General features: G+C 59.9%; 90 protein-coding genes and 3 pseudogenes (1 of these 93 only partly in view). 39 read left to right on the forward strand and 54 right to left on the reverse strand.

Annotated elements, in window-relative coordinates; all coding sequences use genetic code 11:
- The first annotated feature begins 125 nt into the window (after positions 1 to 125).
- From ABTV29_RS15355 to ABTV29_RS15430, 16 genes are all read left to right on the forward strand, one after another.
- Positions 126 to 1064, forward strand: coding sequence for a VOC family protein (locus ABTV29_RS15355; RefSeq protein ID WP_433771592.1), 939 nt, complete (start codon positions 126 to 128; stop codon positions 1062 to 1064).
- A gap of 14 nt (positions 1065 to 1078) precedes the next feature.
- A complete protein-coding gene (locus ABTV29_RS15360; RefSeq protein WP_433771594.1) occupies positions 1079 to 1489 on the forward strand; it encodes a Rieske (2Fe-2S) protein in 411 nt (136 codons plus the stop codon).
- An 87-nt stretch (positions 1490 to 1576) separates the two neighbouring features.
- On the forward strand, positions 1577 to 2701 hold the full coding sequence (locus ABTV29_RS15365) for an FAD-dependent oxidoreductase (RefSeq protein ID WP_433771596.1): 1125 nt from the start codon (positions 1577 to 1579) through the stop codon (positions 2699 to 2701).
- A 57-nt stretch (positions 2702 to 2758) separates the two neighbouring features.
- Complete coding sequence (locus ABTV29_RS15370; protein ID WP_433771598.1) at positions 2759 to 4456, forward strand: DUF1302 domain-containing protein; 1698 nt, start codon at positions 2759 to 2761, stop codon at positions 4454 to 4456.
- Between the two features lie 12 nt (positions 4457 to 4468).
- On the forward strand, positions 4469 to 5857 hold the full coding sequence (locus ABTV29_RS15375) for a DUF1329 domain-containing protein (protein ID WP_433771599.1): 1389 nt from the start codon (positions 4469 to 4471) through the stop codon (positions 5855 to 5857).
- Between the two features lie 59 nt (positions 5858 to 5916).
- Positions 5917 to 7023, forward strand: coding sequence for a WD40/YVTN/BNR-like repeat-containing protein (locus ABTV29_RS15380; protein ID WP_433771601.1), 1107 nt, complete (start codon positions 5917 to 5919; stop codon positions 7021 to 7023).
- A gap of 4 nt (positions 7024 to 7027) precedes the next feature.
- The gene (locus tag ABTV29_RS15385; protein WP_433771603.1) at positions 7028 to 9502 is read left to right on the forward strand and encodes an efflux RND transporter permease subunit; all 2475 of its coding nucleotides are present in this window, start codon (positions 7028 to 7030) and stop codon (positions 9500 to 9502) included.
- A complete protein-coding gene (locus ABTV29_RS15390) occupies positions 9492 to 10742 on the forward strand; it encodes an MFS transporter (protein WP_433771605.1) in 1251 nt (416 codons plus the stop codon). The genes ABTV29_RS15385 and ABTV29_RS15390 overlap by 11 nt, the downstream gene beginning before the upstream one ends.
- A complete protein-coding gene (locus ABTV29_RS15395) occupies positions 10739 to 11512 on the forward strand; it encodes an SDR family NAD(P)-dependent oxidoreductase (RefSeq protein ID WP_433771607.1) in 774 nt (257 codons plus the stop codon). The genes ABTV29_RS15390 and ABTV29_RS15395 overlap by 4 nt, the downstream gene beginning before the upstream one ends.
- 13 nt (positions 11513 to 11525) lie before the next feature.
- On the forward strand, positions 11526 to 12107 hold the full coding sequence (locus ABTV29_RS15400; RefSeq protein WP_433771609.1) for a cupin domain-containing protein: 582 nt from the start codon (positions 11526 to 11528) through the stop codon (positions 12105 to 12107).
- On the forward strand, positions 12104 to 13087 hold the full coding sequence (locus tag ABTV29_RS15405) for a fumarylacetoacetate hydrolase family protein (RefSeq protein ID WP_433771610.1): 984 nt from the start codon (positions 12104 to 12106) through the stop codon (positions 13085 to 13087). Before ABTV29_RS15400 ends, ABTV29_RS15405 begins: the two co-directional genes overlap by 4 nt.
- A gap of 10 nt (positions 13088 to 13097) precedes the next feature.
- Positions 13098 to 14102 carry an NAD-dependent epimerase/dehydratase family protein gene (locus ABTV29_RS15410; protein WP_433771612.1) on the forward strand — a complete coding sequence of 335 codons (1005 nt, stop codon included), beginning with the start codon at positions 13098 to 13100 and terminating at the stop codon, positions 14100 to 14102.
- Complete coding sequence (locus ABTV29_RS15415) at positions 14080 to 14874, forward strand: cyclase family protein (RefSeq protein ID WP_433771614.1); 795 nt, start codon at positions 14080 to 14082, stop codon at positions 14872 to 14874. The genes ABTV29_RS15410 and ABTV29_RS15415 overlap by 23 nt, the downstream gene beginning before the upstream one ends.
- A gap of 62 nt (positions 14875 to 14936) precedes the next feature.
- Positions 14937 to 16595: an arylsulfatase gene (locus ABTV29_RS15420; protein ID WP_433771616.1), complete on the forward strand. Its 1659-nt coding sequence runs from the start codon at positions 14937 to 14939 to the stop codon at positions 16593 to 16595.
- A gap of 93 nt (positions 16596 to 16688) precedes the next feature.
- The gene (pobA, locus tag ABTV29_RS15425; protein WP_433771618.1) at positions 16689 to 17873 is read left to right on the forward strand and encodes a 4-hydroxybenzoate 3-monooxygenase; all 1185 of its coding nucleotides are present in this window, start codon (positions 16689 to 16691) and stop codon (positions 17871 to 17873) included.
- A gap of 888 nt (positions 17874 to 18761) precedes the next feature.
- The gene (locus ABTV29_RS15430; RefSeq protein ID WP_433771620.1) at positions 18762 to 18950 is read left to right on the forward strand and encodes an AbrB/MazE/SpoVT family DNA-binding domain-containing protein; all 189 of its coding nucleotides are present in this window, start codon (positions 18762 to 18764) and stop codon (positions 18948 to 18950) included.
- Between the two features lie 11 nt (positions 18951 to 18961).
- On the opposite strand, the pseudogene ABTV29_RS15435 reads toward ABTV29_RS15430, so the two are convergent.
- A pseudogene (locus ABTV29_RS15435) lies at positions 18962 to 19396 on the reverse strand (tyrosine-type recombinase/integrase); the annotation flags it as partial.
- Between the two features lie 1038 nt (positions 19397 to 20434).
- Here ABTV29_RS15435 and ABTV29_RS15440 point away from each other — a divergent pair.
- Complete coding sequence (locus ABTV29_RS15440; RefSeq protein WP_433771622.1) at positions 20435 to 20890, forward strand: Hsp20 family protein; 456 nt, start codon at positions 20435 to 20437, stop codon at positions 20888 to 20890.
- A 367-nt stretch (positions 20891 to 21257) separates the two neighbouring features.
- Here ABTV29_RS15440 and ABTV29_RS15445 read toward each other — a convergent pair.
- Together ABTV29_RS15445 and ABTV29_RS15450 are read right to left on the reverse strand one after the other, a co-directional pair.
- A pseudogene (locus ABTV29_RS15445) lies at positions 21258 to 21709 on the reverse strand (antitoxin Xre/MbcA/ParS toxin-binding domain-containing protein).
- Between the two features lie 190 nt (positions 21710 to 21899).
- Positions 21900 to 22154: a helix-turn-helix domain-containing protein gene (locus ABTV29_RS15450; protein ID WP_433771624.1), complete on the reverse strand. Its 255-nt coding sequence runs from the start codon at positions 22152 to 22154 to the stop codon at positions 21900 to 21902.
- 111 nt (positions 22155 to 22265) lie between these two features.
- Between ABTV29_RS15450 and ABTV29_RS15455 the strand changes: the two genes are divergently transcribed.
- The 3 genes from ABTV29_RS15455 (at position 22266) to ABTV29_RS15465 (ending at position 25431) form a co-directional block, all read left to right on the forward strand.
- Positions 22266 to 22847, forward strand: a complete 582-nt coding sequence (locus ABTV29_RS15455) for a hypothetical protein (RefSeq protein ID WP_433771626.1) — start codon at positions 22266 to 22268, stop codon at positions 22845 to 22847.
- Positions 22844 to 24229 carry a DEAD/DEAH box helicase gene (locus ABTV29_RS15460; RefSeq protein WP_433771628.1) on the forward strand — a complete coding sequence of 462 codons (1386 nt, stop codon included), beginning with the start codon at positions 22844 to 22846 and terminating at the stop codon, positions 24227 to 24229. The genes ABTV29_RS15455 and ABTV29_RS15460 overlap by 4 nt, the downstream gene beginning before the upstream one ends.
- Before the next feature lie 197 nt (positions 24230 to 24426).
- A complete protein-coding gene (locus ABTV29_RS15465; protein WP_433771899.1) occupies positions 24427 to 25431 on the forward strand; it encodes an inositol monophosphatase family protein in 1005 nt (334 codons plus the stop codon).
- 190 nt (positions 25432 to 25621) lie between these two features.
- On the opposite strand, the gene ABTV29_RS15470 is transcribed toward ABTV29_RS15465, so the two are convergent.
- Positions 25622 to 26107 (reverse strand): hypothetical protein, encoded by a 486-nt coding sequence (locus ABTV29_RS15470; RefSeq protein WP_433771630.1) that lies wholly within the window; start codon positions 26105 to 26107, stop codon positions 25622 to 25624.
- A 2312-nt stretch (positions 26108 to 28419) separates the two neighbouring features.
- Between ABTV29_RS15470 and ABTV29_RS15475 the strand changes: the two genes are divergently transcribed.
- From ABTV29_RS15475 to ABTV29_RS15485, 3 genes are all read left to right on the forward strand, one after another.
- On the forward strand, positions 28420 to 30087 hold the full coding sequence (locus ABTV29_RS15475; RefSeq protein WP_433771632.1) for a beta strand repeat-containing protein: 1668 nt from the start codon (positions 28420 to 28422) through the stop codon (positions 30085 to 30087).
- A gap of 20 nt (positions 30088 to 30107) precedes the next feature.
- On the forward strand, positions 30108 to 32057 hold the full coding sequence (locus ABTV29_RS15480; protein ID WP_433771634.1) for an autotransporter outer membrane beta-barrel domain-containing protein: 1950 nt from the start codon (positions 30108 to 30110) through the stop codon (positions 32055 to 32057).
- A gap of 217 nt (positions 32058 to 32274) precedes the next feature.
- A complete protein-coding gene (locus ABTV29_RS15485) occupies positions 32275 to 33852 on the forward strand; it encodes an AMP-binding protein (protein ID WP_433771636.1) in 1578 nt (525 codons plus the stop codon).
- A gap of 182 nt (positions 33853 to 34034) precedes the next feature.
- Here ABTV29_RS15485 and ABTV29_RS15490 read toward each other — a convergent pair whose 3' ends face one another.
- The 8 genes from ABTV29_RS15490 to ABTV29_RS15525 form a co-directional block, all read right to left on the reverse strand.
- On the reverse strand, positions 34035 to 35387 hold the full coding sequence (locus tag ABTV29_RS15490) for a DUF1329 domain-containing protein (RefSeq protein ID WP_433771637.1): 1353 nt from the start codon (positions 35385 to 35387) through the stop codon (positions 34035 to 34037).
- A gap of 240 nt (positions 35388 to 35627) precedes the next feature.
- On the reverse strand, positions 35628 to 36083 hold the full coding sequence (locus ABTV29_RS15495; RefSeq protein WP_433771639.1) for a MaoC family dehydratase: 456 nt from the start codon (positions 36081 to 36083) through the stop codon (positions 35628 to 35630).
- 36 nt (positions 36084 to 36119) lie between these two features.
- On the reverse strand, positions 36120 to 37259 hold the full coding sequence (locus ABTV29_RS15500; RefSeq protein WP_433771641.1) for an acyl-CoA dehydrogenase family protein: 1140 nt from the start codon (positions 37257 to 37259) through the stop codon (positions 36120 to 36122).
- 15 nt (positions 37260 to 37274) lie between these two features.
- Positions 37275 to 38471 carry an acyl-CoA dehydrogenase family protein gene (locus ABTV29_RS15505; protein WP_433771643.1) on the reverse strand — a complete coding sequence of 399 codons (1197 nt, stop codon included), beginning with the start codon at positions 38469 to 38471 and terminating at the stop codon, positions 37275 to 37277.
- A 13-nt stretch (positions 38472 to 38484) separates the two neighbouring features.
- Positions 38485 to 39672 (reverse strand): lipid-transfer protein, encoded by a 1188-nt coding sequence (locus ABTV29_RS15510; RefSeq protein ID WP_433771645.1) that lies wholly within the window; start codon positions 39670 to 39672, stop codon positions 38485 to 38487.
- 129 nt (positions 39673 to 39801) lie between these two features.
- The gene (locus tag ABTV29_RS15515; RefSeq protein WP_433771647.1) at positions 39802 to 40602 is read right to left on the reverse strand and encodes an enoyl-CoA hydratase/isomerase family protein; all 801 of its coding nucleotides are present in this window, start codon (positions 40600 to 40602) and stop codon (positions 39802 to 39804) included.
- A 75-nt stretch (positions 40603 to 40677) separates the two neighbouring features.
- Positions 40678 to 41823, reverse strand: coding sequence for an acyl-CoA dehydrogenase family protein (locus ABTV29_RS15520; RefSeq protein WP_433771649.1), 1146 nt, complete (start codon positions 41821 to 41823; stop codon positions 40678 to 40680).
- 114 nt (positions 41824 to 41937) lie between these two features.
- The gene (locus ABTV29_RS15525; RefSeq protein ID WP_433771651.1) at positions 41938 to 44649 is read right to left on the reverse strand and encodes a LuxR C-terminal-related transcriptional regulator; all 2712 of its coding nucleotides are present in this window, start codon (positions 44647 to 44649) and stop codon (positions 41938 to 41940) included.
- Positions 44650 to 44814: 165 nt separating this feature from the next.
- Between ABTV29_RS15525 and ABTV29_RS15530 the strand changes: the two genes are divergently transcribed.
- The 4 genes from ABTV29_RS15530 (at position 44815) to ABTV29_RS15545 (ending at position 49658) form a co-directional block, all read left to right on the forward strand.
- Positions 44815 to 45588 carry an enoyl-CoA hydratase/isomerase family protein gene (locus ABTV29_RS15530; RefSeq protein WP_433771653.1) on the forward strand — a complete coding sequence of 258 codons (774 nt, stop codon included), beginning with the start codon at positions 44815 to 44817 and terminating at the stop codon, positions 45586 to 45588.
- 160 nt (positions 45589 to 45748) lie between these two features.
- Complete coding sequence (locus tag ABTV29_RS15535) at positions 45749 to 46993, forward strand: thiolase family protein (protein ID WP_433771655.1); 1245 nt, start codon at positions 45749 to 45751, stop codon at positions 46991 to 46993.
- An 88-nt stretch (positions 46994 to 47081) separates the two neighbouring features.
- Positions 47082 to 48002 carry an SDR family NAD(P)-dependent oxidoreductase gene (locus ABTV29_RS15540; RefSeq protein ID WP_433771657.1) on the forward strand — a complete coding sequence of 307 codons (921 nt, stop codon included), beginning with the start codon at positions 47082 to 47084 and terminating at the stop codon, positions 48000 to 48002.
- 84 nt (positions 48003 to 48086) lie between these two features.
- Positions 48087 to 49658, forward strand: coding sequence for an AMP-binding protein (locus tag ABTV29_RS15545; RefSeq protein ID WP_433771659.1), 1572 nt, complete (start codon positions 48087 to 48089; stop codon positions 49656 to 49658).
- A gap of 244 nt (positions 49659 to 49902) precedes the next feature.
- On the opposite strand, the gene ABTV29_RS15550 is transcribed toward ABTV29_RS15545, so the two are convergent.
- The 12 genes from ABTV29_RS15550 to ABTV29_RS15605 form a co-directional block, all read right to left on the reverse strand.
- Positions 49903 to 50976, reverse strand: a complete 1074-nt coding sequence (locus tag ABTV29_RS15550) for a DUF1254 domain-containing protein (RefSeq protein WP_433771661.1) — start codon at positions 50974 to 50976, stop codon at positions 49903 to 49905.
- Complete coding sequence (locus ABTV29_RS15555; protein WP_433771663.1) at positions 50973 to 52325, reverse strand: DUF1214 domain-containing protein; 1353 nt, start codon at positions 52323 to 52325, stop codon at positions 50973 to 50975. Before ABTV29_RS15555 ends, ABTV29_RS15550 begins: the two co-directional genes overlap by 4 nt.
- A gap of 108 nt (positions 52326 to 52433) precedes the next feature.
- Positions 52434 to 53495, reverse strand: coding sequence for an NAD(P)-dependent alcohol dehydrogenase (locus ABTV29_RS15560; protein ID WP_433771664.1), 1062 nt, complete (start codon positions 53493 to 53495; stop codon positions 52434 to 52436).
- A gap of 166 nt (positions 53496 to 53661) precedes the next feature.
- Entirely contained in the window at positions 53662 to 55119 is a 1458-nt protein-coding gene (locus ABTV29_RS15565; RefSeq protein ID WP_433771666.1) for an acyl-CoA reductase, read from the reverse strand.
- Between the two features lie 3 nt (positions 55120 to 55122).
- Positions 55123 to 56553 (reverse strand): hypothetical protein, encoded by a 1431-nt coding sequence (locus ABTV29_RS15570; protein WP_433771668.1) that lies wholly within the window; start codon positions 56551 to 56553, stop codon positions 55123 to 55125.
- 181 nt (positions 56554 to 56734) lie between these two features.
- Complete coding sequence (locus ABTV29_RS15575) at positions 56735 to 57424, reverse strand: TetR/AcrR family transcriptional regulator (RefSeq protein WP_433771670.1); 690 nt, start codon at positions 57422 to 57424, stop codon at positions 56735 to 56737.
- Positions 57425 to 57448: 24 nt separating this feature from the next.
- On the reverse strand, positions 57449 to 59419 hold the full coding sequence (locus ABTV29_RS15580; RefSeq protein ID WP_433771672.1) for an alkyl/aryl-sulfatase: 1971 nt from the start codon (positions 59417 to 59419) through the stop codon (positions 57449 to 57451).
- 75 nt (positions 59420 to 59494) lie between these two features.
- A complete protein-coding gene (locus ABTV29_RS15585; protein WP_433771674.1) occupies positions 59495 to 60649 on the reverse strand; it encodes an acyl-CoA dehydrogenase family protein in 1155 nt (384 codons plus the stop codon).
- Positions 60650 to 60758: 109 nt separating this feature from the next.
- Complete coding sequence (locus ABTV29_RS15590; protein ID WP_433771676.1) at positions 60759 to 61907, reverse strand: acyl-CoA dehydrogenase family protein; 1149 nt, start codon at positions 61905 to 61907, stop codon at positions 60759 to 60761.
- Between the two features lie 25 nt (positions 61908 to 61932).
- Positions 61933 to 64422, reverse strand: coding sequence for an efflux RND transporter permease subunit (locus ABTV29_RS15595; protein ID WP_433771678.1), 2490 nt, complete (start codon positions 64420 to 64422; stop codon positions 61933 to 61935).
- Complete coding sequence (locus tag ABTV29_RS15600) at positions 64422 to 65507, reverse strand: WD40/YVTN/BNR-like repeat-containing protein (protein ID WP_433771680.1); 1086 nt, start codon at positions 65505 to 65507, stop codon at positions 64422 to 64424. Before ABTV29_RS15600 ends, ABTV29_RS15595 begins: the two co-directional genes overlap by 1 nt.
- Positions 65508 to 65606: 99 nt before the next feature.
- The gene (locus ABTV29_RS15605; protein WP_433771681.1) at positions 65607 to 67301 is read right to left on the reverse strand and encodes a DUF1302 domain-containing protein; all 1695 of its coding nucleotides are present in this window, start codon (positions 67299 to 67301) and stop codon (positions 65607 to 65609) included.
- A gap of 223 nt (positions 67302 to 67524) precedes the next feature.
- Between ABTV29_RS15605 and ABTV29_RS15610 the strand changes: the two genes are divergently transcribed.
- Positions 67525 to 68601 carry an MBL fold metallo-hydrolase gene (locus ABTV29_RS15610; RefSeq protein WP_433771683.1) on the forward strand — a complete coding sequence of 359 codons (1077 nt, stop codon included), beginning with the start codon at positions 67525 to 67527 and terminating at the stop codon, positions 68599 to 68601.
- Between the two features lie 111 nt (positions 68602 to 68712).
- Here ABTV29_RS15610 and ABTV29_RS15615 read toward each other — a convergent pair whose 3' ends face one another.
- A complete protein-coding gene (locus ABTV29_RS15615; protein WP_433771685.1) occupies positions 68713 to 69456 on the reverse strand; it encodes an SDR family NAD(P)-dependent oxidoreductase in 744 nt (247 codons plus the stop codon).
- 314 nt (positions 69457 to 69770) lie between these two features.
- Between ABTV29_RS15615 and ABTV29_RS15620 the strand changes: the two genes are divergently transcribed.
- The 3 genes from ABTV29_RS15620 to ABTV29_RS15630 all read left to right on the forward strand — a co-directional run bounded on the left by ABTV29_RS15620 (position 69771) and on the right by ABTV29_RS15630 (position 75257).
- Positions 69771 to 72467: a LuxR C-terminal-related transcriptional regulator gene (locus ABTV29_RS15620; RefSeq protein ID WP_433771687.1), complete on the forward strand. Its 2697-nt coding sequence runs from the start codon at positions 69771 to 69773 to the stop codon at positions 72465 to 72467.
- A gap of 90 nt (positions 72468 to 72557) precedes the next feature.
- Positions 72558 to 73712 carry an iron-containing alcohol dehydrogenase gene (locus ABTV29_RS15625; RefSeq protein WP_433771689.1) on the forward strand — a complete coding sequence of 385 codons (1155 nt, stop codon included), beginning with the start codon at positions 72558 to 72560 and terminating at the stop codon, positions 73710 to 73712.
- Positions 73713 to 73922: 210 nt separating this feature from the next.
- Positions 73923 to 75257: an MFS transporter gene (locus tag ABTV29_RS15630; protein ID WP_433771691.1), complete on the forward strand. Its 1335-nt coding sequence runs from the start codon at positions 73923 to 73925 to the stop codon at positions 75255 to 75257.
- Between the two features lies 1 nt (position 75258).
- On the opposite strand, the gene ABTV29_RS15635 is transcribed toward ABTV29_RS15630, so the two are convergent.
- The 5 genes from ABTV29_RS15635 to ABTV29_RS15655 form a co-directional block, all read right to left on the reverse strand.
- Positions 75259 to 76200, reverse strand: a complete 942-nt coding sequence (locus ABTV29_RS15635) for an electron transfer flavoprotein subunit alpha/FixB family protein (protein WP_433771693.1) — start codon at positions 76198 to 76200, stop codon at positions 75259 to 75261.
- Positions 76200 to 76949 (reverse strand): electron transfer flavoprotein subunit beta/FixA family protein, encoded by a 750-nt coding sequence (locus ABTV29_RS15640; protein WP_433771697.1) that lies wholly within the window; start codon positions 76947 to 76949, stop codon positions 76200 to 76202. The genes ABTV29_RS15635 and ABTV29_RS15640 overlap by 1 nt, the downstream gene beginning before the upstream one ends.
- 26 nt (positions 76950 to 76975) lie before the next feature.
- Positions 76976 to 77839 (reverse strand): MBL fold metallo-hydrolase, encoded by an 864-nt coding sequence (locus ABTV29_RS15645; RefSeq protein ID WP_433771699.1) that lies wholly within the window; start codon positions 77837 to 77839, stop codon positions 76976 to 76978.
- 235 nt (positions 77840 to 78074) lie between these two features.
- Positions 78075 to 79259 carry an acetyl-CoA C-acyltransferase gene (locus ABTV29_RS15650; protein WP_433771701.1) on the reverse strand — a complete coding sequence of 395 codons (1185 nt, stop codon included), beginning with the start codon at positions 79257 to 79259 and terminating at the stop codon, positions 78075 to 78077.
- A gap of 176 nt (positions 79260 to 79435) precedes the next feature.
- Complete coding sequence (locus ABTV29_RS15655; protein ID WP_433771702.1) at positions 79436 to 81226, reverse strand: acyl-CoA dehydrogenase C-terminal domain-containing protein; 1791 nt, start codon at positions 81224 to 81226, stop codon at positions 79436 to 79438.
- Between the two features lie 159 nt (positions 81227 to 81385).
- Between ABTV29_RS15655 and ABTV29_RS15660 the strand changes: the two genes are divergently transcribed.
- Entirely contained in the window at positions 81386 to 82309 is a 924-nt protein-coding gene (locus tag ABTV29_RS15660) for a LysR family transcriptional regulator (protein WP_433771704.1), read from the forward strand.
- A 143-nt stretch (positions 82310 to 82452) separates the two neighbouring features.
- Positions 82453 to 82893: an acyl-CoA thioesterase gene (locus tag ABTV29_RS15665; RefSeq protein WP_433771706.1), complete on the forward strand. Its 441-nt coding sequence runs from the start codon at positions 82453 to 82455 to the stop codon at positions 82891 to 82893.
- A gap of 405 nt (positions 82894 to 83298) precedes the next feature.
- Here the strand turns inward: ABTV29_RS15665 and ABTV29_RS15670 are convergent, their stop codons facing one another.
- The 4 genes from ABTV29_RS15670 to ABTV29_RS15685 form a co-directional block, all read right to left on the reverse strand.
- A complete protein-coding gene (locus ABTV29_RS15670; RefSeq protein ID WP_433771708.1) occupies positions 83299 to 86376 on the reverse strand; it encodes an efflux RND transporter permease subunit in 3078 nt (1025 codons plus the stop codon).
- Positions 86373 to 87539, reverse strand: a complete 1167-nt coding sequence (locus tag ABTV29_RS15675; protein ID WP_433765245.1) for an efflux RND transporter periplasmic adaptor subunit — start codon at positions 87537 to 87539, stop codon at positions 86373 to 86375. Before ABTV29_RS15675 ends, ABTV29_RS15670 begins: the two co-directional genes overlap by 4 nt.
- On the reverse strand, positions 87536 to 88954 hold the full coding sequence (locus tag ABTV29_RS15680; RefSeq protein ID WP_433765247.1) for an efflux transporter outer membrane subunit: 1419 nt from the start codon (positions 88952 to 88954) through the stop codon (positions 87536 to 87538). Before ABTV29_RS15680 ends, ABTV29_RS15675 begins: the two co-directional genes overlap by 4 nt.
- Before the next feature lie 103 nt (positions 88955 to 89057).
- Positions 89058 to 89747, reverse strand: a complete 690-nt coding sequence (locus ABTV29_RS15685) for a response regulator transcription factor (RefSeq protein ID WP_433765249.1) — start codon at positions 89745 to 89747, stop codon at positions 89058 to 89060.
- Between the two features lie 117 nt (positions 89748 to 89864).
- Here ABTV29_RS15685 and ABTV29_RS15690 point away from each other — a divergent pair, with 117 nt between their 5' ends.
- Both ABTV29_RS15690 and ABTV29_RS15695 read left to right on the forward strand, forming a co-directional pair.
- Positions 89865 to 90557 carry a response regulator transcription factor gene (locus tag ABTV29_RS15690; protein ID WP_433765250.1) on the forward strand — a complete coding sequence of 231 codons (693 nt, stop codon included), beginning with the start codon at positions 89865 to 89867 and terminating at the stop codon, positions 90555 to 90557.
- Positions 90535 to 91929 carry an ATP-binding protein gene (locus ABTV29_RS15695; RefSeq protein WP_433765251.1) on the forward strand — a complete coding sequence of 465 codons (1395 nt, stop codon included), beginning with the start codon at positions 90535 to 90537 and terminating at the stop codon, positions 91927 to 91929. Before ABTV29_RS15690 ends, ABTV29_RS15695 begins: the two co-directional genes overlap by 23 nt.
- Positions 91930 to 91966: 37 nt before the next feature.
- Here the strand turns inward: ABTV29_RS15695 and ABTV29_RS15700 are convergent, their stop codons facing one another.
- A complete protein-coding gene (locus ABTV29_RS15700) occupies positions 91967 to 92218 on the reverse strand; it encodes a DUF3606 domain-containing protein (protein WP_433765252.1) in 252 nt (83 codons plus the stop codon).
- Between the two features lie 184 nt (positions 92219 to 92402).
- Here ABTV29_RS15700 and ABTV29_RS15705 point away from each other — a divergent pair, with 184 nt between their 5' ends.
- A complete protein-coding gene (locus ABTV29_RS15705) occupies positions 92403 to 92612 on the forward strand; it encodes a co-regulatory protein PtrA N-terminal domain-containing protein (RefSeq protein WP_433765254.1) in 210 nt (69 codons plus the stop codon).
- A 71-nt stretch (positions 92613 to 92683) separates the two neighbouring features.
- Complete coding sequence (locus ABTV29_RS15710; RefSeq protein WP_433765255.1) at positions 92684 to 93475, forward strand: glycosyltransferase; 792 nt, start codon at positions 92684 to 92686, stop codon at positions 93473 to 93475.
- A 127-nt stretch (positions 93476 to 93602) separates the two neighbouring features.
- Here ABTV29_RS15710 and ABTV29_RS15715 read toward each other — a convergent pair.
- The 3 genes and pseudogenes from ABTV29_RS15715 to ABTV29_RS15725 all read right to left on the reverse strand — a co-directional run.
- A pseudogene (locus tag ABTV29_RS15715) lies at positions 93603 to 93678 on the reverse strand (helix-turn-helix domain-containing protein); the annotation flags it as partial.
- A 36-nt stretch (positions 93679 to 93714) separates the two neighbouring features.
- The gene (locus ABTV29_RS15720; protein ID WP_433765256.1) at positions 93715 to 94497 is read right to left on the reverse strand and encodes an SDR family NAD(P)-dependent oxidoreductase; all 783 of its coding nucleotides are present in this window, start codon (positions 94495 to 94497) and stop codon (positions 93715 to 93717) included.
- Positions 94498 to 94615: 118 nt separating this feature from the next.
- Complete coding sequence (locus ABTV29_RS15725) at positions 94616 to 95539, reverse strand: LysR family transcriptional regulator (RefSeq protein WP_433765257.1); 924 nt, start codon at positions 95537 to 95539, stop codon at positions 94616 to 94618.
- A gap of 148 nt (positions 95540 to 95687) precedes the next feature.
- On the opposite strand from ABTV29_RS15725, the gene ABTV29_RS15730 reads away from it, so the two are divergent.
- Positions 95688 to 96593 (forward strand): NAD-dependent epimerase/dehydratase family protein, encoded by a 906-nt coding sequence (locus ABTV29_RS15730; protein WP_433765259.1) that lies wholly within the window; start codon positions 95688 to 95690, stop codon positions 96591 to 96593.
- Between the two features lie 305 nt (positions 96594 to 96898).
- On the opposite strand, the gene ABTV29_RS15735 is transcribed toward ABTV29_RS15730, so the two are convergent.
- The 8 genes from ABTV29_RS15735 to ABTV29_RS15770 form a co-directional block, all read right to left on the reverse strand.
- Positions 96899 to 97879 carry a transketolase family protein gene (locus tag ABTV29_RS15735; protein WP_096512036.1) on the reverse strand — a complete coding sequence of 327 codons (981 nt, stop codon included), beginning with the start codon at positions 97877 to 97879 and terminating at the stop codon, positions 96899 to 96901.
- Between the two features lie 3 nt (positions 97880 to 97882).
- Entirely contained in the window at positions 97883 to 98767 is an 885-nt protein-coding gene (locus ABTV29_RS15740) for a transketolase (RefSeq protein ID WP_433765261.1), read from the reverse strand.
- A 79-nt stretch (positions 98768 to 98846) separates the two neighbouring features.
- On the reverse strand, positions 98847 to 99950 hold the full coding sequence (locus tag ABTV29_RS15745) for an LLM class flavin-dependent oxidoreductase (RefSeq protein ID WP_433765263.1): 1104 nt from the start codon (positions 99948 to 99950) through the stop codon (positions 98847 to 98849).
- A 201-nt stretch (positions 99951 to 100151) separates the two neighbouring features.
- Complete coding sequence (locus ABTV29_RS15750; RefSeq protein WP_433765265.1) at positions 100152 to 100949, reverse strand: SDR family NAD(P)-dependent oxidoreductase; 798 nt, start codon at positions 100947 to 100949, stop codon at positions 100152 to 100154.
- 29 nt (positions 100950 to 100978) lie between these two features.
- The gene (locus ABTV29_RS15755; protein ID WP_433765266.1) at positions 100979 to 102478 is read right to left on the reverse strand and encodes a sugar ABC transporter ATP-binding protein; all 1500 of its coding nucleotides are present in this window, start codon (positions 102476 to 102478) and stop codon (positions 100979 to 100981) included.
- Between the two features lie 23 nt (positions 102479 to 102501).
- Positions 102502 to 103452 carry a sugar ABC transporter substrate-binding protein gene (locus tag ABTV29_RS15760; protein WP_175390146.1) on the reverse strand — a complete coding sequence of 317 codons (951 nt, stop codon included), beginning with the start codon at positions 103450 to 103452 and terminating at the stop codon, positions 102502 to 102504.
- A 59-nt stretch (positions 103453 to 103511) separates the two neighbouring features.
- The gene (locus ABTV29_RS15765) at positions 103512 to 104498 is read right to left on the reverse strand and encodes an ABC transporter permease (RefSeq protein ID WP_433765268.1); all 987 of its coding nucleotides are present in this window, start codon (positions 104496 to 104498) and stop codon (positions 103512 to 103514) included.
- Positions 104499 to 104557: 59 nt separating this feature from the next.
- Positions 104558 to 105073 carry a flavin reductase family protein gene (locus ABTV29_RS15770; RefSeq protein ID WP_433765270.1) on the reverse strand — a complete coding sequence of 172 codons (516 nt, stop codon included), beginning with the start codon at positions 105071 to 105073 and terminating at the stop codon, positions 104558 to 104560.
- A gap of 289 nt (positions 105074 to 105362) precedes the next feature.
- On the opposite strand from ABTV29_RS15770, the gene ABTV29_RS15775 reads away from it, so the two are divergent.
- The gene (locus ABTV29_RS15775) at positions 105363 to 106283 is read left to right on the forward strand and encodes a LysR family transcriptional regulator (protein ID WP_433765271.1); all 921 of its coding nucleotides are present in this window, start codon (positions 105363 to 105365) and stop codon (positions 106281 to 106283) included.
- Between the two features lie 270 nt (positions 106284 to 106553).
- On the opposite strand, the gene metC is transcribed toward ABTV29_RS15775, so the two are convergent.
- The 8 genes in view from metC to ABTV29_RS15815 are tightly spaced (at most 22 nt apart) and all read right to left on the reverse strand, a layout consistent with a single transcriptional unit that may run on beyond the window.
- Positions 106554 to 109310, reverse strand: a complete 2757-nt coding sequence (metC, locus tag ABTV29_RS15780) for a cystathionine beta-lyase (RefSeq protein WP_433765273.1) — start codon at positions 109308 to 109310, stop codon at positions 106554 to 106556.
- 22 nt (positions 109311 to 109332) lie between these two features.
- The gene (locus ABTV29_RS15785; protein WP_433765275.1) at positions 109333 to 109989 is read right to left on the reverse strand and encodes a glutathione S-transferase N-terminal domain-containing protein; all 657 of its coding nucleotides are present in this window, start codon (positions 109987 to 109989) and stop codon (positions 109333 to 109335) included.
- Positions 109986 to 110582, reverse strand: coding sequence for a cysteine dioxygenase (locus tag ABTV29_RS15790; protein WP_433765277.1), 597 nt, complete (start codon positions 110580 to 110582; stop codon positions 109986 to 109988). The genes ABTV29_RS15785 and ABTV29_RS15790 overlap by 4 nt, the downstream gene beginning before the upstream one ends.
- A gap of 17 nt (positions 110583 to 110599) precedes the next feature.
- Positions 110600 to 111436: an amino acid ABC transporter ATP-binding protein gene (locus ABTV29_RS15795; RefSeq protein WP_433765278.1), complete on the reverse strand. Its 837-nt coding sequence runs from the start codon at positions 111434 to 111436 to the stop codon at positions 110600 to 110602.
- On the reverse strand, positions 111423 to 112211 hold the full coding sequence (locus ABTV29_RS15800; protein WP_433765280.1) for an amino acid ABC transporter permease: 789 nt from the start codon (positions 112209 to 112211) through the stop codon (positions 111423 to 111425). Before ABTV29_RS15800 ends, ABTV29_RS15795 begins: the two co-directional genes overlap by 14 nt.
- Positions 112201 to 112935 (reverse strand): amino acid ABC transporter permease, encoded by a 735-nt coding sequence (locus ABTV29_RS15805; RefSeq protein ID WP_433765281.1) that lies wholly within the window; start codon positions 112933 to 112935, stop codon positions 112201 to 112203. The genes ABTV29_RS15800 and ABTV29_RS15805 overlap by 11 nt, the downstream gene beginning before the upstream one ends.
- On the reverse strand, positions 112932 to 114143 hold the full coding sequence (locus tag ABTV29_RS15810) for an aminotransferase class I/II-fold pyridoxal phosphate-dependent enzyme (RefSeq protein WP_433765283.1): 1212 nt from the start codon (positions 114141 to 114143) through the stop codon (positions 112932 to 112934). Before ABTV29_RS15810 ends, ABTV29_RS15805 begins: the two co-directional genes overlap by 4 nt.
- A protein-coding gene (locus ABTV29_RS15815; RefSeq protein ID WP_433765285.1) for an FAD-binding oxidoreductase crosses the window boundary here: on the reverse strand, positions 114140 to 115343 show its 3' portion. It continues 221 nt past the right edge of the window; only the last 1204 of its 1425 coding nucleotides appear in the window; its start codon lies beyond the right edge, outside the window; its stop codon occupies positions 114140 to 114142. The genes ABTV29_RS15810 and ABTV29_RS15815 overlap by 4 nt, the downstream gene beginning before the upstream one ends.

The following is a 115343-nucleotide window of genomic DNA, read 5'->3' on the forward strand; positions in this document are numbered from 1 at the left end:
TCGCGTCAATCTTCGCCGCAGTCGGACCTCTTGCCGACACCACCACCGGATTCCAGGCATCGCCAAGCGGCCTATCGAGCTCTCGGCAGCGGTCTCCGGATCATAATTTCAATGGAGTGGTAGCCATGAACATCATTGGCCTTGATGCCCTGATCTTTGGCGTCGATGACATCCAAGCCTGTACCGATTGCCTGCGTGATTACGGCCTCGCGCCTGTTGACGTCGACAACAATGGCGGGCGCTTTGAAGCACTCGACGGCACCGCCGTGATCATTCGCCATGCAGACGATCCGAATCTTCCTGCTGCCATTGGTCCGGGGCCGTCAATTCGCGAGACCGTTTACGGCGTTGCCAGCGCGGCGGACCTCGACGCCATCGAGGACGAGTTGGCGCGCGATCGCCTGGTCACCCGTGAGAACGGGGTGTTGCACAGTGTCGATGACATGGGATTTGCAATCGCATTCCAGGTCACTGTCCGCAAGCCATACAGCGCAGCGGATGATTTGACCAACGCTGCAGGCCATTCGCCGCAACGCCCGTTGAACCAGCCAGGCATTACGCCCGATATGAGTGCCGTGCCGCGCACCTTGTCCCACGTGGTGTATTTCGTCCCTGACGCGGCCAAGGCTGAAGCGTTCTACGCCGAGCGATTGGGCTTTCGAACCACCGACACCTTTATCGGCGCCGGACCGTTCATGCGCCCGGCGGGCTCCGACGATCATCATTGCCTGTTCATGATTCAGACGCCGCCGCACATGAAGGGCTGCGAGCACTTCACCTTCCACATGGGCAGCGGCACCGAGGTGCTGTTGGCTGGTACACGCTTCGAGCAAAAAGGCTGGACCAGCTTCTGGGGCCCTGGCCGCCACCTCTTTGGCTCCAACTGGTTCTGGTACTTCAACAGTCCGCTGGGTTGCCACATCGAATACGACGCCGACATGGACAAGCACGATGACGCCTGGGAGGCACGCCGCGCGCCACTGTCGGCGGATAACTCGCAGTTGTTCCTGTTCACCTCGAAAGAAAAATGGGCGCCCGGTGGCCCGCCACCGAAACAGGGTTGAGTGCGAGTTTCAGCATGGGCCATGAGGATTATTGGCTGTGCCGGCTGGATGAATTGGTGGAAGGGCAGGCACGCGGATTCGATCCGTTGCAGCGCGGCAGAGACAGTGTTTTTGCCCTGCTGCACCAGGGTCAGGTGCGAGTTTATCGCAACAGTTGTCCGCATCTGGACGTGCGCCTGGAGTACCGAAAAGACCGTTTTCTCTCCGCCGACGGCCAGTTGATTGTCTGTTACGCCCACGGCGCGCAGTTTCTGCCGCAGACCGGTGAATGCGTCTACGGCCCGTGTCTGGGCCAGAGACTGGAGGCGCTGGAGTGGTATCCGCAGGAGGGCTGGCTTGTGTTGAAAGTGACTGGCTTGGCGATGCAGCAGGGACAAAACGAGGTATCGCGTGGCGCGATACATCGCATCCCTACTCACGATTAGTCAAATCCCTGGTTTGCCCGGAAGCTGGACCCAACGACGCAGTGCCTGGCGCTGCATCGACACACAAGAATAAGAAGTGAGAATGCCATGAGAGCAGTGAACAAAGTTCTGATCGTGGGCGGTGGTATTGGTGGTTTGTGTGCAGCCATCGCGCTGCGACGCAAAGGCGTTGAGGTCGATCTGATCGAACTCAAGTCGCAGTGGACGGTATACGGTGTCGGCATCATCCAACAGAGCAACGTGGTTCGCGAGATGGCCAAGTTGGGCGTGCTCGACGGTTACCTCGATGCGGCATATGCCTTTGAAGACGTCGCCATTTATGGCCCGGCCGGTCAGCAACTGGCACGTATTCCGGGCCAACGACTGGCAGGGCCTGAGTATCCCGCGAACGTCGGCATCTCGCGTCTGGCCCTGCATAAGGTCCTGAGTGAAACCGCTCTGGAACTGGGCGCCAACGTACGCCTTGGACTCAGCGTGGAATCCTTGAACGACCAGGGCGACAGCGTCGAAGTCCTGTTTACCGATGGCAACCGCGGTAGTTACGACCTGGTAGTGGGCGCCGATGGTTTGTTTTCCAAGGTTCGCGATCTGCTGTTTGGCGACACCTATAAGCCACGGTTCACTGGTCAGTCGGTGTGGCGCTACAACTTTCCACGTGTTGCGCAAATCGACCATCTTGCCAACTACCAGAGCGCCGACGGCAATGCCGGGCTGGTGCCGCTGGCTGGCGATCTGATGTACCTGTTTCTCACTTCCCACGAACCATCCAATCCCTGGATGGACCCGGCCACCCTGGCCGAGCAAATGCGCCAGCGCTTGCAAGGGTTCACGGGCCTGATCGGCGAATTGCGTGAGCAGATCACCGACAGCAGTCAGGTGGTTTACAAACCGATGGAAGTGATTTTCGTCGACGAGCCCTGGTATCGCGGTCGCGTCCTGCTGATCGGCGATGCCGCCCATGCCACTACACCGCACCTCGGCCAGGGCGCCGGCATGGCGATTGAAGATGCCATCGTGCTCAGTGAAGAGCTGACCCGTGATGGCAATGTCGAGCAGCAGCTCGAGCGTTTCATGGCTCGTCGTTTCGAGCGTTGCAAATACATCAGCGAAAGCTCGGTGTTGGCCGGCGACAAGGAGATGCAGCACGACCGCGAGTTCGATCGCATCGGCCTGGTCAAGCAGATGCTCGCGCGCACGGCTGAACCTATCTGATCAAACATAGCCGTTCATCCACAGCAGTTACCACTATAAAAACAAGAGGTTAACGCGATGGTTAGCTCCACGACTGCGACGCTCGCGCGCCGCCAGGTCAGCTTGTCTGCACCCTTTGGTTTCAGTTTGGCCGCGGCGTTGGTGATGTGCAGCCAGGCTGCACATGCTTTTCAGGTGGACACAGGCAACCCCGATTTCAACCTGCGCTGGGACAACACGGTCAAATACAGCTCGGCGTGGCGAACCCAGAATCCAAGCCACAAATTGACTGAAGGTCAGGTTGCGCTCAACCAGGACGACGGTGATCGCGCTTTCAAAAAAGGCTTGATCTCCAACCGCATGGACATCCTTTCCGAACTGGATATGTCGTTCAAAAATGTCGGCGCCCGCCTCAGTGGTGCCGCCTGGTACGACACCGAATATCAACAAGACAACGATAACAACGACCCGACACGTGCCAACGCGCGCTCGGTGGCGTACGACGAATTTACCGATGATACCCGCCACCTGCACGGCGGTAATGGCGAATTGCTTGACGCATTTGTGTACTGGAACGGTGAAGTGGCAGATCGCGCTACATCGGTACGCGCCGGTCGTCACGGGCTGATCTGGGGTGAGAGTCTGTTCTTCGGTGCCAACGGCATTGCGGGTGGCATGGCACCGGTCGACGTGGTGAAAGCCCAGTCCGTGCCCAATACCCAGTTCAAGGAAATCACCATGCCGGTCAGTCAGCTGTCGGGCACTTTTCAAATGACCGATGACGTGTCGCTTGGCGCGTTCTATCAGTTCGAATGGGAACAGACACGTCTGCCAGGTGCGGGAAGTTACTTCTCTGTCAGTGACACCATTGGTGAAGGCAACGAGCGCCTGATCGTCGGTGCGCCATTTCCTGCATTCCTCGGTGGCAATCCAGGCAGCCCGGCGGCTTTCTTCCATGGCAATGACAAAGAGGCGAGAAGCTCGGGGCAGGGCGGCTTGCAGTTGAAGTACAACGCAGAAACCGTTGAATACGGCCTTTACGCGATCCAGTACCACGACAAGACGCCCAAGCTGTATCTGCGGCCCAGCACCGGGGCACCGAACTTCAGTACCGGGCAAATCGGCGATTACTACTGGGTCTACCCGGAAGACATCCGCGCCTTTGGTACCAGCTTTTCGACCACGGTCAATGAATACAGCTTTGCCGGTGAAGCTTCGATGCGTTGGAACATGCCTTTGGTTTCCAACGGTCAGACCGTGCTGCCGGGCGTAGAGGCGGACAACGACAGCAATCCGTTGTACGCCGTCGGCCGCACTGCCCACGTCAACCTCAATGTCCTGGCCTCCTTCGGCCCGAACTTCCTCGCGCAGGAGTCGGCATTTGTTGGTGAGGTCGCCTGGAACCGCCTGCTGAGTGTCACCAAGAACCACTCCGCCCTCGATCCCAACGCCACCCGCGATGGAGTCGGTATGAAGATGGTTTACACGCCAACCTACCGCCAGTTTTTCCCAGGCATCGATATCAGCATTCCGGTCGGCCTCAGCTATTTCCCGATGGGTAAATCGGCGGTTGTCAGCTCTTTCGGCCCGGATAACGGCGGCGATATGAACATCGGCATTACGGCTACCTACCTGGACCGAGTGACGGCGGGCTTGACCTACACGCATTACTACGGCCCCGAGGGCACCAACCTCGACGCTGCCAACCAGTTCACTTACCTGCAATCGCTGAAAGACCGGGACTACCTGGCTTTCTCCGTCAAGACCACGTTTTAAGAGGACTTGCGCATGACCAACAACAAGAAAGCCTGTGCCTTCAAGCTCAAAGCCCTTTGTTTCGCACTGCTGGGCAGCCTGGCCGTTTGCAGCCAGCTGACGATGGCCGCTACGGCTGAAGACGCGGCGAAATTGTCCAAATCCCTCACTCCGTTCGGTGCCGAACGCGCCGGCAATGCCGACGGTTCCATTCCCGCCTGGGACGGTGGTTACACCAAGGTTGATCCTTCGTACAAAGAAGGTGGCAAGCGCTCCGATCCGTTTGCCGCGGACAAACCGTTGTTCAGCATCACCTCGAAAAATCTCGCGCAGTACGCCGGAAAACTCAGCGACGGCACCAAGGAGATGTTCAAGCGTTTTCCGGAAACCTATCGCATCGATGTCTACCCGACCCGTCGCACTGCTGCCGCGCCGCAGTGGGTATATGACAACACGCTGAAAAACGCCACGCGCGCCAAGTTGGTCGACAGCAGTGCTGGCCCTGTTCCGCAAGGCGCTTTTGGCGGCATTCCGTTCCCGGTGCCGAGCAACGGCGCCGAAGCCATGTGGAACCACCTGCTTAACTGGCGTGGCACCTCGGTTTCCATGCATTTCCGCCACTACCTGATGACCGCCGATGGCAAGCAGGTGATGACCACCGACGGCCAAGCCATTCAGGAGATGCCGTATTACTACCAGGAGGGTTCGCCGGAGTCCTTCGCCGGCGATTATTGGCTGTTCCGTCTGCTCAACATCGGCCCACCGCTGCGTGCCGGCGAGCAGATCATGGGTCGCACCAACCTCAATGGCGACCTGTCCCAGGCGCACGTCTACCTGACCGGTCAACGCCGTGTGCGCAAGCTGCCCAATGCCTGCTGCGATACGCCGACACCGGCAACTGCCGGGGTGATGTCATTCGACGAGTTGAGTGTGTTCCAGGGCCGCATGGACCGCTTCAATTGGAAACTGGTAGGCAAGCAGGAGATGTACATCCCCTACAACACCAACAAAGTGCAAACCGCCAGCAAACCTGAAGACCTGTTCCTTGCACATCACATGAATCCGGATTTTGTGCGGTGGGAATTGCACCGGGTCTGGGTTGTAGAGGCAGACCTGGCACCGGGTAAACGTCACCAATTGCCGAAGGGTCGCTACTACCTCGACGAAGACACCTGGCAGGCCATGCTGGGCGATCGCTGGGACGCCAACGGTCAGTTGGCCAAGACGCTGTGGTCGTTGCCGGCAGTCATGCCGGATCTGCCAGCACAAGCGCAACTATCTTCGGGCTTCTACGACCTGACCTCCGGCGCCTGGTTTATCCAGAACGTCTACACCGGCCTGCCTGAGCAGTACGGTCTGGTCGATCGTTACAAGGCGTCCGAGTTTTCACCTGCGGCGATGGCGGGTGCCGGGGTTCGTTGAGTCAGACCGGATCACGGTCTGCGGATCGTGATCCGGTTTCACAGGTTTCGAGGTTGGTCATGAACAGAATCTGTCAGGTGGTTGGTCGGCTGGTATGGCTTATGGCACTGCCTTTGGCGTTGCCCTTGAGCCTGGCGCAGGCCGCTCCGGTGGGTGACGCGCTGAACACGCCGGCGATGCTGGCACCGCAGGCGCGACATGCGGTGTTGCTGGACCTGGCCCATGCCGGGGCGCGACTGGTGGCGGTGGGGGAGCGGGGCATCGTGCTGCTGTCCGATGATAACGGCATGAGTTGGCGTCAGGCCGTAGTACCGGTCTCGGTCAGTCTGACGGCGGTGCAGTTTACGGATGCCAATACGGGCTGGGCGGTCGGTCATGCCGGTGTCGTGCTGGCCTCGCACGACGGCGGTGAACACTGGAACGTGCAGCTGGACGGAGTTCGTGCAGCGCAACTCGAGTTGCAAACTGCCAGGCAGCAACTGCCCACCGCGACCGATCAGGACGCAGCCGCTGCACGGGTGCAAACCGCTGAACGTTTTGTCGATGAAGGCCCGGACAAACCCTTTCTCGCGCTCAAGTTTATCGATGACAAACACGGCCTGATTGTCGGTGCCTATGGTTTGGCATTCCAGACCGAAGATGGTGGCCGCACCTGGCATTCGTTGATAGGGCAAATCGACAATCCGATGGGGGCTCATCTCTATGCCATCGCGCGCCAGGGCGAGCACTGGTTTATCGCTGGCGAGCAGGGTTATCTGGCGCGATCCGATGATGCGGGTCAGTCCTTCACTTCGCTCGAAAGTCCTTACGCGGGCAGCTTCTTTGCGCTGCAAACCCGCGACGATGGGAGGTTGTTGGCAGCCGGCCTGAAGGGCAATGCGTTTGTCTCCAACGACCTTGGCGAGAGCTTTGAGGCCGCGCCGGTTCCGATGCCTATTTCCTTTAGTGACGCCATTCGCACCGATGACGGCCAGTTACTGCTGGTCAATCAAGCCGGCGCGCTGTTTCGCACCAGCAACCAGCCAGGCGCATTGCTCAAGCCTTATGGCCCGCCGTTGGGCATGCCTGTTGCCAGCGTGATTCAGGCCGCAGACGGCACCTTGGTGCTGGCGGGCTTCACTGGTCTGGCGCGAGTTTCGGCGCCAATCGCTACTGCTTCGGAGTGAGGTTATGAAGTCATTTGACGACGCCAAGGCAAGCCTGGCGAATTTCGATCCACGTTCCGGTTCAGTGGTTGAACGCACGCTGTTCAACCATCGCCTGTGGGTATTGCTGGTCTGCGTGGTGACCACCCTGGTGCTGGGTTATCAAGCGACGCGTATCGAGTTGAACGCCAGTTTCGAGAAGATGATCCCGACCCAGCAGCCCTACATTGCCAATTACCTTGAGCACCAGAAGCAGCTCACCGGCTTGGGTAATGCCTTGCGCATTGTGGTGGCTAACCGGCACGGCGATATCTACGACGCTGAGTATCTGAAAACCCTTCAAGCACTGAGCGACAAGCTTTACCTGCTGCCAGGTGTCGATCGCGCGTACATGAAGTCGTTATGGACGCCAGCCACCCGCTGGGTGGCCGTGACCGAAGACGGCCTGGACGGCGGTCCGGTAATTCCCGATGACTACAGCGGCACCCAAGCCAACCTCGAGGCATTGCGGCGCAATGTGCAACGCTCCAATGAGCTCGGTCAGTTGGTCGCTTTGGACCAGACATCCAGCATCATCTACGTGCCGTTGCTGGCCAACACGTCCGATGGCCAGCCACTCAATTACTCGACACTGTCTGATCAGCTGGAATCGTTGCGCAGCACCTATCAAAGCGAAAAAGTCGAGATCCACATCACCGGATTTGCAAAGAAAGTGGGTGACTTGATTGCTGGCTTGCGACAGATTTTGCTGTTCTTCGCCGTCGCGATTCTGATCACTACGGCCGTGCTTTTCTGGTACACCCGCTGCCTGCGCAGCACATTGCTGGTGGTGTTTTGCTCGCTGGTTGCAGTGGTCTGGCAGCTTGGTTTGCTGCCACTGCTCAACTATCAACTGGACCCGTACTCAGTGCTGGTGCCGTTCCTGGTGTTTGCCATCGGCATGAGCCACGGTGCGCAGAAAATGAACGGCATCATGCAGGACATCGGCCGTGGCATGCACCGTGTGGTCGCTGCGCGCTTCACCTTCCGGCGCCTGTTCCTGGCCGGGCTGACGGCGTTGCTCTGTGATGCCGTGGGTTTTGCGGTGCTGATGCTGATCAAGATTCAAGTCATTCAGGACCTCGCCGTAATCGCCAGTATCGGCGTGGCGGTGCTGATCTTCACCAACCTGATCCTGCTTCCCGTGCTGCTCTCCTATGTCGGCGTCACGCCGCGTGCGGCACAACTGAGCCTCAAAAGCGAACAGTCCGAGCAGGCGGGTCAGCAGCGCCATGCTTTCTGGCGCTTTCTGGATCTGTTCACCCGGCGCCGTTGGGCCAGCCTGTGTATCGCGATCAGCCTCGCCCTGGCGGCAGTCGGTTTCCTGGTCAGTCTGCAATTGAAAATCGGCGACCTCGACGCCGGTGCCCCAGAGCTGCGGGCGGACTCGCGCTACAACCAGGACGATGCGTTTCTCACCCGTCATTACGGTGCCAGCAGCGACTTGTTCGCGGTGATGGTGAAAACCCCGGCCAGCAGCTGTGCGCGCTACGACATCCTGGCCAAAGTCGACGCCCTGGATTGGCAACTGCGTTCCTTACCGGGCGTGGATTCAACCAACTCCCTGGCACTGCTCAACCGTCGCATGTTGGTCGGCCTCAGCGAAGGCAATCCGAAGTGGTACGAACTGCAGAACAACCAGGCGATGCTCAACATGATCACCGCCAGCGCGCCACGCGGGTTGTACAACGAAGACTGCAGCCTGCTGACGCTGTACGCCTATCTCACCGATCACAAGGCCGAGACGCTGACGCGTCTGGTTGAGCACGTGGAGAAGTTTGCCGCGGCCAATAACACCGAGGAGGTCCAGTTCCTGCTGGCGGCGGGTAATGCCGGCATCGAAGCCGCCACCAATATTGTGGTCAAGCAGGCCAACCGCGAAATGCTGTTTTGGGTGTATGGCGCGGTGATAGTCCTGTGCCTGATCACCTTCCGTTCCTGGCGTGCGACGGTTTGTGCGGTGATTCCGTTGATGGTCACCTCGATTCTCTGTGAAGCGCTGATGGTCTGGCTGAACATCGGGGTGAAAGTCGCCACGCTGCCGGTCATCGCCCTGGGCGTGGGCATCGGTGTCGACTACGCGCTGTACGTGATGAGCATTCTGCTCGGCCATCTTCGCCAGGGCGCGAGCCTGTCCGAAGCCTATTACCGTGCCCTGGTTTCCACCGGCAAGGTGGTGATGCTGACCGGCATTACCCTGGCCATTGGTGTGGCTACCTGGATCTTTTCACCGATCAAGTTCCAGGCGGACATGGGTGTGCTGCTGGCCTTCATGTTCGTCTGGAACATGGTCGGCGCCCTGGTGTTGCTGCCAGCGCTGGCGTGCTTCCTGCTACCTCTGCGCTGCAAGGCGGCCGGCGCGGTTGAACCGGTCAATGTGATCAACCTGACAGCGCCTGTCATCCCTGTTGGGGGTGACGTCCATCATCTGCGCACCAAGGAAAGTTGCCATGGACTCTGAATCCATTGTTGTAAACGCTGGCCGACAAGCCGGGACGGCGCAATCGCTGTTACTTCTTCTGGGGAGCTGCTTGCCGGTATTGGGCGCGGTGTTGCTGGCCCCGGTGTTGCCGCGCATGCAGGCGCACTTTACCGACGTGGCTGGCAGCGCCGTGCTGGTGCCCATCGTACTGACCCTGCCGGCATTGATGATTGCTCTGCTGGCACCCTTTGCCGGGCTGATCGCTGACCGCCTCGGGCGCAAGCCACTACTACTGGCGAGCATGGGTTTGTATGCGCTTTGCGGCGTCCTGCCGCTGTGGCTCGACTCGTTGCAGGCCATCGTACTCAGTCGCGCCGGTATCGGCCTGGCCGAGGCAGGCATCATGACCTGCTGTACCACGCTGATGGGTGACTACTACAGCGGCGCCAAACGTGAACGGTTGTTTGCTTTGCAGATGGTTGCCACATCGCTTTCCGCGGCGGTGTTTATCGCTGTGGGTGGTTTTCTGGGGCAGAACGATTGGCGAATGCCGTTTGCGTTGTATGCGGTGGGTTTGATCTTCCTGCCGCTGATGGCTTGGAAGCTTTGGGAGCCCCAGGCACGGCCCCAGGTTGAGCCCGCAACGCCGGCTGCTCCCCAAGGCCGTTTTCCCTGGCGCGTGCTGGCGCCCATGTATGTTCTGGCAGTGCTGGCGGGCTTGAGCCTGTTCATTGTGCCGGTACAGGCAGGTTACCTGCTCAATCTGTTGCAGGTGGATGCTCCGCAACAGATAGGCATGACCATGGGTGCCAATCAACTGGGGGTGCTCGTGGGGGCACTGAGTTTTCGTTTGTTCAGCGGGATGCGCGAGCAGCACATGTTGTTGATCGCTTACGTGCTGGCGGGCGTCGGTGGGTTGTTGATGTCAGACGCCACCAGCCATGTGCAGGTCGTGGTCGCTGTGACGATCAATGGCCTGGGCATCGGCTTGATGCTGCCAACGCTGATCACCTGGATCATGGCGCAAGTCAACTTTCATCAACGCGGGCGGGCGGCGGGTGGTTTTACCGCGGCTATCTTCGCCGGCGAATTCATCAGCCCCCTGGTGGTGGTAGGCGTGACCGGTGGCGTCGTCACCGCGCTACCCCATGCGTTGGCCATTGTCGGTTGGCTGCAGTTGTTGGTGGCGGTTTTTTGTCTGGCCGTGCCCCGACTCTCGGGTCTGCTGGTCAATACCGAAGGCGTGGCCCAACCCCGTTTTAAAGGTGGTCAATCATGAGTGCGCTGTTTTCCCTCGCCGGTAAGGTGGCACTGATCACGGGTGCAACTCGCGGCATTGGCTTGGCCATTGCCCGTGAGTATGGCCAGGCCGGCGCGCGCCTGGCGATCAGCAGTGAGTGTGCCAACGACTGCAAACGCGTTGCAGCCGAGCTGCACGAAGAGGGCATAGATGCCTGCCCGCTACCGGCGGACCTGAATTTGCAACACGAAGTCGAGAATTTGGCCCTTCAGGTGCTCAAGCGTTTTGGCCGCCTCGATGCGCTGGTGTGCAACGCCGGTGTCGCCCCCCACATGGGACCGTTGGCCAGTGCCAGCGAACAGCAGTGGGAATTGACCATGACGGTCAACCTGCGCAGCGCCATTTGGCTGACCAGCTCGCTGCTGCCCGGTATGGCGGCGAATGGCGGCGGCAGTGTGGTGTTGATGGCAAGCATTGCCGGCGTGCGCGGCAACAAAAGCCTGGGTTTGTATGGCCTGTCGAAGGCTGCCCTGGCGCAGTTGGCGCGCAACCTGGCGGTGGAGTGGGGCCCGACGAATGTGCGGGTTAATGCCATCAGCCCAGGCGTGATCGAAACCGACTTCGCCCGACCGCTCACCACCCAGCCGGCGGTGATCGAAAAACGCTTGGCGTTGACTCCGTTACGCCGTGTTGGCACCGCCGCTGAAGTGGCGGCCCTGGCCTTGTTGCTGGCGGCCCCCGGAGGCGCCTTTATTACCGGACAAAATCTGCTGGTCGACGGTGGTACCACCATCGGCGATGGCAACTGAACGAGGACCATCCATGCAAGCGCTTCCTGAATTCAAAAGAGTGGTCACCGGCCACAACGCGCAAGGCCAGGCGATAGTGGCCAGTAGTGGGCCGACGCCGAATGTATTTCCGCTATTGGCGGTGCCCGGCACAGTGTTTCATGAGCTGTGGAACAGCAGCACCAGCCCGGCACCCCTCGATAACGCCGGCGACCCAAGCAGCCAACCGCTGCAACTGAGTCCCAGGCCACAGGGCAGTGTGATTCGTGTAGTGGACATTCCACCGGACAGCGTTCAGAACCAGGTCAGCGATGAAAGCGCCGCCGCGGTGTTCGCCGAAATCGGTGAGTCCCATGCCGCTACTGGGCAGGCCAACGCTCGACACAAGCTGATGCACCGAACCGAAACCCTCGACTACGGAATCGTCACCGAAGGCGAGGTGTGGCTGGTGCTGGATGAGGACGAAGTACACCTCAAACGCGGCGACGTAGTGGTGCAACGCGGCACCAATCACGCCTGGAGCAACCGCACGGAGGCCATGGCACGCATGGTTTTCATTCTTCTCGATGGACGCTTTGCTGCTGAGTTGAGCAACAGCAAGGGAGCATCGGTATGAAACTCGCGACTCTGAAAAACGGCAGCCGCGACGGCCAACTGGTGGTGGTTGCGCGGGATCTGTCCCGGGCGCTGGACGCCAGCTCCATTGCACAGACCTTGCAACAGGCAATCGAAAACTGGGAGAGCGTCGAGCCGCGCCTGAAGGCGTTGGCCAACCAGTTGAATGCGGGCCAGGCGAGCGATGCCTTTGCCTTCGATCCCGCCCAGGCCATGGCGCCTTTGCCGCGTGCTTACCAATGGTGTGACGGCTCGGCGTTCCTAAGCCATGGTGCCTTGATGCAGAAGGCATTCAATCTGGAACCGATCGATGGCGTCGAACATACGCCGCTGATGTATCAGGGCGCCGGTGACGATTTCCTTGGCTCGCGCGACGACATTGTGCTGCCCAGCGAGCAGCAGGGCATCGACTTCGAAGGTGAGTTCGTGGTGTTGGTGGACGACGTGCCGATGGGCTGTGCGGCCGAGCAGGCGATGCAGCATATCAAGCTGATTCTGCAGATCAACGATGTTAGTTTGCGGGCGTTGGCCCCACGGGAAATGCGCACCGGTTTCGGCTTTTTGCAGGCCAAGCCTTCATCAAGCTTCGCCCCGTTGGCCATCACCCCGGATGAGCTGGGCGATGCCTGGCGCGACGGGCGCGTGCATTTGCCGTTGCAGGTCCATTGGAACGATCAGTGGTTCGGTCATCCACACGGTGGGCAGATGAATTTCAGCTTCGGCCAGTTGGTCGCCCATGCCGCCCTGACTCGCAGGCTGGGGGCGGGCACGTTGATCGGCTCCGGCACTGTATCGAATACCGACCGCAGCGCTGGCTCGGCGTGCATTGCCGAGCGCCGTGCCATCGAGATGATCGAACAGGGTGCCGCGCAAACCGGTTTCATGCGCTTTGGTGATCGCGTGCAGATGGATGTCTTGGGCAGCGATGGCCAGTCGTTATTCGGCGCGATCGACCAACGTGTGGTTCAGGCTCAAGGCTGAGGGGCGGCATATGCGTGTGTTGATTACCGGTGCCAATGGTTTTGTCGGTCGTGAATTGGTGCGTTGTTTGCTGGCGCGGGGCAGTTTGCGTGGGCAAGTCATTGGCTCGTTGTTGGTGTTGGACACCGATCTGAACAGCTTGCCGGCCGACCCGCGCTTGCGCCGTCACTACGGCAGCGTGACCGATGCAGCCTTGATGCGACGTGTCCTGGCCGATGGCATCGACGTGGTCTTCCACCTGGTGAGTATTCCGGGCGGCGCAGCGGAGGAACAGTACGAGCTGGGTTATCAGGTCAACCTGCTGGCCAGTCTGGAACTGCTCAATCAACTGCGTCATGCAACGCGGCCGCCGGTGCTGGTCTACGCCAGTAGCGTCGCGGTGTATGGGGGGGATTTGCCGGCGCGAATGAATGAGCAGGCCGAGCTCCGCCCGGAGCTGTCTTACGGCGCTCATAAGGCCATGGTGGAAAGCGCCGTTAGCGACCTTGCCCGACGCGCCGAAGTAGACGGCCGAGTATTGCGACTGCCGGGCATCGTCGCTCGCCCGCGTGAGCCCAATGGCTTGCGCTCGGCTTTCATGAGTGACTTGCTGCGCGCGTTTGCCGAAGGCGAATCCTATGTCTGCCCTGTTTCTCCAGAGGCTACGGCCTGGTGGATGTCAGCCCGCTGCTGCGTGAACAACCTGATCCACGCCGCAGAAATTGACTGCTCCTCGCCTAGAACGCAACGGGTTTGGCAATTGCCGGTACTGCATCTGTCCATTGCCCAGGTTGTCGACGCATTGGCAGCGAGCTACGGGCAAGAGCGCCGCAGCCTCATCACCTATGCCGCCGATATCCAGCTCGAATCCTTGTTCGGGCGAATGCCGCCTCTGAAAACGCCGCAGGCGCGTGCAGCGGGTTTCAGCCATGACGGCAATGCAGCCGCGCTGGTCCGCAACTCCCTGAACCCTGCCACACCCCGGCACTTGCCGCTCACCGGAGACACAGCTCATGTCACAGCCAACCAAGCCTAAGCGGCGTCTGGTAGACCTTTCGGTCACCCTGGAAAACAACCCGTACACCGATCCGCCGCCGTTGTTGCCGAAGATCGACTACATGGACCATCAACAAGGCTGGCCTGAGATGGCTGCGATGTTCCCGGGTCTGCAACTCGAGCAAATGCCAGGCAACGAGTCGTGGGCAGCCGAACGACTGCAAATCACCACCCACAGCGGAACGCATATGGATGCGCCCTGGCATTACGCGTCGACCACCGACGGCGGACAGCCGGCATTCGGCATCGACGAGCTGCCGCTGGATTGGTGCCTGCAACCGGGCGTGAAACTGGATTTCCGGCATATGGCCGATGGTCATGTGGTCACGGCCGCCGAAATCGAAGCCGAGTTGGCGCGCATTGAACATGTATTGCAGCCCCTGGACATCGTGCTGATCAACACCCGAGCCGGTGCGTTGTTCGGCCAACCGGGCTACCTCGATGCCGGTGTCGGCATCGGCCGTGAAGCCACCTTGTATCTGCTGGAGCGCGGAGTGCGGGTCGTGGGCACAGATGCCTGGAGCTGGGACGCGCCCTTCAAATACACCCGAGAGCGTTTTGCCGCTGATGGCGACGCCTCGATCATTTGGGAAGGGCACAAGGCCGGGCGTGATATCGGTTACGGACAAATCGAAAAACTGGCCAACCTTGAAGCCCTGCCGGCCAACGGTTTCGTAGTCTCCTGCTTCCCGTACAAGATCAAACATGCGTCGGCGGGATTTGTGCGGGCAGTGGCGATATTCGAAGAGTGATCAACATACCGCGCCAATACCAAAAACAATGGTCTTTGATTACACACAATAAGAGAGAAAACATGCCTCTTTTGCGGATGCCGCTGGCGCTGGCTTTTGGCGCTCTGACTCTGGGTAGCAGTCTGGCCATGGCGGCCAGTGCTGATGCCAAACAACCAAACATCCTGCTGATTCTGGCCGACGACCTGGGTTATTCCGACCTGGGCAGTTACGGCGGCGAAATCAGTACGCCTACGTTGGATCAACTCGCCCGTCAGGGCCTGCAACTGACCAGCATGTACGCCGCGCCAACCTGCTCCATCACGCGCTCCATGCTGGTGTCCGGCACCGACAATCACCTCGCCGGGCTTGGCACCATGGCCGAGGCATTGCAGCCGTTTCAACGAGGAAAACCGGGTTATGAGGGATACCTAAATCAGCGTTCTTACTCGATCGCCGAGTTGCTGAAAGCAGGAGGGTACAACACCCTCATGGTCGGCAAATGGCACCTGGGTCTGGAGGCGGATCAGGGGCCGGATCAACGGGGTTTCGAGCAGTCCTTCACACTGCTGGAGGGCGGTGCTGCACACTTCAAACCGTCCAGTGTCGACCCGACAAAAATCGAGCAGGTGCACTACCGTGAAAACGGAAAAACGGTGGAATTGCCAGAAAACTTCTATTCCTCGGATTTCTACACCGACAAGCTGATCAGCTATCTGCAAAACAACCAGAAGACTAACAAGCCGTTTTTTGCCTATGCCGCCTACACCGCACCGCACTGGCCCTTGCAAGCGCCCAAGGAATACCTGGACAAGTACCGTGGACGTTTTGATCAGGGGTATGACAGCGTGCGCCTGGCTCGGATTGACCGGATGAAAAATCTCGGTTTGATCGCGCAAGACGCCCGGCCCGCGACCCCGCTTGCGGTCAATCCAACGTTGCCGGGTTGGCAGCAGCTGAGCCCCGAACAGCAGCGCATTGAGGCGCGGAAGATGGAGATCTACGCGGCGATGGTCGATAACCTCGACCACAACATTGGTCGCGTGCTCGATTACCTGCGTAAAAGCGGACAGTACGACAACACGTTGATCGTATTCATGTCGGACAACGGCGCGGCAGGGGAGAACCACGCCCAGTTCTATCCCCCGGGCCCACGCACCGATAACAGCTACGCCAACCTCGGCCAGCCTGGTTCGCAGATCGACTATGGCCTGCGCTGGGCCGAAGTCAGCGCTGCACCCTTCCATTTGTTCAAGGGAAGCACTGCTGAGGGTGGAATCAGTGTTCCAGCGATTTTGCACCTGCCTGAGGGGCGATCTCGCCAAGGGATTGAGCGCGGCGTAGCCCGTGTAGATGACCTCGCTCCAACCTTTCTCGAGCTCGCGGGAATTCCAACGCCTGACGAGCCGGGAAAAAATCCGATTACCGGACAATCCCTACTCCCAATGCTTGCCGGAAAAACCAGCCCTCACGCTGATTCATCTCTCGCCGGTGAGCTGTTTGGTAATGCTTATTACCGAGAGGGAAGCCTCAAGCTGCTCGGGCTTCGTCCGCAGGTTGGTTTTAATGTTCCGCCCGAGCCGTTGAAATGGCAGTTGTTTGATATCGCAAGTGATCGAGGTGAAACCCACGATATCGCCTCTGAAAAACCTGAAACCGTACAACGATTGAAAGAGGCCTGGCAGAACTATTCAAAGCGAGTAGGCGTGGTCTTTCCGTCAATGGACCAGGGTTCGAAATGAGTGACGGGTAGTCGGTATATCGAGTGCTTTTCCCACAGTGGTGGTTACGACTATCGCTGGTGAAACCCTGTGACAGATAAGGTCGAAGATAGAATGAAAACACAGATTGCGATAATCGGTGGCGGGCCATCGGGTCTCCTGCTCGGACAGTTACTTCAAAAAGCCGGTATCGAAAACATAATCATTGAGCGTCAATCTCAAGAGTATGTATTAAGCAGAATTCGGGCCGGGGTGCTTGAGCAGGGCATGGTCGATCTTCTTCGTGAAGCCGGCGTTGGTGAACGTATGGATCGAGAAGGTCTGGTTCATGATGGATTTGAATTGGTCTTCGACGGTCGGCGCGAACGTATTGATCTCAAGGAGATGACTGGCGGTAAATCAGTGATGATTTACGGTCAAACAGAGGTCACTCGCGATCTCATGGCTGCACGTGCGGCCAGTGGTGCAACCACTTTCTATGAAGTGCCGGATGTTGAGTTGCATGATCTCAAAGGTGCTCACCCGTACGTCACCTTCACTCACAATGGTGAGCCGTTCAGACTTGATTGTGACCATATCGCCGGGTGCGATGGCTACCATGGTATTTCTCGCAAGTCGATTCCACAGGGCATGCTGACTGAGTACGAGCGGGTTTATCCGTTCGGATGGTTGGGAGTTCTCGCCGATACTCCTCCCGTCAACGAAGAGTTGATGTACGCGAACCACGAACGGGGTTTCGCCTTGTGCAGCATGCGCTCACACACCCGTACCCGGTATTACGTGCAAGTAGGGGCTGACGAGAAGGTAGGAGATTGGTCCGATCAGCGTTTCTGGGATGAACTGAAATCTCGCCTTCCTGAAGAAACGGCTACGCGACTGATAACTGGCCCATCGATCGAAAAAAGCATAGCGCCGCTGCGAAGCTTCGTTGTTGAACCCATGCAATATGGGCATCTGTATCTCGTAGGTGACGCCGCTCATATCGTTCCTCCAACGGGTGCCAAGGGATTGAACCTGGCGGCCAGTGACGTCAGTACCCTCTACCAGATTCTTCTCAAGGTGTACCGGGAGGATCGAGGAGACTTACTTGAGCGCTACTCTCAGGTCTGCCTTAAGCGTGTATGGAAAGCCGAGCGATTTTCCTGGTGGATGACCTCAATGTTGCACAAATTCCCTGGAACGGACGCTTTCAGTCAGCGTATGCAGCAGACCGAACTCGAATACTTCGTCGGCTCCGAAGCCGGCCGTAAAACCATTGCGGAAAACTATGTTGGTCTCCCTTACGAACCGATTGAATAGTGATCCCAACTCCCTTGGCGATTCTGCCAAAGGAGTTTTTTACAGCAGGCAGAAGCTATGCGTTCCACGGCGTTATTGGCTCTGCCTAATCGAGAAGCTTTATCCAAGCTTCTTGCTGTCGGCGCGTTCTCCACGAGAGGGCCGTTGTCATTCTCTGTGCATGTCTGAAGGTCGTTGCTATCCGCTGCGTTCTAAATGACCCCGAGCATGCACTTTGCAAGCTCGGGAAGCTGCCATCGTTTGGCCGATTACTTCCTCTTGCGACAGGCAGCACAACCCAAAGCGGCCATACACGAAGGCTCAGCTACCAAACGCGTAAATGCGGTTTAGTGGATGAGATTCAGTGCGTTTTTGGCCCGCTCACCACAGCAATGCCTCAACTTCATCATATTTCTCAGCCACCTTAAGGAAGGGTTCCGCCCAACCACTGCTCAGGCTGACTTCTTGCAATGGACCGGTTGGAGCAAACAGAACAGCAAATTTTATCCTTTCGGGTAACACGCCAGATTTCAGCGTTCTGACCAAACCTAGCAATTCTCTCTTTGCCTGTTCTTCGTCCTCCCAACTCGACCAGCAGAAGTCATTGTCAGGAAGAGAAATCAGCTCAATGGCTGCTTCAAGAACATGGATGAGACTTTCAATAGGGAAGTCATGATTTAACTATCCATGAATCAGCTGCTTTGTACGATCCAAATTCATAGGGTGACTGACTCTTCCTGTTCGTGGCGGTTAAAACGCCATTGAGGCTAGCGCGTACAGGGATGGAGAAACAAGGGAAAAGACCCTATTTCCGAACGTCTGCTTTTGGTTGTGGATAGCTGTCTCTCGCTCACACACCGGCGGAGGATACCGAATCAATTCATCTGCCGAGAGTGGAGCGAGTATCCAATGAGTGATTCTGTGCGGACGACTGTGAAATGTCAGGACCCAGGCGATGGCAGCGGGGATGTAATCATCGATCTCCCTCAGGACGTCCTTGCAGCAATGAACGTAGGCCTCGGTGATTTGTTGACCATCGAGTTGGTTGAAGGATCGATAGTGCTAAAGCCAATCCGCGACGCTGGCACGGAATCTTGAGGCTGATATCGGCCAATGGCTGTCACCCACGCTTTGACTATTCGAGCGTATTGCCTGGTGGAAAGATGGCCTGAAGCGTGCAATCGAGTTGGAAACAAGAAGTCCTCGCTGCGGAGGTGTGCCTGATGCATCCACGCCTCCAAAACCGTTCGAGTTTGCTCAGTGATTTCGAATTGTACTGGGTGCTGAGTTTTCTGCTGCATCACGATGGCCCGTGACGAAACATGCTCCCCATGGGCTATGTCTCGAACTCGCAGCTGGGTTAAGTCACAAGCACGCAGCTTGCTGTCTATGGCCAAGTTGAAGAGCGCCAAATCACGTGTCTTCTCCGCGAGCTGGAGTCTGACCCGAATGGTCCAGATATCTCTGACTCGGAGCGAGGCTTTCTGCCCGACAAGCTTTCCCTTGTTCCAAGGCTGATGGCTGTGTCTAGCATTAGTGTTCATGGCTCGTCCTCCACGTTGAGGGAGGACAAGGGTGAATCAGTCAGAAAGAGTGGTGGTCGCTACTCGACCCATTACTGCCAGTCATTTGCGTCTACAAAATCAGGGGCGATTCAGCGCCACCAGAGATCAATTACTCCCTGCCATAGCAGACGCTTTTGATAAAATCACCGTTAAACAGACTCTTTCAGAAACTCGAAAGTCTTCAGCACAATTTTCTGGAATCTAAACGCAACCTGCTGATCCATCTACTACGCTCATAAAATTCTGAAGTGGTGATCTATGACGGCGATCGAGGATCTCATCGATTGGAATGGACGCTGGCGTATAACTAACGGTGTCGTATCTTGTCGTACCTGCCAGGCACAGCAGCGTGAGTTTGATCGTGGTGCAGACTTTGCACATTCCCCTGGCTGTGGTTACGCAGGACAACGGCGACACCCTTGGGATGACTTGGACTCTATCCGTAAGAGGTTCAGTGAGAGCACCTAGGCTTACACCAGCAATCAAGCTGACTGACTTTACAGTAACCGGTTGAATCCACAGTCGACTGCAGCCAATGATGCCAGGCCGAAGTCGCTGAATTGCTGCTGTGCGCTTTGGGTAGGAATATTGGTCGTGTTGACTGGATGCCATACAGATAAAAGAGGATAGTTAGCTTGTTTCAACTGATTTTAGAAAACCCTTGTCTACGTCTTTTATGTAGGGGCTCCAGATTGGCAAGCGTCAATAACTTTAACTGGGACTTTGGGGTTTTAGTTTCTCAGTAAGTCGTCTAGCTCTGTATTGGTTATTGAGATCGTCCCGCTTGTAGTGTTTGCCTTTCCGGCAACCAGTCAGCTTTCGAAGCGATAAAGGGCGTGCCAAGCCGATGCCTTTGGCCAATATAAATGACCTCGTTGATGCCTTCGTCTTTTGAGAATAAAAAATTATTTTTGATCCTCTTGAATCGTTTTTCTCACATCGCTATATATTTTTGTACGCGATGCCGAAACCGGGTCGCGCCATAAATCACTTGGAGAAAACTCAGGAGATTTAGCTATGGCTACTACCGTTTCGTTAGCCCCACTGTTCCGTCAGTCGGTAGGCTTTGATCGTTTCAACGACCTTTTTGAATCCGCGCTACGCAGCGAGGCGGCCTCGACTACCTACCCACCTCATAACGTCGAGAAGCACGGTGACGATCATTATCGAATCGTCATAGCGGCGGCAGGTCTGAGTGAGGAGGATTTGGACATTCAAGTCGAGAAGGAGGTTTTGACCATCGCCGGTGGCAAGCGAGAAAGCGATAAGGAGGCGATTTACCTTCATCAGGGAATCGCTCAACGTGCATTTCGACTGTCTTTCCGTTTAGCGGACCATATTGAGGTTCAAAATGCATCGTTGTCCAATGGGCTGTTGAGCATTGATCTGCTGCGAGTTGTACCAGAGGAAGCCAAGCCTCGGCGCATCAGCATTGATGGCTCGGGGAAGTCTGATCTGAAACAAATCAACTGATAGCAGCAAACGAGGCGCTCTTCGGAGCGCCTTTCTTAACTGCAGAATCGGCCAATAGAAGACATTCTCTGGCTTCTCAAAAGATATCCCACGAATATCTCCTAATTGAACGATTCCACGAGCATAGTCTAGCTTTACGAACCACCAGATTGGAGTCGATGGCCTGGCAGATCAGGATGAATCGGTCCCGATATCGTAGATCCCATATGAGAGGCAGCTTTTGGCCGATTGTTGCCTGTCTCGAAGGGCAGTAGTCAGCTATTACCGGGCAGATGCTTGCCGTTAACGGGGGTGACTCGAACGAAGCCCTCCATTACGACTAAGACGAACATCGTCGTTGCAGTCATCATTGCTTATGATTCTTCGATCAATGCGCAAAACCTTCTGCGACTTGTATTAGCAACTCTTCGACTTGGCGAGCACCGGGCGTAGTTGTGAGCATAGTGATTGGATCTTTTCCTGAAAAACGATTCTTGGGTTTCGAAAGCCACGAGCGTGCTTTCTCTTGATTCCCAAACACCACTTCCGCCATAGCCAAGATATAGGCATTTCTAAATAGGCGGTCACTCTCATCTATCGTGAGTTTTTTACCCCCATATCAACCTGGAACTGAGTGTCTTGTGAGGGATGATCTGGTCACGTTGTTGCGGGGGGGACTTTGCCTAGCTCGCAAAAAATATTGATCCGGTCGGCTGAGAAGCCTGCGTTGATCATCTCGTGGATGTCCGAGTCTGAAGCATCAATGGGGACATTAAGAAATTCTGACAACCGGCTACGGAAGGCACGATGAAAATCATCGTTCAGTATTTCGGCGAGCATGACGCACCTCAATGGTTCGAGCTTTGCCGTTTAGTATCAGGCACATCCGTATCGCATGAAAGCGCGCAGATTTTTACGGCTGGTTCCGCATGGATCATTTCGAACTGGAGAGGCTGGGAGTAGCCCAGTCACTAGAAACGTTCGGTCGGCAACAAAAACCGATAGAGATAGCTAGCTCGTGCTTGTTGGCTCAGTCGCTTGCAGCCAGATCAGAAGCCAATTCGTGGAGAGACAGCGCTTCAGGCAAGAGGAATTGAGGCTCACACTCCAATACGGTGGCTATGCGATATAGTTTTTCCACGGTGATGTTGACTTCACCGCGCTCAATACGCCCCATATAGCTACGATCAACACTGCAGGAATGCGCCAAGGCATCTTGGGAAAATCCTTTGGCCTTCCTTTGTGTCCGTATTCTTTCGCCCAATGCCTTTGCAAGCTGATGCATAACCGCCTCGGTTCCCACTGAGGCGGCACTATCGTGCGTTTGAGGATCAATCAACCACGGATTATAATCCGCATTTTGGCTGTTCCGCGAATTTCCCTTCCAGGTGCCTGCATGAAACCCGATTCATTCATCCTCGACAGGCGGCTCTACGACCTGTTTCAGCAGGGGCATCTACGCCAGTTTACGACCCAGGACCTACGTGACGCATACGCTGCTCACCTAAAGTGTATGACCTTCGACAGCAGCGACTTGCGTCGATATGTCTACGAGCAGATCCGACGCATGCTGCGTACCGGATGGGTCATTCAGGATGAAAAGCGACAAAAGCGGGGTCAGATCTATCACTGGCAGAGTATTCCGGCGAACTTGCAGGTCGAACTCATCGACAATGGGTACGAAAGCAATGCGAAGCCGTTGAGCAAACCGTCTCACCAGCCCTTGCAAAGTATCGACCCAGAGCAGCCTAGCCCAGATGTGATCGAACATCTGGAGTCCATACTCAAAGAGATTCGGCTCGATTTCCTTTCTTCGATGGGAGAGGCAGAGCGGTATAAGCAGTTGCTTGACGAAATGCCGCATCTGAAAGACCAAGTCGAAGGCGAGTACCTGGAAGCTCGAGACCGAAGCTCTCGTCTTTTAGGACATCTCCGAGCGGTCGAAAAGACGCTCAAGACAGTCACGTCCGCACGATGAAAGCATCGCCGAGAAAATGGCAGAGCCAATGCATTGAGTTTGCGCTGGAACACTACACCTCGACGCCGCACATCTTCTGTCAAGCCACTCCAGGGGCGGGGAAGACTAGGATGGCCGCGGAGCTTGCTCGACGTTTGTTAGAGCAGGGTAAGATCGATCTCGTGCTGTGTTTTGCCCCATCGTGCCAAGTCGTCGACGGTTTTCGAACTACGTTCTCTACTGTATTGGGAAGGCGTTTGGATGGGCTTATCGGTGCCATTGGAACCGCAAGTACCTACCAAGCTATGGAGCATCAGGATGACGCCTTCTGGAGGCTTTTCGATGACTATCGCGTGTTTGCAGTATTCGACGAGATCCATCACTGCTCAGGAAACGATCCGCTTCTGAGCAATGCTTGGGGGCAACAAATTCTTGTGAAGATGCAGCACCGAGCTGCCTTTACCTTGGCTCTATCGGGTACGCCCTGGCGCTCAGATGACAGAGGCATAGCATTGGCTCGGTACTCCAATCCGGAAGGCCGATTGATTTGCGACTATCGATACGGCCTCAAAGAAGCAATTGCAGACGGAGTTTGTCGGTCACCTCGCATTGTATTGCTAGATAACCAGATGCTGAGGCTTCAAGAGGATTTCGCGAACGACAGTTCCGTCAAGCTTTTTCCCAGCATCGCTAAGCTACTGCGGGAGTCCCCGGTCTCATACGAAGACTTGATTTGTCATGAGGAAGCGCTCAGCCAGTTGCTCGATCTAGGGAGCAAGAAACTCGATGACGTGCGAATGCTTAAGCCGAATGCTGCGGGCTTGGTGGTTGCCACGAATATCGAGCATGCCCACCAAGTCGCTATGGCGTTGAAGGAAAAGGGCGAAAGCTTCCAAGTCGTGACCACCAGAACACCGGATGCGCAACAGGTAATCAACGGGTTCAAAAATAGCGACTGCCGTTGGATTGTTGCAGTGGGAATGATCAGCGAGGGGACTGATATTCCTCGGCTGCAAGTTTGCTGCTACCTCAGTCGAATTCGTACTGAACTGCATTACCGTCAGGTCCTGGGAAGAATCCTTCGACGTATGGGCGAGATTGACGACCAAGCCTGGTTGTTCGTTTTAGCAGAGCCGACACTGAAGCGATTCTCTCAGCGTATTGCCGATGACTTGCCAGAAGATTTGAGTGTTGTTTGCTCTTTAGGTGCGCCCGTACCTTATGCTTGCCTAATCGAAGGTGAATTGGATTGTTCCGTGAACACCCATCTTGGGGATCCAGGAAGCTCAACGCCAACCGCTACAGCGCAGAAATTTTTATCGCAGGTCGATATGCCCCCTCCATCGACTTATCAAATAAGCTTTTCGAAGAATTATCGCCAGCAACTGCTGGCCGTTTTCTGATGTGCATTTTGTCCATTACACGGCCATATAAGTGCTGGTTCAGCGGGGCCAAAGCAACGTTTGTCTTGGAACCCTGTGATCCATCTCTTCACTGAGCTGAGCCAGATGCCACCCTTCTTTTGCACTGATTGTGGAGGGAGCTATTTGTGATCGGTGCGACAGCAAATTATTTTGCTCATCAAGAGCGTGGGGCGATAATGAAAGGTAAGCGCAAAGCGAAAACATCGAAATGGGCCATGAAGTTTCAATTTGAAACGGAGGCTCAGCGGTCAATGTCCGCTAGGTCCGAAAAAGCGTCAAATCGTTTTCTTGATGCCGCGTTGCATTTGGGTTCAACGCATGAGCCGCTAGGCAAGCTCGCTGGGGTACCAGCCAACCCCCACTCAAAAAGTCCAGACCTGCCAGCGCTGCTTTCCTCCGTAATCAACATCGTATGCAAAGCGGGCCAACTTCTCGTAATAGAATGGCAACGATCAGACGGGCCAAGGGGGCAGGGGGACAAGGCAGTAGTCGATGTAGAAATTGAACAGCTTCTACATCAGCAGTTGCTTGACCTGTTTTCCTGCGACTTTTGGGGGGAGGAGACTGGCCATACTCTGACAGGAGACTCATGGTGCTGGGTAGTTGACCCCAACGATGGCACAAACGATTTTCTAAGAGGGCTGAAAGGTTCAGCTATATCAGTCGGACTCCTACACAAGCACACTCCAGTGTTAGGTGTGGTCTATGCCCCCGTAACGATAGAAGGGGTTCCAGATTGGATCGCTTGGGCTGAGGGACTATCTAATTTGCTACGCAATGGGAAATCCGTAGTTTCCAAGCTTACGGACATAATTTGGTCCCGTGATAGCCGCGTGATGCTCAGTTCAGCTGCCGTAAATAAGGCAGAAATAAATAATGAACTCTGCGCTCCAAGCAGTTTTGTCGCCATGCCCTCGATTGCCTACAGGCTTGCGAAAGTAGCCGCTGGTGATGGCGTGTGCGGTATATCTGTCTGCCCTGTGTCTGCACATGATGTCGTTGCGGGTCATGCGTTGCTAAGGGGGGCGGGCGGAGTTTTGCTCAATGAAATTGGCGATTCAATGCAGTACGTAACGCAGGACAACATGCAAGTGGTATCACGACGCTGCTTTGGTGGATTGGAAGCTGTGTGTAGGACATTGGCTGCTCGAGATTGGGACCGCATTTTCAACGCTGATTAATTTTTTCCTGGAGAATTAGTCTGTCGCGTGCTGAGTTAATCGTTTCGCGCATTCAGGAGGTGACCGGCATTTTATAAATCCTCCAGCGAGAGTGAGGCTAGTCGCCGCTTGTGTTGACCTGGTCAAACAAGTCCACATTGCGACGTTCCGGGACGGATAGCTATCGGGCATGGCATCAAGCCCATGTGAACTATCCATGAGTAATGCCTGACACCTCATCCGTTGCTGCGAGCAGTAGCTTGCCGGCATCGAATAAAAGAACGTCCTGCGGTCGACGTCCGCCAATGTATACATTGCTAGAGGCGAACCAAAATGCGATTCCCCATCCATTTTTTTTCGTTCTCAGTACATCGAGTATCACCTTCAGGTCTGGTACCAGCCCGGGCTCAATGCCGTCCTGGAAGGCATACATTGGAAACAATGAGTAGCCTGCGTGCTCAACTGAAAAAATATGTCCTCCGGCTTCCCACTCAATTAGAGCCGCTGTAAGTGCCATAAGGGATAGGCCGAATCGCTCAGCAATTTGGTCCTGAGGGAGAAAGTCACCGCTGTCGAGGATGGATTTCTTCGCCTGTTCGAGCATTTGCTGCTCACGTAATGAGGTATCCCTATGCGATGCCATAGCTGGATCCTTTGAGCAAAAAAATACGATCCGCCATTTGCCGTAGTCGGTCAATACCAGCTCCAGGCTCACACTGATTTTGTGCACTGACAGGAGAGCCTAATCCGCATTTTGCACGCCCCAAAAGAGGCTAATAGGCCCAAGATTTCTGTCGGTGCAGGGAGGGATCTGCAGACGCTGCAGCGCAAAGCAGAGCGTGATCGAGTTGCGCAGAAAAGTTTCGTCCGCAATGCGGAAAATCGCGTACAGGAGGAGGGTAAAGCAGTGTCAGTCCTGCCGCAAACTCTCGATGAAATCGTCGCGAGCTTTCCCTCAAGAATGTTCATCTTCAGGACACCGCACAGATTGGTCCGCACATACGTCAAGGTTTCAGAGCGCAAATAGTAACTCAACTAAATAGATGTTTAGTTGAGTTGGCTAATGTTCTTTAGATAGTAGTTGTAAGGTACCTCCGGTAGTAGGTGACCCATAGCCAAACTTCAAAAACAAAAATCATTTGTCATGCATGACGTTATTAGTGTCGTCAACTTTATTTAGTCGAGTGCAAAAAATTTAGAAACCTGCTGAAATTTGCACGTTTGAGCTCGTCGCTTCATTAGTAGATAAAGAGGGGCCAACACCTTGCAGAGCGCTTCAGATTTCGCGCAGCGACGTGCTTTCGGTTGGACCTGCTGCGTAAGTAATGCCTTAAACGTACGAACCGGTCCCAAAAACACTCCTTTAATTAAACGACCAGGTGAGTCTGCTTACGGTGCGCGATCACGCTCATCAAGGGCGACATTTCCGGATCGCCGCTTATGTAAAAGTACGCACGATGACCGTCAAAAAGGCCGCGTGAGAGCCTGGAGCGGACAGAGGCCGCACCAACGTCGTGATCAGTCGGCGACTGAGGGGATAATGAAAGTTTTAGCAAGAAATTATCGGCTCGATCAGGCAATCTCATACATTCACGCGTTTGCATCTGAAGGCTGGCGGGCAGGAATTCATGGCATGACTGTCAATCCGCCTGCTACTGATAAAAGGTCCAGGTGATGATGAGCGATATCATATGCCCAATATGCAAAGGACTAGGGGTGTATTTCGACGCTCCATGCGGCGAATGCGAAGGCACTGGCCAGCTTCACGACATTGAAGCACCCTCAGGCTGCTGTGAAATCTGCTTAGGCGCAGGAGTCGTTGCTGTCGAAGAATGCGACCTGTGTTTTGGTTCAGGATTGATCGACCAAGAGCTTGCTATCGAGTTACTTTCTTAATCTCCATCGCCGCGCATAACCTCATGCAAGGGCACATAAAGTTGGCAAGACATGCAAAGCTTCATTCATGAAAGCTCTATAACGCATTGGTTTCTCTAGGCTGACATTTTTAAGTGCCGATTGCCATTTTTAAGGAAGCCGCACAGCAACCGGGCTGATATTGATACACGATGTTACGTGTAATGTATATTATGTTAAATTGTGTGTCTGAGCGGACCTTCCAAATATCCAACTGCAACGCTGTGGCTATTCCAGGCAAACCAGTGATTGGTATCCCTATCGCAATGCTCCATTCGTTCTTCACCCATACCGTGCCCGCTTGATCGACGCCCTTCAACTTTCGCCAACTTGGCAAGACGCGTCGGCTGGTTGCCCGGCAACATCTCAAACCCCGACTTACGCTTGCTGCCCTGAACGCCGATTGTTGTTCACAGACCAGTACTTGAAGCGTAGTTTCGTGATCCATCCATTGAGCTCACTTTTTATCGTGACGCCGCTTTTTGCCATGTATCTACGCATTTTCCACCTGATCGGCGCTGACAGCTGACGTCGAGCAGAGACAGGTTTACGGCGCAATACAGCAGGCAGAACAAGTATGTCGAGTGCTACTCCATCTGAAATCTCGTCAGTTCCAGGCTCCTCCCTGCCCTCAATACGGAAAGAAATACCGCAGAGTTGGATCCGAAATTAGACGAAACGCATAGCAAGCGCCTCAAGTTGGTCTACACATAACTGCAGACATATCCCGAGTTGTCTCATGTTTTACCTGTGTGCGGGCGGGTCCCGCACGGTGTCCTGGGGGAGACGGACACTCTTGAAGGAAAACTCGAAGAGGGATTCATCGAGGGTTTGTAGAGGGAGTTGGCCGCCATGACTCAACAACGGGATCCGTTTGATTCGCTCCACAGATTCACGTCAGATTCAGCTCAATTGACACATGGCAACTGTGTCATCAAGGCACCGCTGGCATGGTGCGCGGAGGCTGGAACTCCTGTCGATGCGCATTTACGGCTGCAGTTCGCGGTCGCGGTCGCGCTATTTGGCGCGATCGCATCGCCGGCCTGGTCCGTCGATTGTCCTTTGCCAGCCCCCGTCAACAACACGAGCTGTACCGTGCCAACCGGTACCACCGTAACCGTCACCACAACAGGTGCTACGGGCCTGAATGACACTGGTACGTTGGGCCAAATCATTGGCGATGGCATTACCGTCAATCTGGGGGCTGCCACCACAACGGGGGCCATGGCATTGCAAGGTGCGGCAATCACCTTCAATGGCAGCACGGTCAGCACCACTTCCATCGGCGCCGCAGCAACCGGCCAGGTCGGATTGCGGGCCTCGGGTGCCGGCAGCAATATCGTCGCAACGGGTGCCACGCTCGACCTGACACCGGCGTCCGGCACTTCCCTGAACATGCGCGGTGCGGCGGCTGACAACGGCGGCGTGCTGACGCTCAACGGCACTACGGTGCTGGTCACCGGTGGTGCCAATGGCTCGGGTAACTACGGTCTGGCGGCGACCGGAGCGGGAAGCAGGATCAACTTCTCCGGTGGTTCGGTCAGTACCAGTTCCCGGGGTGCCTTCGGCGTATTGGCCGAAAGCGGCGGGACGGTCAATCTGTCAAACGGTGCCCAGATCACCAGCGCCGGGGTGCAGAACGCAACCACGCTGGCGGGCAGTCATGCGCTCTACTCCACCGGTGCCGGCAGCCAGATTAGCGCCACAGGCACCGCGGCCAGTACTTCAGGCACCAACGCATCCGCCGCGCTGGCCGATGCCGGCGGCAGCCTCATTCTGACCAGCAGTTCGTTCACCAACTCGGGCGCCAGTAACCTGGACAGCACCCCGAATGCCGGCGTGCGAGCGATCACCGGTGGCAAGATTGTCATGAGCGGCAGCGGCAGCACGATCACTACGACCGGACTGCGTGGCTTCGGTCTCTCGGTCGAGGGCCCCGGGTCGCAAGCCCAGGTGGCGGATACTGCGATCCAGACCAGCGGATCCCGTGCATTCGGTGTTTCCATCAAGGCTGGCGGTTCGGCACAGATCAACAACAGCAGCGTTCTGCTCAACGGCACCACCGGGCCTTTTACACCTGCCGTGCAAGTCGAAGGCGTTGGGTCATCACTCACGCTGACTAACAGCACCGTCACCACCACGACACCCACGGTTGCCGTGGGCGTGGCGGCCCGGGACGGCGCGAACGTCCTTGTCAGTGATACCCGGATCACGACCACAGGTCCGAACTCCGCGGCGCTGACCGCGTTCAGTGCGGTGGCGACACCCGCCTCGGTGACCGCGAACAACATGACCCTCATCACCAGCGGCGACGACAACGCCATGGGCGCGATTGCCGACCTCAATGGCAGCATCACGCTCAACGGCGGCACCATTACCACCAGTGGCAATCAGGTCAGGCAGTCGTCCTTCGCCCATGCCCTTGGGGCGCGCAACCCCGGCGGCACACTGGTTGCCAACGGTACCGTGGTCAATACATCTGGGCTCTCCGCGATGGGCGCCTGGTCGGACGATGGCGGCAACACGACCCTCAACGACGTCCGGATCACCACTTCCGGTGTGCTGGGTGTGGGGCTGTACGCGGTGGCCGAACAGGTCGGAACACAGTTCAACGCCAATACCACGGCCAACCGCAATACGGTTCAAACCACTGGTCTCAATGCCTTTGGTGTCGAGGCCCAATCACGCAACGACCAGCCGGTCGGCGTGGCCACGGTTACCGTGAACGATACGGCGGTCACTACCCAACCGACGCAACGGTGACTGCCAGCGGCGCGAATTCCATGGCTCTCTACACCTTGGGCATCCCCGGCGCAGTCTCCACGGCTGACTTCACTCGCAGCACCTTGACCAACACCAGCGGCCCGATCATCGGCGTTGCGGGCGACGCGAATATCACCTTGACCAACTCGACCGTGACAGGCGCCAGTCAATGGCTGCGCGTGGGAACGCTCAATGACTTCCCCCTGCTGGCTGCTTCGCCACCGCCACTGGGGGGACCTGCTGATTTTCCGGATGAGCTCACTGGCGCGTTGCCGCCGTTGCAGCCTCCTCCGATCACCGCCCCTACCCCGCCCGTCAGCCCCGGTCTGGCCAATGTCACACTGTCGGGCTCGACCGTCGTCGGTTCCGCCTTCACCGCCCCAGGCAGCGTTTCCAACCTGACGCTGACCAACAACAGCCTGTGGCGCCTGACCGGCGATTCCAACCTGACCACATTGGTCAACGATCCCAGCCTGATCGACTTCTCCGCGCCGGTGGGTGGTGTGTTCAAGACGCTGACCGTCAATACCTACAGCGGTGATGGCGCGATCGGACTGAACACCTTCCTGGAGGGCGATGGCTCGCCTTCGGACAAACTGGTGATCGACGGTGGCACCGCCACGGCCCTGGCCACCGGCAACACCGCCCTGCTCATTCACAATGCGCGGGATGCCAGCGGGGTTCTGGGGCAAGGCGCCCTGACTACTGGCAACGGCATTCTGGTAGTCGATGCACTCAATGGCGGCACCACGTCCGCCGATGCCTTCCGCCTGGGCAATCGTGCGGTTGCGGGGCCCTACGAGTACACCTTGCATCGATCGAGCGTGGATGGCAGCAACAGCGAGGCCTGGTACCTGCGCTCCACCGCCGATTCCCCATCACCCTCGCCAGACCCATCACCCTCGCCAGACCCTTCACCCACGCCAGCCCCTTCACCGGTACCGAACTTCCGTCCGGAAACCTCGCTCTATGGCGCCATTCCGGCCCTGGCCCTGGTTTACAGCCGCGGTTTGATCGATACCCTGCACGAGCGCGTGGCCGAGGAACGGCGCATGCCCACCGACCCGCTGCCCAAGGAACATGAAGAAACCTACGGGCCATCAATTGGCTGGGGACGGATGATCTTTCGCAATGGCGAACGCGAGGCCGGCAGTAGCGGTCCGTTCGGAAACTCGCCGGCGTACAACTACGACATGCAGGCGTTCCAGGTCGGCCTCGATCTGTATCGCGGCGAAGACACCGATGGCAGCCACGATCAGGCCGGACTGTCCCTGGCGGTCGGCAATATCGACGGTGGCATCAAGCATTACACCGGCAACGGCGCCGGCGATAACGTGCTCCGCGCCTACAGCCTCGGTGGTTACTGGACGCATTTCAGCCCTGATGGCGGCTATGTGGATGGCGTGCTGCAACTGCATCGCTTCGACATCGAGGCCAAGCCGAACGACCTCGGCAAACTGGACACCCAGGGCTGGGGTTACACCGCATCGCTGGAGACCGGCTACCCATTCCTGATCGATGAGGGCGATGACGAACACAAATTCGAGAACCTCTATCTCGAGCCCCAGGCACAGCTGATCTATTCACGCATCAACCTGGATAACAGCGACGACATTGCCGCCGACGTGCGCTTCAAGGACATCGACTCACTGATCGGGCGTTTGGGCGTACGCCTGGCCAGGGACTGGTTCCGCGAAAACGACAAGGGCGAAACGCTGCGTACCAATGGCTGGCTGCGCCCCAGTGTCTGGCATGAGTTCAAGGGGCAACCGAAGACCGAGTTTTCCTCGGCCAACGGTTTCGTGCCCTTCGAGGCCGATATCGGCGGCAGCTGGTGGGAAGCCAACCTGGGCGTCGACTATCAGGCCCACAAGAAAGTGACGTTCTACATCTCTGCCGGCTATCAGAAGTCCTTCGACGGCGACAGTCATAGCTACGAGGGCATGCTGGGCGTGAAGTACGATTTTTGAGTTCGCCTGGACGGGCGAGCAAACACAAAGCTCGCTCGGCCAGTTGTTCACTCAAGACCTGCGGGCTGGGGAAGACGAACATAAAGTGGCTTGAGCCCGCTACTTGAGCCCTGGCACCCCTTCACACGAGCGCCCCTCTCCCGATGGGGGGCGCGATGAGCCCTGCCCCGCTTCCTAATGCGAACTCCAACAGCCAAAACAACAAATGGAGACAGCAATGAAGATGAATTTTTCCCGGGTCATGGCGCAGGTTGCACAACGCTATGCCTGTCAGGAAGCGTTGGTGAACGTCGAGCGAAATCGGCGTTATCGATTTGATGAACTGCATCGGCTGACCAACCGCATCGCCAACACCCTGCGTACACGCCTGCATTTGCAACGTGGCGACACGGCGCTGTGCATTCTGGAGAACGACAACCTGTCGCTGCTGCATGCCTGGACAGCGTTCAAGGGCGAAGTGGCGATTGCGCACACCAATTTTCGCGATTCGCTCGAAGAACACCGTTGGCAGGTCGAATTTATCGCCCCCAAGGTCATCTTCATCGAGTCAGGGCTGCTATCGCAGTACAGCGAAATGCTGCGCGCCAGCGGTGCCGTGGTGGTTTGCATGGACGAGCCACCGGCCGATTGCGCCTTTGCGCTGTATTTCTGGGCATTGCTTGAGGGCATGTCGGAGGACGAGCCTGACGTCGAATCCGATGTTTATCAGGACACGCTGATCTACCGCTTTACCGGCGGCACCACCGGCAAGAGCAAATGTGCCCGGTACACCATCGATAATTGGCTGGCGGCGCGGGATTCGATGTATGCCGACAGCGAACAGAGCCAGGCCCTCAACGAACACACCCGCTACCTGCACATCGCGCCCATCAGCCATGGTTCGGGGCTGTCGCTGTTGCCGACTCTGTTCCGGGGCGGCTGCACTGTTACCCAGAATGCCGCCGACCTCAAGGCCTGGTGCCGTAACGTCGAAGCGGAGCGCATCACCACAGCGCTGATGGTGCCGACGCTGGTGGGCTGGCTGCTGGAACTGGAAGAGGCATCGCAATACGATTTGTCCAGTCTGCAAACCCTCTATTACGGCGCGGCCCCCATGAGCCCGGTCAAGCTCAGGCAATCCCACGAGCGGTTCGGCAACATCTTTTTCCAGCTGTATGGCGCCACCGAATGCGCCCAGGCAGTCTGCACCCTGACCAAGGCCGACCATCTGGACGCGGTCGAAACGGGTCGACTGGCCTCCGCGGGGCGGCCAGCCACCGGTATCGAGTTGAAGATCGTCGGTGAATCGGGCGATCGGGTTGCAACCGGCGTGACCGGAGAGATATGGCTGCGCGGGCGCGGCACCATCAGCGGCTATCACAACAACCCCCAGGGCACGGCCGCCGAGTTCAACGACGGTTTCTGGAAGTCCGGGGACCTGGGCTACGTAGATGAGGCCGGCTATGTGTTCATCGTTGACCGCAAGAAAGACGTGATCATCACCGGTGGTTTCAATGTCTATGCCGTGGAAGTCGAAGCCACGCTCAACACCCATCCCGCCGTGTCCATGTCCGCTGTGGTCGGCATTCCCCATGACAAGTGGGGCGAGGCGGTCCACGCCGAAGTCGTGCTCAAGACGGGCATGGCGGTCGACGAGCAAGAACTGATTGCACTGGTCAAGGAACGCCTGGGCCGCTTCAAGGCTCCCAAGTCGGTGAAGATGGTTGAAACCCTGCCGGTCAGTGCCGTTGGCAAGGTGCTGCGTCGACAGGTTCGTGAGCGCTACTGGGCGGATCAGTCGCGCCGGGTTTCCTGAATGTAGGAGCGAGCCTGCTCGCGATGGTCGTTAACGATGACGTGGGCTGCCTGAATGCCCACGTTGTCTGGACGTTTTTCGCGAGCCTGCTCGCTCCTACAGGGGTAATGCGCACCATCGCAAAAAAAAACGGAACCGCCCATGTCGGTTCCGTTTCGCAACAAAGATTAGTCCAGTAGCCGTCAGCGAACCCCTGCCCCCGCCAGGCTGTCGGAAGACCAGCCATTATCCGGACTGAGCTTGTCCATGACCTGCACGCCGGCCTTGCCGGGCCAGACGTTGATGTAATAGGTACCCGCAATCAGGTCGTAGTGGCCGGCGGTGCTGTTGACAGCAACGGCGTCATACATCTGATGGGTGTAGCTGAAGCCGGGTCGCCACAGTTGACCACGGCCGTCGTACTGGTCCACCGCCACGGCGGTCCAGCTGTCTTCGTCGATGTAAAAGGTGCGCTTGGAGTAGATGTGGCGCATGCCGGGCTTGAGGGTCGCCTCTACCACCCAGACGCGGTGCCGCTCCCAGCGCACCAGATCCGGATTGATGAACTTCGAGCCGAACACCTGCTCAGGATTCTCGGCATAGGCGAAGCGGTAGGCGTTGTAGGGAACGTACATCTCCTTCTTGCCGGCCAGTTTCCAGTCGAAGCGGTCCATCCGGCCGTTGAACAGGTTGATGTCGTCGATGGTAGACATACCCGAGGTACTGGCGTTCGGCGTGTCGTAGGCCAGGTCGGGTGCCAGGCGCACACGGCGTTGCCCCGGCAGGTACTGAAAGGCCTTGCGCCCCCGCTCGGTGGCGGTGTAGTCGAAGGTCATCACCGCTTCACCGGCACGGCGTGCAGGGCCGCTGTAGTTGGCACGTGCACGGGTAAGCAGAATGTCGTCACCCGTTTTCGACGTATCGTAGTAAGGCATCTCGTAGGTCCAGCGACCCAGGGTGGAAGTGACCAGCTTACCCGCCGCGTCCACGTTGTAGGCGCCGTACTTTGGCGCGATCCAGGCCAGGCCTTGGTAACGTGCGAGGTGGTTGAACATCACTTCGATGCCGGTCTTGGGAATCGGGAACGGTATGCCGGCATGGGCGCCTTGCAGCGTCTCGTCATTGTTGGTCAGCGTGGCGCTGGTGGCGTTCTTGCGCGTGTTGTCCTGCACGAACTGCGGATAGCCCACAGTGCGATGCGTCGGATAAACGTCGACGCGGAAACCCGGCAGCTTCTTGATCAAGGCCTTGGTGCCTTCCGTGAGCTTGTCGCCGTAGGAGTCCACGTTGCCGGCGTTGATCGAGAACTGCGGTTTTTCATTGGCGAAGGGATCGGGACGAATGCCCGTGGCCTTGTCAAAACCGGCGGGCGCGGTTTTCAGCCCGCCGGTATAGGCCGGAATGGAGCCATCGGCATTACCGGCCATCTCGGCACCCACGGGTGTCAAGGTGGTGCCCAGTTGCTTGGCTTCCTGTTCTGATACTGCTGCATGGAGCACGCCTGCATGGGCGGCCAGCAGGCCGACCGCAATCAGGGTTCTTGTGAGTTTAATCATGTCTCCAACCTCTAGGATGATGGTTTGAGCGTCTTATCAAACACGCCCTGCCCTTCAAGGAACTGCGGAATTTTGTCCCGTCCTGGCAGTGTTTTTTTAACCAACCCCCCCCTGTGTCCGCCCCCCCCTTATTGGCGCACAAAGGGAGGGGCAGGCCTTTTATCCGGCTGAAAACGCAAACGCCACGCGGCATCGAGATGCGCGTGGCGTTTGTCACAGCAGTGTTGCGAGCGTCAAGGCTCAGGCGAATACCCGAAGGATGGTCTCCGCGACGCAGGCTGGTTTGGAGGTGCCCTCGATCTCCACGGTCATCTCGTAAGTCACCTGGGCACCGTTGCCCTCCAGTGGTTCGAAAGACAACACCTTGAAGTGCCCGCGCAACCGGCTGTCCACCGGCACGGGCTGTACAAAGCGCACCTTGTTCATGCCGTAGTTCACGCCCATCTTCACATTGCGCAGTTCAAACGCGTTGGTCATGAAGGTCGGCAGCAGGCTCAGGGTCAGGAAACCATGAGCGATCGTTTTGCCGAATGGCCCCTGGGCGGCGCGTTCGGGATCGGTGTGAATCCACTGGTGATCACCGGTAGCTTCGGCAAAGGTGTTGATCCTTTGCTGGTCGATGGCCACCCAGTCGCTGGTGCCCACGACTTCTCCGACGAGGCCTTGCAGTTCGGCCAGGGTTTCGTAGCTTTTCATTGTTGTTGTGCTCTCGATAGTCTGTTCAATGACGCTTCAGGCGCGCAGTTGCGCCTGAAGCGCGGCCGCACAAGCGGCTTCGTGGCTGTCGCTGCTGCCCAGGAGCAAGTCGGCGACGATGGCCCGTTTGTAGTAATGCCCGACCAGGTACTCCTCGGTCATGCCGATGCCGCCGTGCAACTGGATGCCCTGGCCGCAAACGGACTTGGCCGCGCGGCAAATGAGCATCTTGCTGCCCGAAACGGTTTTGTCGCGGGTGACCTCATCGTCGTTGACCATGGAGGCCAGGGCCGCGTGCAGGCTCGAACGCGCCAGTTCCAGCTCCGCCGCCATATCCGCCATGCGGTGCTGCAAAGCCTGGAAGGTGCCGATGGGCACGCCGAACTGTTGGCGCACCTTGAGGTAATCGGCCGTGACTTCGATGGTTTTTTCCATCCCGCCGATCAGCTCTGCACACAGGGCCACGATGCCGTGGGCCAGGCCTTGTCGTAACCCGGACAGCCCTTGCCCCGCTTCGCCGAGCAAGGCATCGGCGCCGACCTCGACGCCGTCGAAATGCAATTCCTGCACCCAGGTGCCGTCATGCAAGGGCAGCGCCTGGCCTGTCAGGCCTGGGCGATCGGCATCCACCAACAGCAGGCTGATGCCCGGTGTCTGCGGTATCTGCGCCGAAACGATGAACGCCTTGGCACCCAAGGCGCCCAGCACCAGGGTCTTGTGCCCGGACAGGCGAAAACCGTGATCCCGACGCTCGGCCTGCAGGGTGACGGGCGACGGCATACCCCGTGATCCGGCCTCGCTGTAGGCCAGCGCGATACGGTACGTGCCGTCGGCCAGTTGCGGCAGCAGGCGTGCTTTTTGCGCGTCGCTGCCCGCCGCCAACAGTGTCTGGGCCGCCAGCACACCACATGCCATGAAGGGCTCCAGCACGAGCCCGCGCCCCAACTCCTGGGCAATGATCGCCGTGTCCACCAGCGAGCCGCCAAGCCCGCCGTATTCTTCCGGCAACGCGGCCATCAGCCAGCCGTTGGTGGCGAACAGGCCCCAGTTTTCCGCGCTTCCGTTCTTGCCCGTCTTGAGCAAGGCGGTACGCGCCTCGAAACTGTAGGCCTTGTCCACATAGCGTCGCAGGCTGTCCTGCAACAGTTGTTGTTCCGAAGTGAATTCGAAATCCATAGCGGTTTCCTGAGATCAGAGTTGGAACAGCATCTTGGCGATAATGCCGCGCTGCACTTCGCTGGTGCCGCCGTAAATCGTCGAGGCGCGTCGCAGGAACATGTCATGGCTGATCCCCCTGGCCAGTGCCTGCTGCGGGAACGGCTGCTCCGGGCCGGCCTCATGGGGATGCGCATAGGCAATCGCGCCGTAGTCGCCCAGTGCCTCGATCTGCGCCTCGGTGATGCGCTGCTGCAGTTCGGTGGCGCGGATCTTGAGCATCGAGCCCAGGGTGTGCGACGCCGGATTGTGCTGTTGTTCCAGGCGCGCCACCCGTTGCACCAGCATTTCGATGGCCTGCAGTTCGGCGTCCAGGCGCGCCAGCTTCAGGGCGAATTCCGGGCGTTCGAAGAGCGCCTGCTCGCCCACCCGCAGCGTCGTGCCGATCAGCCGCAGTTCGCGCAGGTAGCGTTTGAGCTCGGGCAGATCGGCAACGGTGGCGTGTTCGTTGTTGAGCAGGAACTTGGTGATGCTCCAGCCCTGTCCTTCCACGCCAATCAGGTTGCCGACCGGCACCCGCACATTGTCGAAGAAGGTTTCATTCAAGTGATGGGCATCGTCGATGCTGCGGATCGGGCGCACGGTAATACCGGGTGTGCGCATGTCCACCAGCAAAAAGCTGATTCCCGCCTGTTTCTTCACATCCGGGTTGGTGCGTACCAGCAGGAAGATCCAGTCGGCGTGATGGGCATAGCTGGTCCAGATTTTCTGGCCATTGACCACGTAATGGTCGCCATCACGCTCGGCACGGGTGCGCAGCGATGCCAGGTCGGAGCCGGCGCCAGGTTCTGAAAAACCCTGGCACCACAGGCGCTCACCATTGAATACGGGTGGCAGGTGCTCGGCCTTTTGCTCCGGCGTGGCAAACGCATTGAGCACGGGGCCGAGCATCTTGTGCACGAAACCATCCTGGGTTGGTGTGCCGGCAGCGCTGCATTCGTCATCGAACACCAGGATCTGCGGCACCGACCAACCGGTACCGCCGTGCTCCTTGGGCCAGTAAGGCGCGCCCCAGCCGCGCGCCGTGAGGAGTTTTTGCCAGCGCATTATCTGCTCTCGCGGCGAGCGGGCGCAGCGCTGTTGCCCTTTCAAATCCGCCGGGACCTGGTCGCGCAGGAAGCTGCGCACTTGCTCGCGGAACGCTTCGAGGCTGGCGTCAGGTTGAAAATCCATTGCGCTTCCCCTGTCAGTCTTTGCGGTACAGGGTGACGACGCAGGCGCCCCCGATACCGACGTTGTGTTGCAACGCGATGCGCGCCCCCTCGACCTGCCGCTGCTCGGCGCGGCCACGCAGTTGCTGGACCAGTTCGGTGCATTGCGCCAGGCCTGTCGCGCCGATCGGGTGGCCCTTGGAAAGCAGTCCGCCGGACGGGTTGACCACGTATTGGCCACCATAGGTATTGTCTCCATCGTCGACAAACTGCTGCGCCCCGCCTTCCGGGCACAGGCCCAGGGACTCATAGGTCAGCAACTCGTTCTGGGCGAAGCAGTCATGCAACTCGACGACGTGTACGTCTTCGGCACCGATGCCGGCCATTTCATAGGCCTTGCGCGCTGCGGCGCGAGACATCGAGTAACCGGCCACATCGCGCATGTCGCCTGATTTGAAAGTTTCCGCGCCATCGGTGGTCAGCGCCTGGCCGGCAATCGACACGCTGCGGTCCAGGCCATGTTTGCGCGCATAGGCTTCGCTGCACAGCACGACCGCGGCGGCACCGCAGGTCGGCGGGCAAGCCATCAGGCGAGTCATGACGCCAGGCCACACCACCTGGTCGGCCATCACTTCTTCAGTGGTGACCACTTTGCGGAACACGGCCTTGGGGTTGTTGGCCGCATGACGGCTGGCCTTGGCGCGAATTTTCGCGAACGTCTCCAGCGGGGTGCCAAAACGTTGCATGTGCTCCACGCCGGCACTGCCGAAAATCCGCAGGGCCGCCGGGATTTGCGCGGCACCGGGAATCGCTTCGTCACATTGATCGAGGAACAGCTCCAGGGGGCTTGGGCGATCCGGGAAGGCGCTGCCGATGGCCCCAGGGATCATCTGCTCGAAGCCGAAGGCCAGGACGATGTCCACCATGCCGCTGGCGATGGCCTGGTTGGCCAGGTACAACGCCGATGAACCGCTGGCGCAGTTGTTGTTCACGTTCAACACCGGAATGCCGGTCATGCCGACGTTGTAGAGCACACGCTGGCCGCAGGTGGAGTCGCCGAACACAAAGCTGGCATACGCCTGCTGGACCGATTCGTAACCGACGCCGGCATCTGCCAGGGCCAGGCGCACGGCCTGCTCCCCCATGACCGCATAGGTCTCGCTCTGGCCTGGTTTTACGAAGGGGATCATGCCGACACCCGCAACGACGACTTTCTGCATCATGTCTTACTCCTCAACAGTGGAAATCCTGCCGGCTCCTGGGCGTTTTCCGGCTTCTCCAGCCGGACGGCGGGTTTTGAGTCTCAAGGATAGGCAGCCCCGAAGTCCTGCCGCCCCTCCCCATTTGGGGGTTTATGGCTGTGGCAGTTTCGCGCCCAGGTAGGGCAAGCCTTCCTTGCCGAGAAAGCGTCGCACCGCTTCGGCATGATATCGACTGGCCCCGCACAGCGATTGTGCGCAGGCCTCGAACTGGGTCATTGCATGACGGTCGGTCTCGAACGAGCGATTGAGCAGGGTCTTGGCCAAGCCTAGCGCATCGGCCGGCGCGTCATCGAACTGGGCGGCGAACTGCAAGGCGCTGTCCAGCAGTTGTTCCTGCGAGACGATGACCTGCGCCAAACCGAGCTCCAGCGCCTGTTGCGCATCGACCGCGCGAGCACAAAAGATCAGCTCCTTGGCCTTGGCCAACCCGACCAGGCGCGGCAGTACGTACAGCATCGACAAGTCTGGCACCAACCCCAGGCTGAGGAAGGTCGGCAATAGCCGCACCCGTGGCGTCACGAACATGAAATCCGCGGCCAGGGCCAGGGAAAAGCCGGCGCCCACCGCTGCGCCGTCAACTGCCGCGATCACCGGTTTTTGCAGGTCGACCAGGCCGGCGAACCATTCATGAAAGCCCAGCACCAGCTTGCGCCCGGCGAACGTGCCATCCTCGCCCTCCTCCAGGCTGCCCAGGTCGAAGCCGGAGCAGAAAGAACCGCCGGCACCGGTCAAGACAATCGAGCGAACCGAGCGGTCATCCCGCGCGGCCATCAATGCGGCCGGCAGGGCTTCGTTGATGGCGGCCTCGAACGCATTCTTTTTCTGCGGTCGGTTCAGGGTGATCAGCGCGGTCTTGCCGATCTTTTCATACAGCACAGCACTGTCAGTCACGTCCATTTCCTCCTGATGCGGCATCGGCCGGTGATGCCCGGCCGTGCTCAAGGTTGAGATTGCCCAGAGGGCCGATTACAGGTTGCGGGCGATGATCACCTTCTGGATGTGACTGGTGCCCTCGTAAATCTTGGTGACCCGCACGTCACGGCAGTAACGCTCCACCGGGAAGTCGTTCAGGTAGCCGTAGCCCCCATGGATCTGCAGCGCATCGGAACAGACTTTTTCAGCCATTTCGCTGGCGAACAATTTGGCGATGGACGCTTCCTTGGCGCAGGGAACACCGGCGTAATGCAGGCGCGCGGCGTGCAGCATGTAGTTCTGCGCCACCTCGAACTGAGTGGCCATGTCGGCCAGATCGAACGCCACCCCTTGCAGCTTGATGATCGGTGCACCGTAGGCTTCACGCTCGTGCGCGTACTTGACCGCCGCTTCCAGCGCGGCACGGGCGGCACCCACCGCCACGGCGGCAATACCGATGCGACCCTCGGACAGGGTGGCCATCAGGCGTTTGTAGGCGCTGCCCTCCTCGGCCAGCAGGTTTTGCACCGGTACCCGGCAGTTGTCCAACTGGATCGCCGCCACATGGGCCGAACGCTGCCCCATCTTGCTTTCCACACGAGCCACGATATAGCCCGGCTCCCGTGGATCGATGATGAACATGCTCGGGCCTTTGCGACCTTCGGGAGTATCCGTGGTGGCGGCGATGGCGAAGGCAATCCCGGCTTCGTTGCCGTTGGAGATGAACTGCTTGCTGCCATTGAGCACGTAGTGATCGCCCTCGCGGCGCGCCGAAGTACGGAAAGCGGCAGTGTCGGAACCGGCCTGGGGCTCGGTGAGCAGGCCGGCGGCGATCAAGTCGCCGCAAATCATCCCGGCCAGGTACTTCTGCTTCTGCTCTTGGGTGCCGAAGCGATGCAGCATGTCGGTCATGCCGTTGTGAACATGCAGGATGGTCGCAAAGCCGGCATCGGCTGCGGCGAATTCCTCGATGCACAGGCAGTATTCCGCAAACGTCATGCCTGAACCCCCTGCCTCTTCGGGAACTTGCATGCCGAGGAAGCCGAGTTCGGCCACCGCCTTGAGTTCCGCGTGCGGCCAGGCGCCCGTGCGGTCGCGTTCGGCTGCCGTGGTGGCCACGACTTCCTGGGCCACCTTGCGTGCGGCGTCGCGAATCATGATTTCCTGCTCGCTCAGGAATGCTGCGGATGTATCGCTCATGGTCTACCTCTTGATCCGGGTCGAAAAATCGATGCTGACCCGAGCATGCGGGCTGGCCACGCACCTACGCGCCTCCCGTCTCGGGAGGGTGCGTACGCCGCGATCAACGTCCAGTCACTTGAGCATGCCCTGCTGGCGAGCCAGGGTAATTGCCGCATAGCGGCTGGACACACCCAATTTGGCGAGGATGTTTTTCACGTTCCACTTCACGGTGCCAAAGGTGATGTTGAGCGTCAGGGCGATTCGTTTGTTGGACATGGCTTGGGCGACCAGCCCGAGGATCTCCAGTTCACGAGGTGTCAGGCTGGCCCGCGGCCCCTCGTTCGAATGCCTCGGCGCGCTCACCACTGGCGTGGGCTGCGCCTGGGTCGTTTCATGGCAAAGCAATGCGTTCAAATAGTCGCCGACCGAACCTTCACCGGCGATTTCGTCCTGCCATTGCGCCAGCAGCGACAAAAGCGCCGGGCCTTCATCGAGCAAGGTCCGAACCAGCCCCATCCGGGCCCCGGCATCCACGGCCTGTTGCAGATTGGCCCGCACCGACTCCGGCTGTTCGAGCATGGCGTGGGCCTGCGCGCCGAGCAGGTGCGCCCGGACCAATGACCGCCCTCGCGCCGACTGCTCGGCAAAGGCGATCACGGCCTGTAGTTGCTCCAGCGTACTGAGCGGATCACGCATTGCCAGCGCGAGCCGCGCTTTGGACAAGGCTGTCTGGCAGGCAATTTCATCGCGCGCCTCTGCGTGCGGGCGTTGCGATGCCTCCAGGGCCGACAGGCGAGTCACCAGCTCACTGGCGCGACGATTTTCACCTTGCAGCACCAGCACCCGGACTTGCTCAGCCAGCATGAATGCCAACAATCGGTCCAGGCCCAGCACATGAAAATGCGCGCTTTGGGTTTCGAGGAAGTTCAAGGCTGCCTGCGGCGACTCGCGCTGCAAGGTGATACGCGCACGGCATATTGACGCCCGGCCCATGACATCCGGCATGGATGAACGCAGGATGCCGCTGCGGTTGGCCAACACTTGCAGCGCATCATCGAGCCGATCCAGTTCGTACCAGGCATCGCATAGCGTGGCGGCGCACAGATTGGCCGCCACCGACCCGCGGCCATACGCCTGCTCGGCGCGAGCGTTGACGCTGGTCCCGATGCGTTGTGCCTGTTGCGCATTGCCCTCACTGAGGCTGGTCAGTGCCCGGGTGCTTTCAAAGACCAGCGCCATGTCGTTGTCGCAGTGACTCAGATCGACGGGATGCTGTTCATGAAGCTTTCGCGCGTCGTCCGGACGCCCCACTGACAGGTAGGCCGTGGCCAGGGCTGACAGACTGATGTAGCGCAGGGAGTGGTTTTCCAGCGGCGTCTGCAGGGTCGGCTCCAGCAACCCGATGACCCGACGGGGCTCATCCAGTTGCAACGCGATGGCGGCATCGGCCAGCACCAGTTTCGAGGAGATCGCCGGCAGACGCGACGCCTCGCTGCGGCGTATCTGTTCCAGCCAGCGCTGGGCCTTTTCCGGTCTGGCCGTGAAGGCATACGTCAGGCAGCCCATGATGAACAGTTGCGGATGGGCGAACAGAATGTCCTGGGGCAGGCGTTCGAGCAGGTGCAGCATCGGACTGATGTAAGCCATGCTCCAGGTCGTCGATGCGGCTTGTTCCATGGCCTTGACGGCATCATCGCGGTCACCGCCCAGGTTGGCGTGGCGCACGGCCTCCACCAGATAATCATGCTCGGCAAACCACTGGCTGGCGAGGCGGTGAAGCGCCTGGACCGTAGCCTCGCCGTGGGTCGACAGGCGCTGGGTTAAAAACTCGCCGAACAGCGGGTGAAAGCGATACCAGGGCGTACTGTCATCGGACTCGATGCGATGAATCAGCAAATTCTCGTCTTCGGCGCGCTTGATCATGTCCTGGACGTGAGCGCTTCCCGTGACGAACTCGCTCAGGTCGGCGTTGAAGCGGCGCAGGATCGAGACTTTTTCCATGAACTCCAGCAACTCGGGTGGCAAACAGGCCAGCACGTCTTCGGTCAGGTACGCCTGCAGATCTGCCGAGTTGCGCAGGATCGAGCGCAACTGCGAACGCCGGGTTGGACGCACTCGCAACATGGTTGCAATGGGTTGCAGGCTGGCGGGCCAGCCATGGGTCAAGTCATGAATCAAGCGTTCCTCATCGGCCGTCAGCGACAGGGTGCTGAGGTTCTGCTTGAAGAAGTCCCGGGTCTCGTCCAGATCGAAAGGCAGCTCGACGGTATCGATCTCGGCGACATGCCCCTGCATGCGCAGCCGCCCCAGGCTCAATGGCGGCGTAGTCCGCGAAGCGATGGTGACGTGCAGGTTGGCCGGGCAATGGTCGAACAGTTTCTGCATCAGGCGATGCGAGGCCGGCGAATCGACATGATGAAAATCGTCGAGCAGCAGGTGCAACTCTCTCTCGATGTTCTGCGCCGCAAGGGTGACCAGGGCGATCAAGGCGTTGATCGACTGCTCGCTGCCGTCACTGTTGAGCCAATCCTGTTCGATGGCGATGCCCAGGCGTTGCAAGGCTGCCAGTAAATAGGAAAGAAAACTGGCGAACTGCCGGTCATCAAGGCTGAACGAGACCCAGGCCACATCCAGCCCGGCTTTCATCAATTCCAGGCGCCACTGGGCCAGAAGAATCGTTTTACCGAACCCCGCTCCTGCGGTAATCAGGCTGGCACTGCACGGTTGCGAGTCGCGCAGGCGCGCCAACAGATGCGCGCGCGGGATATGCCGGGCACTCAGGCGCGGCGGCGAGAACTTGGTGGCGACCAACAGATCGCCGGCGTTGATGACATTTGTCTGCATGATTGGGTCTCCGCCCTTTGGCTTATTGCCTGTATGTGCGGCACATCCTGCAACAGACGAAGTGACGCTCGCCCCGTCCGCAAGGGGGGGGGATCGAGTCTTGGGGACTCGCGTAATTTCAAATCCAGACAGAAACGTCAATTGCATGTTGATCGAGGATTGGAGATGAGCGAGTCCGTTTCTTTTGAACTCAAGGGCCAGGTGGGCTGGATCACCCTGACCCGCCCGAAAGCCATGAACGCCCTTAACCGTGAAATGCTGGAGGCCATGACCGCCCGCCTGAACGCCTGGGAAAATGACGATCAGGTCCGCGTGGTGGTCCTGACCGCCACGGGGCCTGCCTTCTGCGCCGGCGCCGACCTCAAGGCCGGCGGCACACCACAGCCTGGCGAGAAAGACCTGCTGGACACCATCGTCACCTTCTTCGACGCGCTGCGTGCCTTTCCCAAGCCAGTGATTGCCGCCGTCAACGGCATGGCCCTGGCCGGTGGCCTGGAAACCGTACTGTGCTGCGATCTGGTGATTGCCGCGCAAAGTGCTCGCTTTGGTGATGCCCACTCCAATTTCGGCGTATTCCCAGGTGGCGGTGGCGCGGCGGTATTGCCCCGCAAGATTCCGGAGAACATCGCCAAATACATGCTGTTTACCGGTGACGCCCTGCCCGCCCAGGACATGAAGAACTACGGCCTGGTCAGCGAAGTGGTCGCCGACGCCGAACTGGTTGATCGCGTCCAGGTCCTGGGCGACAAACTGGCGCAAAAAAGCCCGCTGGTGCTGCGCAAGATGAAAAGAGTGGCCGACGAAGCTGGCGACAAGACCCGCGCCGATGCATTGCGCCAGGAACTGCTGGAACTGCGTAACCACCAGCGCTCCTACGACATGGCCGAGGGCGTGCGCGCCTTCGCCGAGAAGCGCAAGCCGGATTTCAAGGGCTACTGATTCGCCACTTTAAAACCTGTGGGAGCGAGCCTGCTCGCGAAGAGGCCGGTACAGCCGCCACATCTTCTGTGGTTGGAATTCAGTCTTCGCGAGCAGGCTCGCTCCCACAGGAAGCGCATTGAGGCGCCCTGCCCCATTTTCTGAAAGATTCGAGGTAGCAATGGAAAACGTATACATCGTCGGCGTCGGCATGACCGCCTTCGGCCGTCACACCGACAAGACCATCAAGCAACTGACCGCCTGGGCGGTGGAAGATGCACTAAAGGACGCCGATTGCGACCGCAAGTGGATCCAGGTCGGTTTCTTCGGCAACTGCACCCAGGGCCACTTTGACGGCCAGCACATGATCCGTGGCCAAGTAGCGCTGCTGCCGCTGGGCCTGGACAGCATCCCGATCTTCAACATCGAAGGGGCCTGCGCCTCGTCGAGCCACGCCTTCAACCTGGCCGTGACCCAGTTGCAGGCCGGCGCTGCCGAAGTGGCACTGGCGGTCGGCGCCGAAAAAATGTTCTACAGCGACAAGTCGAAGATGTTTTCCGCTTTCGAGTCTGCCTGGGACATCGAGACCTTCGAAGAAAACAAGCACTACCTGGCGAGCATGGGCAAGGGCATCGTGCCGCCTGCCGGCTCGCAATCGGAAAAACCCTACAGCCCGTTCATGGACGTCTACGCCGCCCTGGGCCGTGGCGGCCTGATGGAGCGCTATGGCATCACCCAGCGCCAACTGGCCGCCGTGTCGTCGAAGAACCACGGTCACTCGGTGCACAACGAGCGCTCCCAGTACCGCAATGCCATGAGCATCGAGGAAATCCTCGCCGCCCCGCCGATCACCTACCCGATCACCCTGCCGATGTGCTCGCCGATTTCTGACGGCGCCGCTGCCGTGATCCTGTGCACGGAATCGGCAATGAAGAAATACGGGTTCAACAGGAACCGTGCAGTCAAGGTTCTGGCCAGTGTCGTGCGCTCTGCCTCGGCCCGTGCCGCCGAAGACTTCGACAAGGGTTGCACCCACCTGGCCGGCAAGGCGGCCTTCGAGCAGGCAGGCATCAGCCCGCAAGATGTCGATGTGGCTGAAGTGCATGACGCCACCGCCATTGGCGAGCTGCTGGCGATCGAAGCCCTGGGCCTGTGCGAACCGGGCATGAGCGGTGTGATGGCCGAACGTGGCGACAGCGCCCTGGGTGGCCGGTTGCCGGTCAACCCGTCCGGCGGCCTGGAGTCCAAGGGGCATCCGATCGGTGCCACCGGCATCGGCCAGATCTTTGAACTGGTCGAGCAACTGCGCGGCAACTGTGGCCCGCGCCAGGTCGAAGGCGCGCGCATCGCCTTGCAAGGCAACGGCGGCGGCCTGTGGCGCGTGGAAGAGTCCACCGAGCACGTCGGCATTTTCGGCCGCGCCTGATCGTTTTATGGAGGGTGGCGACTCATGGGAAACCACGCATTTCCTGCGCCGCACTCCACCTACTATGATTTCACCAGAGGAAAATATGATGACCATTCGTTTTGATGATCGCGTCGCAATTGTCACCGGTGCCGGCAACGGTCTTGGCCGCGTTCATGCGTTGAACCTGGCGGCTCGCGGCGCCAAGGTTGTGATCAACGACTTCGGCGGTAGCCGCGACGGTTCCGGCAGCTCGTCTGACGCCGCCCTGGCGGTGGTCGAGGAAATCCGCCAGGCCGGTGGCGTCGCCATTGCCAACGGCGCCAACGTGGCCGACTACGAACAAGTCCAGGCCATGGTCAAGCAAGCGGTCGAAGCTTTCGGTCGCGTCGACATCCTGATCAACAACGCCGGGATCCTGCGCGACAAGTCGTTCGCCAAGATGGAGATGGCCGACATCCATGCGGTGATCAATGTCCACCTGATGGGCTCGATCAACTGCACCAAGGCAGTGTGGGAACTGATGCGCGAGCAAAACTATGGCCGCATCCTGATGACCACCTCCGCCGCCGGCCTGTTCGGCAACTTCGGCCAGGCCAATTACGGCGCAGCGAAAATGGCTGTAGTGGGCTTGATGAACATGCTCGCCATTGAAGGCCGCAAGAACAACATCCTGGTCAACACCCTGGCGCCGATGGCGGCTACCCGCATGACCGAGGACGTGATGCCGGCCGAACTGCTGGCGGCCAGCCGTCCTGAGCAAGTAACCCCGGGCGCACTGTTCCTGGTCAGCGAAAATGCACCAACCAAGCTGATTCTCGGGGCCGGTGCCGGCGTGTTCTCCGCCGTGCGCATGGAAGAGACTGCTCCGGTGTACATCGGCAACGAGGATCTGACACCGGAAGCCGTCGAGGCGCACATGGCGCAGATCACCGACTGGAGCACTGCCGTAGAGCGTTTCGACGCCAACGCGCAGGTCAAGGAGTTCATTGACACTGCCATGGCGGCCATCAAGGCTCGTCAGGCCTGAGTATTGCCGGGCCCTGGCTCGGGTTAAACTCGCGACGATGATCGCAACGGGCGTGCAGCCACACGCCCGGACGGAGAATGAACAATGACAATAATGAACTTCGCACACACGGTCGGTAACCTGGCCGTGCGGTTCGGCGATCGGGAAGCCCTGGTCAACATCGAGCGCAATCGCCGCTACAACTTCCGTGAACTCCACTCGCTGACCAACCGCGTCGTCAACATGCTGCGCGGGCGTCTTGGACTTCGCCGCGGGGATGTCTACCTGTGCATCCTGGAAAACGACAACATCTCGCTGTTCCATGCCTGGACGGCGCTCAAGGGCGACGCCGCCGCAGCTTACGCGAACTATCGCGACGCCTTCGAAGAGCATCGCTGGCAAATCGAATTCCTGCGTCCCAAAGTGGTGTTCATCGAGAACGCGTTGATCGATCGTTACTTCGACTCGCTTCACGCTCAGGGCATCACCGTCGTCTGCATGGACCCTCCAGAACACCCGTGTGACGGGCTGTTGTATTTCTGGGACCTGCTCGACGGCGTGCCGGATCACAATCCGGGCGTCGACAACGACACTCAAAAGGACACGCTGGTCTATCGCTTCACCGGCGGCACCACCGGTCAGAGCAAGTGTGTCGCCTACACCATCGAAAACTGGATGGCGCTGCGCGACTCGATGTACCTGGAAGCCGAGCAACCCTATCAGCCGGACACCCGTTTCCTGCACATGGCGCCCATCAGCCACGGTTCCGGCCTGGGGTTGCTGCCGACGCTGTTCCGCGGCGGCTGCACCCTGACCCAGAACATCCCGGACCTGGCCCGCCTGTGCCGCAATATCGAAGCAGAAAAGGTCACCATGACCCTGCTCGTGCCGACCATGATCTATCGCCTGCTGGAACTGCCCGAATCGCGGGACTATGACCTGTCTTCGCTGCAGACCATGGCCTACGGGGCAGCACCGATGAGCCCGGCGAAATTGCGCCAGGCACAGGAACGCTTCGGCAATATTTTCATGCAGATCTACGGCGCCACTGAGTGCCTGCATGCCGTGGCTTTGCTCGGCAAGGCCGATCATTTGACCCAAAACGATAAGCAACTGTCTTCGGCCGGGCGCATCGCTGTCGGTGCCGAGATCCTGATTGTCGATGACAACGGCCAGGAAGTGCCCCTGGGCACGACGGGAGAGTTGTGGGTGCGTTCCCGGGGCACCATTTCGGGCTACTTCAACAACCCGCAAGGCACCGCGCAGGAGTTCCACAACGGTTACTGGAAATCCGGCGACCTGGGCTACATCGACCAGGAAGGCTTCCTGTACCTGGTCGACCGCAAGAAAGACATGATCATCACCGGTGGTTTCAACGTGTACGCCATCGAGGTGGAAGCGGCGCTCAATGCCCACCCTGCGGTGCTGAACTCGGCCGTCGTGGGTATTCCTCATGAAGAATGGGGTGAGGCGGTGCATGCCGAAGTGATCCTCAAGGACGGACAGATCGTCTCGGTCGAGGCGCTGATCGACCACGTCAAGGGGCGCCTGGGGCGCTTCAAGGCACCCAAGTCCGTCCAGTTTGTCGAGGCTCTCCCGCTCAGTGTGGTGGGCAAGGTGCTGCGCCGCCAGGTGCGTGAAAAGTACTGGAAAGACAAGACGCGTTGCGTGTCCTGATTCGCTGTTTGTTCTGAACGTTTACCCCTTCGTTTTCGCCCTGATGTCCCCTTGCCGCCCTTGGTCAGGCTGGGGACATCGGGGCTTTTTTTGACATGTTTTGCAGGCGTGCTCACTCCCCCAAGGACCTGCACTGATCCTGTAGGAGCGAGCTTGCTCGCGATGGCGGCAGGTCAGACAGCACGCATGTGACCGTTAGACCGCTATCGCGAGCAAGCTCGCTTCCACAGAGTGTTCATGTCCCTCAGGAGGCCGGTTGTGCCGGCGGCAATTTCCAGCTGCCGTCCAGAATCGACTGCTGCGGCAGATAGAACCGCACCATGTAGTTCCACCCCGGCATGATCGGCAGGCAATTGTCCGTGCTGGCCGTGCAACCGCCAAACTGCACTGGCACTCGCCCGCTCTGGTCTTTCTTCGCGGTCAGGTTGTTCAGGGTGTAGGCCTCAAGCGCGTTCGGCCGGAACCGGCCATCGGCATCGTAGACACTGATCGACCAAAAGGCTTGAACCGGTACCTGGTCCACGACCAGGCGATAAGGGGTCTGGCCATCGTTACGTTCAGGCGTGACGATCTGGTAAAAGGCGTCTTTCTGCGGATTGCCACCCCATGCGGTCGCGCTGCCGATCAAGTGCCGCACCGGGTCCACGTCACCGGTCTTGCCGAACATATCCCGTGAATCGTCCAGCGACTGGCCCAATACGGCCAACGCGCCGCGAATCCTGGCCCGGCTCGTTTCATCCCACTCGGGTACGTCGAAGCGCCCCGGCCCATTGGCCTGGCTCACGACAATGGCGTCCTGCAGCGCATGGACCTTGTCCAGGTCCGACGGATCGGCCGGATTGACCAGGATCCGCACGCCGAGCATGACGTAGCGCGTGCCCACCTGCGCCCGGCTGACGGTGTACTGGCCGGCGACATAATCAACATCCACCACATGATGGTCTTCGTTGATCAGGGCCAACGAGATATAGCGCTTGCCGGCATCCGGCAGGGTGACACTCACAGGCCCGGCATCCAGATCGAACACAGCGGTGGAATAGAGCGTATCGCGATTGGGCCGCACGACGGTCTGGGCGCCTGCCGGCACCAGTTGCCGCCAATGGAAGAACTGGCCCAGCCCTGCCCGCTTGATGGTCATGGCGAAATACCGGTCAGATTCGGCACGGGCAAAATTGTCGACCGTTACCTGTACCGGCACGCCCGGCAATACCTGGCTATGCGCGGCGGGAAGACAGGTCGCCAGCAACGCGCAAGACGCCAGCAGCACTTTCCATTCGTTCATCGGTTTGTCCTTGGCAATAGTAGATATGCGTTTCATAGCCGCACCAGCGCAGGCGGGAAATACTCGCCGCTGGCCACCGGCCCCTTGGCGCCGTAGTAGCGCAGCATCAGCCGGAACGGCTCGCCTGCCACAGTCGGCAACCAGTTGTTCTCGGCCGCCCCGGGTGGCAGTTGCGGTCCGAAGTACAGCGTGAGGGAGCCGTCGGCGTTGTAGTGCAGGTCCGATTGTTTGTTCAGCAAGAACCGGTCAAGCGCATTGGGCAGCACCCGGAACGTCTTGCTGTTGGTGGCCGTAACGGACCAGAAATACCGTGCAAACCCCTCAGGCAATTGCTCGCGCGGGAAGGTCAGCGTGTAGCTTTGCCCGCCATCGAGGACCTTTCCGTCAGCATCCCGTGCGCCACGGTAATAGTTGACCTCCGCACTGGTATTGGCCCAGATGCCGCCAAGATCGATCAGCGTCCGGGTCAGATAATCACTGCCATAGGCGCCTGAAATCGCAGGCCGAACCCAGCCATCGCGCACCGTGCCCGGTCCGATGGTGGATGCTGCGCTGGCAAGGCTGGCAAAGGCATGCGTCTTGATCTGCTGGTCGATGCGCGCACGCTCGCCGGGTTGCTTGATCTGCTCGGCAATGCCACGCACCTCGGCCTGCAGCGTCTGCATGCCGGGATTGAGATCAGGTTCCTCAAGCGCCACCGAAGCGGCATCGAACGCTTCCACCGTTGGCAGCTTATACAGCTCGAACATCAGCGCCTTTGGCACGGACGGCAATTGAGGCGAGCCTGTAGGTCGCATGCTGAACTGATGTTGCAGATGCTCGGCAACTTTCCAATCCGGGCCCAGCTCCACCCGAGACAGCACGCGAGCCGTGCGTACCGGCAGGTCGATTCGCCGGACATTGGCCGGCAAATCCACTTTCGCGCCCTTTAGGCACACCGCGAACTCACCATCCGGGTGGTCGGCGAACGCGCGTTCATTGATGTTGGCCAGGGTTTCCCCCCAGCCATTGAGCAATTGCACCGTGTAATAGCGATCAGTGATCTTCGGCACGCTCACCTGGGTACAACTGTGCTCATCGACGGCTACCCAGGCTTCCGAATAGGCAACGTCGAGATTGGGATTGGGCCAGTCGACCGCACCGGGTTTTCGGTGCACCAGGTGGTTCCAGGTCATGCCCTCCTGAAAATCCAGCTGCTGCTGGCGCATGACGAGCAAACGCCCGAGCAGATAGATATAGGCATTGCTGACTTGTTGGTCAGTGAAGGCAGGTGGTGATGTAGCGGGCGATTCGACGGCGCCGGCACTGGCAAACTGGATCGCCCCTGCAAGTAAGGAAGCGGCAAAGAGGCCACCGCCACGCGCCAAACGTGAAGTTACTGTCATTGTTGTTCTCCATCGTGGTCCATGAATGAACCGTTATGCCTCTGCCAGCGCCATACCGCCCCTCTCGTTAAGGGGGGTATGGCAGGCAAGCAAGATGGGAACGTAACCTCAGGCCACCTCGACATCCCTGAGCGACGCCATGTCGATCACGAATCGATACTTCACATCATTGTTCTGCATGCGCGTGAACGCCTGGTTGATGTCCTGAATGTCGATCATTTCGCAGTTGGGCAGCACCCGGTGCTCGGCGCAGAATTCGAGCAGTTCCTGGGTCTGTTCCAGCCCGCCGATCAACGAGCCTGCAATCGAGCGGTTGTTCACCGCCAGCAAGGCCCCGTGTATCGGCTCCAGCGGCTCCAGGGCGCCAACCAGCACCAGCGTACCCTGGCGGGCCAGCAGCATCAGGTAAGGATTGACGTTATGGGTGCGCGGAATGGTGTCGAGAATCAGGTCAAAACTGCTGGCGGCGCCTTTCATGGCCTGGGGTTCGCTGGATAGCAGCACGTGGTGCGCGCCCAGTGCGCGGGCATCGCCGGCCTTGCCTGGCGAGGTGGTAATCACCGTAACTTCGGCGCCCAATGCCACCCCCAGTTTGACCGCCATGTGCCCCAATCCACCCAGTCCCACCACTGCCAAGCGTGTACCGGCCTTGACCCCGTGTTCACGCATCGGCGTCCAGACGGTGATGCCTGCGCACAGCAACGGGCCGGTGAAGCGCGGGTCGAGTAAAGGCGGTACCCGTAATACGAATGACTCGCGCACCACGATGTGTTGGGCGTAGCCGCCGCGCGTCACTTCACCGCTGATACGGTCCAGGCCGTTATAGGTCGGTGTCATGCCTTCGGCGCAATGCGGCTCCTGGTGATGCTCGCAGGCTGCGCACTGCTGGCAGCTGTCGACCAGGCAACCGACAGCGACCAGATCGCCAGGGCGATATCGGCTGACGGCCGACCCCACGGCGGTAACCCGGCCGACGATTTCATGGCCAGGTACACAAGGAAAACGCGTGCTTTTCCAGTCGTTGTGCACGTAATGCATATCCGAATGGCAGACGCCGCAATAGTCGATGTCGATGGCGACATCATCATCGCGCAAGGCTCGGCGTTCGAAACGCAGGGGGCCGAGCGGGGTGTTGGCTTCGTGGACGCCGTAGCCGATGCAGGTGGTCATGTTCATGCCTCCATTGTTGAGTGAACAACACGCCCCCTGTAGGAGCGAGCCTGCTCGCGAAAAACGTTCAGACAACGCAGTCACTCAGGCAGCCCGCGTCATCGTTAACGACCATCGCGAGCAGGCTCGCTCCTACAGGGGGTATGTGGTGTTCATGGGATTTGGGTCAAATTGAGGGGCGCAACCACGGCGCGGCGCTGGTTTGCGGCGCGGCGATCTGGTTGGAGATCCACTTGCCCATGCGGCGCATCGGCTCGATGGAATCCTGTGGCGCGGCAAACTTCATGGCGGCGGCGTATCCCAGGGAAACGATGCGCTGGGCGCCATACAGCGGCAGCACATCCTTGAGCTGGTCCTTGATGCTTTCCGGATAGACGCCGACGGTCTGGGTATAGGCATCAACCGCCGCCATCATTTCGCTCAGATCATCGACTGGCACCAGATTGGCCGTGCGGTCATCCAGGCTGGCGGAAAAAGACACAGGCTCGGGCAGCTGGGAACAGATGATCGCGCCCTCGCCTTCCTTGCCGCCGATGACCTTGTACCACTCGTCATCCAGGCGCAGCGCTTCGACGTGGGCCTTCAAGCCCTGGTCGTAACGCTTGGGCGTGGTGCTCAAGGTATTGGGCAAGCCGATCATCGCGTCGTAGACGTATTGGCCAAACGTGTTGAGCTTTTGCAGGCCTTGTTCGTCGGTGCCACTCTGCACATAGACCACCCGCGCGCATACGCAGCCCTTCTGATTGATCGCGCCGATGTCGGCCGCCAGGCGCACCGCCGCTTCACGCATGTTCGCTTCGCTGTCGAAGGTCTCCTGGCCGATGATGCTGGCGCTGCGCTTGGGATCGAGGGAAATCAGTTCCAGCCCCGGCTGGATGTATTTGGTCACGTGCTTCATCGATGCGAAGCCGCCCCAGGCGACGATTTTCTCCAGGTTTTGCGGCTGGTACAGGCGCTGCTCGAACGCTTCGTCTCCCCCCTTCCAGTAGGCCACCGAGAGGTGTTTGGTCAGCGGGTGATCAGGGGCCATGTCGACCATGGTGCGGGCAATGGCCAGCGCAGTGAACGGGTCGTTGGACGGTGCCTTGATGATCGCGTCGCTGCGCAGGACCATGTTGCGAATGATGGTCCACAACGACAGGGACACGGCATTGCCGGCGACGATGTGCAGGGTTCGCGCACCGAAGCAGCGTACCTCGAGTTCGGTGCCGTCGAGCAGGGTCTGCGGCACCCAGCCTTCCAGGTACTTGATACCGACCGTGGTCTCTGCCATCTCGGTGATGAACTCGCGGGTCAGCAGATTCTGCAGGCCCATGTACGAGCCCTTGACGATGGTCGGCGTGGTGGGCGCAGTCAGGTACGACAGCTCGCAGGCTTCCTGCAGGTAGCGATTTTTGTCCAGCGCCAGGCGTTTACCGAGTTCGACGGCGTAATCGAGGATGTCATCGAAACTCAAGGTGTACAGGTCGGCAAGCCTGGCTGGATTGCCAAGCGGCAATTGGTCGATGTATTTGCTTGCGTCGGGGGTGAGGAAGCTCAGGTCGCCACCTCGGCCACCCACTTCAATCAGGTTGTCGGTAATGATCTGACCGCGAATGATCATCGGTGCTATGGGATGGGACATGGCTCAGCCTTCCAGGGTGTTGAGGAAATCCATCGCTTCGCGATGAGACTGTTCGGATGCGGCGCAGGTGATCTTGTCGTCCCCGCCGTTCTTTTCGCTGTAGCGCTGGATCGCACCGACCACGTAACGGCTGTGGCGGCCACAGGTGCAGGGCTCATCCCACTCGATGGTGACTTCGTCGCCGGTGATGAAGCCGCCCCAATGAATATCCGCACCGAGGTCGAAGAACGCCGCGCGCCCGGTCTGTCGCCCCTGGCGCGGCAGCGGTTTGCTGGTATCGGGATCAAGCAGGAAGGGAATCGCGGTGTGCGAGAAGTGGTAGTTGCCCTGCTCGCATTTGAGGTGCGAACCGCTGACGACCTCCGACATCGCATAGGACTCGTTCAGCGTCTTCACCCCCAGAAAGCGCATGACGTCTTCACGCCAGTTCTCGGGCGGTACGACCCCTTTGGCACCACCGGTGGTGATGATGTAGGAATCGGCATGGAACACCCCTTCGAGGCCACGCTCCAGACCGGCCACGGCCATGTTGTGCAGCAGGTTCCAGGTGCCGCCGATATACACGCGCTTGCCCTTCAGGCGGGTAGCGATGTCATCGAAAAATGCCGCCAGGTGCTGTGGCATCTCGGCCTGTTGCTGGTCGAAGGCTTTTTTCTTGGCCAGCAACTCAGGCGCCACCACCAGGCGATCCAGCGTGCCATTGGCGTGGGCGGCCCGCAGCCTGGCACCCAGGCGCAACACGTCGCTGGACAGGGTCGATGGATAAGCCGGGTGGAAGTGCGAGAGATCGGGCAGCAGCACCCGAACCAGCGAGCCCATGCCGCGCAAATGGCTAAGGTAGCCTTTGTGGTAGTACGGGTACGCGGTGTGCAGGTCCGGGTCCGGGGTGTCCGCGCCGGTCATGTTCCAGGCGTAGAGTTTGCGCACCTGGGACGCTTTTTCGAACTCACGGGCGCTACAGGGCAAAAACGACAGGGTGCCGGAGGTGCCCGAGGTGTGGCTCAGGCACAGCTCGGGGATGGCGCTGTCCATGGTTTCGAACCAATCGTCGAGGCCTTTGCAGGCACTGACGTCGACGGCGGCGATTTTTTCCGCCAGCTCGGGAAGCACCAGTTTGCCCAGCCATTTATTGATCGCGGCAAAATTGTTCTTTTCCAGCAGCGATGGCGGGTAGGACTTGAACAGCGTGTGCTCGAACAGCAAGGGAACGACGTCGTCCAGTTGTTCGATGCTCTCGATGCCCTCGGCATCCGCCAGTTTTTTCAGGACCGCGACACGGTCGCGCATCTGCGCGAAACGGCGCTTGAGCCCGGCCAGCTGCAACACATTGATCTGTTCGGCCGGCATCTGCTTCCAGTTCTGCAGGTTATGCCCGACCAGGGCCGCCGGATCGCTCAGCAGCAGTTCGACCTGTTCTTCTATTGTTGTTGTCATGGGACAGTCTCCGGGAATTCACTGGTTCGTGCCTTGACCGTCGATGCGTAACGGTCTTGATGGCGGACCCAGTTTAGGGGCGCGCAAGGCAAAATCATTTCCGGATTCCGGCGTCCAAAAAATCAACGTAAGCGTTTGTTATATATGAGTATTCTTATTCTTTATGGACAAGTGGCGCGGGTTATTCCGCATCTGCCGTGGTCAGCAGCGCATGGACCATGCGCGTCAGCAGGCGAACGGTGTCGTCATCGAGCAGGTACGCGGGATTCTCGATCATCAGCGCCCGAGGTAAAGCGGTGACGGCCTGGTAGGCGAGAAAGCCGGCTTTTTCCCGGTCACGCACCAGAACCTGATCGGAAAAACGCTGTACCAGGGCCGGAATGACCATCGAGATCCAGAAGCGCTCCGGCTTGACGATGTCCAGACGCACCAGTTCTCCGTAGTGAGCACTCTTGAGACTCAGCTCCGAATCGACCTGCAACCAGCGATGCAAGGCGCAAAGGCCGGTGCGCAGCACCATTTCGATGCCGTCATGGAGCGTGGCCGTGTCGGGCAACGCCAGGATGCCGGCGATCACTTGCTGGCGGACATCGGCGCGATAGTCCTCGAAAATCGCGCCGATCAGCGAGTCGATGGTGGGGAAGTATTCGTAGATGGAACTGATCGCGACGCCCGAGTAATCGGAAAGCCGGTAGATCGACAGCGCCTCGCGCCCTTCCCCTTCGAGAATCTCGCGCCCGGCGATTTTCAAGGCGTCGACCAGCGCAACCGAACGTGCCTGCTTCGGTTGCTTGCGAGGTCTGGCCGGCAGTTCCAGCAGAATGTTGTCGTGGCAACGAGAGGACGCCACCGTCCCCTCGTTGCCCGGCATCAGGGGGCCTCGGCGGGCCATGGCTCAGGGCGTCACGACGTTGAACGTCGGCTGGAAGCTGGTGAGCATGCCGAGCATCGCCTTGAAGCGTTCCGCATCGCCTGCGAGCTTGATATCCCCCTGCTTGATCGCCGTCGGGAAATCGAGCTGGCGCAGGCTGATCTGGTCCAGCACGGACTTGCTCATCGTGACCGAAACATCGGCCTTGGCATGGCTTGCACGCTCACGATAGGTCAGTACACCGTTGCGCAAGGTCAAGGCGAAGTGCTGGTCAAGGTCATCGAAGTTCCAGTTCAGGGTCATGTCGTGACCCTGGGCCTTGTCCGAATCCATGCGCACGGCCAGCAGGTCCATGAACATGGTCGGCGTCGCCGCTCGAATCAGGTCGGCAGTGGCACGGGCGCCCTGCTGCGGCTTGATCTGACGCAATTCCTGCGCGCCGGTGAGGTACATGTTGCGCCAGATCGCCGACTCGCTGCGATAACCCAACTGCTCCAGCGCATCGGCCTGGGATTCACGGGCCGCCTTGTTCTCGGGCTCGGCGAACACCAGATGATTGCCCAGCTGGGCTGCCCAGCGGTAATCGCCTTTGTCCATCGCTGCGTGCATCTGCGTCAGTACCTTGTCGGCCCCGCCCATGGCTTGCACGTAGTGTTTGCTAGCTTCCACCGGAGGCAACGGATCCAGCGTCGACGGGTTGCCGTCGTAGAAGCCCAGATAGCGTTGATACACCGCACGGGTATTGAAACTCAGCGTGCCGTAGTAGCCCCTGGCATACCATTTCTGGTCGAGGTCGCCAGGCAACTTCTTGACCGCGTCGGCAATCTCCAGCGGATTCATGCCCTGGTTGAGCAGATTCAGGGTGCGGTTGTTAATGAAGGCGTACATGTCACGCTCGTCGGCCAGCATGTTGCGGATATTTTCCCCGCCCCAGGTCGGCCAGTTGTGCTGTGCGAACATCACCTGTGCCTTGTCGCCATAGCGCACCAATGCGTCGTCGAGGAACTGCGCCCAGGCTTTGCCGTCCCGCACTTCGGCGCCACGGGGCGTAAGCAGATTGTGCATCGATCGCACGGCGTTTTCGGATACACAGAGCGCCTGCATTTGCGGCAGGTACAGGTTCATCTCCGATGGGGCCTCGGTTCCAGGAGTGAGCTGGAACACGACCTGCACGCCGGAAATGTCGTGGGTTTCCTCGGGTTGGGCGATCAGGTTGGTCGGCGCAATCAGGCTGATGGTGCCACCCAGCGGGACGCCTTTGCCAATCCCCGAGTCCACCTGTCCGCGCTCGCTACCGGCCACTGCACCACCGCTCTGGAACATGCCGCGGCGAAACATGGCGTTGCCCGCCAGGACGTTCTCCTGGATGGCGTGTTCCATGAAACCGTCCGGGGCGTAGATACGAACCTTCCCGGCCTTGACGTCTGCCTCGTCGACCACGCCGCGCACACCGCCGAAATGATCGACGTGGCTGTGGCTGTAAATCACCGCCACCACGGGTTTGCGCGGACGGTTGCGGTAGTACAGTTCAAGACCTGCTTTCGCGGTCTCGGTGACGTAAAGCGGGTCGATGATGATCAGGCCATCGTCACCTTCGATGATGGTCATGTTGGCCAGGTCGATGCCGCGTACCTGGTAGATCTTGTCGGTGACCTGGAACAGGCCGGCATTGGCATTGAGCTGCGCCAGGCGCCACAGGCTGGGGTTCACGGTGTCCGGGGCCTGCTCCTGCTTGAGGAAATCGTACTGATGCGAATTCCACACCGTATTGCCATTGGCATCCTTGATCTCGCCCTCGAAGGCGGCGACCAGCCCGCGGCGAGCGTCCTCATAGTCGGCACGATCCTGAAACGGCAGTTGTTTGAGCACTTCCTTGTTGACGGCAACCGTCGTCGTGCTGGCGGATTTTGAGGACGTGACCGGGGCATCTGTGGCCCACGACAGACAGCTGGTAAAAGCGAAGGCAACAGCCAGTGCAACAGAGGAATAGCGCATACCAAAATCCTTAAGCGTGGCTCGTGTCCACTTTGATGGGTGGGGCGTGCCTCTTCTGGCCGCCGTCAGTACAGTTCAGCCCTGGGCACTGATACCCGTGAGCGCCCTGGCTATCGATAATTTTTGCGTGTCGGTCAGGCCGTGGGGCGCCGGCAGCAGGATGGATTCGCGCACCAAGCGCTCAAGGTCCAATGCGGCGTTCAAGCATTTGCCGCCGGGCAGTTGCAACGCGTCCCGGCAGGCCTTGAGCACCATTTCACTGGCCAGCCAGCGGGCCATGCACGCCTGGATCTGGCAGCGAGCGCTGGCGTCCATCAGCGAAAACGCGCGAAAGCACATGAGCCTCGCCGCATCGAGTCGGGTCGCCATTTCTGCAAGCTTCAGTGCCACCAGCGGCTGCGAGGCGGTCAGATGGCCCGCCCCGTCAGGGCGTTGAGCGGTGACGATGCTCGCCTCCAGCACCGCACGCGCCAAACCGATGGACAACAAGGCTGCGCCAGCATCGAGTCTTTCCAGTAATCGGGTCTGTTGTTCTGAGCCATCGGGCTCTTCCCAGATCGAATGGCTGGCCGGTAAACGCACATTGCTGAATGACACTCGGGTATTGAATGTGCAGGTCAGGGTCGGCCTTTCGATGATTCGCGAGGCGTAGCCATGTTGCTCACGCTCCACCACTACATGATGCAACGCACCCTCCTCGGTGCGCACCCCGGTAATGAGGATGTCCGAGTAGTGGCCATTGCAAACCCGTTCATGGGCACCGTTGATGACCCAGCCGGTTTCCGTTGACCAGGCATTGACACCCTCTTCGGCCACCGTTGCCAGTGCATCGGCCTGGTGCAGGTAAAAACCGCCAAAGCGGCGACCACCGAGCAAGTCCGGCAGATAGCGCTCGCGCAACGGTTGGCGCGCCGCGGGCAAATCGACCAGGACACTGGCGACCAGCATGTTGACGATGACGCAGTGGGCGATTTCGCTGGACACCACGCACAGCTCCTCCAGAAGCATGGCTTCGGTGATCACTGACAACCCCATGCCACCGTGCTCCGGCGCGATACTGGCTCCGGGCAGGCCGAATTCGGCAATGCCCTGAGTGATTTCGCGCATCTTCTCCCGGGGAATGGGCCCGCCCCGAAATGCGCGCACGACCGGCACAACCTCGGACGCGAGGAAGGTACGGAAGCTGTCCACTGCATGCCGCTGCGCATCGGTCGTGTCCTGTATCTTCATGATCTGGTTCCTTGCCAATCGTCGCGAATCCACTGGAGCATTCTGAAAAACAGGGTATGCCCCGGGCTGCCGGGTCGCCCCCTCCCAGTGGAGGGGGCAGGCACGGTTGTCAGCCCAGGCTGCGCGCGATGATCAGCTTCTGGATATGACTGGTGCCTTCGTAGATCTTGGTCACGCGCACATCCCGGCAGTAACGCTCGACCGGGAAGTCGTTCAGGTAGCCGTAGCCGCCGTGGATCTGCAGCGCGTCGGAACACACCTTCTCCGCGATTTCGCTGGCGAACAGCTTGGCCATCGAAGCTTCCTTGGCGCACGCCACCTGCGCTTCGCAAAGCCGCGCGGCATGCACCATGTAGTGGTGGGCCACATCAACTTGCGCCGCCATGTCCGCCAGGTCGAATGCCACCCCTTGCAGCTGGATAATCGGCGCGCCATAGGCCTCGCGCTCCTTGGCGTAGCCCACTGCCGCATCCAGCGCCGCACGCGCAGTACCCGTGGCGACGGCGGCGATGGCCACCCGTCCTTCCGATAGCGAACCCATCACACTGCGATAGCCGGCCCCTTCCTCGCCGAGCAGATTCGCTACCGGTACACGGCATTGCTCCAACTGGATCTGCGCAACGTGGGCCGAGCGCTGGCCCATCTTGTGCTCCACGCGAGCCACGACATAACCGGGACTTTGCTGCGGGTCGACGATCAACAGGCTGCTGCCCTGCTTGCCGGCAGCTTTGTCGGTTACCGCGAGCACCAGGCCCAGGCCCGCTTCGTTGCCGTTGGAGATGAATTGTTTGCTGCCATTGATGATGTAGTGCTCGCCCTCGCGCCGAGCCTGGGTACGGAACGCTGCCGTATCGGAGCCGGCGTGCGGTTCGCTGAGCAAAAAGGCACCGATGCGCTTGCCACTGGCCAGATCCGGCAGGTACTTGCGCTTCTGTTCTTCGTTACCCAGCCGCGCCACGGCCAGGCCCACCGAGTTGTGGACGTGAATCAGGGTGGCGAATCCGGTGTCGGCGGCAGCGAACTCTTCGATCGCCAGGCAGTATTCGACAAAACTGGCACCGGCGCCCCCGTACTCCTCGGGGATCAGCATGCCGAGAAAGCCCAGTTCGGCAACGTCTTGCAGCTCACGGCGAGGCCAGGCGGCGCTGCGGTCCCGTTCGGCCGCCGTGGGGGCAACGACCTCGGCGGCGACCTTGCGAGCCGAGTCGCGAATCATGGTTTCCTGTTCGCCGAGGAACGCTGCGGATGTATCGCTCATGGTGATTCCTTATGAATTCAGAGGGTCAGACAGGGTTCGGATCGGCCTGTACACAGGGCACAGTCCGGGTCTTGGAAGGGATTGCCAGCGACGTATCTGTTGTCGGAACCAGCGCGGGCGAGCCGGTGACATGCACGTCCCTGAGCAGGAAGTGCGACAGCGCCGGGATCAGGGCCAGGGCGCCCAGCATGTTCCAGAGGAACATGAAGGTCAGCAGGATGCCCATGTCGGCCTGGAACTTGATGGGCGAGAAAGCCCAGGTGATTACACCCGCCGCCAGGGTCACGCCCACCAGCGCGACTACTTTGCCGGTGAAGCGCAAGGCATGTCGGTAGGCTTGTGCCAATGTGTCGCCAGCGCGTTGACGGGCCAGCTGGATGCTCAACAGATAGAGGGCGTAGTCGACACCGATGCCCACGCCCAGTGCGATCACCGGTAGGGTCGCGACCTTGACGCCCATGCCCAGCACCACCATCAACGCTTCGCAGAGAATCGAGGTGATGACCAGCGGCACCACGGCCACCACCACCGCGCGCCAGCTGCGGAAGGTGATGAAGCACAGCACGATGACCGCCGCGTACACGTACATCAGCATGGTCAGGTTGGCCTTCTTGACCACGATGTTGGTTGCCGCTTCGATCCCGGCGCTGCCCGCGGCCAGCAGGAACTGGCGGTCCGGCGTGCTGTGCGCGGTGGCGAAGGCTTGCGCGGCCTGCACCACTTGATCCAGGGTCTGCGCCTTGTGATCGGAGAGGTAGGCCACCACCGGCATCACCGAGCAGTCGTTGTTGAACAGTTCAGGGTTGCTGGTGCTCGCGGTCCGCGCCGCGTAGTTGAGCACGTCCTGGTTGGGAGAAATCGACATCCACTTGGGACTGCCTTCGTAGGAGCCCGCCGTAATCTTGCGTACCGCATCGGCCAGAGACACCGTGCTCTGCACCCCGGGCACTTGTTGCAGGACCCAGCCCAGGCGATCGGCATCGACCAGGGTCTGGTACTCCAGGCAACCTTCGGCCCTGGTCTTGACGATGACCGCGAACTGGTCCGAAGACAGCGAGTACTTGCTGTTGATGTAGGCGTTGTCCAGGTTGTAGCGCGAGTTGGGCCGCAGCTCCGAAGCGCCGGCATCCAGATCGCCGATCTGCAAATGGGTGCTGACGAGGAAACCGGCCACCGTCAGCAGCGCCGATCCCAGCAGCAGCGCCGTCGCCCAGCGACGCTCGGTAAAGCGCTCCAGCAAACGCCAGATCCCGGTCGTTTCACGCTGCTCTTTGCGCAGGCTGCGCGCCGCGGCCCTGGGACTGACGCCGGTGTAAGACAGCATCACCGGCAGCAAGATCAGGTTGGTGAACACCAACAGGGCAACGCCGATGGACGCCGTGATCGCCAGGTCCTGGATCACCGGAATATCGATCAGCATCAACACGCCAAAGCCCACGGCATCGGCCACAAGCGCCGTGACCCCGGCCAGAAACAGACGCCGGAAGGTGTAGCGGGCAGCGACCAGGCGATGGGTGCCGCGGGCCACGTCTTGCATGATCCCGTTCATCTTTTGCGCGCCGTGGGATACGCCGATGGCGAACACCAGGAAAGGGACGAGAATCGAATAAGGGTCCAGCTCAAAACCCAGGCGGGCGATCAACCCCAGTTGCCACAACACGGCAATGCAGGAACAGCCCAGCACCAGCGCGGTGCTACGCACACAACGGGTCCAGGCAAAAATGATCAGCGCGGCAATCACTGCCGCCACGGCGAAATACAGGATCATCTGCTGCAAACCGTCGAGCAGATCGCCCACGACCTTGGAGAATCCGACAATGCGGATGTCCAGCTCGGCGCTGCCCTGGGTGCCGGAGAACTGCGCGCGGATGCTCTCCAGGCGCTTGGACAATTCCCAGTAATCCAGCGGCTGGCCGGTGCTGTTGTCCTTGTCCAGCAGCGGCACGAAAATCATGCTGGAACGGAAATCGGTGCCCACCAGATTCCCCAGCAACTGTGCCCGGCTGATGTTCTGGCGCAAGGCATCGATGCTGGCCTGGGAGCCGGTGTAATTGTCGGGCATCACCGGACCGCCGGCGAAGCCCTCTTCGGTCACCTCGTTCCAGCGCACCACCGGCATCCATAAAGATTTGACGTTGGCCCGGTCGACGCCCGGTGTCAGGAACAGCTCATCGTTGATGTGCTTGAGCGCCTGTAGATACGCGGGGTCAAAAATATCGCCAGAGCGGTTTTCCACCACCACGCGCACGGCATTGCCCAGGCCCTTGAGTTCGTCGCGGTTCTCCAGAAAGTTACGGATGTACGGCTGATTCAGCGGAATGGTTTTCTCGAACGCGGCATTGAGCGTCAGGCGCGACGAATCCCAGCCGAGGATGATCGTGACGATGCTGCACAACAGGATGACCAGCAGGCGATGGTTGAAGATCAACCGTTCCAGGCGACTGCCCGACTGATGATTGAAATCAGCAATGTTGCTGATGGACTGCAGGGTGTCGCTGGCGTTATGGCTACCCATCACAGCTCTCCGACTTTCTTGTTCTGTTGCAGGCTTTGCACGCGCACGCCACCCAGTCCGGCCAGGGCGATCGCCCCGTCGGCGGCGGGTGCCAATGCAAAGTTGGGTGCCACTCGGTCCAGCGGGACTCGACTGAATGTCGCCCCACGGTCAGTGGAACGCAGTAATTGACCGGTCTGGCTGGCGAGCAGGATCGACCCGTCTTCGGCGATCAAGCCACTGGTGATGCCTTCCTTGATGCCGGTGTCGACCGTGCTCCAGCTTGCCCCGCCATCGAGGCTGCGCAAGGCATTGCCGCGCAGGCCGTAGACCAGCACCAGGTGGTCATCGCCGAGCAGGCCGAACAGCGTGCCCTCGTAAGGCAGTTCGATTTTGACGAAGCGCTGGCTGGCAGGATCCAGCTTCAGCACCAGACCTTGTTCGGCGACCATGAACAGCGTGCCCGCCGCCGGACGCATGCCATACAGGTGCATGCTGCGCGGGTTGTCGACACGGTCCTGCCAGGCGGTCCAGGTCTGGCCACCATCCTCGGTGCGCAGGATCAGGTTGAACGCGCCGGTCACGAATCCCCTGAGTTCATCGGTAAACCACACGTCCAGCAGCGGTTTATCGGCGCCCTGGATCGCGAACAGCTCAGCGTCCTGCTTCAGGCGCTGTGCCTCGGGGTCATCCGGGTTGGCGGGGTTGCCATACTGCTTGAGCAGGATCCGGGCGATCTGCTGCCCATCGAGCTGTTTGGTCCAGGTCTTGCCCGCGTCGGTGCTGTGCAGCACAACGCCTTCGTGACCAACGGCCCAGCCCTGGCTCGCACCGGGAAACGCCAGTGCAGTCAGGTCGGAGCTGACGGGCACCTGGGCCTGAACCCAGTTCGTACCGTTGTCCGAGTAAAGAATATGACCGCGCTGGCCGGCCGCGATCAGCCGTCCCCCGGCCTTGGCCAGTGCGTTGATGGGCGCCTGGATTGCCTTGGCGCTTTGCAACGCGGGTGTGTCGAGTGGCGAGACGAAATCCGGCTGGGCGAACGTCGGCAACGCTAGAAGCGTGGCCAGTATCATCAAGGGTGGCCGCAAGAGTTGTTTAAACACGTTGTCACCTCACATCGGGTGCGCGCTAGCGCGCATTGCTCCAGCGGCGGTCCCCGGCGGGACCGCCGTGGGCGGACTTGCAATTGCCTTAAACGCGGTTCAGAGCGTGGTCTTGAAGGTGAAGAACACGGCGCCGCGATCTTCCAGCAGCGCCTGGCTGCCACTCGGGGTCAGGGCCGCGCCAGTGACCGGGTTGGTCGAGTAATCACCGAAGTAGTCCACGTACTTCAGATCGAAGCGGTAGCGACTGTAGAGATCGAGCCCCAGGCCCACCGCGTAGCTGCCGGCGTCCTTGTTACCGCCGGAAGCGACCGCCGAGTTGCCCGAGAGGCCCTGGGAGTAACTGATTGGCATCGACAGATCGCCGCCGGGGAACACCTGATACCAGGTCGGGGTGAAGTTGACGGCAATGCCATAGGCGTCGCGGGACACTTCGTCGATGTTGCTCGGCACCGCCTTGTAGGCGGACGAGCCCTTGAACAGGTTGAGCGGGTCGTCATTGACCGAAATCCAGCGGCTCCAGGTCAGCTCGGTCGACCAGCTGGCGCTGTCGAACAGCGGCGTCGGGCTGACCGTGCCAATAGCATTGAGCACACCGTGCAGGGTGTCGCCACGGGCACCGAGAATGTCGCCGTCATCCGGCAGTTGCGCGGTCGAGGTGACCCGCGCCGCCGAACTGACCAGCGGCATGTTATGGCGATAGTTGAGGTCGGCACCGACACTGATGCCGCCGATTTCCTTCGACAGACTGATGCCATACATGTCGATCTTGTCGGCGTAGTTGAGGAAATACTGCGGCCGGGCATTAGCCAGCAAGATCACTTGCGGCAGGGTGTCGGAGAACTGGCGCACGTAGAACCCCAGGGTGCCATCCAGCCACTCCGGACTCCATCGAGTCATCACGCCCCAATCTCCGGAATTGCGCGGCTCGATGTCGTCGCCATGGATGGCACGCAGCGTGGGACTGAGGATGAACGACTCGCCACCTTGTTGGTAGATATCGGCAAAACCCAGATAGCTGCCGGACTCGGGAACTCGCGATGGCCGCCATTCGAAGAAATACTGCGCAGCGAAAGACCACTCGGGGTTGACTTGCAACTGCGCGGAAATCTGATTGCGCGGCAGGTATAGCTCCTTGGCCTCGATCCCTGGCAGGGCCAGCGCCTTGCCCTGATCCAGTGGCGCCTGGCCGTAGGAGATGCCATGGATGGCGCCAGCGCCCAGCAACGACTCACCCCAGTTCACCGTATGGCGGCCCAGGCGGGCCTTTAGCGGCATATCGGCCACGTCGTACTCGCCAAAAACGAAGGCATCCATCCATTCGCCGGACGGGCCTTCGTAGTAGCGGTCGGTGTAGCGGCTAAGACCTGTGGCCGGACGACCGCTGGAGTTGAGGTGATTGGAGGTGGCGACGCTGTCGTTGTCCAGGTCACCGGCATAGGCGGCGTCGTACCACAGCGCAGCACTGACCCGCGCGCCGTACTTGCCCTTGTAGATGAGGTCCGATTCCGTGAGCACGTCCAGGCGATTGTTGACCAGCCGGTTCCTGTCAAAGTTGCGGTCGCCGTCGTCGTTGTTCGGGTTCGCCAGGATCGCCTTGTCCTGCCCTTCGGTACGCATGCCCAGGTTGTAGCGCAGGGTATTGTCCCAACGCAGCTGGATGTCTTCGTTGCCGGTATCGATCTCGACCGCACCGGCGCTGCCGCAGGCAATCGCGCACATGGCCACGACCGTTGCCTTCAATGCATGAGAACTGGTGGGATGACTTTGATTCGATTTGTTCTTGTTATTCATCTGGGTGCCTCCTCCCCTGGGTTGAACCTGGACATCCAGGTTCGCAAGCCACTCAATCAGTGATCGAGTGCCCCGCAGGGTGCCAGCGTCGGGTCGCTGTCCTCCCCCCCCTTTCTGAAAGGGGGGTGCACCCCTACCCCCCCCTTCGGTAGCGTCTGCTACATCGAGCCGATTGCGCACCTGCACCGGGTGCGTCGGCGTTGAACACAGACGGGAGAACACCATGACGGACGACACACCGACCAGCGCGGGCGCGCCGATCAGCTACCCCTTCGCCACGCCGCCCTTGCCAGGCGTACCCGAGCAGATAGCGCCGGGCGTACAGTGGCTGCGGCTGCCGCTGCCGGTATCCCTGGGCGCCATCAACGTCTGGCTCCTGGCCGATGGGCCGGGCACCGCGCTGGTCGATACCGGCATTCATGACGATCAAACAGTCGCCCTTTGGCACGCGTTACTCGAAGGCGTGCTGAGCGAGGCTCCACTGACCCGGGTGATCGCCACCCATCTTCATCCGGACCATGTGGGAATGGCCGGCTGGCTCACCCGACAGACCGGCACTCGCTTGTGGATGACGCGCCTGGAGTACCTGCAATGCCGGATGCTGGCCAGCGACTGCGCACGCGCGGCGCCTGAAGAAACCCTGGCGTTCTATCGGCGAGCCGGATGGGACGAGCAGACCCTGGAGCGATATCGCCAGCGCTTCGGCAGTTTCGGCCGGATGATTTCACCCTTGCCCGACAGCTATCGACGTATTCGCGACGGCGAGCGACTGTACATCGGCGGGCATTTCTGGGACGTGGTGGTAGGCGCCGGTCATTCGCCGGAACATGCCTGTCTTTACGACGCAGGCCGCAAACTGCTGATTTCCGGCGACCAGGTGCTGCCGCGTATCTCGTCCAACGTCTCGGTGCAACCGAGCGAGCCGGACGCCGACCCGTTGCAAGACTGGCTTGAATCCCTGGCAACGCTGCGTCGTTGCGTGCCAGATGATGTGTTGGTGTTGCCCTCGCACAACAAACCTTTCCGTGGCCTGCATGTGCGGATCGAGCAACTGCTGGCAGATGCCCATGGCGCACTGGATCGACTGCGCGGTGGCCTGGACGAGCCCCAACGTGTGATCGATCTGTTCAGGCTGCTGTTCAGCACCGCTGTGCGCAGCGACGACCCCACTCGTTTCACCCTGGCGACAGGCGAGACCCTGGCCTGCCTCAATCACTTGTTGCTGCGCGGTGAGGTCAGTGTTTCCCTTGATGAGCGAGGTGTAGCCTGGTACCGAAGCACCGGCGAATACCCTCTGTAGGAGCGAGCATGCTCGCGATGGACGTTCAGACACAGCGCTCATTCAGACAGCCCGCGTCATCGTTGACGACCCTCGCGAGCATGCTCGCTCCTACAGGGGAATGTGTTCAGATCAGCGGGTACCGCACTGGATATCCAGGGTCAGCGCATTGAGATAGGCGTTCTCCACCACATGACGCACCAGCGCGGCAAACTCCTCCGGCAGGCCCATGCGCCTTGGAAAAAGCAGGCCGTTGACGATGGTTTCGGAGACTTTCGCCGGCATGCCCGCGGACATGCCGGACTCGAACAGACCCGGTGCCAGGCTGACCACGCGAATCCCGTGTTCGGCCAGGTCACGGGCGATTGGCAAGGTCATGCCGATGACCCCGGCCTTGCTCGCACTGTAGGCCGCTTGCCCCATCTGCCCCTCACGCGCGGCACCCGACGCCGTGTTGATGATCACCCCGCGCTCGCCACTGTCCTCGGGTGTGTTCGTGGACATGGCCAGGGCCGCGTGGCGGATCATGTTGAAGGTACCGGTGAGGTTGACCCCCAACACCCGGTTCCACAGCTCGGTTGGAAACAACTGGCCCTTGGAAAGGGTCTTGCACGGCCCCAGGATCCCCGCGCAGTTCACCGCCACATGCACCGCGCCAAAGCGTTGCACCACCGTGTCGATAGCCGCCTTGACGCTGGCTTCGTCGGATACGTCGACGGCGATGCCGACCATGCCATCCAGCGCCGCTTCGAGTCGCTGCTGGTCCAGATCCAATCCCACTACCCTGGCGCCGGCTGCCGCCAGCGCCTTGCACGTGGCCAGGCCAAGCCCCGATGCCGCGCCCGTGACGACGGCTACTTTATTATCCAGTTTCATCGTGATTCCTTCGTAAGTGCCCAAAACGGGAACCGGGAAGATCTTAGAAAACAAGGCTGCACTCTCGTCCCCCCCTTTGCGGATGGACTGCCACTTGAATTTGAGCAGCACCGCTTATCCCCTGTGGGAGCGAGCCTGCTCGCGAAGTCGCCAGCACATTCAACATCTTCGGTGGCAGACACACCGCCATCGCGAGCAGGCTCGCTCCCACAAGGGCTCAAATGGCACTATCGTAAAATCTTGACCTGTTTCGACAGGTTGGCTAGTTTCGCCCGGCTCGTGAGTTGCCATGCCCGTGGCGCGAGGACAAGAAATTGCCAGACACCCCAGCCAGACACCTGGTTTCGACCAAATTTTCGCCACCGCGCATCGGCTCTCGCCATGTGCTGCGCACCGCCCTGCTCGCCCGGCTCAAACTCATGCATCACTGCAAACTGGCGTTGGTCACCGGCGCCGCGGGCTACGGCAAGACGACCTTAATGGCGCAGTGGCGTCAGGATCGGCTCATGGCCGGCGCGGAAGTTGCGTGGGTTTCGCTGACGGCCGAGGACAAGGGCTACACCGCTTTCTGCACCGCGCTGTTTGAAGGATTGCGCCGGTTGGGCATCGAGGTGGACATCGACCTGATGCGTGAAGACAACACGGTGCCCGCGATGGAAACCTGCGTTGCGATCATCGTCGAAGGGGCGGCCATGCAGAGCAAGGAGCTCTACCTGATCATCGATGACTACCACCATGTGGAAGTCCCTCATGCCCACAAGCTGATTCAAAAACTGCTCGACCAGAGTCCGGGCAACCTGCACCTGGTACTGGCCTCGCGGGTCAATCCGCCACTGAGCCTGTCGCGCCTGCGGGTCATGGACCAAGTGGCAGAAATCGAAAGCGCCGAGCTGCCGTTCGACCTGGCCGAGACCCGCACCTTCGTCGAAGAGAACCTGGGCACCGACAAGATCAATGCCGATGAACTGAGCCTGATCCATGACCTGACCAGCGGTTGGCCGTCGTGCCTGCAACTGATCGTGATCATGCTCAAGAACCGCCCCTCTACCCGATCGGTGCTCAATGACCTGGTCTGGCGATCCAGTGATCTGCAGAGCTATCTCAGCGAAGAAGTCGTGGCGCACCTGCCACAGGACTTGGTGCAAGTGGCCGAAGCGTTGTCGATCTTCCGTCGATTCAACGCGGACATGGCGGTGGCCGTGACGGGGCATGCCGAAGCCGGTGAGCTGCTTCAGCGCATGGAAGACGAGAACCTTCTGATTCAACGGGTCGACTCCGAGGACCGCAGGACCTGGTATCGCTTCCAGCCGCTGTTCGGTGAATTCCTCAGCGCGCGCCTGGAGCGTCGGGGCGGGGATGTCCGCGCCTTGCACCGCCTCGGTGCCCATTGGTTCGCCGGGCACAACTGCCTGACCGAAGCGGTTCGCCACGCCAGCCTGGGTGACGATATCGATTTTGCGATTCGAGTCATCGAAGACGCAGCCCCCGCCACCTGGAGCCTGGAGTACCTCGCACCGACCTTGCGTTTGCTGGAACGCTTGCCGGAGGATGTGCTGTTTTCCCACCAACGCCTTCTGTTTCTGGCCTGCGTCACGGTTTCACTGACTTCTCGCCCGGCGCGGGCAAAACCCTGGCTCGATCGTTTAAAGGCCAGCGACCTGAGCGCGCACCCCGAGTTGGTCAGCGGCCTGCCGCTGATCCATGCGGCCATCGCCATCCAGGAAGACGACAGCGAACATACGATCGGTTTGCTGGAGCCTGTGCGCGATGCGCCCATGGAAAACCCCTTCCTGCGCTACATGCTGCTGGCGGCGTTGGCCGTCGCCTATTACACGGCGGGACGCTATGCCGATGCCCGCCGCCTGTTCGACATTCATCCGATACCGCCGCAGGATCGCGGCAACGACATGGCGCTGGTCGCGGAATCGGCACGCTTGACCACCTATATGATCAGCGGCGAGATCGGCGTGGCCGAGCCGCTGGTATCCGAATTGCTGGAACGCTCCATCCGAGAGGGCGGGCACCGTTCGATTTGCGCCAATCTCTGCGCCAGCCTCCTGGCCGATGCATTCTACGAGCTTGACCGGATCGATGACGCCCGCGAGCTGATTGCCAACCGCTTTGGCCTGCTGCACTCCTCCGTTCCCGATGTCATCGTGCGCACCAACATCAGCCGCAGCCGTCTCGACCTGCTGCAAAAAGGTCCGGATGCCGCGCTGACCTTTCTGCGCCAGCAAATCGCTCATTTGCGCTGCCTGGGACAGATTCGACCGGTGGCCCAGTTGCTGAGCGAACAGATCCGCGTGAGCCTGATCACGGGCCAGCGCAATCAGGCCGTGGAATTGTTGCAATCGCTCCAAGAGCTTGCCCGCACCCACGGTGGCGAGCGCGGTGGCCGGGCGGAACTGCCGGCGATTGCCGCATTGGCCCGTGCACGGGTACTCATCAACGAGGATTCCCAGGCAGCCCTGCTGGCTTTGAAAACGACGAGAGACTACGCCGAACGCTTCCACCGCAATCGCCTTGCAGTGCAGGTGGATCTGCTGTCGGCCGCAGTACTCGAAGACCTCGATCGTCCGGAAGAATCCCTCGAGTGCCTGCGTCGGGCCGTGGAGGCCGGACAGCGCCTTGGACTGATTCGCACCTTGCTGGACGAAGGGTCATTGAGCGAGAAACTGCTTGGCCGCCTTTCCCGGACCCCTCTGGAAGATCCTGTGCGCAGCTATGTGGACGAACTGATCGATAAACTTGCCGGCCCCAGCGCACCCGCTGCGGCAACCCCACGTGCACGGCGCGCGAGAACAACGGGGCAAGAGCCGCAACTTACGCCACGCGAGCGCGAGATTCTCAGCCTTGTGGCTCAGGCCATGTCGAGCAAACGCATCGCCCATACGCTGGACATCACCCTGGACACCGTGAAATGGAACCTGCGCAACATCTACGCCAAGCTCGGGGTTTCCAGCCGATACGACGCCATGGTCTGGGCGCGCAACCATAATCTGATCGATTGACCCTCCCCTCCGGGAGGGGGCAATCATAGCAATTGGCTCCCAAACTCCGAGGACTCTGCCGAACCAACGGCCTATCCACGGGGAAATCACATGACGCGTCGCCTGCTCTTCAACACCACCCGGTCGATCATCATTGAGCGCGGCGCCGCGGCGCGCCTTGCCGAACAAGTGCAGTCGATGGGGCACCGCTGCGTACTGCTGGTCACGGATGCCGGCGTCCTGGCAACAGGATTGCTGGCACCGGTCGAACGCGGTTTCGCCCGCCTGGGCATTGCATTGCACGTGTTCAGCGACGTCCAGGCCGACCCGCCGGAGTCGGTGATTCTTGACGCGGTGCAAGCCGCCCGGCGGTGCTGCGCCGATTGCGTGATCGGCTTCGGTGGCGGCAGTTCACTGGACGCTGCCAAGCTGACTGCGCTGTTGGCGCGTAGCGAAGAAACCCTGGCCGATATCTACGGGATCGACCGGACCAATGGCCGGCGCCTGCCGCTGATCCTGGTTCCTACCACCGCCGGCACCGGCTCGGAGGTGACGGCGGTCTCGGTGATCACCAGCGGCGAGGGCCAGAAGAATGTGGTCATCTCGCCAGCCCTGTTGCCGGACATCGCCTTGCTGGATGCTGACCTGACTCTGGGTCTGCCTCGCTCGGTCACGGCCGCTACGGGGATTGATTCCATGGTGCACGCTATCGAGTCCTTCACGTCCCGACACCTGAAGAACCCCATCTCCGATTGCCTGGCCCGCGAGGCGTTGAAGCTACTGGCAGACAACCTGGAGCATGTGTGCAATAACGGCTCGGACGCGCAGGCCCGCGAGCAGATGTTGATCGGTGCCTGCCTGGCGGGCATGGCGTTTGCCAATGCCCCGGTGGCTGCGGTGCATGCACTGGCTTACCCGTTGGGCGCTCGTTTCCATATTCCCCACGGCCTTTCCAATTCGCTGGTACTGGCACCGGTGATGCGTTTCAACCTGCCGGCGGCGGCAGCGCTTTACGCCGAACTGGCGGCGATTGTGCTGCCGGAAATACAGGGAACGGTGACCGAAATAGCCCATGCACTGATCGACCACCTGGAAGCTTTGCCTGTTCGTCTTGGCTTGCCGACCCGCCTGCGGGACGTGGGCATCACCTTGGATGACCTCGATGCTCTGGCGATGGATGCGACCAGACAGACACGCCTTTTGAACAACAACCCCCGCGAACTGACCCTGGACGACATACAGGCGATCTACCGCCAGGTGTTCTGAGCAACGAAAGCTGAATGCAAGCCGGTCTGCAGTGAATGCGGAACCGGCTATCGGGCCTGTGCTTCAAGGTCCAGTATTTACCTTTAAATCCAACAGGTTGGTTGATTCTACGAATCCGGAACATTGCACCCTCAGCGGCTCTTTATACTCGCCCGAACGGCCCACAGAAGTTCCAGTACAACAATAACCGGGCCACTGAGGAGCGCTTCAATGAGCGATGCCATCCCGCAATTCCCGGCGACATCCGCCACTTCAACCGAACTGAAACGCACCTACTCCAAGGTCATCTGGCGCCTGATTCCGTACCTGATGCTGGCGTTCATTCTCAATGCCATCGACCGCCTCAACCTGTCGTTCGCCAAGCTGCGGATGTCTGAAGACATCCTGCTCACCGATGTGGCCTACGGCATCGGCGCCGGGGTCTTTTATCTGGGCTACATCCTGTTTGAAGTACCGAGCAACCTGTACATGCAGCGTGTCGGCGCACGTGCCACGCTGACCCGGATCATGATCCTCTGGGGACTGATCACCGTGCTCACCGCCTTTGTCACCAACCCTGAGCAATTGCTCGCCGCGCGTTTTTTGCTGGGCGTCGCCGAGGCAGGTTTTTTCCCCGGCCTGATTCTGTACCTCACCTACTGGTTCCCGGCCTCTGTGCGCGGGCGTATCACTGCGTCGTTTTTCATGGCCGGCATGGTCGCCGGCATGATCTGCGGCCCGCTGTCCGGCACCATCATGGCGCATCTGCACGGCTGGCTGGGACTGCGCGACTGGCAGGTGCTGTTTGTCCTGACCGGCTTGCCCGCGGTGATGCTGGGACTGTTCGGACTCTTTTGGTTGACTGACCGACCTGAGCAGGCGTGCTGGCTCGACGACGAGCAAAAACGCCAGATCCACGATGCCCTGGCGAATGAGTCGACCCCTGAGGTCGCGGGTTCCGGCTTTGCCGACGCGCTACGCGATCCGCTGCTGTATGTGGCCGGCCTGGTGTGCTTTTGCATCTACAGTGCCGCCAATACAGTGTCGTACTGGTTGCCGACCCTGGTACGCGGCTTTGGTCTGCAAGACTTGCAACTGATCGGCCTGGCCACCAGCCTGCCGTTCCTGGCCGGTCTATGTGCCATGTTTTGGCTCGGCCGCAGCTCCGACCGCCATATGGAACGGCGTTGGCACCTGAGCCTGACCCTGTTGACAGCCGCAGCGTGCTTTTGCCTTCTGGATCTGGTCGAGGGGCACAGCGCCTTGTCCATGGCACTGATCAGCGTCGGGGGCGCGGCGGCGCTGGCGGCAATGCCATTGTTCTGGACCATCCCGCCTGCACTGCTGAGCAAAACCGCCGCTGCCGGCGGGATCGCCCTTATCAGCAGCCTGGGCAACCTCGCCGGGTTCCTCAGCCAAACCGCCGTTGGCGCGCTGAAAGCCGCTACCGGCAGTTTGTACCTGGCATTCGATCTGATTGCGGTGTTGCTGGTGCTGGGTGCGCTGTTGCTGCTGATCGCAATTCCAACCGCGCGTTTGCGGGCGCACGGTCGGAATCGGGAATAGCTCAGACCAGGCGTTCGAACTCCGGAACGGCGTCGAACAGATCAGCCACCAGGCCGTAATCGGCCACCTGGAAGATTGGCGCTTCTTCATCCTTGTTGATTGCCACGATCACCCGGGAGTCCTTCATGCCGGCCAGGTGCTGGATCGCGCCGGAAATACCGACCGCGATGTACAACGCAGGTGCAACGATCTTGCCGGTCTGGCCGACCTGCATGTCGTTGGCGACAAAGCCTGCGTCCACTGCGGCGCGGGAGGCGCCGACACCCGCGCCGAGTTTGTCGGCCAGCGCATACAGGTGCTTGAAGTTGTCCCCGTTCTGCATGCCACGACCACCGGAAACGACGATCTTGGCGGCGCTCAGATCCGGACGGTCGGACTTGGCCAGCACTTCATTCTCGAAGCGGGAGGTACCGGCGTCGTATTCGGCATCGACGAATTCAACAGTCGCCGCACCTCCTTCGGCAGCTACCGGGTCGAAACCGGTGGCACGCACAGTGATGACCTTGACCGCAGCGTTCGATTGAACGGTGGCGATGGCGTTTCCGGCGTAGATCGGGCGTTTGAAGGTATCGGCACTTTCCACCGAGATGATCTCGGAGATCTGATCCACATCCAGCTGCGCGGCAACTCGCGGCAGGATGTTTTTGCCATTGGAGGTGGCGGCGGCCAGAACGTGGTTGTAAATCGAATGCTGCTCGATCACCAGGCCTGCAATCAACACCGCGACGTTCTCCGGCAGTTGATTGGCATAGGCGGCGCGATCGGCAACCAGCACTTTGCTCACACCAGGAATTTTCGCGGCGGCTTGAGTGACGGCGGCAACGCCCTGGCCTGCCACCAATACGTGGATGTCGCCGCCGATCCGGGCGGCTGCCGCCAAGGTGTTCAGCGTAACGGGTGCCAGCAGCGTGTTGTTGTGTTCGGCAATAACCAGAGTCGTCATCAGATCACCTTCGCTTCATTTTTCAGTTTCTCGACCAGTTCGGCCACCGACTTGACCTTGATTCCCGGGCTGCGCGCAGCGGGCGCTTCGACGTTCAGGGTCTTGTTGGTGGAGACGGTGCAAACGCCCAAAGCGTCCGGAGTCAGCACTTCGAGAGGCTTCTTCTTGGCTTTCATGATGTTTGGCAGGGACGCGTAACGCGGCTCGTTCAAACGCAGGTCGGTGGTGACGATGGCCGGCAATGTCAGGGAAACGGTTTGCGCGCCACCGTCGATTTCGCGGGTCACGGTCACCTTGTCTTCTCTGATTTCGACACAGGATGCGAACGTACCCTGACCGTAACCACCCAGTGCAGCGAGCATCTGGCCGGTCTGATTGTTGTCGCTGTCGATGGCCTGTTTGCCAAGGATCACCAATTGTGGCTGCTCCTTGTCCACCACGGCCTTGAGCAGTTTTGCCACGGCCAGGGAACCCGACGCGTCATCGGTTTCCACCAGGATTGCGCGGTCGGCGCCCAGCGCCAGTGCGGTCCGCAACTGCTCCTGTGCGCCGGACGAGCCGACGCTGACCACCACCACTTCGGTGGCGATGCCTTGCTCCTTCAGACGAACCGCCTCTTCCACGGCGATTTCGCAGAAGGGATTCATCGCCATTTTCACGTTTGCGAGGTCGACACCGGAACCGTCCGCCTTGACGCGGACTTTCACGTTGTAGTCGACCACGCGCTTTACGGCAGCCATTACTTTCATGGGGAACTCCTGGTGAGCGGGTTATTTCAACTGTCCAGCCGATGCAAGACGGCGTGGTGATCGAAAGGCTGGTATCGGTGCTGCTTGTCGCGGGCGACCTTGATCATGGCGACGCTTGGGTCGCGGGTCAGAAACAGTCGCCCTCCCTTGGCCACCACGTGGTCGAGCAGGCGTTCTTTTTCATCGATCAGGCTTTCCGGGTTGCGGTCGAAAGCCGTGGTCAGATCAAGCGCGAGCCACTGTCGGCCTGGAACCAGATCACCGGCAAAAATAATCGGTCCGCCGGGCATATCGATCTCGGGCAACAACTGCCCCGGCGTATGGCCGTCGCTTTGGTGAAAGCGCCAGCCCTCACCCAGCAGATCGCTGGTGCTGTCGTCGATCAGGTGCAGACGCCCACTGCCTTGCAACTGATTGATGATCTGCGCAACGAACAACATTCGGTCACGCGGGTGCGGGTGGCTGGCGCGCATCCAGTGCCGGCGGCCAATCAGGTAGCGCGCGGCCGGAAACAGCAGCCGGGGCGCATCGCCCTCACTGATGGCGTGGCGCACCTCCGGGGCGAGCATGGCGTGCAGGTGGGTGAGCACCACGACCTGTATCTGCGCTTCCTCCACCCCCAGTCGGGCGAGACCTTCCATCAGGTTCAAAGCCGGGCGCTGGCAGCGGCAGGTGCGCGGCATTGGCGCCAACAGCGCATCGGCACCGGCCATGACCAGAATGTTCAAACCGTCCTGTTGCACCAGCAGTGCCCTGCAAGCCAATTCGACCTCGTTGTCGTAGTCGGGGCTCAGCCATTCGATCCAGGCGCTGCGCGGGGTCGTGCCAAACAGGGCTCCGCCATCGAGCCGGCGGGGCCTGCCTGCTACTGAAAACAATTTGCGATACACCACTTGTACCTCTCTGGACGTATTCCCACCGGCGACCCTCAAGGGGACCGGCGTGAATGCAGCTTATCCAGCAAAGGTCGCCCATGACCCTCCCATGAATGGGTGGGGCGGTGCGTCCGGATGAACCCTGCCTCCCCTTTGGGGGTAGCACGCGTGGCGCGGGATTCGGGTCATGGAGGGATCCTGTAAAAGCGCTGTCAGGCGGTCCGGAGCATCCCGGCCGCCTGATGCATCTTCAGAGCACTTCGAACAAACCGGCGGCGCCCATGCCACCACCGACGCACATACTCACCACCACGTACTTCACGCCGCGGCGCTTACCCTCCAGCAGTGCATGGCCGACCATGCGCGCACCACTCATGCCGTAGGGGTGACCGATGGCGATCGCGCCACCGTTGACGTTCATTTTTGCCGGATCGATGCCCAGGGTCTGCGCGCTGTACAGCACCTGGCAGGCAAAGGCCTCGTTGATCTCCCACAGGCCGATGTCATCCACGCGCAGTCCGTGCTGACGCAGCAGCTTGGGAATCGCCAGCACCGGTCCGATACCCATTTCTTCCGGCGCCAGGCCGGCCACGGCGATGCCGCGATACAGGCCCAGCGGGCTCACTGAAGAACGGGCTGCCAGTGCACCACTCATCAGTACACAGGCGCTGGCGCCGTCGGACAATTGGCTGGCGTTGCCCGCGGTGATGCAGCCACCTTCGAGCACGGGGGCCAAGGCTTGCAGATTGGCGAGCGTGGTCTGCGGGCGATTGCCCTCATCCAGCGTCAGGTGCACGTCTTCATAGGTGACGGCACCGCTCTGCTTGTCGACGATTTTCTTGCGCACGCTGACCGGTACGATTTCATCGGTGAACAAGCCCGCCGCCTGTGCCGCCGCAGTGCGTTGCTGGGACTGCAGGCTGTAAATGTCCTGGGCTTCACGACTGATGTTGTAGCGCCGGGCGACGATTTCAGCGGTCTGCAGCATCGGCATATAGGCATGCTCGGCCATGCGCAGCACAGTGGCATCCTGTTCGGCGGCGGCGAACTGCGTGTGCGGGTTTTGCACCAGGCTGATCTGTTCCTGGCCGGCACCGACGGTTACCTGCATGCCATCGACCATGATCTGTTTGGCGGCAATGGAGATCGCCATCAGGCCCGAGGCGCATTGACGGTCGATGGTCTGGCCGCTGACCGACAATGGCAGGCCGGCCGCCAGTTCCGACAGACGAGCCAGGTTGGTCGCGGCGGTACCGCTCTGCATGGCCGTGCCCATCACCAGGTCGTCAATTTGTCCCGGTTCGATGCCCGCACGTTCGACGGCGGCACGGATGGCAACCGCGCTCATCGACGGAGATTTGAAATCATTGAATGCGCCGCGAAAGGCCTTGGCGATCGGCGTGCGGGCAGTGGAAACGATAACGGCGTCTTGCATGGTGGTGCGCTCCAGCGGTCAGTCGCAGAGCGAGCGGCTCAATGCCGCCCGCAGGGATTGAGAAATCGACACCGTGCAGTGTCGATTATTGATGGCAGGGGTTCTGCGTGGAGGCAGCGTAGCCAGCTGGAGGCCTGGCCCGCCCCTCCCTTTGTGGCAACACAGGCGGGAAGGTTTCAGAACGCGAAGTGGTTCTGCGCCATGGCCATCAGGCAACCGGCACCGGCGAGCAACGCCTCGCGATGGGCTGCGGCCCGTGGCAGTATCCGGCGCAGGTAGAAGTCGGCCGATTGCAGCTTGGCCTGGTAGAACGGCGCTTCTGCGGTGCCGGCCTGTAGCGCCTCGCTGGCACGCATCGCCGCCTGCAACCACAAGGCCGCCAACATCACGTAGGCCGAATAGGCCAGAAAGTCCACCGACACCGCGCCGATCTCCTCGGGGTCGCGGCGACAGGCCTGCAACACCGAATCGGCCAGCGCTTGCCATTCCTGGAGGCGCTGGTCGACCCGCCCGGCCATTTCGGCCAACTCCGAATGAGCCGCGGCCATTGTTGTCTGGGTCGCCAGTTCGTCGATCAGCGCATTGAGCTCGCTGCCGCCGTCACCCAGCAGCTTGCGGCGGATCAGGTCCAGCGCCTGGATACCATTGGTACCCTCATAGAGCTGGGTGATGCGGCTGTCGCGCATCAGTTGCTCCATGCCCCATTCGCGGATATAGCCATGACCGCCATACAACTGCACGCCAAGGCTGGCCGCTTCCTGCCCGCAGTCGGTGAAGAACGCCTTGATCATGGGAATAAGCAACGCGGCGCGGCGGCTGGCGGCATCACGTTGAGCCGGGTCGGTGACGCCGTGCTCGAGGTCCAGTTGCCGAGCGGCGTAGGCGGCGAGCATGCGGCAGCCTTCGCTGAGGGTTTTCTGGGTGAGCAACATGCGCCGCACATCCGGGTGCACGATGATCGGGTCGGCTGGTTTTTCCGGCGCCACGGGACCTGTGATCGCCCGCGACTGCAAGCGCTCGCGGGCATAGGCCAGGCCGCCCTGGAATGCCGCTTCGGCGATGCCCAGGCCCTGCAGTCCTACCTGGAAACGTGCGTCGTTCATCATGGTGAACATGCAGGCCAGGCCCTGGTTCGGCTCGCCGACCAGCCATCCTGTCGCACCGTCGAAATTCATGACACAGGTGGAGGCACCCTTGATGCCCATCTTGTGTTCGAGCGCGCCGCAGCTCAGGGAGTTGCGCTCCCCGGGTGAGCCATCGGCGTTGACCAGTCGCTTGGGCACCAGGAACAGGCTGATGCCCTTGATGCCAGGTGGGGCGTCGGGCAATCGGGCAAGTACCAAGTGAATGATGTTGTCGCTCAAGTCCTGCTCGCCGCCGCTGATGAAGATCTTGCTGCCGCTGAGTTGGTAGCTGCCGTCGGCCTGGGGCTGGGCGCGGGTGCGCAACAGCGCCAGGTCGGTCCCGGCCTGGGGCTCGGTGAGGCACATGGTGCCGGTCCACTCGCCGCTGACCAATGGCCCCAGATAACGCTGCTTGAGTGCCTCACTGCCGTGGCGGTGCAGGGCCAGGACCGTGCCTTCGGTCAGGCCGGAATAGACACGGAACGATAGCGAGGCGCTCATCAGCATTTCGTGGAAGCTGGCCGAGACCATTTGCGGGAAGCCCTGGCCACCAAAGTCCAGTGGTCCGGTCATGCTTGCCCAGCCTTGCTCGACAAACAGCTTGTAGGCCTGGGCAAAACCATCGGGCGTGGTGACTTCGCCGTTCTCCAGGCGACAACCCTGCTCGTCACTGTTGCGATTGAGCGGCGCGACTACCTTGCCGGCAAACCGCGCGGCCTCTTCGAGCACGCCGTCGATGATTTCGCGATCCAGGCCATTGTCCAGTTGCTGGCAATGGCCGGTCACGTCAAACAGTTCGTGCAGCACAAAACGCATATCGCGCAGCGGTGCCTGATAGTTCATGCCCGCTCCTCCACATTGCCCTGGCCCATTGTGTCCACCGCTACAAACCTTGCCTGTTGTACGTCGAATCCATTGCTCACACCGACACTCCCCAAATCGAAAAGAAGGATTGCCGCCACCCTAAGCAGCTGCCTACTATTTGAGAAATTTCATTTTCATATGCGTGATATTTGCAAAGTGAATACAACCAACTTCGACCTCAACCTGCTGCGTATCCTGGACGTGTTGCTGCGCGAGCAGAACGTTTCCCGCGCCGCCGAGCGCCTGTCCCTGAGCCAGCCGACGGTCAGTAACGCCCTGGCACGCCTGCGCGAACAGCTCGATGATCCATTGCTGGTGCGTATCGGTCGGCGCATGCAGCCAACGCCCAAGGCCCTGGCGCTGGAAGGCCCGATTCGCGCCGCGTTGCAGCAGATCGAACAAACACTCAACGTGGACGAGGGCTTCGACCCGCTGTCCAGCCGGCAGACCTTTCGCATTGCCATGACTGATTTCGTCGAACAGGTGTGCATGCCGAGCCTGCTGCGGCATTTGCAAGACTGCGCGCCCAACCTGCGCCTGGATATCGCCCCATTGGCGCCCAGCCTGCCGATCGACGCCCTGGATCGCGGGCAACTTGACATGGTGTTGGGCCGCTTCGACGAAATCCCGGCGCGCTTTGCCCGCCACCACTGGCGCAGCGAAACGCTTCAGGTCGCGTTGCGCCAGGACCATCCAGCCTTGACCGGCACGCTGGACCTGGAAACCTTTCTGCGCCTGCGCCACCTCTGGGTGCACGGCGGCCAGACCCGAGGCATGGTCGATCAATGGCTGGGGGAACAGGGCCTCTCACGGCAGATCGTCTACACCACCCCCAACTACCTGCAGGCAGCGCACCTTGTGGCGGCTTCGGACTTGTGCGTCGTGCTGCCGACCCAACTGGCGCGCAACTTTGCGACACTGCTGCCGTTGCAGCTGCATGATTTGCCGTTTGCACTGGAGGCCTTCGAACTGGACCTGGTGTACCTGGCGCAGCGTGGACAGGATCGGGCCGTGAACTGGTTGGTGGGGGAGATTCTGCGGGCCGGCGAAACTTCTGCTTGAGTGTCCCCACCCTTTGGATAGGGGCGACGCCATGGCATCCCAGGCAGTATCCAGCCATGGGGGTCGTTATCCGCGAGCATCTGTGCGGCCACCAGAAGCAGACGGACATCCGAGTGCGCCGCATGAAGCAAGAGGCTTGAGCGATGAGCAAACCCGTACCCCACCAACGCGATGACTATCGCTACCTGCGCGATATCACCACACGCTGGATGGACAACGACGTCTACGGTCACGTCAACAACGTCATCTACTACAGCTGGTTCGACACCGTAGTCAACGGCTGGCTGCTTGAGCAAAACCTGCTCGACTTCGAGCAGAGCCCGACGGTTGGCCTGGTGGTCGATACCCATTGCAGCTACTTCTCGTCGATTGCCTTCCCCGACCTGGTGCGCGCCGGCCTGCGGGTCGCGAGCCTGGGCACATCGAGCGTGCGCTATGAAGTCGGACTGTTCGCCAACGACGACATCGAGGCATCGGCGCAGGGGCACTTTGTCCACGTCTACGTAGATCGTGTAACGCGTCGGCCAGTGCCGCTGCCGGCACCGCTGCGCGGTGCGCTGAAGACCATCCTGGCCCTGTATTGAGAGACGACCTCGGCCCTGCGTGCAGCTTTCATTGAAGTCGGACCCTGCAAGCATTGACGAGCGCGCGTTCTCTAAAACCCGGATGCACCTGAATTAATGTGTTTCTTGTGAACAGTTCGCTGCGAATTCCCAGTGCCACGAAGATCCGATGAGCGACGGAACCTGCGGTCAATGGTTTTTTCAGGAATCATCTGCAAGCGACTCACCAAATTCGTAGTCGTTGCAAACGCGCTGCGTCAAGGCACAGCTTGCCGCTTTAAATGAACCATTAAGCAGTCGTCAACCGCCAGCGTTGCGTCTTGGTGCCAAGCGCCAGCTGGGCCACGCCAACTGAAGTACGCGCCGGGAAAGGACGCAAACGCCAACGTCCGACCAGGTTGCCCAGACCCGGGGTTGTTGAGGGTTTCAAACGGCGACCCCGCTGGCGTGAGTCTGTGCCCTGCTCCGCCGGCGTTCAAACCACAGGTAGACCACAGGCGTGGTGTAGAGCGTCAGTATCTGCGACACCGCCAGGCCGCCGACAATCGCAATGCCCAAGGGTTGGCGCAACTCGGAACCTGCGCCGTGCCCGAACGCCAGTGGTACGGCACCGAGCAAGGCGGCCAGGGAAGTCATCAGGATCGGTCGCAAACGCAACAGGCACCCTTCGCGCACCGCATCACGGGGTGACAGGCCCCGCTGTTGGGCCTGCAGCGTGAAGTCGACGATCATGATCGCGTTTTTCTTGACGATACCGATCAGCAAGATGATGCCGATCATCCCCAGTACCGACAGATCCTGGCCGCAGAGCATCAACGCCAGCAGCGCGCCGAAACCGGCCGACGGCAAGGTCGAAATGATCGTCAGCGGGTGAATCGCGTTCTCGTACAGCACCCCCAGCACGATATAAACGGTGAGGATCGCCGCCAGAATCAGCCAGGGTTGCGACTTCAACGAATCCTGGAACGCCTGTGCGGTGCCCTGGAAACTGCCCGACACGGTGTCGGGCATCGCGACCGCCAACGACGCCTGATTGATCGCGTTCACCGCTTCGCTCAACGCGTGCCCCGGTGCGAGGTCGAACGACAGGGTAATCGCCGGGAATACGCCTTGGTGGTTGATGATGATCGGTACCTGTTCGGTCTTGACGCTGGCCAGCAGGTTCAGTGGCACCAGGGCTCCGGAACTTGCACGAACAAACAGATGCTCAAGGGTGGCAGTCGACGTTTGCCAGCTCGGATCGAGTTCCAGAATCACGTGGTTCTGATCAAGCTGGGTGAACATTGTCGCAATCTGCCGTTGGCCAAAAGCGTCATACAGCACATCGTCGATGGCCTGCACGGTCACACCCAGGCGCGCCGCCGTGGGTCGGTCGATCACCAGGGTCGATTGGGCGATGGCCTGCTGTTGGTCTGAGGTGACGCGTTGCAACTGCGGCAACGTCTTGAGTTTCTCCAGAAGCACCCCGGCCCAGTGGTCCAGTTCGACACTGTCCGGGTCTTGCAGGGTGTACTGGTACTGGGTCTTGCTGGCCCGTCCACCGATCTGGATGTCCTGGTTGGCCTGCATGAACACTTTGACCCCGGACAGCACGTCGAGCGCCGGCTGCAATCGGCGGATCACCTCGGCGGCACTCGCGGTGCGCTCGCTGAACGGTTTGAGGTTGATCATCACCTTGGCCTGACTGACGGTCGGGTTCGGGCCGATCCAGAAGTACACCCGGGCCACGGCCGGATCCTGGCCAATGATTTCGGCGGCATGATTGACCTGGGCGCGCATGGCGATGGGCGAAATGTCCGCCGCCGCTTCGGCCACGCCCTGAATCAGGCCGTTGTCCTGTTGCGGGAAGAAGCCCTTGGGGATGCCGACGTACAGCACGGCGGTCGCCACCAGCGTTGCAATCGCCACGGCCAGGGTGATGCGTTGATGGTCGAGCACCCAATCCAGGCTGCGGCGATAACCGTTGTGCAGGCTGTCGAACACTCGCTCGCAGGCCCGGGCAAAGCGTCCCTCCTCCTGGTCGGCGTGGGGTTTGAGCAGCCAGGCGCAGAGCATTGGGGTGATGGTCAGGGACACGATCCCGGACATGATGATCGCCACACTCACGGTCACCGCAAACTCACGCATCAGGCGCCCGACGATGCCGGACATCAGCAGGATCGGCAGGAACACCGCGATCAGCGACACCGTCATCGAGATGATGGTGAACGCTACTTCGCGCAAGCCGTCGACTGCCGATTGCAGGCGTGACTTGCCCATCTCCAGGTGCCGCACGATGTTTTCCATCACCACGATGGCATCGTCCACCACGAACCCGACGGCAATCGCCAGGCCCATGATCGACAGGTTGTCGAGGCTGTAGCCCAGCAGGTACATCACCCCGAACGTGGCCACCAGCGACAACGGAATGGTCAGGCTCGGGATCAACGTTGCCGTGGCCTTGCGCAGGAACACGAAGATCACCACGACCACCAGGGCAATCGACAGCAGCAAGGTGAACTGCATGTCATTGACCGAGGCTTCGATGGTCTGGGTCCGGTCGCCTACGACCTGCACTTGTACATCGCGCGGCAACGAGGCGGTCAGCTCAGGCAGCTTGGCCTTGATCGTGGCGATGGTCGACAAGAGGTTGAAACCCGGCTGCTTGTGGATGTCGACGATCACCGTGGGCTCGGCCCCCAATTGCGCCGCTTGTTGGGTGTCTTCGGCGCCGTCGATCACCCGGCCCAGGTCACCGAGCTTGATCGGCATGCCGTTCTTGTAGGCGATGACCTGATCGCGGTAGTGCTGTGGGTCGAGCAATTGATCCGTCGCACCGAGGGTGATCGAACGGCTTTGGCCATCGAGGGTGCCCTTGGGCTGGTCCAGGGTGCTGACGCCAATCACGCTGCGCACATCCTCCAGACTCAGGCCACGGGCAGCCAGTGCATCCGGGTCGATCTGCACGCGCACTGCGGGTTTCTGTTCGCCGTGAAAATCCACCAGGCCGACGCCGGGCATCTGCGACAAACGCTGGGCAATGTAGTTGTCGGCGTAGCGATCCAGCTCCGGCAACGTGCGCACCGGGGACGTCACCGCCAGCGACATCACCGTACCTTCGGCCGGGTTGACCTTGTTGAAGGTCGGCGCGCTGGACATGGTCTTGGGCAGGTTCGGTGTGGCGGTGTTGATTGCGGTCTGCACATCCTGCGCAGCACCGTCGATGTCTCGCGACAGGTCGAATTGCAGCACCACCTGGGTTTTGCCCGCCGCGCTCGACGAGGTCATCGAGGTCACTTGCGGCACGGCGGCAAACGCACGTTCCAGAGGTGTCGCCACCGAAGACGCCATGGTCTCGGCGCTGGCCCCGGAGAGTTTGGCGGTGACCTGGATGGTCGGGAAATCCACCGTTGGCAACGGTGCCACCGGCAGATGAAAGTAGGCAAAGGCGCCAAGCAGCATGACCCCGAGGGCCATCAGGCTCAGCCCCACGCGCCGTTGAATCAATCCGGCCAGCGCATTCATTGGGCGGCCTCCGCCAGATCGGCCGTGGTGTCGGTCTTGACCGGCGTGACCTTCAGCCCCGGTGCGACGCGAGACTGACCCTGCACCACCACGGTCTCACCGGCTGCCAGCCCCTGACGAATCCATTGTTTGCCATCGACCACGGTACCGACATCGACCAGGCGCGGTTGCACGCGCTGGTCGGCATCCACCACGTACACGAAATTACCCTGACGCCCCAATTGCACGGCATCGGCCGGCACCACGGCCACGTCCTTGCGGGTTTGCACCAGTAACCGGGCGCTGACCAGTTCACCCGGCCAGAGTTTTGCGGCGGCATTGTCGAACTGCGCCTTGAGCTGGATCTGGCCACTGGCGGCGGTCACCTGGCTATCGATGAAACTCAATTGGCCACGGGCGATTTCCTGCTGGCCATCGCGGGTCATCGCCACCACCTGCAACGCGCCTTTGGCGTTCTCTTCGAGAATTTGTGCCAGTTCGTCCTGGGACACAGCGAACGCGACTGAAATCGGATTCATCTGGGTAATGGTCACCAAGCCGGTGGCTTCGGCGCCATGGGCAATCGAACCGACATCCAGCAGACGCTGGCCGGTGCGCCCGGTCAATGGCGCCTTGACCTGGGTGAACTCCAGTTGCAGGCGCGCCGCGTCCAATGCCGCTTGATCCGCCTGCAACGTGGCTTGCTGCGCTGCCAGTTGCGCGCGGTAAGTGTCGACGTCCTGGGTTGGCCCGGCCTTGGCGGCGGCCAGATTGCTGGCGCGGTCGAGGTTGACCTTCAGGTTGGCCAACTGCGCTTGATCCTTGGCGACCAAGGCTTGGGCCTGAGCAACCTGAGCCTGATACACCCGAGGGTCGATCACCGCCAGCAGGCTGCCGGCGGTGACGGTCTGGCCTTCATTGAACAGGACTTTTTGCAGCTCACCGTCCACCCTCACCCGCACATTGACGCTGTTGAGCGCCTGCACATTGCCGATAGCGCTGATCCAGATCGGCAAATCCTGGCGGCTGACCTGGGTCATCTGCACTGGCACTGCACCGCTTGCGGCCATTACCGGCGCGGCATGGGCTTGCCTCACCCATTGAAAACCGCCGATGGCAGCAGCCAGCGAGAGCACCACCAGCCCCCCGAAAATAACGCGACGACGTGGGTTCAAGGCATTCATGGATGAGCCACCTGAGCAGAAGAATTGGAAGCGAGAGTGTCCGGGGAGAAATCCCCGCCCAGGGCGCGGAACAGGCCGACGGCGGCCTGCAAATGCTGGAGGCGTACCTGCAACAGCGTGTCTTCGGCCTGGTATTGGGTGCGTTCGACAATCAGCAGTGTCTGGAAATCGGTGGAGCCAAGGCGGTAGCGCACCTGTGCCAGCCTTGCAGCTTCGCGGGCCGAGTCCACGGCGGACTGGTTCAGTGCGTAGCTCTTGTCGAGTTCACGGGCGGCGCTGAGCTGGGTCTCGACATCCTGCAGGGCTTCAATGATCGACTCGCGATAACTCGACGCCAGTTCCTGGACATGGGCCTGATCGAAATGCAGTTGGCCCTTGAGCTGGCCACCGGCGAAAACCGGTTGGCCGAGGCTGCCGATGACGCTCCAGACTTGCCCGCCGGCGAGCGTGTCGACGCCGCCCAGCAGGTCGAGCGACAGGTTCGGCAGGAACGCGGCCCGGGCGACACCCACGTCGAAATTGGCGGATTTCAGGCGGGCTTCGGCTGCCTGGATGTCCGGACGTTGGCGCAACAAGCCAATCGGCAGGCCGGTGGCGGGTTGCGGCACTTGCAGGGTCTTCAAGCCGTCACTTTGCAGGTGAAAACCCTCGGGCTGCGCGCCCACCAGTACGGCCAACTGGTACAACGCCAGGTCCCGCTGCTGACGCAGGGGTGGCATCGCTGCTTCAAAGGTCTGCATGGCATTGCGCTGCTGCTCGACTTCGAGGTTCGACACCGCCCCCTGGCTGGCCTGGACCTGCACCAGGTCCAGCACCTGCCGCGCATCGTCGGCAATGGATTGGGCCAGACGCAGCCGGTCCTCCAGGGACAGCACCTCGAAATAGCGGTCGGCAATGCTCGCGCCAAGGCTCATGCGCAGGGTTTGCGCATCAAACTCCGTGGCATTGGCCAAGGCATCGGCCGAATCCGCGGCCGCACGCTGTTTGCCCCAGAAGTCCACTTCATAGGAGGCTTGTGCAAACACGCTGCGTTTTTCCGTGGTGCCGTAGTTGTTCTGCCGCTGGTAGTTGCCGCCCAGGTTCAACGCCGGGTATTGCGCCGCGCCGGCCACCTGCGCCGAGGCGCGGGCCTCATCGATACGGCTGACCGCCGCCTTGAGGGTGTAGTTGGAGGCCAGGCCACGGGCGATCAATTGATCCAGCTCGGCGCTGTGAAACTCGCGCCACCACTGGCCGCCCCGGGCCGCCGAGCTGTCGGCCGGGTCATTGAACTGTTGCGCCAGGGGCAACTCGGGCTGCTGGTAGGGTGGCACCATCGAGCAGCCACTCAGCATCAACACGCCGAGCAACGCCAACGAAACGCTTGAAAAATAGGCACCGCGCCTGCTGCGCGCCGCCAAGGTTGAGACCGACATGGGCAAGCTATCCCCCGCTAAAGCCAGTGTGGAGCGATCCACGAATGGGGCGAAGATAGCGAGAGGCGCCTGCCAGAGCGTTCGTCGGCAGATAAACTTTTGTTTAGCCGGGTACCGGTGACGCCTCGAAGCTGTAGCCGGCGCCGGGCACGGTCCGGATCAGCGAGTGCTCGAAACCTTCATCGAGTTTGCGCCGCAAGCGATGGATGTGTTTGTCGATGACGTTGTCGTTGGGGTCGAAGGCGTAGTCCCAGGCACTGTCGAGCAGCATGTCGCGGGTCACCACCTGCCCGCTGTGGCGCATGAGTTTCTCCAGCAACAGCGCTTCGCGATGCTGCAAGGCAATCACCCGGCCCTGGCGCACGGCGGTGCGTGTGGCGCAATCGAGTTGCAACTCGCCCACCTGCAACTGGCGCGCCGCGCCGGCGACCGGATCGCGCCCACGCAACAAGGCGTCGAGCCGTGCCAGCACCTCAGCGAACGCATAGGGCTTGGCCAGGTAGTCATCGCAACCGGCCTGCAGGCCTTCGACCTTGTCGGCGGTGGACGCCTGCGCGCTGAGCATCAGGATCGGCACCCGCAGTTGCTGCTTTCGCACAGCCTTGATCAGGCCGATACCGTCGAGGCCGGGCAAGCGGCGGTCGACGATCAGCACGTCGTGGATCTGTTCAAGGGCCATGCCCAGGCCACTGTTGCCATCGCTGGCGATATCGACGACGTGACCGCTTTCACTCAACCCGCGCAGCAGGTAGGCGGCTGTCTGGGCGTCGTCTTCAACCACAAGAATGCGCACGGCGGCTTCTCCGTAAATCAAACCTAAACTTTTGTTTAGCTGACGGGGACGTGGCACCGCCGCCAGCTTTGTCACACTATGACACCTCTGCCCGATCAAGTGAGCGGTTCACCTGCCATGACCCACGTTCTGGTCGTCGAAGACGACTTGCCTACCTGCCGCGAAATCGAAGCCGCCCTGTGTGACCACGGCTTTACAGTGAGCTGTGTCCACAACGGTCGCGAAGGTCTGCTCAAGGCCTTGAGTGAACCGTTCGACCTGATCGTCCTGGACCGCATGCTACCCGGTGGCCTCGACGGGCTCGGCGTGCTCACAGCCCTGCGCGCCGCAAGCGTGAGCACCCCGGTGTTGATCCTCAGTGCCTTGAGTGCGCTGGATGAACGGGTTCGCGGCCTGCGTGCAGGCGGTGATGACTACCTGACCAAGCCCTTCGAATTCATCGAGCTGACCGCACGCCTGGATGCCTTGAACCGGCGCCGCGCCGAACCGGTCGCCGAAGCCCGGGAAACGCGTTTACGGGTCGCCAACCTGGACATCGACCTGCTGAGCCGGACGGTCCGGCGTGGTGACCGGGTCATTGATCTGGTACCCCGCGAGTACGCGTTGCTTGAGCACCTGATGCGCCATGCAGGGCAAGTGGTCACGCGCACCATGCTGTTCGAAGCGGTGTGGAACTACGCCTACGACGAGCGCACCAACGTCATTGAAGTCCACATGGGCCGTTTGCGGCGCAAGATCGACGGTGAAGATGAACCGTCGATGATCCATACCATTCGTGGAGCCGGTTATGTCCTCCGTTCGCCTGAGTGAGATCCCGCGCACCATCAGTTTTCGCACCGGCCTGATGTTTCTCGGGCTGTTCGGCTGTTCGTTCCTGGCGCTGTTCGGCTACGTCTATTGGCAAACGGCGTTCTACCTGAAGACCGAAGCCGACACCGCGCTGTATCGCCAGGTGGAAAACCGCAGTGCACAGGACCCCGAGTTGCAACTTCGGGAAATCCGCAATCATGCCGTGCAGGATATCGAAGCGCGCCTGCCCCATAGCCTGTTCGACGCACAAGGCCGGTTCATTGCCGGGGCCATCCGGCAGCTGCCACCCTTCTCCGCCTACGACAAGCCCCAGGAGTTCGACTGGCGCAAGGCCAACGGGCGCCAGCGGCCGATTCGCTTCATCGTCCATCGCCTGGCCGATGGCAAGACCTTGCTGGTGGCCCAGGACATCCACGACATCCGCGAATTCGATGAGCTGCTGATCAAGGCGCTGGTTTCCGGTGGCGTGTTGTTGCTGGTGGTCGGCCTGTTCGGCGCGGTGGCGTTGGGCTATTCGGCCCACCGGCGACTGGACAAGGTCAGCCGCTCGATCAAGGGCATCATCGAAGGCGACTTGACCGGCAGGCTGCCAATCCAGGGCACCAACGACGACATCGACCGCCTGGCCTCGGTGGTCAACGGCATGCTCGATGAACTGGAGCGCCTGATGAGCGAGGTCAAGGGTGTGTGCGACGACATCGCCCATGACCTGCGCACCCCGCTCACCCGCCTGATCGCCGGCCTTGAGCGCACCCAGCGGCGCGGCCTGGATGAAGCGCAATACGCCGCCAGCATCGATGCGGCGCTGAACGAGGCCAAAGCTTTGTTGCTGACCTTCAAGGCCTTGCTGCGCATCTCGGAAATTGAAAACAGTGCCCGCCGCAGTCACTTCGCGACGCTGGACCTGAACCTGATCAGCGCCGATGCCGCCGAACTGTATGAGCCACTGGCCGAGGAACGCGGCATCAGCCTCACGCTCAACGAAAGCCCGTCACCTGCGATCATCTCCGGGGACGCACAACTGTTGTTCGACGCGATCTGCAACTTGCTGGACAACGCCATCAAGTTTTGTCCCGACCATAGCCGAGTGAGTCTGTCGGTGATCGCGGATCACGGCACGGTCGGGATTCGGGTCACGGACAACGGACCGGGCATTGCCCCAGGTGAGCGCGAAGCCGTGTTTCGTCGGCTGTACCGTGCCGAAGCGAGCCGGCACACGCCGGGCAATGGCCTGGGGTTGAGCATGGTCTCGGCCGTGGCGCGCCTGCACGACCTGAAACTGACCGTCAGTGATGCAGCGCCTGGCTGTCGGATCGATCTGCTGGGTAAAGCGGCGTTGGCGGGCGCATCTGCGCCTCATAGCCTTGTCTGAGCGTCATAAAAAGCGGCTTTTTACCGGGAGCTCTGTGCTAGGCAGGCAGAGCGTGCTCCTGTTCCAGCTGTCTCTGAACTGCGGTTAGCGAATCACCTGCCTCCTGGACCGCGGATCTGATGTCATCCCGGGACACTCCAAATTTGCCCGCCCAAAACTCAAGTTCGGATTTATCCCGAATGTTGATTCTGATCTCGTCTGTTCCGCGTGATGGCTGTCGCTGTTCCATTGGACTTTCCAAACCTGGTCGAGAGTAAGCAGACAGAGTAATCGGATTAGATGGAAGCATTACGTTTTTGTGAAAGAAATGTGAAGCCCGTATTTATCTCCCCTCGCCTCCTCAAAAAAATCACCCCGCTGCCAACCTGTCGAAAAATTCATTTTGCGGAGAACAGGGCGAAAGGCCGTGAGCGTCAGGATGAGTCCAAGCCAACCAACACCGTGTTGGCTCAACTCAAAACTGGAGAACACTCATGAACAGACTTAAAGCCCTTTTGATCGCGACCTTGATGACTGCCTCTGTGGCTGCAATGGCAGAAGGCGGCGGCGATACCGTGATGGCCAAGATGGAAACCGCCAGGGCAACTGCCATGGCCGCGTATCAACAGTCAGACTCTACTGCAGCTACCGCCACGGCCAGTAACCACACCACCTCTTCCGACGACGTTTCGCGCTCGAATTGACGGTACTTATGTCCCGTCGACTTTGAGAAAGCTTGCGCGATTTCGCTTAAATCATCGAGGTTCCACAGGTTATGACCCAACCACTTCCAGCGACAGCCAACTACAGCATTGCGTTGGTTAACTACAAAACACTTGATCTGACCAAAACCTGTCTCACGCTTCTGCAGGAGGCCCTGCGCGGGACAGGTGTACCGGTGATTGTGGTGGATAACCACTCCGACGATGCGAGCAGCGAGTACTTGCGCACACTGGACTGGATTGAACTGATCGAACGCAAGCATGCCGGCCCCGAAGCGGGAAACATTGCCCATGGCCGGGCACTGGATCTCGCTTTGGCACGGGTTGAAACCGAGTACCTGTTTTTGTTGCACACCGATACGTTCATTTACGATCCCGCGGTTTTCGCCATGATGCTCGACCAATGCACGGGGCAACGGGAAGTGGCAGCGGTTGGCTGCCTGGAGCAACTGGATCGGGGGGGCGCTCGCTCGGCCTGGCGACTGGCTTCACGTTTTTGCAAACACCACACTCGCCGCAGCCTGCTGGCGCTGGGTGTCCAGGCAAGAGCGCCGAAGCCGTATCGAGAAAAGCACTTGAAGAGTTTTTGCACGCTATGGAATGCAGCGCTCATCAAGCAACAGGGTTTTCACTTTCAAATGGACGAACGTAATCCGGGTTATGAACTGCAGGATCGAATGACTGCCTTGGGCTACCAGGTACGTTTTATTGCACCGCGAAAGATGTTCCGTTACCTGGATCACATCCAGAGCGGCACGGTATCGGCGATGGGCGGTTATGCACGCAATCACCGCAGGGTCCGGATGTACGAGCAAATTATCCAAGGCAAAACCCTGGGAGCCTGATCCCAGGCTCAGCGAACTTGAACTCAGAAAGATCAATTCTGTTCGCGGTCCACCTCAACCCGCCGGCATGGCCTCGGGAAAATGCCAGCTGCCGTCCAGTACGCTGGCATGCGGCTTATAAAGCCGGCATGTTCAACTCGGCCTGCGCAGCCGTGAATCCACCACACTTCACGACAATGGAAAAAAATGCGCAGCAGGCGCAAATAAACGGGGGGTGGCCGGCGGCACTGATCATCCAGTCAAAGTATCGAGCGAATGGTTCCACCTTCAATGCGCATGGCCATGCCGTTGAGTGCCGGCGATGCTGCAAGGTGCAGGACACTGCAGGCCACTTCTTCGGGCTCGATCATGCGCCTGATCAGGGAGGTCGGTTCGGTTTCATCAAAGTAGTCGTGCACCACCTGTTGCGCCGAGATGCCCTTCTCTTGCGCGATTTCCCGGTGATAGCGCTTGACCGCCTCGGTATAGGTAGGCCCGGGCAGAATCGAGTTGACGCGCACCGCGGTGCCCTTGGTCAACTCCGCCAGTGCCCTGGCAATACCCAGCAGGCAGGTTTTCATCGCGCCGTAGTGAACAATCCACGGCTGCGGCTTGACGGCGGATTCACTGCTGATAAACACGATCGACCCTTGTCCGCGATCGAGCATGCCCTTCATCACAAGGCGAGTCATGCGTACGCCGCTCATGACATTGACGTTGAAGTAATGAAACCACTGGGCGTCGTCGGTTTCGAAAAAGTCCCTGACCTCGAATATCCCGACATTATTGATCAGGAAATCGATCGGGCCGGACTCCTTGGCCAGGTTGACCAGGCGTTCCGCCGCCCCGTCCTGCGTCAGATCGGCAACCAGGCCCTTGCTGGATTCGCCCAGTTCTTCCACCGCCGCACTCACTTCGTGTGCCGAGAGCCCGCTGATGACAACACGTGCGCCTTCGAGGATGAAGCGCTGGGCGATGGCCTTGCCAATGCCGGTCGCCCCGCCGGTGATGAGTGCGGTCTTGCCAGTCAGTTGATAGTCCATGAAAGCTGCCTTGTTTGTTGTTATGCGCAAAATGTTGCCCCAGGCTCGGGCCGAAGTCTTTCAAGGGTTGCTGAAGACTGCTTTAACAAAACTCTGAAAATGGAGGCTTGACCTGCCGTCAGGAAGGTTTCAGATGCGGGCCAATTCGCTCTAACAGAAAATCAATGAAAACCCTGACCCGATGAGGTAGTTGCTGTCCGGGACCGATAAACACTGCATGAATCGCCTCGGTTTCACCGCTGTTGAATGGCTCCAGCAACGGCACCAAACGCCCCGACTCGATATCGGCATTGATATGGAAGCTCGCGAGTCGAGCGATACCCAACCCCGCCAGAGCCGACTGGCGCATGCTCTCGCCATCACTGAGCAAGGCATTGCCTTTGGGTTCAATTTCGATGCGCTGGCCATCGGCATCTCGATAGACCCAGGCTTGCGAATGACGATGAAACCCAAAGCTCAGCCGATTATGTCGCTGCAGGTCATCCAGGGTTTTCGGCTGGCCGTGGCGTGCGATGTACGCCGGTGATGCCACCGTGATCATTCGGCTTTCACCCAGTCGGCGCTGAACCAGGCTCGACTCCTTCATCGGTCCGGTACGTATCGCGACATCCGCGCGTCGTTCCAGTAGATCCACGACGGTATCGGTCAGCTCCACGTTCAGGGTGATGTCCGGGTACGCAGCCAGAAAATCCGGTAGCTGCGGTAGCAGGCAATGCAGGCCAAAGGGAAGATTGGCATTGACCTGAATCAACCCGCTGGGTTTGGCCACATTGCCGATATCACGCTCGGCAGAGTCAATCAGTTCAAGAATCCGCTGGCATTCATTGTTGAACCGCTCGCCTTCGGCCGTGAGCTCCAGGCGCCGGGTGGAACGATGAAGTAAACGTGCACCGAGTCGCGTTTCCAAACGGGCGATCAACTTGCTCACCGCCGAGGGCGACATGTCCAGGCGCCGGGCGGCCTCTGAGAAAGTCCCCGCACTGACGACCCGGGTGAACACTTCCATCTCGCCGGAACGGTTGATGTCTTTGAGATTTAGCATGAACTATATTCACAGATACTTGTAGTTAGAGCAGTCTAGCTCATAAACGGACCCCATCGTATCGTGAAGAGATTCCTTGACCAGGAATGACCGCGCCTTTGCTTCGCGTAGAGGCCGGGCAAACTCAAGATACGAAGGAGACAGAACATTGAAAATTTTCGTTACGGGCGTGACCGGTTACATCGGCGGTTCGATCGCCAAATACCTGGTGGATGCGGGTCATGAAGTCAGTGGCCTGCTGCGTAACCCTGAACAGCGCAGTGCGCTGCTGGCGCTGGGCATCACCCCGGTGCTCGGCACCCTGGATGACGCTTTTATCCTCAGCGAACAGGCGCGTGCTGCCGACGCGGTGGTGAATGCGGCCAACTCGGATCATCTGGCCTCGGTTCAAACCTTTATCAGCGCCCTGAGCGGCAGCGGCAAAGTACTGCTGCACACCTCGGGCTCCAGTGTTGTAGGCGACGATGCCCGCGGTGCTTATGAGCGTGCCGAGATCTTCACCGACGAGACGCCATTCACCCCCATGGACATCCGCAAGGACCGGGTCCACATCAACCAGGTCGTGCGGCGCGCAGGTGTCGAACAAGGTATTCGCAGCATCGTGTTTTGCCCGACCATGATCTACGGCGAATCGTTGGGGTTGCCGGCAAAAAGCGATCAACTGCCCAAGCTGTTCGCACAATCGCGTAAATATCGCGCCGGCGCCTATATGGGGGCCGGGGTCCATCGCTGGTCCAACGTGCACATCGAAGATCTGGCAGAGCTCTATCGCCTGGCCATCGAAAAGGCGCCATCGGCCTCGTTGTTCTTCGCCGAAAACGGCGAAGCATCCTTCCTGGAAATCGCTGCGTCCATCAGTAAGTCCCTTGGTTTTGGTGGCGAGATTCAAAGCTGGCCGGCGGATGATGCAATCGCCGAGCTTGGGGATTGGGCGCGCTTTGCCATCGGCTCAAACAGCCGCGTACGAGCGGTCAATGCGCGCACTCTGCTTGGCTGGAAGCCCAAGCGCGAATCGATTTTGCAGTGGATCGAAAACAGCGGAGTCCAGTGGTAATAACCGCTGACTGTCGCGATTCTGAAAGCTCACTTCGGTGAGCTTTTTTATGCGCTGCAGAATGCTTTTCCCTGGCAAATCACATCCATAAAAAAACGTGCAACCAGGGTGATCTTCAATGAAGACCCTCGTTGCACGTCAGGCCCAACAAGCCTAAAGGGGAAAACCGGTATGGCGTTACTGCCGATCAGTCAATCAGGTTGACCTGTGGGAGCGAGCCTGCTCGCGAAATCGATGTATCAGGCGAAATCATCGGCGACTGACACACCATCGCGAGCAGGCTCGCTCCCACCCGATATCCTGGCTCAGGCCAGCACCTCCAGCGCTACGCTTTCGATACCCGCCGCATCCAGCCGGTAATGCCGATAGAGGTGAGTCGGCGGCGCAATGAGGCTGTACTCGTCGTAGATTCCGTGACGTCGCACTTTCACCCCGATGCCCTCCTCCGCGATCACTTCACACACTGCACCACCCAAACCGCCAATGATGTTGTGTTCTTCAACGGTAAGAATCGACCGACTGTTGCGTGCCGCGGTCAGTACCGCCTCACGGTCCAGCGGCTTGATGGTGGTCATATCGATCACGCCCACCGAACGCCCGGCGGCATTCAAGGCTCGCGCCGCTTCAAGGGCGGGATGAACCGTGGAGCCGGTCGCGATGATGGTCAGTTCATCGCCGGTCAGGTGTACGGTTGCCTTGCCGAAGACAAAGTCGGGAACGGTTTCATACACCACCGGATCACGGCCGCGCTGAATGCGGAAGTAGATCGGTTGCGGGTAGTTGGCCGATGCGAGTATCGCAGCCTTGAGTTGATTCCCGTCGGCTGGAGCGACCACCGTGATATCGGCAATCGAACGCATGATCGCCAGGTCTTCGGTGGCATGGTGCGAGGTGCCGTAGAAACCCAGGGAAATCCCCGCATGGTGGCCGATCAGGCGCACCGGCAAGGCTGAGTACGCTACGTCCATACGGATCTGCTCGCAGCACAGCAATGGCAGGAAGGACGCAAAGGTTGCCACGAACGGCTTCATCCCCACTGCCGCCATCCCGGCGGCGGCAGACACCATGTTCTGTTCGGAAATGCCGAACTGCACAAATTTTTCCGGATGCAGTTCGGCGAACTTTGACAGGCCGTTGGAGTATTGAAGGTCAGCGGTACCGGCAACGATCGGCTCGCCTCTTTCAACCAGTTCGATCAAGGCGTCCGACAGGGCATTCAAGCTTGGTGTCTGGCTATTCAGTTCCCGGTACTGCCAGGAGTTGTTCGACAGCGGTGCGGTATTCATGAGTTAGATCACCTTGCTTTTGATTTCGTCGATAGCACGTTGTGCGTCCTCGGGATCGAGATACCCCAGGTGCCAACCCGGCTCGGTTTCCATGTAGGAAACCCCTTTGCCCTTGACCGTATTGGCGATGACGCACACAGGCTGCGTGCGCGTCGTGTCGGCCTTGAGGCGTCGCAGCAGGCGGGTGACTGCCGCGAGATCATGGCCATCGACCACATGGGTTTCCCAACCAAACGCAATCCACTTGTCCGCCAACGGCTCGATACCGATGACGTCGTCGACATTGCCGTCGAGCTGATAGCCATTGCGGTCGATGATCGCCACCAGGTTTGCGGTTTTATGGTGGGCCGCCGACAGCGCCGCTTCCCATACTTGCCCCTCCTGCATTTCCCCGTCACCGAGCATCACGTAAGTGGTGAACGACTTGCCCTGCATCCGCCCGGCCAGGGCCATGCCCAGGCCGCCGGACAGCGCGTGACCGATGGAGCCTGAGGAGAAATCCACGCCAGGGACTTTGCGCATATCAGGGTGGTCGCCCAGCGGATTGCCCAGACGCGTGTAGTTGTCGAGGATTTCCTTGGCGAAGAAGCCCCATTCCACCAGCACCGGAAACAAGCCGACGGCCGCATGCCCCTTACCCATCATGAAGCGATCGCGGTCGGGCCATTTGGGCTCGGCGAATCGCAAGTCCATCACGTCGTAATACAGCGCGGCGAACAACTCGGCGGCGGAAAACACCGACGTGTAGTGGCCCACCTTGGCGATCTCGATCAGCCGGATGGTTTCCAGGCGAATGAACTGGGCTTTTTCCCGCAGGCGAGTCAGTTCTTTCTCGGTCAGTTCAAAGGCGTGATCCGCGTTGTCGCGGAAATCTGTCAAATCAGTCATTTGTCGTGTCCAGGCGCATTACTAAAGTTTCGGCCGCATCCGCGATGCGGCCGTACACAAGCCCAGCGCAATCGGGCGATTACTGCGCTTTCAAACGGGGTGTCATGTAGTCGTTGAGGCGCGGCATGACCTGCTGCGCGGTCAGTTGCATAGAGCGCCGCCACAGCGCTTCGTCGTCCCACTCGTGGAACGTGGTCATCAATGTGCCGAACGGCCCGGTCTGCTCACTGAACGCGACCAGTTGCTCGGTGACGGAATTGACGTCGCCGTAAATCACCATTTCCTTGATGCAGTGATCGACCGTCACTTCCTCGTCGGTCATGTCGGGGCGGGTCTTGAAGATCTTGGTGTAATGGTTGGTGGCCAGGTTATCGATCATGTAGTCGAAATAGCGCCGCAGCGTGCAACTCTCCTGCGCCAGATAGTCCTCCGCCTGGGCCTGGGAGTCGGCAACGAACACCGAACGGGCCACGCGCCAATTGTTGGCATCGGCCTTGATCCCCGCACTTTCCGCGCCCTGGCAGTAAGCCAGCCAATGGGACGCCACTGTTGCCGTCGGGTTGAAGTTGGCGGACATCAGGTCCCAATCCTTGGCGCCCGCCAGTTTTGCGGTGCCGGAAAACGGACTCATGGCCGTGGTTGCCACCCGTGGAAACGGCTTCTGGAATGGCGTCGGCATGTAGCCGATCTCCAGTTCGTGGTGCACCGAGTCCTTGAGGCTGACCTGGTAGTGCTGCGAGGAAAAATCATAGGGTGCGCCCGAGTTCCAGATCGCGCGGATCATCTCGTAGCACTCCACCATCATCTGCCCACGGTCCTTGCCGTTGCTGCCGTACACCTCGAAGTCGGAAGCCAGGCCACCCGGGCCGATGCCCATGATGAAGCGCCCCTTGGACATGTGGTCGAACATCGCGGCATCGGCGGCGATTCGCGCCGGGAAATGGTGCGGCAGATTCAGCACACCGGTGCACAGTTTCATGCGTCGGGTCAGCGGAATCAGGGTGGACAGAAATTGCAGCGCATTGGTAATCGGCTCGGTGCGTTGTGACGTGTGTTCACCGACCCAAAGCTCATCAAAGCCGACGCTGTCGGCATGGACGGCACAAGCGATGTCCTGATCGTACATCTCGTGATAGTCCCAGCCCTTGTGATGAAGGGGCTGCATGAACATGGCGAGTTTCATGTCGTTCTCCTGCTGTTTTCAGTGACCGGTGCGCTGCGAAACTGTTTTCGCTGCACACCTTTTTCATGACGTGCGCTCGTTTCGCAGGCGTGCCAGTGCCCGCGCTGCAAGTCGCAACGTTCAAGGAATGGGTTGAATGTCCGGGGCAATTGGTGCCTGGCGTCAGCACGCACAAATGCCCCTCAATGCTTTATTTGCGTTTCAACTTCCGTGCAGCAACCAGCCGCCGTCCACCAGCAAATCGATGCCTGTCACATAGGACGAAAGCGGCGAAACCAGGTACAGCACCGCATCGGCGATCTCCCAGGGCTCGGCGGCCCGGCCCAGGGCGATGTTGCCCAGCACGTTGTTCTGCCGGTGCTGCTCGAGCAGTTCCGGCTCCAGGTTGCCCGGTGTCGCGGTCAAGCCTGGCGAGATCGAATTGACCCGAATGTTGAAGGCACTCAAGTCCTTCGCCAGGCTTCGGGTCATGGCCAGTACCGCTCCCTTGGAAGCGTCATAAGAGCAGTGATTGGCCATGGGCCGGTGACCGCAAATCGACGACAGATTGACGATCGCCCCGGCGCGTTTCTGCCGGCGCATTTGCCGTTGCGCGGCCTGAGCCCCCAGGAATACCGCCCGCGTATTGATCGCGTGAAGCCCGTCCCAGAAGCCCGCATCGACGTCATCAATTGCCTTGAGCGGGTAGATGCCAGCGTTATTGATCCAGATATCCAGGCCACCGAAACGCTCGATTGCAGTGTCCGCCAACCCTTGAATGTCACTCGGACGACTGACATCGACAGTGTGAAAGGCCACAGGATATCCAGCCTCGATCAACTCACCGCTGCGCTCTGGCGCCAGACTGCCGATCAGCACATTGGCCCCTGCTTCGGCCAGGCGCCGGCTGATGGCGAAACCGATGCCGCTGCTGCCGCCGGTGACGACGGCGGTTTTACCGGACAAATCCAGCAATTGGGCAAAGGGGCGATACGGCAGCGCCTGGTACGGATCCGACATGGTCGATCCTCCTCGATTAATATCCGTCATCACGCGGTGGCCAGGGTCATGATGCTGTCGGGAGCAATCTGCGGCCGATGCAGAATGCCTTGGGAACAACCGCGCGCCATGACCATGACCCGATGGGACAGACCGATGACTTCCTCCAGGTCGGAACTGACGACAATCACCGATACCCCCGTTTTTGCGAGATTGATGATCAGCTCGTAAATCGCCGCGCGTGCGCCCATGTCGATGCCTCGGGTCGGTTCATCGAGAATGATGACCTTGGGGTTACGCGCAATCCATTTGGCGATCACCACTTTCTGCTGGTTGCCGCCGGACAGCTTGTCGAGCATCTGCCCCGCCACGCCCTTGATCCCCAGCGCCGCAATGCGTTCACGAGCGAATGCCGCTACCCGGTGATTGGCCATGACGCCGCAGGAGCTGAGGCTATCCAGGTTGCAGTAGGCCAGGTTCTCGGCAATCGTCTGGCTCAGCACCACGCCTTCGGATTTGCGGTCCTCCGGAATCAGCACGACACCGGCATGGATCGCCGCCAGCACGTTGTTGGCCGGCAGCACCCGATCCCCCAGCATCACCCTGCCCTGGCTCAGCGCACTCAACCCGGCGATCGCCTGGACCAGCTCCGTTCGACCGGCACCGACGATGCCGGCAATGCCGAAAATCTCCCCGGCCTTCACTGAAAACGACACATCGTGAAAGCGCCCGGCCTTGTCCGACAGCTGCTCAACGTTCAATACCAGCGCATCCCCGGGGGGCGGCAACTCCGGAAACAGGCGGTCGATCGGGCGTCCCACCATCTGCGACACCAGGACGCCGACATCAGTCGCGCCGCTGTCGTGACGTGCGATCAGGTGACCATCGCGCATGACCACGACCTTGTCCGCGATCCGGGCGATCTCGTCCATGCGATGACTGATGTAGATGAAGGACACGCCCTCGCTCTTCAGTTCTTCGATCTGTTTGAACAACAGGTCGGTTTCATCCTTGCCCAGCGCAGCGGTCGGCTCGTCGAGAATCAACAGACGCGAGTTGAGCGTCAGGGCCCGGGCGATTTCCACCAGTTGCTGGGCGGCGATTTTCAGTTGCCGCACCGGTGTGTCTGGCGAGATATCCAGGCCCAGGCGCCGCAGTTGCTTCTCTGTTTCACGGAACATCTTCTTGCGGTCGATGATGCCGTCGCGGGTCGGCAGATGACCGAGGAAAACGTTCTCCGCCACGCTCAAGTCAGGCAGCAGGTGGACTTCCTGATGGATCATGTTGATCCCCAGCGCCATCGCCGCCCCCGGTCCATTCGGCGCATAGGGCTCACCGGCCAGGAACATCGTGCCTTTGGACGGTGTCAGCGCGCCGGCGACGATCGAGGAAAAGGTCGACTTACCCGCGCCGTTTTCCCCCAGCAACGCCACCACTTCTCCATAGCCGATATCGAGGCTGATATCTTCCAGCACCCTGACCGAGTTGAATGACTTGCCGATGTTGCTTGTACGGAACAACGGCTCCCGGGCGGTATTGATCGCACTCATGACTTGCCCTCCCTTCACCGATCTCAAGGATGTTGCTCAAGGAAGGTGGCTGCGTTTTCGCGGGTGGTGACGAAGGCCGGCAACAGCTGCGTCTTGGTCACCGGTTTGCCTTGCTGCAGATCGACGGCGGTACGCAACGCGGTACGTCCCATTTCCACGGCTTGCTGTGTGATGGTCATGTCCAGTTTTCCATCGCGAATCGCTTCCAGGGCCGATGGCAGGCCGTCATAACCGAACACCCAGACCTTGTGATCGATGTTGGCCACCTTGACCGCCTGAACCGCACCGAGCGCCGGCGCATCGGAGCGACCGATGAACACGTTGATCTTCGGGTTCTTCTGCAGCATGTCCTGGGCGACCTTGAAGCCGTTGTCCTGCAGCCAGTCTGTCGGTTTGCGGTCGATGATCTTCATCTCCGGAGCCTCGGACAGCACCGCATCCAGGCCTTTGGCCCGAGCGACTTCCGTGGAGTCGCCAAGCGTTCCTTGCAGCAGCCCGATTTCAGCCTTGCCACCCGTCAACTTGATCATTTGCCGGGCCAGCTCGCCCGCTGCGGCCAGGTTGTCGGTGGAGATATAGGCATCGCATTCGACGTTTTTCGGAAAGTTGTCTATGCAGATCACCGGCACACCCTGCTGTCGCGCCAGACGCACGGGTACAGCGGAAGCGGCACTACCCGTGGCGGTGTAGAGCAGCACATCGATGCCTTTGCTCAACATGTCCTGAATCTGGCTGACCTGGCGTGCGGGATCAGCCTGCGCATCGGCCACCAGTACATTCTTGATGCCGAGGGTCTTGGCTTGCTCCATGACGCCGTCCCGGACCATCAGGTAGAACACCCATTGCAGGCTGGGAATTGACATCCCCACAGTGATTTCGTCCGCAGGTTTGCCTTGTGCGTAAGCGCCGGCCGACATCAGGCAGCCCAGCAAGGGCAACCACAGGAAACGAAGCGAAATAGCAGACAGGTTCATGGTTATTACCTTTTTATTGTGTGTGTGGAACGAGGCCGGTTCTGGTCAACGGCCCGGGATCAGTCAGCCTTGCGCTTGAGCAAGTCGAGCATCACCGCGAACGCGATCACCGCGCCGATGACCACTTGCTGGACGAAGGGGGAAATGCCAGCCAGGTTCAGGCCATTGCGCAGAACGCCGATGATCAACACGCCGATGATCGTGCCGACCACACTCCCCGCGCCGCCCTTGAGGCTGCCACCGCCGATCACCACGGCCGCGATCACATCCAGCTCGTAGCCGACACCCGCGCCGGCGCCGGCGGTGTCCAGGCGGGAGGTCATGATGATGCCGCCCAGTGCCGCACAAATGCCGGAGATGATGTACACCGCGCTGGTGTAGCCCCTGACCCGGATGCCAGCGAGTTTGGCGACCTTGCTGCTGCCGCCGATGGCATACAGGCTGCGACCGGGCACCGTGAACTTGAGAACGAACCAGAACACCAGCGCCAGCACCACGAAGCAACTGACGGTGAGCGACAGCACGCCGCCGTAGCGAATAACCGAGAGGTTGCTGAACCATTCCGGGAATCCGCTGACTTGCGCACCGTCCGTGACCATGTAGGCCAGGCCACGGGCAATGGACATCATCGCCAGCGTCGCAATGAATGATGGGAGGCCAGCCCGAACCACCAGCAGGGCCGTGGTCGAGCCACACGCCGCACCAACGGCTATCGCTCCGAGCATGGCCACCCACATCGGCAAGCCGAGCACCTGTTCCAGCCAGCTCATGACCATGATCGCGACTGCCAGCACGGCACCCACTGACAGGTCGATGCCACCGATGAGAATCACCAGCGTCATACCCAGCGCCATGATGCCCAGCACCGTCACTTGATCCAGCACATTGAGCAGGTTGCTCAAGGTCAGGAAACTATCGGTAAAGAAGGTTAATACGGCACATAGCAATAAAAGTCCGACCATCGGACCTGCCACGCTGTTGTCCAGGCCGACCCACTTAGGAATCGAGCCGGGCAGTCTTGTTTTTGCCAACAACTGATTGTTCATACCCACATCCACTTCTTATGTAGTTGTTATAAGATCGAGCAGTGCGCGACAACGATGAATTAACGACCTAACTCCCGATAACGCCCCTCCATATATAAAAGTGGCTCGCTCAGTGATTGCGTGATCACATCAATGACATTGCCGATAATCACAGTGTGTGTACCGTGTTCAATCTCCTGGACCACTTCGCAAAAGATCGCGGCCTGGGCGTCCGCCAAGTAACGAATACCGTGGACCCCGGTACGCCAATCACCGTCGACAAAGCGTCGTTCGCGCAGATCGGGCTGGCTGAAGATCTTGCAGATTGGCTCGTGCCGGCTTTGCAGCATGTTCACGCAGAACAGCCCGGAACGCTTGATGATCGGAGAGGCGCTGGCGCTGCGGTTGACACAGACAAGCGCCGACGCCGGGTCCATCGATACCGAGGAAAAGGCGGTCGCGGCCAGGCCGTGGTGCTGACCGTCGTCGTCACGTGTAGTGATCAGGGTTATGGAAGAGGCAAAGCGGCCCATTGCCATTTTGAACTGACCGGCCAGGTCTATTGAAGGGGCGGCCTCTTGATATTGAACACGCATAGCATAAACCCTCTTTTTATTGTGACTCACAGGCACTGACTTGCATTATTAACAATCAACCGAACTTTTCTATTCGATTTTGGGAAATTGACTCTTCACTGAAATTGAAAGATGAACCCAACAACAAACATATTTGAATTCGCTTCACAGATGCCCTGAAATCCCTGTCCCAAAGCCTTTGCGCATTTATTCGCACTAACTGTCGCTTCTTTGATTAGATGGTTTTTGCTGAATAATTGGCTGATACTTTGCGAACAATAAAATGCAACTTTCACGAGGCTGAATCCCCATGGTCGATCGATTGCAGGACATGCGGCTGTTTCGTCTCGTCGTCCAGACAGGTTCACTTTCAACGGCGGGTCGGCAGATGGGCCTGTCGCCAGCCGCCATGAGTGGTCGACTCAAGGCGATGGAGGACTTCTATGGATTGCGCTTGCTCAAGCGCAACACCCGAAGCTTGAGCCCTACCGCCGAAGGGCAACTGCTGTTTGAAAATGCGCAGAAAATTCTCGAGGAGGTCGACAACCTCGACAGCATCATCAAAAACGGCCACAGCGATTTGCTGGGCACCATTGGCCTGACGTGCCCTACGGATCTTGGGCGGCAGTGGATCAGCCAGTTGGTCGACAGCTTCATCAGTGAAAATCCCCATATCCGCATTCGCCTGTTTCTCACCGACCGCGTACTGGACTTTGTCGAGTCCGGATCGGACATTGCGATCAGGTTCGGCGACCTGCCGGACAGCACACTCATCGCCCGCTCCCTCGGCGTGGACCGGCATATCGTTTGCTGTTCACCGCAGTATCTTGAGCAGCACGGCGCACCGCTGACCCCCGAAGACCTGCAGCATCACAATTGCCTGGTACACCTGAGTGCGGATTTCACACTTGACCGGTGGCGGTTCATGGACAAAGGCGTGTCGACCACCGTTCAGGTCAAGGGCAATCGGCTGGCCAATGACGGATTCACCCTGCGTCAATGGGGCGTTCAAGGCCTGGGGATCATCTGGAAGTCGGTCTGGGAGGTGGCGGACGACATACAGGCCAAACGGTTGATCCCGCTGCTTGAAGACTACCAATGCCCCAGCACCGGGTTTCACCTGCTGACCGAGGGTGGAAAAAAGCTGCCGTTACGGGTCAAGGCCTTCGTCGATTTTGCCGTGCAGTACTTCAAGAAACAGGACGCCTATGAGGGATTTCGTCCGCAGTAGGCTGAACAGCCAGTAAACAAATCATGAGAGCTCAACATCACCCTCGGCACGTCCTGCACGCAGTGGTTGATCGGTAGCTTCAGCTGGCCCCAAAAAGCGCGGCAGTAACAGGTGACGCCTCAGTTACTGTCGCGCCTTGACCACACAAGCAGTGGTGCCCCCTCAAGGGTGAGGACGCCTTCACCCCATTCATTGATGATATCCACCACGGGCCCCGGGGCGATTTTGGGCGGGTGCAGGGATTCGGTGATGGGTGTCGAGGCAAAGGGTTTATCTCAGCGCGGCAAACCCTCGCTGCAGGTCTTCAATCAACACCCCGACGTCCTCCAGTCCGATGTGCAACCGCAGTATTGGATTCAACAGGCGATCCGAGGGGCTGTTTCGATCCTTTGTCTCAGCAACCGTAATCAGGCTTTCGTAACCACCCCAGGAAGCCCCCAGACCAAACACTTGCAATGCATCTATGTAGCGCTCGACGCCAGCAACATCGGCATTGTGCAGTTCGAAGGACAGCAAGCCGTTGCTGCCATTGAAGTCCCGCCGCCACAGTGCGTGACGAGGGTGGTTGGGCAAGGCCGGATGGAACACCCGTTTCACCTGCGGTTGCGCTTGCAGCCAATGAGCGACTTCCAGGGCTTGGCGTTCGTGTACCTCCATGCGCGGAGCCAGGGTTCGTGCGCCGCGCAGCACCAGCCAGGCGTCGTCGGGACTGACGGCGATGCCAAAGGTGTCGCTCATGGATGCCAGCGGCTGCCAGACTTCTTCCCGGGTACAGACGCTGCCCATGACCACATCACTGTGACCGCACAGGTACTTGGTCAGCGCCATGATCGAGATATCCGCGCCCAAGGCCAGTGGTCGGTACAGATAGCCCGAGCCCCAGGTGTTATCGACGGCCAGCAGGATGCCTCGTGGCTTGCACAGCGCGGCGATGGCCGGCAAGTCGCCGAGCTCATACAGCAGCGAGCCGGGCACTTCGGTGTAGACCATTCTGGTGTTGGCTTGCAGCAGCGCTGGCAAGTCGGTGCCGTCGGGGGCGAAGTAGCTTACTTGAATGCCGAACGGCTCAAGCAGCTCGCGGGCCAGACGCCGCACGGGCGCATACACCGCGTCGGTGATCAGCACATGATCGCCAGGCCGCAGATACGCCAGGAACGTCTGCGCCACTGCCGCCAACCCGGTGCCAAACAGACGGGTGCGATAACCGCCCTCCAGTTCGGTCACCAGATCTTCCAGGGCGAACGCCGTCGGATTGCCCCGGGCGCCATAGCTCAGAACGCGCTCGCTATCACGGCGAGCACGGGCGTCGCGCATTTGCGCCAGGTTGTCGAACAAAACCGTGCTCAAGCGGCTGACCGGTACGTTGACGCCCCTGGCACCACTGCCTTTTTCAGTCCGTGCCGCGTGCACCAGTCGCGTACGGACTCGTGCATCGCCTACCGATTGCGACGGGGCGCGCAGTGGTTTGAGACTGGCAATTTCATCTGCGCTCATTTGTGCCAACAAGCCAATTTCCCAAGCCAGGTACTGACGCGCCGCGTCCTTGTTGCCGGAGTGACGATCATGAGTAAAGAACAGAAAGTCGATGCACTTGTGATCGGGCGGGGTGTTGGCACCCTCCTGTACTGCAAACCCCGCCGCGCGCCAGGCGTCCAGACCGCCCTCCAACACGCGGGCTAGTGCGCGCTGAGCCTGGGGCAATTCCTGTGCTGCAATAGCGGCAAGCCGCGGATCATCGGCCAGCAACACCAGCGGGCGCTGTTCACCGATGACCGCATTGGCCAGCAACGAACGAATCGACCAACGCGAGTCGGCAATATGCGCTTTGCGGTAGCTCATGCTGGGGCGCAGATCAATCAATGCCACCGCGTCATCTTTAAGGGCATCGCTCAGGGACTGCGCCGTGATCGATGGCAACGTATCGCAAGAAATCACTTCAGCTACAGGCAACGCCAGACCACTGTTCACCCCGCCCGCCAGCACATAAGCCTCATGCCCCAGTTGCCGAAGCCAACTGGCAACGATCGGTGCGCGTACGCCGTCACTGTCGATCAACACCAGCCGTGCCTGTCGCACGCCGATGTACAGGTCGGTGGATTGAATCAGCTGTCCACCCGGGGTGTGTTGCGCCCCAGCCAGGCTACCGGCGGCAAACTCTTCTGCGGTGCGCACATCACAGAGAAAAAGGCTGCGCGCGGCCTCCCCGGCCCACTGCTCGACCTGAGCGGCCTCAACGGTTTTTACCCCGACCTTTGCCGCAAGCTGTGACGCCGCGAGGCGCTGTTGCGGCAAGTTTTGCGATGACACCTCTTCGGTATAGCGACGAGTACTGCCGTGCTCCAGCTGGAAATCTTCCAGATACCAGCCCTGTGTACCGTTTTCCAGGGCGTAGACCGGGTTTTTCACACCCAGGTTTATCAGGGTCTGGGCGCCGATAATGCTGCGGGTCCGACCGGCGCAATTGACCACGATTGGCGTGCTGTCGTCCGGCACCAGATCATGAATGCGATAGCCCAGTTCGCCGTTCGGACAGCACACGGAACCGGGAATGGTCATCTTGCGGTACTCATCGAACGGTCTGCCATCCAGTACCACCAGAGGTTCGCCCCGTTGCTGCCAATGCGCGAGCTGTTGCGCGGTGACATGCGGCGTATGACTGGCCTCTTCTACCAACTCACCAAAGGCCTTGGAGGGTACATGCACGCCGGCAAACAGCTGATAACCGGCAGCCTGCCAGCCATCGGCGCCGCCCTCGAGCACCTGTACGCGGCTGTACCCCAACGCCTGAAGGCGCTCGGCGGAACGTGCCGCGACATCACCGCCATTCTGGTCGTAGATAACCAGGCGCACCTGAGGGTTTGGCGCGAGTCGCCGGACTTCCAGTTCCAGCCGGCTGTAAGGCAGGTTTACTCCGAAAAACAGATGGGCTTCGCCATACTGGCCATGTTCGCGCACATCAAACAGGGCAATTTCCTGCCCGTCGAACAGCCATTGCTGCAATTGCCCTGGGGTTACGGTCTGGTTCATCGAAGTCCCGTTAGAAAAGAAATTATTGAAGCGCCAGAGAGCGCTCGTTGACCGCGACTTCGCGGCCCTTTGCATACGCCCGCTGTATGGCCGCACGCGCCTTGAGACGTTCGCGCCAGGCATGGATGTGCGGGAACTGCGCCAGGTCCTGGCCCTGACGCAACGGTTGAATCCACGGAAAGATCGCCATGTCGGCGATGGAGTATTCGCCCGCCACATACGGCGCTTCAGACAGGCGCGTTTCCAGCACTCGATACAGTCGCGCCGCTTCGGCATTGAGCAGGTCAAGTGCGAAAGGAATTGGCGCTGGAGCCTTCTCCTTGAACACCTGCAACTGGCTCAAATACGGGGTGATATGCCCCACCTGCCAGAACAGCCACTCCTGAACTTTCTGCCGCTCGAAACTCCCGGCAGGCGGTAGAAAACGCCCGGCCTTGTCAGCCAGATAATTGAGGATGGCGCCGGACTCGAACAGGCTCAGCGGCTTGTCGAGCCCCTCTGGCGCGTGATCGACAATCGCTGGAATCCGCCCATTGGCACTGAGGCGCTGGAACCCCGCGTGGTGCTGTTCACCTTCGCGGATGTTGATCGGCAATACGCGGTAATCCAGCCCGAGCTCTTCGAGCAGGATGCCGACCTTCAAGCCGTTGCCAGTGGGCCAGTAATACAGATCGATCATGCGTAGGCCTTGATCGACGGCGCCATTTGCGAGGCGTTGTAATTGAGAATGCGCCCGTCAGCTTCGACACCGTAACGGCCATTGAGCGACTCCAGCGGCAGGCCATAGAGATGAAAATGCAGGGTTGCCTGCTCGCCTTCGACGCGTATGCCATGCAGGTCTTCGCCCAGGAAGGAAATCGACGTGCCGGGTTGCACGATCACTTCCTTTTCCAGATGCAAGGTGGTGAAACCAGGCTCGCGACCTTCGTCGTCACGGCCATACACGTAGTTGATCTCCTGACCCTCGACGGCGCTGATGATCGCCCAGGTTTCGTGGTTGTGAGGAATGGTGCTTTTGCCCGGCAACAGGGAGTTCAGGTACAGCGTAGGGGTATCGCCGTCGTCATTGAGACGGTAGCGAAACGCCGTGCTGCCCTGCCCCGGCACCGGTGCGGGGAATGCGTCGAAATTGAACAGATCGCGGCGCTCGGCCAGTGATTCGAGCAAGGCGACGATTTCCACCAGCGCGGCGCGGTCGACGCCGCGTTGATTGATGATGCGGATTTTCTGCAGGAAATCCTCGATGATGGCGGCTCGTTTTTCAGTACTCATGAACAGGCTCCTCAGTGTTAGACGGACAGGCTGTAGCGGCCCAGGTTGGTCAGCAGATACGGATCGTTGGCAACGGCGTGACGGCGCCCCGGATCGCCCAAGGCGTGACGCAGAAACGTCTGAGTGCGTTCGCTGGTCGGGTGCTGGAAAATCTGCGCGGCGCTGCCGTGTTCGACAATCACGCCATTTTCGGTGAAGTAGACGATGTCGCTGATTTCTTCAGCGAAGCGCATCTCATGGGTGACCAGCACGCAGGTCATGCCCTCTTCGGTCAGCTCTCGAATCACCGTCAGCACTTCGCCGACGGTTTCGGGGTCAAGGGCCGAGGTCACTTCATCGAACAGAATCAGTTCCGGGCGCATCGCCAGTGCACGGGCAATCGCCACGCGCTGTTGCTGGCCGCCGGACAGTTGCCCCGGATAAGCATCGGCCTTGTGTTCCATGCGCACTTTGGCCAGCAAGGCACGCGCCTCTTTCTCGGCCTCGATGCGGCTGCGTCCCAACACCTTGCGCGGCGCAATCACCAGGTTCTCCAGCACCGACAAATGCGGGAACAGGTTGTACTGCTGAAAGACAAACCCCACACGCTTGCGCAACTCGATGCGCTGGGCCTCCTGAGCCAGGGTGTGAACCTTGGTCGCGCCGACACGGATGTAGCCACGCTGCGGCTGCAACAGACCGGTGATACAACGCAGAATGGTCGATTTTCCTGAGCCGGACGGGCCGATGATCGACACGGCCTGACCACGGTGTACGTCAAGGTCGATACCCTTGAGTACCGGGTTGGTGCCAAACGAAAGATGCAAGTCGCGCAGACTGACCAGAGGCTCGGCGACGGATTCAGTAGAAGGCATAACGTCGCTCCAGGCGTTGGGTGAATCGGGAAATCGGGTAGCAGTACGCAAAGAACAGCGCCAACAGGCTCAGGTAAATCACCACGGTGAAGCCCGTCATGTTCACGGTGTTGCTGGCAATCTGCGCGGTGTCGATCACGTCATGCACACCTACCAGAGATGCCAGTGCCGTGCCCATGGTGATCACCGCGTAGAGATTCATCCATGGTGGCAACATGCGCTTGAAGCACTGCGGCAGGATGATCGAACGGAAAATCTGTCCTCGGGTGAATGCCAGCGAACGGGCCGCTTCCCATTGGGTGCCGGGGATCGAAGCAATTGCGCCACGGAAGATTTCCGCGACATTGGCACTCGCCGGCAAGGCCAGGCCGATCGTCACCTTGACCCAGTCTGGAAACGAGAGGTAAACGCTGCCGATCTTGATCTCGAACGGGAATACATAGGTCGTGAAATAGATCAGCACCAGCCATGGCGCATTGCGGAAAATCTGCACCCAGATCCGCGCCGGCAAACGCAGCAAGCGCAATGGCGACAGCGCAAGTGCCCCCACCAGCAAGCCCAGCACCGAACCCAGCGCGATGGAGACCAGACTGATCAGAATGTTCTGGCCGAAGCCTATAGCCAGGGCGGGTGACCATTGCAGAAGTGCCTTGAGCACCGGGCTTTGCGGGGCAAGCCACAGCAGCCAGAGCACGGCGCCGATCAATAGCAACAACTTGCCGATATGCCGACGCGACCAGGTCATTGGTGCGGTGACGGACGATTCAATGGCCATAACCGGGCATCCTCAGGCGCGCTTCAAGGTAGCGCCCCACACAATTGACGATAAAACTCAGCAGGCCGAAAAAGCTCAGTATCAGGATCATCAACTCCAGCACGTTGTCGCTCTGGGTCCAGATCATGATCGACGCGTACGTGATGTCGCCGACGGCAATCGCCGACGCCACGGCAGTCATCTTCACCAGATCAATCAGGTTGTTGATCAGCGACGGCAAGGAAAAGCGCAGGGCGAGCGGCAGTTGTACGTTCCACAACAACTGACGGCTGTTGAACGCCAGGGAGCTGGCCGCCTCCATCGTCACCACTGGCACGGCCTCGATACCGGCACGCAAGGCCTCGGCATGAAAGGCACCCTTGTGCAGTGAAATCACGATCACTACCCACGCAAACGGTGTCAGCGGATTTGCCGTACCGACGGCCTGGGTCAACAGCATGTTCAGTACCAGGAACGCGCAATACAGTTGCACCAGCGTCGGGGTGTTGCGGGTGACTTCGACAAACACCCGCGCAGGTTTTGCCAACCAGGGTTTTCCTGAAGTCAGCATCGCCGCCAGCCCCACACCCACCAGCAAACTGCCGACGATGGTGCACAGACACAACAACACAGTGGTGAGCGCGCCCTGCTCCAGGCTTGCACGCTGATAGGCGTCCAGCAGGAAGCTGTAGTTCAGGCCGAAACCGGCGGCCCAGTGGACGAAGAGCTCCAGCCAATGACTCATACCGTACCCCGCAGTTGCGCGCAGGCCCGAGCGATACGGCGTCCGGCTTCAGCGACGCTGTCGGTCGCGGTGGCAATGGACAGGCGAAACCACGGTGACAACCCGTAAGCGCTGCCCGCCACACCGGCCACGCCCTCCTCCAGTAAATACTCGACGACGTCGGCGTCACTGTTCAGGCGGATGCCATCGGGACGATAACGCCCCAGCAAACCGGCGCAGCGCACAAACACGAAAAAGCCGCCTTGAGGCTCAAGCACTTCAAGACCCTCGACGTCGCGCAACGTGCTCACCAACACATCCCTGCGCTGGTGATAGGCCGCGACCTGTTCGGGCAAAAAATCCAATCCACCGGCGAAAGCCGCCAATGCGGCCGCTTGCCCAATCGAAGAAGCCCCGGAAGACGATTGCGACTGCACGACGGCCATCGCGCTGGTAAGCACCTGCGGTCCGGCACCGAAACCGATACGCCAGCCCGTCATCGCGTAGGTCTTGGACACCCCGCCGACCAGCAGGCAACGCGCTTGCAGATCCGGAGCGACATTGAGCAAGCTCTGCGGCGGCTGACCATCGAAACGGATGTGCTCATAAAGTTCATCCAGCAGGATCAATACTTGCGGATGGCGGCGCAGCACCTCGGCGAGCGCCTGCAACTCCACCACGCTGTACACCGCGCCACTGGGGTTTGCGGGACCGTTGAGAATCAGCCAGCGCGTACGCTCGCCAATGTGCTGCTCCAGCTGTGCCGGCGTGAGCTTGCAGCCCTGCGCCAGATCGCACTCGATAAAGACTGGTTCGCCGCCATTGAAGCGCACGCTGTCCGGGAACGAAGGCCAGTATGGGGTCGGCACCAGCACCTCATCGCCATCGTCGAGGGTCGCGGCGAAGGCGTTGAAAATGATCTGCTTGGCCCCGTTGGCAATCACGATGGAGGGCAGCGGATAGTCCAGGTGATTTTCGCGCTGGAGCTTGAGCTGCACGGCAAGTCGCAGGGCTTTCACCCCAGGTGTCGGCGTGTACTTGGTGGCACCGTCGGCGATGGCGACATAAGCCGCCTGCTTGATGTGTTCAGGGGTATCGAAATCCGGCTCGCCGGTGGTCAGGTCGAGAATGTCACGACCGGCCTCGCGCAATTCGCCAGCCCGGGATTTGGCAGCGGCGTTAGCCGAGAGGGAGACGCGCTGCACGCGCTTGGAAAGTTTGAGCGTCATTGCTTGGTCGCCTCAATTACCTTGCCCGGGTTGAGCAGGTTTTTCGGGTCCAGCGCATGCTTGATGCGTCGCATCAGATCAAGCTCTACAGGGCTTTTGTAGCGATCCAGCATGCCCAGTTTGCGTTGGCCGATGCCGTGTTCGGCGCTAATGGAACCTCCGTGGGCATGGGCGCTGTCGTGAACCAGCAGGCTGAGTGCCGCGTAATTCTCCATGTGGGCATCCACCGTCGAATTCAGCGGATGTGCGACGTTGTAGTGCAGGTTGCCATCGCCCAGATGACCGAACGTGAAATGACGAACACCGGGAAAGTGCGCCTGCAACAGCGCGTCAGTGTGACTGACGAACGCCTCGACCTTGGAAATCGGCACCGAGATGTCGTGCTTCATGTTGCGACCGGCACGTTTTTGCGCCTCGCTCATGTTTTCCCGCAGCAGCCACAGGGCTTCGCTCTGCGCGAGACTTTCGGCGATCAAGGCATCAGCGAGCAAACTGCTTTCGAATGCCTCGCCGAGTACTGCTTCGAAGGCTTCGCGGGCATGGCTTTCACTGTGGTTATCCGACAGTTCCAGCAGCGCGAACCACGGCTGGCTGGCACCAAGAAACGGTTGCGGGCCTTCTGGAAATTGCTCGCGCAATAACGCCAGGCAATCGGCGCTGAGCAATTCGAACGCAGTAAGGCTGGGACCAAAACCGGCGCGCGCATGTGACAGGAACTTCACCGCCTGCGCCAGTGAATCAAAAGAAAGCAGCGCCGTGGCTTGGGCCTTGGGCAACGGGAACAGCTTCAGGGTTGCGGCGGTAATAATGCCGAGGGTGCCTTCGCTGCCAATGTACAAGTCCCGTAGGTCGTAACCGGTGTTGTCCTTGCGCAAACCGCGCAGGCCAGTCCAGATTTCACCCTCGGCGGTTACCACTTCCAGTCCCAGCGTCAGCTCGCGGGTATTGCCGTAGCGCAGTACTGCAGTGCCACCAGCATTGGTGCCGAGATTGCCGCCAATCGTACAACTGCCTTCGGCACCCAGGCTCAGGGGAAACAGGCGACCAGCAGCACGGGCAACGTCCTGGACGTTATGCAAAATGCAGCCGGCCTCTACGGTCAGGGTGTCGTTGTCAGTGTCCACAGCCCGTACGCGATTCATTCGGTCGAGCAACAGCAGCACGGCACGACCGCTGGCGTCCGGCGTTGCGCCGCCCATC

This window comes from Pseudomonas putida (assembly GCF_050989985.1).
In the GTDB taxonomy this organism is placed as follows: Bacteria; Pseudomonadota; Gammaproteobacteria; order Pseudomonadales; family Pseudomonadaceae; genus Aquipseudomonas; species Aquipseudomonas putida_AI.

Excerpts from the sequence above, each read along its gene's own strand:
- ABTV29_RS15650 (WP_433771701.1), bottom strand. The coding sequence starts at position 79,259 with ATGCAAGACGCCGTTATCGTTTCCACTGCCCGCACGCCGATCGCCAAG.
- ABTV29_RS15680 (WP_433765247.1), bottom strand. The coding sequence starts at position 88,954 with ATGTCGGTCTCAACCTTGGCGGCGCGCAGCAGGCGCGGTGCCTATTTT.
- ABTV29_RS15735 (WP_096512036.1), bottom strand. The coding sequence starts at position 97,879 with ATGAATACCGCACCGCTGTCGAACAACTCCTGGCAGTACCGGGAACTG.
- ABTV29_RS15625 (WP_433771689.1), top strand. The coding sequence starts at position 72,558 with ATGACGCGTCGCCTGCTCTTCAACACCACCCGGTCGATCATCATTGAG.
- ABTV29_RS15545 (WP_433771659.1), top strand. The coding sequence starts at position 48,087 with ATGACAATAATGAACTTCGCACACACGGTCGGTAACCTGGCCGTGCGG.
- ABTV29_RS15535 (WP_433771655.1), top strand. The coding sequence starts at position 45,749 with ATGGAAAACGTATACATCGTCGGCGTCGGCATGACCGCCTTCGGCCGT.
- ABTV29_RS15745 (WP_433765263.1), bottom strand. The coding sequence starts at position 99,950 with ATGAAACTCGCCATGTTCATGCAGCCCCTTCATCACAAGGGCTGGGAC.
- ABTV29_RS15750 (WP_433765265.1), bottom strand. The coding sequence starts at position 100,949 with ATGTCGGATCCGTACCAGGCGCTGCCGTATCGCCCCTTTGCCCAATTG.
- ABTV29_RS15585 (WP_433771674.1), bottom strand. The coding sequence starts at position 60,649 with ATGAAGATACAGGACACGACCGATGCGCAGCGGCATGCAGTGGACAGC.
- ABTV29_RS15530 (WP_433771653.1), top strand. The coding sequence starts at position 44,815 with ATGAGCGAGTCCGTTTCTTTTGAACTCAAGGGCCAGGTGGGCTGGATC.
- ABTV29_RS15790 (WP_433765277.1), bottom strand. The coding sequence starts at position 110,582 with ATGAGTACTGAAAAACGAGCCGCCATCATCGAGGATTTCCTGCAGAAA.
- ABTV29_RS15560 (WP_433771664.1), bottom strand. The coding sequence starts at position 53,495 with ATGACCACCTGCATCGGCTACGGCGTCCACGAAGCCAACACCCCGCTC.
- ABTV29_RS15580 (WP_433771672.1), bottom strand. The coding sequence starts at position 59,419 with ATGCGCTATTCCTCTGTTGCACTGGCTGTTGCCTTCGCTTTTACCAGC.
- ABTV29_RS15480 (WP_433771634.1), top strand. The coding sequence starts at position 30,108 with ATGGCTCTCTACACCTTGGGCATCCCCGGCGCAGTCTCCACGGCTGAC.
- ABTV29_RS15555 (WP_433771663.1), bottom strand. The coding sequence starts at position 52,325 with ATGACAGTAACTTCACGTTTGGCGCGTGGCGGTGGCCTCTTTGCCGCT.
- ABTV29_RS15595 (WP_433771678.1), bottom strand. The coding sequence starts at position 64,422 with ATGGGTAGCCATAACGCCAGCGACACCCTGCAGTCCATCAGCAACATT.
- ABTV29_RS15570 (WP_433771668.1), bottom strand. The coding sequence starts at position 56,553 with ATGACAACAACAATAGAAGAACAGGTCGAACTGCTGCTGAGCGATCCG.
- ABTV29_RS15590 (WP_433771676.1), bottom strand. The coding sequence starts at position 61,907 with ATGAGCGATACATCCGCAGCGTTCCTCGGCGAACAGGAAACCATGATT.
- ABTV29_RS15565 (WP_433771666.1), bottom strand. The coding sequence starts at position 55,119 with ATGTCCCATCCCATAGCACCGATGATCATTCGCGGTCAGATCATTACC.
- ABTV29_RS15460 (WP_433771628.1), top strand. The coding sequence starts at position 22,844 with ATGAAAGCATCGCCGAGAAAATGGCAGAGCCAATGCATTGAGTTTGCG.
- ABTV29_RS15395 (WP_433771607.1), top strand. The coding sequence starts at position 10,739 with ATGAGTGCGCTGTTTTCCCTCGCCGGTAAGGTGGCACTGATCACGGGT.
- ABTV29_RS15665 (WP_433771706.1), top strand. The coding sequence starts at position 82,453 with ATGAGCAAACCCGTACCCCACCAACGCGATGACTATCGCTACCTGCGC.
- ABTV29_RS15710 (WP_433765255.1), top strand. The coding sequence starts at position 92,684 with ATGACCCAACCACTTCCAGCGACAGCCAACTACAGCATTGCGTTGGTT.
- ABTV29_RS15670 (WP_433771708.1), bottom strand. The coding sequence starts at position 86,376 with ATGAATGCGCTGGCCGGATTGATTCAACGGCGCGTGGGGCTGAGCCTG.
- ABTV29_RS15490 (WP_433771637.1), bottom strand. The coding sequence starts at position 35,387 with ATGATTAAACTCACAAGAACCCTGATTGCGGTCGGCCTGCTGGCCGCC.
- ABTV29_RS15450 (WP_433771624.1), bottom strand. The coding sequence starts at position 22,154 with ATGCATCAGCTTGCAAAGGCATTGGGCGAAAGAATACGGACACAAAGG.
- ABTV29_RS15390 (WP_433771605.1), top strand. The coding sequence starts at position 9,492 with ATGGACTCTGAATCCATTGTTGTAAACGCTGGCCGACAAGCCGGGACG.
- ABTV29_RS15525 (WP_433771651.1), bottom strand. The coding sequence starts at position 44,649 with ATGCAGACAAATGTCATCAACGCCGGCGATCTGTTGGTCGCCACCAAG.
- ABTV29_RS15495 (WP_433771639.1), bottom strand. The coding sequence starts at position 36,083 with ATGAAAAGCTACGAAACCCTGGCCGAACTGCAAGGCCTCGTCGGAGAA.
- ABTV29_RS15660 (WP_433771704.1), top strand. The coding sequence starts at position 81,386 with ATGCGTGATATTTGCAAAGTGAATACAACCAACTTCGACCTCAACCTG.
- ABTV29_RS15605 (WP_433771681.1), bottom strand. The coding sequence starts at position 67,301 with ATGAATAACAAGAACAAATCGAATCAAAGTCATCCCACCAGTTCTCAT.
- ABTV29_RS15760 (WP_175390146.1), bottom strand. The coding sequence starts at position 103,452 with ATGAACCTGTCTGCTATTTCGCTTCGTTTCCTGTGGTTGCCCTTGCTG.
- ABTV29_RS15520 (WP_433771649.1), bottom strand. The coding sequence starts at position 41,823 with ATGAGCGATACATCCGCAGCATTCCTGAGCGAGCAGGAAATCATGATT.
- ABTV29_RS15740 (WP_433765261.1), bottom strand. The coding sequence starts at position 98,767 with ATGACTGATTTGACAGATTTCCGCGACAACGCGGATCACGCCTTTGAA.
- ABTV29_RS15360 (WP_433771594.1), top strand. The coding sequence starts at position 1,079 with ATGGGCCATGAGGATTATTGGCTGTGCCGGCTGGATGAATTGGTGGAA.
- ABTV29_RS15510 (WP_433771645.1), bottom strand. The coding sequence starts at position 39,672 with ATGATGCAGAAAGTCGTCGTTGCGGGTGTCGGCATGATCCCCTTCGTA.
- ABTV29_RS15415 (WP_433771614.1), top strand. The coding sequence starts at position 14,080 with ATGTCACAGCCAACCAAGCCTAAGCGGCGTCTGGTAGACCTTTCGGTC.
- ABTV29_RS15400 (WP_433771609.1), top strand. The coding sequence starts at position 11,526 with ATGCAAGCGCTTCCTGAATTCAAAAGAGTGGTCACCGGCCACAACGCG.
- ABTV29_RS15385 (WP_433771603.1), top strand. The coding sequence starts at position 7,028 with ATGAAGTCATTTGACGACGCCAAGGCAAGCCTGGCGAATTTCGATCCA.
- ABTV29_RS15785 (WP_433765275.1), bottom strand. The coding sequence starts at position 109,989 with ATGATCGATCTGTATTACTGGCCCACTGGCAACGGCTTGAAGGTCGGC.
- ABTV29_RS15440 (WP_433771622.1), top strand. The coding sequence starts at position 20,435 with ATGGCTACTACCGTTTCGTTAGCCCCACTGTTCCGTCAGTCGGTAGGC.
- ABTV29_RS15465 (WP_433771899.1), top strand. The coding sequence starts at position 24,427 with ATGAAAGGTAAGCGCAAAGCGAAAACATCGAAATGGGCCATGAAGTTT.
- ABTV29_RS15430 (WP_433771620.1), top strand. The coding sequence starts at position 18,762 with ATGAGTGATTCTGTGCGGACGACTGTGAAATGTCAGGACCCAGGCGAT.
- ABTV29_RS15675 (WP_433765245.1), bottom strand. The coding sequence starts at position 87,539 with ATGAATGCCTTGAACCCACGTCGTCGCGTTATTTTCGGGGGGCTGGTG.
- ABTV29_RS15355 (WP_433771592.1), top strand. The coding sequence starts at position 126 with ATGAACATCATTGGCCTTGATGCCCTGATCTTTGGCGTCGATGACATC.
- ABTV29_RS15370 (WP_433771598.1), top strand. The coding sequence starts at position 2,759 with ATGGTTAGCTCCACGACTGCGACGCTCGCGCGCCGCCAGGTCAGCTTG.
- ABTV29_RS15540 (WP_433771657.1), top strand. The coding sequence starts at position 47,082 with ATGACCATTCGTTTTGATGATCGCGTCGCAATTGTCACCGGTGCCGGC.
- ABTV29_RS15795 (WP_433765278.1), bottom strand. The coding sequence starts at position 111,436 with ATGCCTTCTACTGAATCCGTCGCCGAGCCTCTGGTCAGTCTGCGCGAC.
- ABTV29_RS15375 (WP_433771599.1), top strand. The coding sequence starts at position 4,469 with ATGACCAACAACAAGAAAGCCTGTGCCTTCAAGCTCAAAGCCCTTTGT.
- ABTV29_RS15455 (WP_433771626.1), top strand. The coding sequence starts at position 22,266 with ATGAAACCCGATTCATTCATCCTCGACAGGCGGCTCTACGACCTGTTT.
- ABTV29_RS15635 (WP_433771693.1), bottom strand. The coding sequence starts at position 76,200 with ATGACGACTCTGGTTATTGCCGAACACAACAACACGCTGCTGGCACCC.
- metC (WP_433765273.1), bottom strand. The coding sequence starts at position 109,310 with ATGAACCAGACCGTAACCCCAGGGCAATTGCAGCAATGGCTGTTCGAC.
- ABTV29_RS15380 (WP_433771601.1), top strand. The coding sequence starts at position 5,917 with ATGAACAGAATCTGTCAGGTGGTTGGTCGGCTGGTATGGCTTATGGCA.
- ABTV29_RS15405 (WP_433771610.1), top strand. The coding sequence starts at position 12,104 with ATGAAACTCGCGACTCTGAAAAACGGCAGCCGCGACGGCCAACTGGTG.
- pobA (WP_433771618.1), top strand. The coding sequence starts at position 16,689 with ATGAAAACACAGATTGCGATAATCGGTGGCGGGCCATCGGGTCTCCTG.
- ABTV29_RS15770 (WP_433765270.1), bottom strand. The coding sequence starts at position 105,073 with ATGCGTGTTCAATATCAAGAGGCCGCCCCTTCAATAGACCTGGCCGGT.
- ABTV29_RS15610 (WP_433771683.1), top strand. The coding sequence starts at position 67,525 with ATGACGGACGACACACCGACCAGCGCGGGCGCGCCGATCAGCTACCCC.
- ABTV29_RS15775 (WP_433765271.1), top strand. The coding sequence starts at position 105,363 with ATGGTCGATCGATTGCAGGACATGCGGCTGTTTCGTCTCGTCGTCCAG.
- ABTV29_RS15410 (WP_433771612.1), top strand. The coding sequence starts at position 13,098 with ATGCGTGTGTTGATTACCGGTGCCAATGGTTTTGTCGGTCGTGAATTG.
- ABTV29_RS15640 (WP_433771697.1), bottom strand. The coding sequence starts at position 76,949 with ATGAAAGTAATGGCTGCCGTAAAGCGCGTGGTCGACTACAACGTGAAA.
- ABTV29_RS15485 (WP_433771636.1), top strand. The coding sequence starts at position 32,275 with ATGAAGATGAATTTTTCCCGGGTCATGGCGCAGGTTGCACAACGCTAT.
- ABTV29_RS15695 (WP_433765251.1), top strand. The coding sequence starts at position 90,535 with ATGTCCTCCGTTCGCCTGAGTGAGATCCCGCGCACCATCAGTTTTCGC.
- ABTV29_RS15505 (WP_433771643.1), bottom strand. The coding sequence starts at position 38,471 with ATGGATTTTCAACCTGACGCCAGCCTCGAAGCGTTCCGCGAGCAAGTG.
- ABTV29_RS15655 (WP_433771702.1), bottom strand. The coding sequence starts at position 81,226 with ATGAACTATCAGGCACCGCTGCGCGATATGCGTTTTGTGCTGCACGAA.
- ABTV29_RS15550 (WP_433771661.1), bottom strand. The coding sequence starts at position 50,976 with ATGAAACGCATATCTACTATTGCCAAGGACAAACCGATGAACGAATGG.
- ABTV29_RS15700 (WP_433765252.1), bottom strand. The coding sequence starts at position 92,218 with ATGCTTCCATCTAATCCGATTACTCTGTCTGCTTACTCTCGACCAGGT.
- ABTV29_RS15725 (WP_433765257.1), bottom strand. The coding sequence starts at position 95,539 with ATGCTAAATCTCAAAGACATCAACCGTTCCGGCGAGATGGAAGTGTTC.
- ABTV29_RS15805 (WP_433765281.1), bottom strand. The coding sequence starts at position 112,935 with ATGAGTCATTGGCTGGAGCTCTTCGTCCACTGGGCCGCCGGTTTCGGC.
- ABTV29_RS15720 (WP_433765256.1), bottom strand. The coding sequence starts at position 94,497 with ATGGACTATCAACTGACTGGCAAGACCGCACTCATCACCGGCGGGGCG.
- ABTV29_RS15630 (WP_433771691.1), top strand. The coding sequence starts at position 73,923 with ATGAGCGATGCCATCCCGCAATTCCCGGCGACATCCGCCACTTCAACC.
- ABTV29_RS15705 (WP_433765254.1), top strand. The coding sequence starts at position 92,403 with ATGAACAGACTTAAAGCCCTTTTGATCGCGACCTTGATGACTGCCTCT.
- ABTV29_RS15575 (WP_433771670.1), bottom strand. The coding sequence starts at position 57,424 with ATGCCGGGCAACGAGGGGACGGTGGCGTCCTCTCGTTGCCACGACAAC.
- ABTV29_RS15615 (WP_433771685.1), bottom strand. The coding sequence starts at position 69,456 with ATGAAACTGGATAATAAAGTAGCCGTCGTCACGGGCGCGGCATCGGGG.
- ABTV29_RS15800 (WP_433765280.1), bottom strand. The coding sequence starts at position 112,211 with ATGGCCATTGAATCGTCCGTCACCGCACCAATGACCTGGTCGCGTCGG.
- ABTV29_RS15420 (WP_433771616.1), top strand. The coding sequence starts at position 14,937 with ATGCCTCTTTTGCGGATGCCGCTGGCGCTGGCTTTTGGCGCTCTGACT.
- ABTV29_RS15365 (WP_433771596.1), top strand. The coding sequence starts at position 1,577 with ATGAGAGCAGTGAACAAAGTTCTGATCGTGGGCGGTGGTATTGGTGGT.
- ABTV29_RS15765 (WP_433765268.1), bottom strand. The coding sequence starts at position 104,498 with ATGAACAATCAGTTGTTGGCAAAAACAAGACTGCCCGGCTCGATTCCT.
- ABTV29_RS15755 (WP_433765266.1), bottom strand. The coding sequence starts at position 102,478 with ATGAGTGCGATCAATACCGCCCGGGAGCCGTTGTTCCGTACAAGCAAC.
- ABTV29_RS15500 (WP_433771641.1), bottom strand. The coding sequence starts at position 37,259 with ATGGATTTCGAATTCACTTCGGAACAACAACTGTTGCAGGACAGCCTG.
- ABTV29_RS15690 (WP_433765250.1), top strand. The coding sequence starts at position 89,865 with ATGACCCACGTTCTGGTCGTCGAAGACGACTTGCCTACCTGCCGCGAA.
- ABTV29_RS15810 (WP_433765283.1), bottom strand. The coding sequence starts at position 114,143 with ATGACGCTCAAACTTTCCAAGCGCGTGCAGCGCGTCTCCCTCTCGGCT.